The following is a 114,668-nucleotide window of genomic DNA, read 5'->3' as shown; positions in this document are numbered from 1 at the left end:
GAAGTTGCTATTGCATGTGGCGTGAAACCAAAATTCTCCTGATCGATGACGATAGCGTTCGGCGCCGCGACCTGGCGGTGATCCTGAATTTTCTTGGCGAAGAAAATTTACCCTGCGGAAGCCATGATTGGCAGCAGGCTGTCGGCTCATTGTCGTCCAGTCGTGAAGTCATCTGTGTCCTTATCGGGACCGTAAATGCTCCCGCAACGCTTTTGGGCTTGCTAAAGACACTCTCAACCTGGGATGAGTTCCTTCCGGTTTTGTTAATGGGCGAAAATTCTTCCCTTGACTTGCCTGAAGACCAGCGCCGCCGGGTACTTTCCACGCTCGAAATGCCGCCCAGCTACAGCAAGCTGCTCGATTCGCTGCACCGCGCGCAGGTTTATCGCGAGATGTACGATCAGGCTCGCGAGCGCGGCAGGCATCGCGAACCCAACCTGTTCCGCAGCCTCGTCGGCACCAGCCGGGCGATCCAGCACGTGCGCCAGATGATGCAGCAGGTCGCCGATACCGACGCCAGCGTGCTGATCCTGGGCGAGTCGGGCACCGGCAAGGAAGTGGTCGCGCGCAATCTGCATTACCACTCCAAGCGTCGCGAAGCGCCGTTCGTGCCAGTCAACTGTGGCGCGATCCCGGCCGAGTTGCTGGAAAGCGAACTGTTCGGCCATGAGAAAGGCGCCTTCACTGGCGCGATCACCAGCCGCGCCGGGCGTTTCGAGCTGGCCAACGGCGGTACGCTGTTTCTCGACGAGATCGGCGACATGCCGTTGCCGATGCAGGTCAAGCTGTTGCGCGTCCTGCAGGAGCGCACCTTCGAACGTGTGGGCAGCAACAAGACCCAGAGCGTCGATGTGCGCATCATTGCCGCCACGCACAAGAACCTCGAGAGCATGATCGAGGTCGGCAGTTTCCGCGAAGACCTCTATTACCGCCTCAATGTTTTCCCGATCGAAATGGCGCCACTGCGTGAGCGCGTCGAAGACATCCCGTTGCTGATGAACGAATTGATCTCGCGCATGGAGCACGAAAAGCGCGGTTCGATCCGCTTCAACTCGGCGGCGATCATGTCCCTGTGTCGCCATGGTTGGCCGGGCAACGTCCGCGAGTTGGCCAACCTGGTGGAGCGCATGGCGATCATGCACCCGTACGGGGTGATCGGCGTGAACGAGTTGCCGAAGAAATTCCGCTACGTCGACGACGAAGACGAACAGATGGTCGACAGCCTGCGCAGCGACCTGGAGGAGCGAGTGGCCATAAACGGTCACACGCCGGACTTTACCGCCAATGCCTTGTTGCCGCCCGAAGGCCTGGATCTCAAGGATTACCTGGGAGGCCTTGAACAAGGTCTGATCCAGCAAGCCTTGGACGATGCCAACGGTATCGTGGCCCGCGCGGCAGAACGCCTGCGCATCCGTCGTACCACCCTGGTGGAGAAGATGCGCAAGTACGGCATGAGCCGTCGTGAAGGAGATGAACAGGCGGATGATTGACGCCTGTTTTCCAACCGCCTGATTCTTGGGCGGTTTTTTTTCGGCACGGGTATTGCTATAGCCCTCGCAACGTTCCGTTTAACTGACGGTCAGCCAAGCGAGAGAGCACGATGACCCAAGCCGCCCAGATGTCTCCTGTCCCCGAACCGGGACACATGCCGTCCGCCGAACAGGCAAGCCGGCTTGGACTTGAGCAGGCATTTTCGCTGTTCAGCCAGATGTCCAGCCAACTGACGGATTCCTACAGCCTGCTCGAAGCCCGGGTCACCGAGCTCAAGGGCGAGCTGGCCGTGGTCAGCGCCCAGCGCATGCAGGAGCTGGCGGAAAAGGAACGCCTGGCCAATCGCCTGCAAAATCTCCTCGACCTGTTGCCCGGTGGTGTGATCGTCATCGACGCCCACGGCCGTGTACGCGAAGCCAACCCGGCGGCCTGCGAGTTGCTCGGCCTGCCCCTGGAGGGCGAGCTGTGGCGGCATGTCATCGCCCGCTGCTTTGCGCCCCGGGACGACGACGGCCATGAAGTGTCCCTCAAGGACGGCCGGCGCCTGTCCATCTCGACGCGTTCGCTGGACGCCGAGCCTGGGCAGTTGGTGCTGCTCAATGACTTGACTGAAACCCGTCACCTGCAAGACCAGTTGGCTCGCCACGAGCGCCTGTCTTCCCTGGGACGGATGGTGGCCTCGCTGGCCCATCAGATTCGTACGCCGCTGTCCGCCGCGCTGCTCTATGCCAGTCACCTGACCGAGCAGCAATTGCCGATGGAAACCCAGCAACGCTTCGCCGGACGCTTGAAAGAGCGCCTGCACGAACTGGAGCACCAGGTGCGGGACATGCTGGTGTTCGCTCGCGGCGAGCTGCCGTTGACCGACCGCGTCACCCCCAAGGCCTTGTTGCAATCGCTGCAGGCCGCGGCGTTGACTCATGTGCAGGAACTGCCGATCCGCTGGCAGTGCGACAGCCATGTCGGTGAAGTACTGTGCAACCGCGACACACTGGTGGGCGCGTTGTTGAACCTCATCGAAAACGCGATCCAGGCCAGCGGCGGCGACGTGCGGCTGAAAGTGCACTTGTACACGCGCGACAACACCTTGCGCCTGTCTGTCAGCGACAACGGCAGCGGTATCGAGCCGGCCGTGCTGGTGCGCCTGGGCGAGCCATTCTTTACCACCAAGACCACCGGCACGGGCCTGGGCCTGACCGTGGTCAAGGCCGTGGCCCGTGCTCATCAGGGAGAATTGCAATTGCGCTCGCGGTTGGGCCGTGGCACGTGTGCGACGGTGTGCTTGCCGCTGTTTTCCAATGCGCCAGGAGTGGAGTGAAAGCAATGGCGATCAAGGTGTTGCTGGTTGAGGATGACCGGGCCCTGCGCGAGGCGCTGGCCGATACCCTGGTGCTGGCCGGGCACGACTACGCCGCCGTCGGTTCGGCGGAGGAAGCGCTGCTGGCGGTGGGCCGGGAAGCGTTCAGCCTGGTGGTCAGTGACGTCAACATGCCAGGCATGGACGGCCATCAATTGCTCGGACTGTTACGGGCTCGTCAGCCGCAATTGCCGGTCTTGCTGATGACCGCTCACGGCGCCGTCGAGCGAGCGGTGGACGCCATGCGCCAGGGCGCGGCGGATTACCTGGTCAAGCCGTTCGAGCCAAAGGCACTGCTGGACCTGGTCGCGCGCCATGCCTTGGGCAGTCTCGCGGTCGAGGGCGAAGGCCCGGTGGCCATCGAGCCGGCCAGTGCGCAACTGCTGGAGTTGGCCGCACGGGTCGCTCGCAGTGATTCAACCGTGTTGATTTCCGGCGAGTCCGGTACGGGCAAGGAGGTGCTGGCCCGCTACATCCATCAGCAATCCCGGCGTGCCGGGGAACCGTTCATTGCCATCAATTGCGCGGCGATTCCCGACAACATGCTCGAGGCGACACTGTTCGGCCACGAAAAGGGTTCGTTCACCGGTGCCATCGCGGCCCAGGCCGGCAAGTTCGAACAGGCCGACGGTGGCACGATCCTGCTCGATGAAATTTCCGAAATGCCGTTGGGCCTGCAAGCCAAGCTGTTGCGGGTATTGCAGGAGCGGGAAGTGGAGCGGGTGGGGGCGCGCAAGCCCATCAGCCTGGACATTCGCGTGGTGGCGACCACCAATCGCGACCTGGCCGGCGAAGTGGCGGCGGGGCGTTTCCGTGAAGACCTCTATTACCGTCTGTCGGTGTTCCCGCTTGCCTGGCGTCCGTTGCGCGAGCGCACCGCCGATATCCTGCCGCTGGCCGAGCGCCTGCTGAACAAACACGTCAATAAAATGAAGCACGCGGCGGCCCGGCTTTCAGCCGAGGCCCGGGCCTGTCTGGTTGCCTACCCGTGGCCGGGCAATGTCCGAGAACTGGATAACGCCATTCAGCGGGCTTTGATCCTGCAGCAGGGCGGTTTGATCCAGCCGGAGGATTTCTGCCTGGCCGGTTCGGTGGCCTGCGCGCCATTGCCCGCATTGGCTCCGGCACCGACCGCGCCCCCCGTGCCGCCGATGGATGTCGAGGGCGATTCGGTTGGCGCCTTGGGCGATGACCTGCGGCGTCGCGAGTTCCAGATGATCATCGACACCCTGCGCGCCGAACGCGGTCGTCGCAAGGAGGCTGCCGAACGCCTGGGGATCAGCCCGCGCACCCTGCGCTACAAGTTGGCGCAAATGCGTGACGCCGGCATGGATGTCGAGGCTTATCTGTTCGCCAGTTGAATAAGCACCAATACCCCCTGTGGGAGCGAGCTTGCTCGCCGATAGCGGTGGGTCAGTCAAGTCGAGGTCGGATGTGATGGGTTATCGCGGGCAGGCTCGCTCCCACAATGGGGTTGTGTGCGCATTTGTTTTCTATCGCCATGGAGCTGGCACCCTTGTTGCTAATACCTGAATACCCGCTGAGCAAGTGTCAAAAAAATGCGGGCCGCCAGAGAGAGTAGACCATGAGCCAAGGTATTGAATTTAATCGGTTGATGTTGGACATGCGGGCCATGCAAATGGACGCCATGGCCCAGCCTAAATCGGTCGCGGTCCCCCAGGTGGGTGGCAGCAGCTTTTCCGACATGCTCGGTCAGGCCGTCAATAAAGTGAACGATACCCAGCAGGCGTCGAACCAGTTGGCCAGTGCTTTCGAGATTGGCAAAAGTGGCGTCGACCTGACGGACGTAATGATCTCCTCGCAGAAAGCCAGTGTCTCGTTTCAGGCGCTGACCCAGGTTCGCAACAAACTGGTTCAAGCCTACCAAGACATCATGCAGATGCCGGTTTAAGGAAATTATTGAGTCATGGCAGAAGCAGCCGTTGATAACGTTCCAGCCAAGGCCACTCCGGTAGACGGCAAACCGCCGTTGTTCGGCCTGTCCTTCCTGGAAAATCTCTCCGAGATGACCATGCTGCGTCAGGTTGGCCTGTTGGTCGGCCTGGCTGCCAGCGTGGCGATTGGTTTTGCCGTGGTGCTGTGGTCCCAGCAACCGGACTATCGTCCGCTGTATGGCAGCCTGGCGGGCATGGACGCCAAGCAAGTCATGGAGACCCTGGCTTCCGCCGACATTCCTTACACCGTCGAACCCAATTCCGGCGCCTTGCTGGTCAAGGCCGATGACGTCGCTCGTGCGCGCCTCAAGCTCGCCGCGGCCGGCGTGACGCCGACCGATGGCAACATCGGTTTCGAGATCCTCGACAAGGACCAGGGCCTGGGCACCAGCCAATTCATGGAAGCGACCCGTTATCGTCGCGGCCTTGAAGGTGAGCTGGCGCGGACCATTTCCAGCCTGAACAATGTCAAGGGTGCCCGCGTTCACCTGGCGATCCCGAAAAGCTCGGTGTTCGTGCGCGACGAACGCAAGCCCAGTGCTTCGGTATTGGTCGAGCTGTATTCGGGCCGTTCCCTGGAGCCAGGCCAGGTCGTGGCCATCGTCAATCTGGTGGCGACCAGCGTACCCGAGCTGAGCAAATCGCAGATCACCGTGGTTGACCAGAAGGGCAACCTGCTGTCCGACCAGGCGGAAAACTCCGAACTGACCATGGCCGGCAAGCAATTCGATTACAGCCGTCGCATGGAAGGCATGCTGACCCAGCGGGTGCACAACATCCTGCAACCGATCCTGGGTAACGATCGCTATAAAGCCGAAGTGTCGGCCGATGTCGACTTCAGCGCCGTCGAGTCCACTTCCGAGCAGTTCAACCCGGATCAGCCGGCGTTGCGCAGCGAGCAGTCGGTGAATGAACAACGCACCGCCAGCAATGGCCCGCAAGGCGTCCCGGGTGCCCTGAGCAACCAGCCGCCGTCGCCGGCCAGTGCGCCGCAAACCACCGGTGGCGCCACGGCGGCCGCCGGCATGGTGCAGCCAGGCCAGCCGCTGATCGATGCCAACGGCCAGCAGATCATGGACCCGGCCACCGGCCAGCCGATGCTGGCGCCGTACCCGGCCGACAAGCGTCAGCAGTCGACCAAGAACTTCGAACTCGATCGTTCCATCAGCCACACCAAGCAACAGCAGGGCCGTTTGAATCGCCTGTCGGTCGCGGTGGTGGTGGACGATCAGGTCAAGGTCAACCCGGCCAACGGTGAAACCAGCCGTGCGCCATGGAGCGCCGATGAATTGGCGCGCTTTACCCGCCTGGTGCAGGACGCCGTCGGTTTCGACGCCAGCCGCGGCGACAGCGTCAGCGTGATCAACGTGCCGTTCTCCCTGGAGCGCGGTGAAGTGGTCGCCGATATTCCATTTTATTCGCAACCCTGGTTCTGGGATGTGGTCAAGCAAGTACTGGGTGTGCTGTTCATCCTGATACTGGTGTTCGGCGTACTGCGTCCGGTGCTCAATAACATCACCAATGGCGGCAGGAACAAGCAGCTGGCCGGCCTGGGTGATGTGGAACTGGGCGGCATGGGCGGCCTGGATGGCGAATTGGCCAATGATCGCGTCAGCCTCGGCGGGCCGCAGAGCATTCTGCTGCCAAGCCCGAGCGAAGGCTATGACGCTCAGTTGAACGCTATCAAGAGTCTGGTGGCAGAAGACCCGGGTCGTGTGGCCCAGGTCGTGAAAGAGTGGATTAACGCAGATGAGTGATAATCGAGCCGCTGTTGCCAAATTGTCCCGGGTCGACAAAGCCGCGATCCTGCTGCTGTCCCTGGGGTCGACCGACGCCGCCCAGGTGCTGCGCCACATGGGGCCCAAGGAAGTCCAGCGCGTGGGCGTGGCCATGGCGCAGATGGGCAATGTGCACCGCGAGCAGGTCGAGCAGGTGATGAGTGAGTTCGTCGACATCGTCGGCGATCAGACCAGCCTGGGCGTGGGTTCCGACGACTACGTGCGCAAGATGCTCACCCAGGCTCTGGGCGAGGACAAGGCCAACGGTCTCATCGACCGGATCCTGCTGGGTGGCAATACCAGCGGCCTGGACAGCCTCAAGTGGATGGAGCCGCGGGCGGTTGCCGACGTGATCCGTTACGAGCACCCGCAGATCCAGGCGATCGTGGTGGCTTACCTCGACCCGGACCAGGCCGGCGAAGTGCTGGGCAACTTCGACCACAAGGTGCGCCTGGACATCATCCTGCGCGTTTCTTCGCTCAATACCGTGCAGCCGGCGGCCCTGAAAGAATTGAACCAGATTCTCGAGAAGCAGTTCTCGGGCAACTCCAATGCCTCGCGCACCACCCTGGGTGGCATCAAGCGTGCGGCGGACATCATGAACTTCCTCGACAGTTCGATCGAAGGTCAGTTGATGGACTCGATCCGCGAATTCGACGAAGACCTGTCCGGTCAGATCGAAGACCTCATGTTCGTGTTCAACAACCTGTCCGATGTCGACGATCGTGGCATCCAGGCGCTGTTGCGCGAGGTGTCGTCCGACGTGCTGGTACTGGCCCTCAAGGGCTCGGACGAAGGCGTCAAGGAAAAAATCTTCAAGAACATGTCCAAACGAGCGGCCGAACTGTTGCGCGACGACCTCGAGGCCAAGGGCCCGGTGCGCGTCAGCGATGTGGAAACCGCACAGAAGGAAATCCTCACCATCGCCCGCCGCATGGCCGAAGCCGGGGAGATCGTTCTCGGTGGCAAGGGCGGCGAAGAGATGATCTAAGGTCGTTATGTCTGCCAAGAGTGATGAAGCCCCCAGCGACCTGATCCGCGCCCGGGACGTCGGTGGTTTCGACGTCTGGTCGCTGCCCAGCTTCGACCCCCATGTGCCCGAGCCTGAGCCGGAGCCGGTGGAAGAGCTGCCGGAAATGGAGGAGGTGCCGCTGGAAGAAGTCCAGCCGCTGACCCTCGAGGAAGTCGAGAGCATTCGCCAGGAAGCCTATAACGAAGGTTTTGCCGTGGGTGAAAAGGAAGGCTTCCACAGCACCACACTCAAGGTTCGCCAGGAAGCCGATGTGGCGCTGACGGCCAAGCTCCGTGCGTTGGAATCGCTGATGCTCAACCTGTTCGACCCCATCGCCGAGCAGGACAGCCAGATCGAGAAATCCCTGGTGGGCCTGGTGCAACACATTGCCAAACAAGTGATCCAGCGCGAACTGGCCATCGATTCGAGCCAGATCGAACACGTCATGCGTGAAGCGCTCAAGTTGTTGCCGCTGGGCGTGGGTAACGTGCGGCTGTACATCAATCCCCAGGACTTCGAACTGGTCAAGGCCCTGCGCGAGCGCCATGAAGAAACCTGGCGCATCGTCGAGGACGCGGCGCTGCTGCCGGGCGGTTGCCGGGTGGAAACCGAACACAGCCGCATCGACGCCACCGTTGAAACCCGTATCAGCCAGATCATGGCCAAGTTGTTCGACCAACTGCACGAACAGGCCCTGCATCCGGCCGCCGCCGACCTGAGCCTGGAGTTGCCGGACGATCCCCTGATCAGTGCCGATGCCGCGCCGGCCGATGTGGGGCTGGAGGTGCCTGAATTGGACGCTTCTGTACCGGACAGCCGCGATGCGCCTTGAGCGAACCAGCTTCGGCAAGCGCCTGGGCAGCTACGCCGAGGCCAGTGAGCTGGCCGGCCAACCGATCCTGGAAGGTCGCCTGCTGCGCATGGTCGGCCTGACCCTCGAAGCCGAGGGCCTGCGTGCCGCCATGGGCAGCCGCTGCATGGTGATCAACGACGACAGCTACCACCCGGTGCAGGTCGAAGCCGAAGTCATGGGTTTCTCCGGCAGCAAGGTCTTCTTGATGCCGGTGGGCAGTGTCGCCGGTATCGCGCCCGGCGCGCGCGTCGTGCCCCTGGCCGACAACGGTCGCCTGCCCATGGGCATGAGCATGCTCGGGCGCGTGCTGGACGGGGCCGGGCGCGCCCTGGACGGCAAGGGCGGCATGAAGGCCGAAGATTGGGTGCCGATGGATGGCCCGACGATCAACCCCCTCAAGCGTGACCCCATCAGCATGCCGCTGGACGTGGGTATCCGTTGCATCAACGGTTTATTGACGGTCGGGCGCGGCCAACGCCTGGGCCTGTTTGCCGGTACCGGGGTGGGTAAGAGTGTGCTGTTGGGCATGATGACCCGCTTCACCGAAGCCGACATCATCGTGGTGGGGCTGATCGGTGAACGGGGCCGTGAGGTCAAGGAGTTCATCGAGCACATCCTCGGCGAGGAAGGGCTCAAGCGTTCGGTGGTGGTGGCTTCGCCTGCGGACGATGCGCCGTTGATGCGGCTGCGGGCTGCCATGTATTGCACGCGCATTGCCGAGTATTTCCGCGACAAGGGCAAGAACGTTCTGCTGCTGATGGATTCGCTGACCCGTTTCGCCCAGGCCCAGCGGGAAATCGCCCTGGCCATCGGCGAACCGCCGGCCACCAAGGGCTATCCGCCTTCGGTCTTCGCCAAGCTGCCGAAACTGGTCGAGCGCGCCGGCAATGCGGAAAAAGGTGGCGGCTCGATCACCGCGTTCTATACCGTGCTGTCCGAAGGTGATGACCAGCAAGACCCCATCGCCGACTCGGCCCGGGGTGTGCTCGACGGTCACATCGTGCTGTCCAGGCGCCTGGCCGAAGAGGGTCACTACCCGGCCATCGACATCGAGGCTTCCATTAGCCGGGTCATGCCGTCGGTGATCAGCGCCGAGCACATGAAACGGGCCCAGCAGTTCAAGCAGTACTGGTCGCGCTACCAGCAAAGCCGTGACCTGATCAGCGTCGGTGCCTATGTGCCGGGCGGTGACCGCGAGACCGACACCGCTATCAGTCTTTACCCGGCCATGGCCGTCTACCTGCGCCAAAGCTTGAACGACAACATCGGCATGGGCGCCAGCGAGGCGCACTTGCAGACTATTTTCGCGCCGGTCTCGGGCACGTAACCGGCCATGGCCACAAGTCGTGCGGCGCGCCTGGCACCCGTGGTGGAAATGGCGGAAAAAGCCGAGAAGACCGCTGTCCAGCGACTGGCGTATTTCCAGGGGCAAGTGGCCGTTGCCGAGAGCAAGCTGGCAGACTTGGAAAACTTTCGACTCGAATACCAGGAGCAGTGGATCGCCCGAGGCAGCCACGGGGTCTCCGGGCAATGGTTGCTGGGCTACCAGGGGTTCCTGGCACAGTTGGGCACCGCCATCGACCAGCAGCGCCAGAGCCTGGTCTGGCACCAGAACAACCTGGAGAAGGCTCGCCAGAGCTGGCAAGAGGCGTTTGCCCGAGTCGAAGGGTTGCGCAAACTGGTGCAGCGTTATATCGATGAAGCGCGTCAGTTGGAAGACAAGCGCGAACAGAAACTGCTCGATGAATTGTCCCAGCGTCTGCCGCGACAGAACCCCTACTGATGGGAAATGAGGTTTTTGTCGTATGAACGAGGCAAAACCTTGCTCAGACCTTTACCAGATGCTACACCTTGTACACGTATGTCCATGACAAGGAAGCCGATCATGTCAGTCGTTACCGAAGTATCCCCCGATGGGCATAAGCTGACGATCTCGATCAAGGGTCGATTCGATTTCGGGCGGCATCAGGAGTTTCGTGAGTCCTATGAGCGGCTCATCACGAAACCCGAGTCCATCGTGGTGGATTTGAAAGAAGCCACTTATCTCGACAGTTCCGCCCTGGGCATGCTCCTGCTGTTGCGCGATCATGCCGGCGGCGACGAGTCGGATATCCGGGTCGTCAACAGCAGCTCCGACGTCAAGAAAATCCTCGCGATCTCCAATTTCGACAAGCTGTTCGACATCAGTTGATCGCCATGCAATCGTCGTCGGAGCCACTGACGGTCCTGATTGCCGAAGACAGTGCCGCTGATCGACTGCTGTTGTCGACCATTGTCCGCCGCCAGGGTCACCACGTGCTCACCGCGGCCAATGGCGCCGAAGCGGTCGACGTCTACCTGGAACAGCGTCCGCACCTGGTGCTGATGGACGCGATGATGCCCGTGATGGACGGCTTCGAAGCCGCGCAGAGAATCAAGCAGCTGGCTGGGGACCAATTGGTCCCGATCATTTTCCTCACTTCGCTGACTGAGAGCGAAGCCCTGGCCCGTTGCCTGGAGGCGGGCGGCGACGACTTTCTGGCCAAGCCCTATAACCAGGTGATCCTGGCGGCCAAGATCAAGGCCATGGACCGTTTGCGCCGGTTGCAGGCCACGGTGGTGGAGCAGCGCGACCAGATCGCCCGGCACCATGACTATCTGCTCAACGAACAACGGGTCGCCAAGGCCGTGTTCGACAAGATCGCCCATTCCGGCTGCCTGAGCGCGCCGAACATCCGCTACCTGCAATCACCTTATGCCTTGTTCAATGGCGATTTGCTGCTGGCCGCGTTCAATCCGGCCGGCGACATGCACGTCCTGCTGGGGGATTTCACCGGGCACGGTTTGCCGGCGGCGGTCGGCGCGATGCCGCTGGCGGAAGTGTTCTACGGGATGACGGCCAAGGGCTACGGCCTGGCGCAGATCCTGCGGGAGATGAATGCCAAGCTCAAGCGCATCCTGCCGGTGGATATGTTCTGTTGCGCAACGCTGTTGTGCCTCAGTTTCCAGCGTTGCACGGTGGAAATCTGGAACGGTGGCATGCCCGATGGTTACCTGCATGACAGCCTCAGCGGCGAGCGTACGCCGTTGCCGGCGCGGCACTTGCCGTTGGGCGTGCTCACGCCGCACTTGTTCGATGACCGCACCGAGGTGCATTCGATGTCCCTGGGGGACCGGGTGTTCCTGTTGTCCGATGGCGTAATAGAGACCAGTGACCGCGATGACCAGCCGTTTGGCGTGGAGCGGTTGCAGCAGGTATTTTCGGCCAACCGTGAGCCTAACCGTCTTTTTGAGGACATCCAGCAGGCCCTGCGGGATTTTCGCGGTGAGGCCCGTGACGACTTCAGCATGGTCGAGGTGCGACTGGTCGCACCGACGCAACTCAATCCGCCGCCACCGGTCTATTCCGATAGCGGCCAGTCCAGCCCACTGGACTGGTCGGTGAGCTTCGAGTTCCGGGCCCAGACCCTCAAGCGCTTCAACCCGATGCCCTACCTGTTGCAGTTGCTGCTTGAGGTCCATGGGCTCAGGGCCCAGAGTGGCGCCCTTTATAGTGTCATGTCTGAGCTCTACTCCAATGCCCTGGATCACGGGGTGCTGGGGCTCGACTCGAGCCTCAAGCGTGATGCCGCGGGTTTTGCTCGCTACTACAGCGAGCGCAATACGCGCCTGGATGAACTGAGTGACGGTTACGTGCGGGTGCACTTGCACGTTTCGCCAAGCGGCGAGGGTGGTCGCCTGGCCATCGAGGTCGAAGACAGTGGCGAGGGTTTCGATGTCGCCCGGGTGCTGGCACGGCCCGTGGACAGTGATCGGTTGTCGGGGCGCGGCGTGAGCCTGGTGCGCCAGTTGAGCCACCAGGCCCGCTGGTCAGACGATGGTCGTAGTGCGCGCGTGGAGTTTTTCTGGGAGGCTCTGGCATAATTGGCGTCATTCTTGATCAGGGAGCGAACAAGTGAACGAGATTCATCTGGACCGCGACGTGCTCAGCACGTTGAAGGAAGTCATGGAGGAGGGGTATCTGGAGTTGCTGGATACGTTTCTCAACGACTCCGAGGCTCGCCTGCGCGTGCTGCATGAAGCGCGGGACGCTGAAAAATTGAGCGCCACGGCCCACAGTTTCAAGGGCAGCAGCAGCAACATGGGCGCCATCCGCCTGGCCGAGCTGTGCGGCGAACTGGAACAGCGTGCCAAGCAGCCGTCATTGGGCGGTATCGAAAACCTGGTCAACGAAATCGACAGCGAATTCGCCCATGTCCGCAAGCTTTGCCGGGAAGAGCGTGAAGGCTTCCACTGCTGAGATTTGAGGGTCCAGGTAAGTTTTGGCCCGTGCCTTGCATTGCCTAGTCTCGACTGTACCTATGATTCCAGTGCAGCGGAGACCTTTTTATGCCCGTTACCCCCAATTCATTGCTTCAGGCCTCTGTCCAGGCCAAGCCCAAGGTCGCCGTCAATTCACCGGCAGCGGCCCCGGACCTCGGGGTTAGAGCCTCCAGCTTCGCTCAAGTCTTCGCCAAGCAGGCGCCTTCCAAAACGGCGGCGGCCCCGGAGCCTGTGGTGAAATCGGCGCGCGACAAGGCCGCCGATAACACCGTCAAAAAAGACACCGGCAACGAAAGCCCTGCCGCCCCGGAACCGACGGTTGCCGATAGCGGCAAACCCTTGCCCGCGGACAAACCAGCCAGCACCGACGACAAGGCCGCCAGCGATACCAGCGCCGACTCGGCTGAAACGCCCGTGGCGGATGCGGCGCCGGTCGATCCGAGCCTTGATCCTGGTGTGCTGCCGGACATGACGGTGCCGGTCGCGACAGCCCCGGCGGAACCTGCCCCCGTGGCGGTCACGGCTGAGGCCCAGGTCGCCACGGCAGTTGCGGCGCCCGTTGTCCCATTGGCCGCCGCGGCCCAGCCAGCAGCCCCGGTCGTCGATCCAGCCTTCGACCCGGAAGCCGACCCTCTCGACGCATTGCCCGCCTTGCGCTTGGCGATGGAGCAGGGCGGTCATGTTTCCGCCACCAGCCAGGCGCAGCCCAAGAGCGCTGCCCCGGTGTCGCTCGACGGTGAACCGACGTCGGCGCAGACCTTTGCCGCCGGGATGGCCAGCATGCTCAGCGTGCAAGCCGATCAGAACAGCACCGAGTCCGGTAGCCAGGGGGGTGACAAGGCCTTCGGCGGCTTGATCAGCGAGGGCCTCAAGGACCTGGGCGCGGCGTCCAGCGACACCCGCGTGGATGATTTCGCCAACCGCCTGGCCGCGCTGACCCAGGCCGCCACACCCAAAACCGCCAACGCAGTGCCGGTCAACCAACCTATCGCGATGAATCAGAGCGGTTGGACCGAAGAGGTGGTCAACCGGGTGATGTACCTGTCCAGCGTCAATCTCAAGGCGGCCGACATCCAATTGCAGCCCGCGGAGCTCGGACGCCTGGATATCCGGGTGAACATGGTTCCGGACCAGCAGACTCAGGTCACGTTCATGAGCGCCCACTCCGGCGTTCGTGAAGCCCTCGAAGGCCAGTTGCATCGCCTGCGGGACAGTTTTAGCCAGCAGGGCATGGGCCAGGTCGACGTCAGCGTGTCGGATCAATCCCGTGGTTCGCAGAACCAGGAGCAGCAAGCCCAGCAGCAGGCCCGGGCCGGGCGTACGACGTCATCTGGCGGGCGGGTGGATTCAGCGGAGGAAGCTGGCCCGGTCGGTATCGCTGAAGTGGCCGCCAGCACCACCAGCGTCATTGGCACCAGCGCGGTCGACTACTACGCCTGATCCAACGATGCTCACCCCTGTGGGAGCGAGCTTGCTCGCGATAGCGGATTGTCAGTCACTTTTGCAGGGACTGGTTCATCGCTATCGCGAGCAAGCTCGCTCCCACAGTGGTTTCATGGGGCTGAAGATTCTATTTGCCCGTCATCCTGGGTGCTGACACTTCTGGCATAACACTTGCTCCTGCCTTGCCGTGCAACAGTGAAAACCCCGATTAGTGACGGATTATTGGCATGGCGAAGAGTGAAGCAGCAGCTGTAAAAGACCCTGCAACCAAAGGCAAACTCAAGCTGATCATCATGATCGTGGTGGGTTTGCTCCTGGCGATCGGCGTGTCCGTGGGGGCGACCTGGTATTTCATGCACAGCGCTCAGAGCAAGCCGGCAGCGGCGGTCGAGGCTGCGCCGGTGGGCAAGCAGCCGGCGATTTTCGAACCGATGGCGCCCGCCTTCGTGGCCAACTACACCGTGAACGGTCGTCAACGCTACATGCAGGTCAGCATTACTTTGCAAGGTCGCAACCAGGCTGACCTGGAAGCGCTGCGGGTGCACATGCCGCTGATCCGCAACAACCTGGTAATGCTCTTTTCCGGACAGAATTTCGACACCCTGGCCACGCCCGTCGGCCAGGAAATGCTGCGTCAGAAAGCCACGGCCAGCGTGCAGGAAGTGGCTCAGAAAGAGCTCGGCAAAGTGGTGATCGAACAGTTGCTCTTCACTAACTTCGTATTGCAGTAGGAACACGACATGGCCGTGCAGGACCTGCTGTCCCAGGACGAAATCGACGCGCTGTTGCATGGTGTCGACGATGGTCTGGTACAGACCGAAAACGCTGCTGAACCGGGCAGCGTCAAAAGCTATGACCTGACCAGCCAGGATCGCATCGTTCGCGGACGCATGCCGACCCTGGAAATGATCAACGAGCGTTTCGCCCGGTACACTCGCATCAGCATGTTCAACATGCTGCGCCGCTCGGCCGACGTGGCTGTCGGTGGCGTGCAGGTGATGAAGTTCGGCGAGTACGTGCATTCGTTGTACGTGCCCACCAGTCTCAACCTGGTGAAGATCAAGCCGTTGCGCGGCACCGCGTTGTTCATCCTCGACGCCAAGCTGGTGTTCAAGCTGGTGGACAACTTCTTTGGTGGCGACGGTCGTCACGCCAAGATCGAAGGTCGTGAATTCACCCCGACCGAGCTGCGGGTGGTGCGCATGGTGCTGGAACAGGCCTTCATCGATTTGAAGGAAGCCTGGCAGGCGATCATGGAAGTGAACTTCGAGTACATCAACTCGGAAGTGAACCCGGCCATGGCCAACATCGTCGGGCCGAGTGAAGCCATCGTGGTCTCGACCTTCCACATCGAACTCGATGGCGGTGGCGGCGACCTGCACGTGACCATGCCGTATTCGATGATCGAGCCGGTGCGCGAAATGCTTGACGCCGGTTTCCAGTCGGACCTCGACGATCAGGACGAACGCTGGATCAACGCCTTGCGCCAGGACGTGCTCGACGTCGATGTGCCGATCGGCGCGACAGTCGCCCGGCGCCAGCTGCGTCTGCGAGACATCCTGCACATGCAGCCGGGGGACATCATCCCCGTCGAGATGCCGGAAGATATGATCATGCGCGCCAATGGCGTGCCGGCCTTCAAGGTCAAGATGGGCTCTCACAAAGGCAACCTGGCGTTGCAGGTGATCGAGCCGATCGAACGCCGCTGAGGGGTGTCAACTTCTTAAGTTTGTAACGGATTTTACGTTTTTTACTGATTTTTGCCCGCCGAGGACAAATGATGGCTAACGATATGAATACCCAGGATGACCAGGCGCTGGCCGACGAATGGGCTGCGGCCCTGGAAGAAACCGGCGACGCCGGGCAGGCCGACATCGATGCCTTGCTGGCCGCCGATAGCGGTAATCACGGGTCCAACCGCCTGCCGATGGAAGAATTTGGCAGCGTGCCCAAGAGCAACGAGCCGGTCACGCTGGATGGGCCGAACCTGGATGTGATCCTCGACATCCCGGTGTCGATCTCCATGGAAGTGGGCAGCACCGATATCAACATCCGCAACCTGCTGCAGCTCAACCAGGGCTCGGTGATCGAGCTGGACCGCCTGGCCGGCGAGCCGCTCGACGTGCTGGTCAACGGCACCTTGATCGCCCATGGCGAAGTGGTGGTGGTCAACGAGAAGTTCGGCATTCGCCTGACGGACGTGATCAGTCCGAGCGAACGCATCAAGAAGCTGCGCTGAGTGAAAGGTTTCTTTGCCGCAGCGTCGATGCTGCCGTTGAGCGTGCTGGCGGCCGAACCGGTTGCCACGGCGGCCGTTGCGCCGACGGCAGGCAATGGGGTCGCCGGACAACTGGCGCAACTGGTGCTCGGCTTGCTGTTGGTGCTGGGCCTGATCTTCTTTCTCGCCTGGTTGTTGCGCCGCGTGCAGCAGGCGGGACCGGCCGGCAAGGGCCAGGTCATCGACATCGTCGGTTCGCGCGCGCTCGGGCCGCGCGACCGGCTGGTGCTGGTGCAGGTCGGCAACGAGCAGATCCTGCTGGGCCTGAGCCCGGGCACCATCACCGCCTTGCACGTCCTCAAGGAGCCGGTGCAGGTACCTTCCACCGAGCCGGCCAGCCCCGAATTTGCCCAGCGCCTCATGGAGCTGCTGGGGAAAGACCAGAAGGATAAAAAGTAATGCCGTTGCGCATTCTGTTGGCATTGGCCCTGATGCTGGCCGCACCGTTGGCGTTCGCCGCCGACCCGCTGTCGATCCCGGCGATCACCCTGGGGACCAACGCCGAAGGGGCCCAGGAATACTCGGTCAGCCTGCAGATCCTGCTGATCATGACCGCGCTGAGTTTCATCCCGGCGTTCGTCATGCTGATGACCAGTTTCACCCGGATCATCATTGTCTTTTCGATCCTGCGCCAGGCCCTGGGTCTGCAACAGACCCCCTCGAACCAGATCCTCACCGGCATGGCGCTGTTCCTGACCATGTTCATCATGGCGCCCGTGTTTGATCGGGTGAACCAGGATGCGCTGCAACCCTACCTGGCAGAAAAAATCACTGCTCAGGATGCCGTGGCCAAGGCCGAGGTGCCGATCAAGGATTTCATGCTGGCCCAGACCCGCAGCAGCGACCTGGAGCTGTTCATGCGCCTGTCCAAGCGCACCGACATCCCCAGTGCCGACCAGGCGCCGCTGACGATCCTGGTGCCGGCGTTCGTGACGTCCGAGCTGAAAACCGCGTTCCAGATCGGGTTCATGATCTTCATCCCGTTCCTGATCATCGACCTGGTGGTCGCCAGCGTGCTGATGGCCATGGGTATGATGATGCTCTCGCCGCTGATCATTTCCCTGCCGTTCAAGATCATGCTGTTTGTGCTGGTGGACGGCTGGGCGTTGATCATCGGTACGCTGGCGGGCAGTTTCGGCGGTGTTTAGGCCTTTTGTGCAGGTAGGACGATATGACGCCTGAAGTAGCGGTAGACCTGTTCCGTGAAGCGCTCTGGCTGACGACCATGATGGTTGCCATCCTGGTGATCCCCAGCCTGCTGGTGGGGTTGCTGGTGGCGATGTTCCAGGCCGCGACCCAGATCAACGAACAGACCTTGAGCTTCCTGCCGCGCCTGCTGGTGATGCTGGTGACGCTGATCGTCGCCGGCCCCTGGATGGTACAAACCTTCATGGAATACATCCTGCAGCTGTACGGCAGTATTCCGCAGTTGATCGGCTGACCTGATGTCGATGCTCGCGCTGACGGACACCCAGATCAGTTCCTGGGTGGCATCGTTCGTCCTGCCGCTGTTTCGCGTCACCGCGGTGCTGATGAGCATGCCGGTCTTCGGCACGACCCTGGTGCCCCGGCGCGTGCGCTTGTACTTCGCCCTGGCGATCACGGTGGTCATCGCGCCCGGGCTACCGCCGATGCCGCCGGTCAGTGCCTTGGACCTCAGTGCGCTGATGCTGGTGGCCGAGCAAATCCTCATCGGTACCTTGATGGGGTTCTCGTTGCAGCTGTTCTTTCAGGCATTCGTGGTGGCCGGGCAAATCATCTCGATCCAGATGGGCATGGCCTTCGCGTCCATGGTCGACCCCACCAATGGCGTGACGACGGCGGTGATCGGTCAGTTCCTGACGATGCTGGTGACCCTGTTGTTCCTGGCCATGAATGGGCATCTGGTGGTGTTCGAGGTGTTGACCGAGAGCTTTACCACCATGCCGGTGGGCAGTGCGTTGCTGGTCAATCACTTCTGGGAAATCGCCGGCAAGCTCGGCTGGGTCCTGGGTGCGGCGATGGTGCTGGTATTGCCGGCGATCACCGCGTTGCTGGTGGTCAATATCGCGTTTGGCGTGATGACCCGCGCAGCGCCGCAATTGAATATTTTCTCCATTGGCTTCCCGCTCACCCTCGTGTTGGGCATGGTGATTTTCTGGGTCAGCCTGGGGGATATCCTCAATCAGTATCAGCCGCTGGCCATCCAGGCCTTGCAGCTTTTACGCGACATGGCACAGGCACGCTGAACCATGGCCGAGAGCGAGAGTGGCCAGGACAAGACAGAAGACCCCACGGAAAAGCGCCTGCGCGAATCCCGGGAAAAGGGCGAGACCGCCCGCTCCAAGGAGCTCAACACGCTGGCGATCATGCTGGCCGGGGCGGGCGGGCTGCTGGTTTATGGCGGCGGGCTGGCTCTGGACCTGCTGGAAATCATGCGCCTGAATTTCTCCCTGCCCCGCGAGGTGCTGCTGTCTCCGGGGGCCATGTCCCAGCATCTGCTGCACTCGGGCAAGATCGCGATACTGGCGGTGCAGCCGGTTCTGATCTGCTTGCTGCTGGCCGCCGTGATCGGCCCGATTTCCCTGGGCGGCTGGTTGTTCGCTGCCGGCAGCCTGGCTCCCAAGTTCAGCCGGATGAACCCGGCCGCCGGTCTCAAGCGGATGTTTTCCACCACGGCGCTGATGGAGTTGCTCAAGGCGTTTGGGAAATTCCTGCTGGTGCTGTTCGTGGCGCTGACGGTGTTGCAATCCGACATCGATGATCTGGTGCGCATTGCCCACGAGCCACTGGAGCAGGCGATTATCCACAGTGTGCAGTTGGTGGGCTGGAGTACGTTGTGGATGGCGTGCGGCCTGATCCTGATCGCCGCCATCGACGTGCCGATCCAGCTGTATCAGAGCAAGCAGAAGCTGATGATGACCAAGCAGGAGGTGCGCGACGAGCACAAGGACGCGGAGGGCAAGCCGGAGGTCAAGCAGCGTATCCGTCAATTGCAGCGCGAGGTCTCCCAGCGGCGGATGATGGCGGCAATCCCCGAGGCGGATGTGGTCATCACCAACCCGACTCACTACGCCGTCGCCCTCAAGTACGACCCCGAAAAAGGCAACGCGCCCGTGTTGCTGGCCAAGGGCAGTGACTTCCTGGCGCTGAAGATCCGTGAGATCGCCGTGGCCAATGAGGTGATGCTGCTTGAGTCCCCGGCGCTGGCGCGATCGATTTACTACTCCACCGAGCTCGATCAGGAAATCCCCGGGGGGCTGTACCTGGCCGTGGCCCAGGTATTGGCCTACGTCTACCAGATCCGCCAACACCGCGCGGGCAAGGGCAAGCGCCCCGAGCCGCTGAAGGATTTGCCGATCCCTCCGGATTTGCGGCGTGATTCCTGAGTGAGCTTTGTTCGCGAAGCATGCTATGTGTCGGCTAAGGCTGGAGCTCAAAGGCAGGAGGATTTGCCGATTTGCGGCGTCACTCGCGTCTCGTTCTGTATAAAAGCTCATCCAAAGGCGTAGGCGGAATCTCTTTCGCTCTTATATGGCTAATTGAAATCGGGTCGACTCCCGGTAAGCGTCCGGACTTTGCTTTGTGTAGTACTGCGTTGAATGCAAGACGGTGATCAAGTTCTCTGTATGGGGCGTTTGAAATGAGTTGTTCTGCTGCGATCTTGTTTTCAACGTGATTTTGAAAGTTGATTTCTGAGTAGTTACGTATCGCTGTCTGGTTGTTTTTTCTCAACTGTTTGAACTTGGGTTTGTTGTAATTGGTTAGCTTGGAAAAAGCTAGCTCTTGAAGCGTCGGATTCTTGGGGATTTGTATGTTCTTTTGGGCTTCAAATTCGCGAACTAATTGATTGTCGGAGTTAAATATTCGTCTGGTTATGGTTGTTTCTAGTATGTCATGGCTTTGCTCGCCTATGATGCGTCTCACGACACTTGTCTCAGTGGTTGTGTGTTGCACCTCGCGCGGAGTCGTGCCAGATCTCGCTTTTGAAAAAAATTTTATAATCCTTGTAAAAAAACCAGCCGTCCCGTTCGGATCTCTCCTGTTTATCGGGTCGCCAGTACAATACGCATAAGTGTTCACACCACCGACGCCAAACGGACTCAAACGATCCGGGCTATTAAATCGCATCAACACCGGGTTAAAAGCCCGATAACCATTTCCCAGCAAATAATGCCCCGTCACCGAGTCTGCTCTTTCTCCGTTGAAACCGAGCAGGCTCAGCAGGCCGCCGCCAGCAGGGCGATGGCCATAGGGTGAATAGGCGAAGGACTGCGATTTGTTGGCGGCGAGGGCCTGTAATACCGAGCGATGTTGATCGGTCGCCACCAGCGTTGCTTGTCTTATGTTGCCCAAGGTTTCGGTCAGGGCCAGCAGGTGCTCATCGTGCTGAACAATTGATCGGTTGATGGCGCCTTCGATTTCCGTAGCCAGGCGGGACTTACAATAAAAGCGCTGGACAGGCGCATGAGTTGACACGGACTGGCCGGTGAGGCGATCCAAGGGGTCATAACTGTAGACCCAGAGACGAGTGGCTGGCATGATCGACACTCCGTTCGGATGAGGTCCAAGAGGATTGTCGGGGCTCGACGTAGAAAGGGGAACTGGCAGAACTGTTAGGTATTCGTGAATATCGACACGAGTATGGCGAGCGAATATCTGCAGCTGGCTGCCCACCTATGCCTTGCCGCTATTGCGGGGCGTAGCGCAGGCACGCTGAAACCATGGTTCAGAACAAGAGAGGTCAGGACAAGAGGGGAAATAGCTGGCCAAGGGCAACGACTTCGTGGCGTTGAAGATCCGCGAAATCGCCGTGGCCAATGAAGTGATGCTGCTCGAATCCCCGGCCCTGGCGCGGTCGATCTACTACTCCACCGAACTCGACCAGGAAATCCCCGGGGGCCTGTACCTGGCTGTGGCCCAGGTATTGGCCTACGTCTACCAGATCCGCCAACACCGCGCCGGCAAGGGCAAGCGCCCCGAGCCGCTGAAGGATTTGCCGATCCCTCCGTATTTGCGGCGTGATTCCTGAGTGAGCTTTGTTCGCGAAGCATGCTATGTGTCGACTAAGGCAGGAGCTCAAAGGCAGGAAGATTTGCCGATTTGCGGCGTCACCAGAGTCTCAGGCGGTGTAAAAGCTTACCCATAGGCAAAGGCGGAATCTCTTTCGCTTCTTTATCCCTAATCGAAGTCGGGTCGACTCCCGGTAAGCGTCCGGACTTTGCGTCGTGTAGTGTTTGGTTGAATAAAATACGGTGATCAGGTGCACTGTAGAATAGGGCGTTTGTAGCGAGTTGCTCTGCTGCGATCTTGCTTTCAACGTGATTTTGAAAGTTAATTTCCGAGTAATTACGTATCGCTTTCTCGTTTTTTATTCTCAACTGTTGGAACTTGGCTTCGTTGTAATTGGTTAGCTTGGAAAAGGCTAGCTCTTGAAGCGTCGGATTCTTGGGGGTTTGTATCTTTTTTTCGACTTCAAATGTGCGAACTAATTGATTGTCGGAGTTAAATATTTGTCTGGTTGTGGTCGTTTTTAATATGTCATGGCTTTGCTTGCCTATGATGCGTTTCACGACATTTGTATCAATGGTTGTGAATTGCGCCGGGCGCGGAGTCCTGCCAGATATTCCTCCTGCAAATAAGCCAGCCCTCCCGTTCCGATCTATCCTGTTTATCGGGTCGCCAGTACAATACGCATAAGCGTTCACACCACCGACGCCAAACGGACTCAAACGATCCGGGCTATTAAACCGCATCAACACCGGGTTAAAAGCCCGATAACCATTTCCCAGCAAATAATGCCCCGTCACCGAGTCTGCTCTTTCTCCGTTGAAACCGAGCAGGCTCAGCAGGCCGCCGCCAGCAGGGCGATGGCCATAGGGTGAATAGGCGAAGGACTGCGATTTGTTGGCGGCGAGGGCCTGTAATACCGAGCGATGTTGATCGGTCGCCACCAGCGTTGCTTGTCTTATGTTGCCCAAGGTTTCGGTCAGGGCCAGCAGGTGCTCATCGTGCTGAACAATTGATCGGTTGATGGCGCCTTCGATTTCCGTAGCCAGGCGGGACTTACAATAAAAGCGCTGGACAGGCGCATGAGTTGACACGGATTGGCCGGTGAGGCGATCTAAGGGGTCATAACTGTAAACGCAGAGACGCGTGGCTGGCATGATCGACACTCCGTTCGGATGAGGTCCAAGAGGATTGTCGGGGCTCGACGTAGGAAAGGGAACTGGCAGAACTGTTAGTGGTATTTGCTGCATTCTGCCGATTGCGCCGGATTTGCGGCGTGATTCCTGAGTCCGGCCGATAGCCAAAAAGATCGCTCTTGGGTCGTATGCCCCTGCACCTGTTAGTTCTGACAGTAGACGGACCTCTCCCCTGGTCATCTAATTTGGGATATCTCCATTGACTTCATCTGTGCTGTCGAGTGAGGCGAAGCGCGGCGGGCAATATCGGCAACAACGCTGCGTTGTTCCGTCTCTTCATCAATCCCAATGATTGCCAGAACACTTGGTCAAGTGGCGAGCTGCAAAGGCGCTATGGCAAGCCTGAATTTGAAATCTTTGATTCGCGCTTGCGCATGAACGCGCGCACAGACTTTCGATGGGAAGATCCCAAGCGGATGATCGAAATCGCCGATTTGCCGATCATTTGGTTCCAGTGGGCCCTGGGACTGATGGAGGGACATGACGTTTCGCCTGATTCGCCGCCCTCTGATACAGAGGCGCCTGCGACGAAAGTCGTTGGCATGTATCCCAGTGACGAACTGGTTGGTATCGGAGAAGGGCTTCAGATCTTCAAGGGCATGGTTATGTCCGGGGCTCAACGCTGAATTTTGGTCGAATTCTGCAGGAACAGATGCTTATAGCGTAGTGATCGGCATGGTGGGTGGGGCGTCAGCCTCTGACAGGCGCCACTGCGCCATCGCGAGCAAGCTTTGCTCCTACAGCCTGCGTGCAACGCTTCTATTCCAGCCTCCCGCGAAAGTTGGAAGGCTTCTTGCAATACCCCGTCTGCGTCCCCTCTGGGCGTCAAAAGTTTGCTTCACAGGAACGGGGAAAATCGGTGGATCGCTCACAGTTACTCAGCACCGCGCGCAGCAATGTCGTAGACCTCAGCCGGGGTAATCTGGGCGTGCCGCTGTTGCTGCTGGTCATGCTTGCCATGATGATGCTGCCGGTGCCGCCGTTCCTGCTGGACGTGTTCTTCACGTTCAACATCGCCCTGTCGATCGTCGTGCTGCTGGTGTGCGTCTACGCCCTGCGGCCGCTGGATTTCGCCGTCTTCCCGACCATCCTGCTGGTGGCCACGCTGTTGCGCCTGGCGCTGAACGTGGCGTCCACCCGCGTGGTGATGCTCCACGGCCAGGACGGGCACGCCGCCGCCGGTAAGGTGATCCAGGCCTTCGGTGAGGTGGTGATCGGCGGTAACTACGTGGTCGGTATCGTGGTCTTCGCCATCTTGATGATCATCAACTTCGTCGTGGTGACCAAGGGTGCCGGGCGGATTTCCGAGGTGAGCGCGCGTTTCACCCTCGATGCGATGCCCGGCAAGCAGATGGCAATCGACGCCGACCTCAACGCCGGTCTCATCGACCAGAGCCAGGCCAAGCTGCGTCGCCTGGAAGTGGCCCAGGAAGCCGAGTTCTACGGTTCCATGGACGGTGCCAGCAAATTCGTGCGCGGTGACGCCATCGCCGGCCTGTTGATTCTGTTCATCAACCTGATCGGCGGCATGGCTGTCGGCATCTTCCAGCACAACATGTCGTTTGGCGACGCCGGCAGGGTCTACGCCTTGTTGACGATTGGTGACGGTTTGGTGGCGCAATTGCCATCACTGTTGTTATCCACAGCGGCCGCGATCATGGTGACCCGTGCTTCGGGCTCCGAAGACATGGGCAAGCAGATCGGTCGGCAGATGTTCGCCTCGCCCAAGGCCCTGGCCGTTGCCGCTGGCCTGATGGCCGTGATGGGCCTGGTGCCGGGGATGCCGCACATTTCCTTCCTGACCATGGCCGCCGCCGCCGCGGGTGGTGCCTACCTGTTCTGGAAGAAGCAGAACGCGCAGAAAGTCCAGGCCCTGCAAGAGGTCAAGCGCCAGCAGGAGCTGCTGCCGTCGCCGGCCCGCGCCATGGAAACCAAGGAACTGGGCTGGGATGACGTGACGCCTATCGACATGATCGGCCTGGAAGTCGGCTATCGCCTGATTCCCTTGGTCGACCGTAACCAGGGTGGTCAGTTACTGGCGCGGATCAAGGGCGTGCGCAAGAAGCTCTCCCAGGACCTGGGCTTCCTGATGCCCACCGTACATATTCGCGACAACCTCGACCTGGCGCCGAGCGCCTATCGCCTGACCTTGATGGGGGTGATCCTGGCCGAAGCCGAGATCTACCCCGACCGCGAATTGGCGATCAACCCGGGCCAGGTCTACGGCAGCCTCAACGGCATCACCGCCAAGGATCCGGCTTTCGGCCTGGAAGCGGTGTGGATCGAAATCAGCCAGCGGGCCCAGGCCCAGTCCCTCGGTTATACCGTGGTGGACGCCAGTACCGTGGTGGCGACCCACTTGAACCAGATCCTGTACAAGCACTCCAGCGAGCTGATTGGCCACGAAGAAGTCCAGCAACTCCTGCAGGTGCTGGCCAAAGGCTCGCCGAAACTGGCTGAGGAGCTGGTGCCGGGCGTGGTTTCGTTGTCGCAGTTGCTCAAGGTGCTGCAGGCGCTGCTGGCCGAACAAGTGCCCGTGCGCGACATACGCAGTATCGCCGAGGCCATCGCCAACAACGCCTCCAAGAGTCAAGATACCGCCGCCTTGGTGGCTGCGGTTCGGGTCGGCGTGTCCCGCGCAATCGTCCAAAGCATTGTAGGCACTGAGTCTGAGCTGCCTGTGATCACCTTGGAGCCAAGGTTGGAACAGATATTGCTCAATAGTCTGCAGAAGGCAGGACAAGGCTCGGAAGAGGGTGTTCTGCTGGAGCCAAGCATGGCCGAGAAGCTGCAGCGTTCGCTGATCGAAGCAGCCCAGCGGCAGGAGATGCAAGGCCAACCGGTGATCCTGCTGGTGGCCGGTCCGATTCGCGCGATGCTCTCGCGATTCGGTCGCCTCGCGGTCCCGGGGCTGCATGTGCTGGCGTATCAGGAAATACCGGACAACAAGCAAGTGACCATCGTTGCGACAGTAGGGCCCAACGGCTGAGGTAGTGGTTTATGCAAGTGAAGCGTTTTTTCGCCGCCGACATGCGTCAGGCCATGAAACTGGTTCGTGACGAGCTGGGCGCTGAAGCAGCCATCATTGGCAACCGTCGTATCGCCGGCGGTGTCGAGCTGACGGCGGCCCTGGATTACAAACTGTCTGCGCTGGCCCCGCGGGTTCCGAACATGGAACTCGAAGACGAGCTGCGCAAGACCCAATCGCGCATCGCCAGCGCCCAGGCCGAACTGAGCCTGCGCAGCAGCGAAGGCGAGGGTGCCCCGGGCACCAATCGTCAATTGTTCGCCGGTCAGCCGCTGACCGCCGGCCTGCCGTTGACCGCTGCCGAGCCGCTGATCGAGCAGGCCCAGGCCCAACCGCGTCGTCCGGAGCCGGCACCCGCCGCGCCTGCCCGTGGGCTCGACCCGCGCGCCCTGGACTCGATGCGCTTCGAACTCAACAGCCTGCGCGAGCTGATGGAAGTCCAACTCGGCTCCCTGGCCTGGAACCAACTGCAAGGCAGCCGTCCGGCCCAGGCCAACCTGTGGCGTCGCCTGCAACGCATCGGCTTGTCCGGGCCGCTGTCCCGGGACCTGCTGGCGCTGATCAATGGTATCGAAGAGCCTCGCCAGGCCTGGCGCATGTTGCTGGCGCACCTGGCACGGATGATCGCCACGCCGGAAGTCGAGCCGCTGGAGGAGGGCGGGGTGATTGCCATGGTCGGTCCTGCCGGCATGGGCAAGACCACCACCCTGGCCAAGCTCGCCGCCCGCTACGTACTCAAATACGGCGCCCAGAGCATCGCCCTGGTGAGCATGGACAGTTTCCGCATCGGTGCCCAGGAACAACTCAAGACCCTGGGCCGGATCCTCAATGTGTCGGTGACCCATGTGGATCCGGGCCAATCCCTGGCCCAGGCGCTGGAGCCGCTGCTGCGCAAGCGCGTCGTGCTGATCGATACCGCGGGCCTGCAAGCCAGCGATCCGGCCCTGCGCATGCAGCTCGAAAGCCTGGCCGGACGCGGTATCAAGTCAAAAAATTATCTCGTGTTGGCAACCACCAGCCAGAAACAGGTTCTAACCGCCGCATACCACAGCTACAAGCGCTGCGGACTGGCTGGCTGCATCCTGACCAAGCTGGACGAAACGGCAAGCCTGGGCGAGGTGTTGAGCCTGGCGATCGGTCATGAACTGCCGGTGGCCTACCTGACCGATGGGCCGCGGATCCCGGATGATTTGCATCTGCCGCGTCGTCATCAACTGGTCAGTCGTGCCGTGAGTGTGCAAATGCAGGAAGAACCCAGCGAAGAAGCCATGGCTGACATGTTCGCTGACATCTACCACAGCCCGACCAAGCAGGTCGGCTGAGGTAATCATGAATATTTTTTGTACCTACATCGATGGTCTGCCATGCATTGTTCCTTATGCGAACGCGCAGCCAGTAATGTGGCCTCCGTCTAAGAAGACAAGGTAAAGAACGAACATGGGCAGCATGCATCCCGTACAGGTGATCGCGGTGACCGGCGGCAAAGGTGGCGTCGGGAAGACTAACGTGTCAGTGAACTTGTCCCTGGCTCTGGCAGAGCTTGGCCGACGGGTCATGCTGCTGGACGCCGACCTGGGCCTGGCGAACGTCGACGTGCTGCTGGGGCTCACCCCCAAACGCACCCTGGCGGACGTGATCGAGGGCCGTTGCGAACTGCGCGACGTGCTGTTGCAGGGGCCGGGCGGGATTCGCATCGTGCCGGCTGCCTCCGGCACCCAGAGCATGGTTCACCTGACCCCGGCCCAGCACGCGGGCCTGATCCAGGCTTTCAGCGACATCGGCGACAACCTCGATGTGCTGGTGATCGACACCGCGGCCGGCATCGGCGACTCGGTCGTCAGTTTCGTCCGCGCCGCCCAGGAAGTGCTGCTGGTGGTCTGCGACGAACCGACGTCCATCACCGACGCCTACGCCCTGATCAAACTGCTGAACCGCGACTATGGCATGAACCGCTTCCGCGTCCTGGCCAACATGGCCCAGAGCCCGCAGGAAGGGCGCAACCTGTTCGCCAAGTTGACCAAGGTCACCGATCGCTTCCTGGACGTCGCCCTACAATACGTCGGCGCCGTGCCGTACGACGAAAGCGTACGCAAGGCCGTCCAGAAGCAACGTGCCGTTTATGAAGCTTTTCCACGTTCCAAATGCGCGCTGGCGTTCAAGGCGATCGCCCAGAAGGTCGATACCTGGCCACTGCCGGCCAACCCCCGCGGGCATCTGGAATTTTTCGTCGAGCGTCTTGTGCAACAAACAGCAGGGCCCGTGCTATGACAGCCAGCGGTTACAACCATCTCTATAAAAAATCGGCACGGGACGCCCAATACGAATTGATCGAGCGTTATGCGCCACTGGTCAAGCGTATTGCCTACCACTTGCTGGCGCGGTTGCCGGCCAGTGTCCAGGTCGAGGACTTGATCCAGGCCGGCATGATCGGCCTGCTTGAAGTGTCGAACAAATACGACGCCAGCAAAGGCGCCAGTTTCGAGACCTATGCCGGTATTCGCATCCGCGGGGCGATGCTCGATGAAGTCCGCAAGGGCGATTGGGCGCCGCGTTCGGTGCACCGCAATACCCGCATGGTCAGTGACGCAATTCGGGCAATTGAAGCGAAAACCGGGCGTGACGCTAAAGATCACGAAGTTGCGGCCGAACTCCAGTTGAGTCTCGACGATTATTACGGGATCTTGAACGATACCTTGGGCAGCCGCCTGTTCAGTTTCGACGACCTCTTGCAGGACGGCGAACACGAAGGGCTGCACGAGGATAACGCGAGCGCTCACATGGAGCCGTCGCGTGACCTGGAAGATGAACGTTTCCAGAGTGCGCTGGCGGATGCGATTGCCAATTTGCCGGAGCGTGAGCGGCTGGTCTTGGCGCTGTACTACGACGAAGAGCTGAACCTCAAGGAAATCGGTGAGGTCCTGGGGGTCAGCGAATCGCGGGTCAGCCAGTTACACAGCCAGTGCGCGGCCCGTTTGCGGGGGCGTTTGGGGGAGTGGCGAGCGCGTTGACAGGCAGTGTGGGGACACTGCGACGAGGCTGGCCTGGCGAGTGCTGCGCCAGTCTCCATCCGTTGTGCTCCAGACCGTTGTCGAGTGTTGTGCCGGATTGATTGAAATGGCGCGTCCAGGTGCTGGGCGCGTTTAAGACTGCTTGGAGGTCGAATTGGACAAGAACATGAAAATCCTCATCGTTGATGACTTCTCAACGATGCGGCGGATCATTAAAAACCTGTTGCGTGACCTTGGGTTCACCAACACGGCCGAAGCAGATGACGGGACCACTGCGCTCCCGATGTTGCACAGTGGCAACTTCGATTTTCTGGTCACCGACTGGAACATGCCGGGCATGACCGGTATCGACCTGCTGCGCCAGGTGCGTGCCGACGAAAAACTCAAGCACCTTCCGGTGTTGATGGTCACTGCCGAAGCCAAGCGCGAGCAGATCATCGAAGCGGCCCAGGCCGGTGTGAACGGCTATGTGGTCAAACCCTTCACGGCCCAGGCGTTGAAAGAGAAGATCGAAAAAATCTTCGAACGCATCGGTTAACGGCGCCACGGGGGAGCTATGGACAACGAATCTTCAATGGGCGATTTCGAATCGACCCTGAAAAAACATGCCCGCGAACTGGTCGACAGCCTTGAAAAAGGTCGCTTTGGCGATGCGGTTCAAATGATCCATGAGCTCAACCAGACCCGTGACCGCGGTCTGTATCAGGAAGTGGGCAAGCTCACGCGTGAACTGCACAGTGCGATTGTCAATTTCCAGATCGACCCGCACATGCCGCAGGCCGAGGAAGTCTCGCAGATCACCGACGCCACCGAGCGCCTGGGGTATGTGGTCAAGCTGACCGAAGCCGCGGCCAACCGCACCATGGACCTGGTGGAAAGCGCAACGCCGCTGGTCAATGGCCTGAGCGAAGAAGCCCAGGCCTTGAGCACCGACTGGGGCCGGTTCATGCGTCGTGAAGTCGGTGCTGAAGAGTTTCGGGAGCTGGCCCGACGGGTCGACGGTTTCCTGACGCGCAGCAGCACCGAGAACCGCGCCGTGGCAAGCAACCTCAACGACATTCTGCTGGCCCAGGACTATCAAGACCTGACCGGCCAGGTGATCAAGCGTGTGACCCAGTTGGTCACCGAAGTGGAAAGCAACCTGCTCAAACTGGTGTTGATGGCTAGCCAGGTCGACCGCTTTGCAGGCATCGAACACGACCGTGAAGCGATGCTTGCTGAAAAAGATCCACAAAAACATCTCTCTCAGGGTGAAGGTCCGCAAATTCATGCCGATAAAAGAGAAGACGTTATGTCCGGTCAGGACGATGTGGACGATTTGCTGTCCAGCCTTGGATTCTGAGTTTTAGCCCTGTTTTAGGAGCAGCCATTAATGAGCTTCGGCGCCGATGAAGAGATCCTTCAGGATTTCCTGGTTGAGGCCGGCGAGATTCTAGAGCAACTATCCGAACAGCTGGTCGAGCTGGAAAGCCGACCTGATGATGCGGATCTGCTCAATGCAATTTTTCGCGGTTTCCACACTGTAAAAGGAGGCGCCGGCTTCCTCCAGCTCAACGAGCTGGTGGAGTGCTGTCACATTGCCGAGAACGTGTTCGACATCCTGCGCAAGGGTGAGCGTCGCGTTGACTCGGAATTGATGGACGTGGTGCTCGAAGCGCTGGATGCGGTCAACAGCATGTTCAGCGAAGTGCGCGAGCGCTCGCCGATCACCCCTGCCACCCCCGAGTTGCTCGCCGCGCTGGCACGCCTGGCCGAGCCGCAATCGGCTGACGAAGCGGCACCGGTTGCCGAAGCGGTGGTTGAGGAGCCGGTCGCCGAAGAATCGGAAGACATCACCGATAACGAATTCGAACAACTGCTGGACTCCCTGAATACTGTCAAGGCCCAGGCCGAGGCGCCGGCCGCTCAGGTCGCTCCTGCTGCGCAAGCCGCCGGGGCTGGCAGCGATGAAATCACCGATGCCGAGTTCGAGTCGCTGCTCGACCAGCTTCACGGCAAAGGCCAGTTCGCGCCGGATGCGGTCGTCCCGCCGACGGCCCCGGCCGCCCCGAAAGCGGCGGGCGACAGCTCCGACATCACCGACGACGAATTCGAAGCGCTGCTCGACCAGTTGCATGGCAAGGGCACCTTTGCCGTTGACGCGCTGGATTCGGCCATCGCTTCGACGCCGACCCCGGCCAAGCCTACCGCCGCTGCCGCTGGCAGCGATCTGATCAGCGACCACGAATTCGAATCGCTGCTCGATGAGCTGCACGGCAAGGGCAAGTTCAGCGAAGTCGGTACGGCGTCTGCCGCGCCTGCCGCCACCGCGGCGGCACCGGCGGCCAAGGCTGCTGCACCCAAACCCGCCGCCAAGGCACCGGAACCCAAGGCCGAGCCCGCCAAGCCTGCCGCTGCCGCCGCGGCGCCAGCCCGTGCTCCGGCGGCTGCGCCAGCGGAAAAACCGGCCAGCGAAGCCGAGACCACCGTTCGGGTCGACACCGCACGCCTGGACGAGATCATGAACATGGTCGGCGAACTGGTGCTGGTGCGTAACCGTCTGGTGCGCCTGGGCCTCAACAGCCAGGACGAAGCCATGTCCAAGGCCGTGTCGAACCTCGACGTGGTCACGGCCGATTTGCAGACCGCGGTCATGAAGACCCGGATGCAGCCGATCAAGAAAGTCTTCGGGCGCTTCCCGCGCCTGGTTCGTGACCTGGCTCGCCAGCTCAAGAAAGAAATCAACCTGGAACTGGTGGGTGAAGAGACCGACCTCGACAAGAACCTTGTCGAGGCCCTGGCCGACCCGCTGGTCCACTTGGTGCGCAACGCGGTCGACCACGGCATCGAGTCGCCGGAAGAACGCGAAGCCTCGGGCAAGGTCCGCAGCGGCAAGGTGATCCTGGCCGCCGAGCAGGAAGGCGACCATATCCTGCTGTCGATCTCCGACGACGGCAAAGGCATGGACCCGAACGTGCTGCGTTCCATCGCGGTGAAACGCGGTGTAATGGACAAGGATGCCGCCGACCGCCTGAGCGACACCGAGTGCTACAACCTGATCTTCGCCCCGGGTTTCTCGACCAAGACCGAGATTTCCGACGTGTCGGGCCGTGGCGTGGGCATGGACGTGGTGAAAACCAAGATTTCCCAGCTCAACGGTTCGATCAACATCTACTCGACCAAGGGCCAGGGCTCGAAGATCGTCATCAAGGTCCCGTTGACCTTGGCGATCATGCCGACCCTGATGGTGATGCTGGGCAACCAGGCCTTCGCCTTCCCGCTGGTCAACGTCAACGAGATCTTCCACCTCGACCTGTCGCGCACCAACGTGGTCGACGGCCAGGAAGTGGTGATCGTACGGGACAAGGCATTGCCGCTGTTCTACCTCAAGCGCTGGCTGGTCAGTTCCGCGGCTCATGTGGAGCAGGGCGAGGGCCATGTGGTGATCCTTTCGGTGGGCACCCAGCGGATCGGCTTCGTCGTCGACCAGTTGGTGGGCCAGGAAGAAGTGGTCATCAAGCCGTTGGGCAAGATGCTACAGGGCACCCCGGGCATGTCCGGCGCCACCATCACCGGCGACGGCCGCATCGCGTTGATTCTCGATGTGCCAAGCATGCTCAAGCGTTACGCCGCCCGGCGTATTTGATTCTGGAGGGGGGCGGCCCAGGGCCGCGCCTCGTCTAACGGAGTGTTTATGGTAGTTAAAGTCCTGGTGGTGGACGATTCGGGGTTTTTCCGTCGCCGCGTCTCGGAAATTCTTTCGGCGGACACGAGTATTCAGGTCGTCGGTACCGCGACTAATGGCAAAGAGGCGATCGATCAGGCCCTGGCACTCAAGCCGGACGTGATTACCATGGACTACGAGATGCCGATGATGGACGGCATCACGGCCGTGCGGCATATCATGCAGCGCTGCCCGACCCCGGTCTTGATGTTCTCGTCCCTGACTCACGAAGGCGCCCGGGTAACCCTCGATGCGCTGGACGCCGGGGCGGTGGATTTCCTGCCGAAGAATTTCGAAGACATTTCGCGCAACCCCGACAAGGTCCGGCAGTTGCTGTGCGAAAAGGTCCACAGCATTTCCCGCAGCAATCGTCGTGTCGGTGCCTACAGCACACCGGCGCCAGCCCCGGTTGCGGCGCCAAGCCCCGCGCCATCGCCGACGGCATCGAGCAGCTTCAATCCGGCCCCGGTACGCAGCGCCCCGGCACCTGCGCCGACGCGTTCGGCACCTGCCAGTGCAACGTCGCCGGCACCCAAGCGCAAAGCCTACAAACTGGTGGCGATCGGTACGTCCACGGGCGGCCCGGTGGCGCTGCAACGGGTCCTGACCCAGTTGCCGGCCAACTTCCCGGCGCCCATCGTGCTGATCCAGCACATGCCGGCGGCGTTCACCAAAGCGTTTGCCGAGCGTCTGGACAAGCTGTGCAACATCAACGTCAAGGAAGCCGAGGATGGTGACATCTTGCGTCCGGGCCTGGCATTGCTGGCGCCGGGTGGCAAACAGATGATGATCGACGGCCGCGGTGCGGTGAAGATCCTGCCGGGCGATGAGCGCCTGAACTACAAGCCTTGCGTGGATATTACCTTCGGTTCCGCGGCCAAGTCCTACGGTGACAAAGTTCTGGCGGTGGTGCTCACCGGCATGGGCGCCGACGGTCGCGAAGGCGCACGGCTGCTCAAGCAGGGCGGCAGTGCGATCTGGGCCCAGGACGAAGCCAGCTGCGTGATCTACGGCATGCCGATGGCCATCGTCAAAGCCGATCTTGCCGACGCGGTGTACGGGTTGGACGACATCGGTAGACACCTGGTCGAGGCCTGCCTGTAATGGATGTGCTCAGCCTGATTGGCATCATCATGGCGTTCGTCGCCATCATTGGCGGCAATTATCTGGAAGGCGGTCATCTGGGCGCTTTGGCCAACGGCCCGGCGGCGTTGATCGTGCTGGGTGGCACCATTGGCGCGGCGCTGTTGCAGTCGCCCATGAGTGCTTTCAAGCGGGCCATGCAGGTACTGATCTGGATTCTGTTTCCGCCCCGTGTCGACCTGGCCGGTGGCATCGACCGCGTGGTGAACTGGAGCCTGACCGCTCGCAAGGAAGGCCTGCTGGGCCTGGAGGGGGTGGCCGATGCCGAACCCGACAGCTACTCACGCAAAGGCCTGCAATTGCTGGTGGACGGCGCCGAGCCGGAAGCCATCCGCAGCATCCTGGAGGTGGATTTCTACACCCAGGAAAGCCGTGACATCGAAGCGGCCAAAGTATTCGAAAGCATGGGCGGCTACGCGCCGACCATTGGCATCATTGGTGCGGTGATGGGCCTGATCCATGTGATGGGCAACCTGGCCGATCCATCGCAGCTGGGCAGTGGTATCGCCGTGGCGTTCGTCGCCACGATCTACGGCGTGGCCAGTGCCAACCTGGTGCTGCTGCCCATCGCGGCCAAACTCAAGTCCATCGCGTTGCGCCAGTCGCGTTATCGCGAAATGCTGCTGGAAGGGATCCTGTCGATCGCCGAAGGTGAAAATCCGCGTTCCATTGAGTTGAAGCTCCAGGGTTTCATGGACTGATGGGAGGCATGGGAAATGGCACGTCGCAGGCATCGTGAAGAACACGTCAATCATGAACGCTGGCTGGTTTCCTATGCTGACTTCATCACGTTGCTGTTCGCTTTTTTCGTGGTCATGTATTCGATTTCGTCGGTCAACGAAGGCAAATACAAAGTCATTTCCGAGGCGTTGATCGGGGTCTTTACCGACTCCGACCGCGCCCTCAAGCCGATTCCCATCGGTGAAGAGCGGCCCAAGACCACCACCCCGGCCAAACCCTTGGTCAAGGACAGCGAGCAGGTCGATGCCGGTATCGCCGGCAGTAGCGATCCGTTGAAAAGCATCGCCGACGACATCAGTGCGGCGTTCGGTGACCTGATCAGCTCCAACCAGATGACCGTGCGCGGCAATGAGCTGTGGGTCGAGATCGAACTCAATTCCAGCCTGTTGTTCGGCAGCGGCGACGCCATGCCCAGCGACATGGCGTTCAACATCATCGATAAGGTCGCGGCGATCCTCAAGCCTTTCGACAACCCGATCCATGTCGAAGGCTTCACGGACGACCAGCCGATCCGTACCGCGCAATACCCGACCAACTGGGAACTGTCCTCGGCCCGTTCGGCGAGCATCGTGCGCATGCTGGCGATGCAGGGCGTTAACCCCGGTCGCCTGGCCTCGGTGGGCTACGGTGAGTTCCAGCCGGTGGCCAACAACGCCACGGCCGAGGGGCGTGCGCGCAACCGGCGGGTGGTGCTGGTGGTGTCGCGTAACCTCGATGTACGTCGTAGCCTGACCGGTACCGGTACGGCCAATGCAACCCCGGATGCGGCATTGAAGCGGGCTGGCACACAAACTGCACCGGCTCCGGTCAAGTCGCCGGGAAGACAGAGTGCCGTCAATTCTCCGTCACCCGCTTTATAACCGAGCTATTTCTCGGTCGAGCCTGTTTCGGCCGGGAGGAACGATCCGAATGAGAGTCTGGGCAGTCGCCAATCAAAAAGGTGGTGTGGGCAAGACCACATCTTCCATCGCTTTAGCCGGGTTGCTGGCCGAGGCGGGCAAGCGCGTGGTCATCGTCGATCTGGACCCCCATGGCTCGATGACCAGCTATTTCGGCTACGATCCCGATAGCCTTGAGCACAGCAACTTCGACCTGTTCCTGCACAAGGGCGTCGTGCCCGAAGGCTTGCCGGGGCAATTGCTGTTGTCCACCAGCGACGAGCGGATTTCCCTGTTGCCGTCGAGCACCGCCCTGGCCACCCTGGAGCGACAATCGCCCGGGCAGAGCGGCCTGGGGCTGGTGATCGCCAAGAGTCTGGCGCAGCTGTGGCAGGATTTCGATTACGCGATCATCGACAGCCCGCCGTTGCTGGGGTTGCTGATGGTCAATGCCCTGGCCGCCAGTCAGCAATTGGTGATCCCCGTGCAGACCGAACATTTGGCCGTCAAGGGGCTGGAGCGCATGGTCAATACACTGGCAATGGTCAACCGCTCGCGCAAACAGACGCTGGCCTTCAACATCGTGCCGACGCTGTTCGACCGTCGCACCCAGGCGTCCCTGGGGACTCTGAGGGTGTTGCGGGACAAGTACCCGGATGACATCTGGCAGGGCTATATCCCCGTCGACACCCGCCTGCGGGATGCCAGCCGCGCCGGTGTGACCCCATCGCAATTCGATGGCAAGAGTCGTGGCGTGTTGGCTTACCGAGCGCTGCTCAAGCATCTGCTGGCCCAACAGCTTGTTCCGCAGCAGGTGGCTTAAGGTGACGAGGCTTTCCACTGCCAGTGTGTTCGCTTGCGAACGCTCAAGTCCTGCCACATTCATGCCGATAACCTCTTCAAGTGGCGCACTGTTCCCATGAACCGCCCAGTAAAGACAACCTCGCGTCCGCAAATGGCCCTGCAGTCCTATCTGGATGGGCTGTTGCAGGAAGCGACCGAAGAACTGCCACCGCCGCCAAGCGTGATCGAGGCGTTGCCCGAACACGTCGAAGCCGAGGGTGTGCTGGATGAATTTAAAGCGGCCGTGCTCGAAGAGCAGGCCCGTGACGCACAGAAATCAGTGGTGGCCGCAGCGGTCGAAGCGCCGTTCATCAAGCCACAACTGGCGGTAATGGAGGCACCTGCTCCGATCCTGGCGCCGGTCTCGACCGTTGCCCCGTTGCTGCAGGGGCTGGTGACGCCGGTGGTGGAAGTCCACTTGCCGCCGAGCAACCCACCGCCACCGGTGCCGGGCGACGACCGTCCGGCCTGGGCCGCCGAGCCGTTCGAATGTTTGTTGTTCGATGTGGCCGGGTTGACCCTGGCGGTGCCGCTGGTCTGCCTGGGATCGATTTACTCCCTGGCCGGGCAGGAACTGACGCCGTTGTTCGGCCAGCCGGAATGGTTCCTCGGGATCCTGCCGAGCCAGGCGGGCAACCTGAAGGTACTGGATACGGCACGCTGGGTGATGCCGGACCGTTATCGCGATGATTTTCGCCAGGGCCTGCAATACGTGATTTCGGTGCAAGGTTATGAGTGGGGATTGGCGGTGCACCAGGTCAGCCGTTCGCTGCGCCTGGATCCGAACGAGATCAAGTGGCGCAGCCATCGAGGGCAACGGCCATGGCTGGCCGGTACGGTGATCGAGCACATGTGCGCCTTGCTGGACGTTGCCGAACTGGCGGAGTTGATCGCCAGCGGCGGGGCAAAACACCTGGGCGGCAGCAAGAAGCCGGTCCAGAAACCGAAATAAGACAACCGGTGGCGCACAGCGTCGCCGGACAGAATACACGCCGCCACAGGCGGTTTTTCGAGGGGTCAAGGTATGAATGATAAGGCGTCGTCTCAAAAGGGTTCTGAAGATCCGATTCTGCAATGGGTGACCTTCAAGCTCGATAACGAAACCTACGGCATCAACGTGATGCGCGTTCAGGAAGTGCTGCGCTATACCGAGATCGCCCCGGTACCGGGTGCACCCAGCTATGTGCTGGGCATCATCAACCTGCGTGGCAACGTGGTCACTGTGATCGATACCCGTCAGCGCTTCGGCCTGATGAACGCCGAGATCAGCGACAACACCCGGATTGTCATCATCGAAGCCGACAAGCAAGTGGTTGGCATCATGGTCGACAGCGTCGCCGAAGTGGTTTACTTGCGCCAGTCGGAAATCGAGACGGCGCCTAACGTGGGTAACGAAGAGTCCGCCAAGTTCATTCAAGGCGTGTGCAACAAGAATAACGAGTTGCTGATTCTGGTTGAACTGGACAAGATGATGAGCGAAGAAGAGTGGTCGGAACTGGAGAGTATCTGATTGATTCTTGAGGTAGCAGTCATTGTCCTGTTCCTTTTCTGGGCAGGTACGCTGGCGATGTTCTTGGCATACATACGTGGCCAGCGGCAGATTGCCGCTCAGCAGGCCCAGGGCGATGCGCTGCGCGACCAGCGCATCAAGGACCTGGCCAAGCGCGTCGACGATTACCAGAACGGCACTGTGCGCATGGGCGAAGCGCTCCATGAGCTGCGTGCCGTGGTTGCGCCGTTGCCGGACAAACTCGCCCAGTTGGAACAACGTGACCCCTCCAGCCTGTCCTTCGCCCAGGCCGCCCGCCTGGTGGGCATGGGCGCCAGCGTCGACGAACTGACCCAAGCCTGCGGCCTGACCCAAGCCGAGGCGGAGTTGATGAGCAAGCTGCACCGAGGCGGCTGATCGCTTTCTTCGCAGCATTCATGTGGGAGCGAGCTTGCTCGCGATAGCGGTGTGACCGTCGACAGCGATGTCGGATGTGCGCCCGTCATCGCGAGCAAGCTCGGCTCCCACAGGTTTTTCTGGCGTTCTTGTGGCTGTGATCAGTAATCGTCGCCGCGGTCGGTCACGTCCTTTTCGACACTCGGCGCATTCGGGTCATGGCCTTGGGGGAACTTGCCCTTGAGGTTCCAGGCGAACGCGATGATCTCGGCAATCGTGCGGTACAGCTCTTCCGGGATGCTGTCCCCCAACTCCATCCGTGCCAGCAGCTTCACCAGCTCGGCATTTTCATAGATCGGTACTTCACTGTCCCGGGCGATGCGCAGGATTTCCTCGGCCAGGGCTTCGTCGCCCTTGGCGGTGAGGGTCGGGGCGTGGTGGCCGTCGTATTTGAGGGCGATGGCCTGGCGGGGTTCGGTGTGGGTTGTCATGCGGTTTCGTCCACCCAGCGTTGTTCCAGGCGAGTCTTGGGGCCTTGGGGCGGAGTGCCAAGGTGACAGTCCAGGTCGCCGACGTTCAGGCCACAGGTCACCAGGCGTTCACGCAGGGCTGTCAGGTTGCTTTCGATCAGGCTCGCGGTGTACGGCCGTTCGGCCCACAATTGGCTGGACAGGCTGCCGCTGAGCAACTGGGCTTGAATCTGCAGCGGACCGAGCGGCTCCATGTCGAATGCCAGTTCGACCCGCCAGAGCTGCTGTTTCGGCTCGCGTTCTTCCCGGCGTTCCTCTGGCTGTTCCCGGGGCGGGGTTTCCTCGCGCTGGAACTTGACCTGCAACGGCACGATGTCCTGCAGGTTGCGCATCGGGATCTCCAACTGCCAGGTGCTCATCAAGCGACCGTCGTCGGTCAGGCCGGTTTGTTCCAGGCTCGACAACTGATGGCTTTGCAGGCGCGACACGGCAGCGGCGGCCAGACGCAGCAGATGCTCCAGATCGCCGCCTTCGTCCTGGTCTTTCAACTGGCGCGAGGGCAGCGGAAAACTGGTGGGTTGCGGCTTGGCGCTGACCTGGCCGAGCATCCCCAGGGCGCTGCGCACGAAACTCGGCAGGACCTGGGCCAGCGTATTGGCGGCAATGATGGCGCTGAGGTTGGTGGAGGCAGGCAGGGCCGGTGTCAGTTGGGCGATCAGTTTCAGCAGGTCGCCTTTCATGTCCGGCGCCAGGCTCGGTGGCTGGCCGGCGAGCAGTTTGCTTTCCAGGAACACCCCGCTGGCGACCATGGCCTGGGCCAAGCCCCTGGGCGTGCTCAGTTGCTGGACATCCGGCAGCCCGGCCAGCAAGCGAGTCGCCGCGGCGCGCAGCTCGGTGCCGGTGTCGTCGGTGACCGGCAGGTTTTGCAGGGCAGTGATCAGGCTGTCCAGCGAGCCCTGGCGGCTCACTTGGGTGAGCAGTTGCTGGCTCACCGCCAGTTGCTCCTGGCGGTTGCTCAGGGGAACGAATTTCAGTGTCTGGGCATCTTGCACCTGGGCGCTCAAGAGCGTGCCGATGCGCAGCGGTCGGGGGCTGTCGATGTCCAGGGTACTGCCGGCCTGGGCGGTGTTGAGCAGGCTCACCAATGACCGGTAGACCGCTGGCTGCCCAGGCAATGACGGCAATGCCTGGCTGGTCAGCACCTTGCCTTGCAGCAGCGTGCCGACCGGCATCTGCGCCGTGTCGATGCGCGTCAAGGTGGCGACGCTGGAGGCAACGGCCTGCTGCACGGCAATCGTCAGGTTGCTGGGGGACGGTTGGGTCACGGCCAGGCTGGTGCCCTGGGGTAATGGCTGGGTGCTGGTGGCTTGCACGGTAGTCTGGCGGCCGCTCTCCAGGGTGACCTTGAGCAACAGCTGGAAAGTCTGGTCGGCCTGCTTGAGCGACAGCACTTCGGCCTGGGCGGTCTGGCCGGGGCCGATCAGCCCTTCGGCCGGTGCCAGCAATTTGAGCAACTCGCCCGTCACCGCTGGCATACGCGTCGTTGCCGTGGCCTGGGGCAGCGGCAGGATGTTGATGTCGCCTGTCATCTGCGGTCTTACCCTGGGGAAAATAAGCCCTCTTGAGAGTAGGGCATCACATGTATAATGCCGCCCGTCTTTCAGGGAGTGGCGAAAACCTTGCAATTGTTTGACGCAGCTCTGTGGAACAGGCCGTCAAAGCATCTATGCTGCACCTCTTTAACGGCCGCTGCACCGCCGACTTGAACCGTATAAGGCCCGCGATCCCTTGACCAGTCCTCTCCTGCAAACCGTTGGCCTCGCCTGTGAGCGAGACTTGCGGCTGCTTTTCGAAAATCTCGAATTGAGACTCTCGCCGGGCGATATGGTGCAGATCAGTGGCCCCAACGGTAGTGGCAAGACCAGCCTGTTGCGCCTGCTCGCCGGATTGATGCAGCCCACCGCGGGCCAAGTGTTGCTCAATGGCCAGCCTTTGCACAGCCAGCGCAGCGAGCTGGCCCGTAACCTGCTCTGGATCGGCCATGCCGCCGGCATCAAGGACTTACTGACCCCCGAAGAAAACCTCAGCTGGCTCTGCGCTCTGCACACGCCGGCCGGCCGCGAGGCGATCTGGCAGGCGTTGGCGGCGGTCGGGCTGCGCGGCTTCGAGGATGTACCGAGCCACACCCTGTCTGCTGGCCAGCAGCGCCGGGTGGCCCTGGCCCGGTTGTACCTGGACGGTCCACCGCTGTGGATCCTCGACGAGCCGTTCACTGCCCTGGACAAGCAGGGCGTCGCGCAGCTCGAGGAACACCTGGCACGGCATTGCGAAAACGGCGGCATGGTGCTGTTGACCACCCACCACACGCTGGCGCGGATGCCGTCCGGCTATCGCAACATCGATCTTGGGAACTGGGCCGTATGAGTGTGTTTGGCCTGTTACTGGCCCGCGAGGCGCGCCTGCTTTTTCGTCGTCCGGCCGAATTGGCCAATCCGTTGGTGTTCTTTGCCATCGTCATCGCGCTGTTCCCGCTGGCGGTCGGTCCGGAGACTCAATTGTTGCAAACCTTGTCTCCGGGACTGGTCTGGGTGGCCGCGCTTTTATCGGTCCTGCTCTCGCTGGACGGGCTTTTCCGCAGTGATTTCGAAGACGGTTCCCTGGAACAGTGGGTCCTTTCGTCGCACCCCCTGGCCCTTCTGGTTTTGGCCAAGGTACTGGCACACTGGGTTTTTTCCGGGCTGGCGCTGGTGCTGCTTTCGCCGCTGTTGGCGATGATGCTGGGTTTGCCCGCCGCGTGCATGCCGGTGCTGCTGGTGTCGCTCCTGCTGGGCACGCCGGTATTGAGCCTGCTCGGTGCGGTAGGCGCGGCGTTGACGGTGGGGTTGAAGCGCGGTGGCCTGTTGCTGGCGCTGCTGATCCTGCCCTTGTATATCCCGGTGCTGATCCTGGGCAGTGGTGCTTTGCAAGCCGCGTTGCAGGGCATGCCCGCGACCGGTTATCTGCTGTGGCTTGGGAGCCTGACCGCCCTGGCGATAACCCTTACACCCTTTGCAATAGCCGCTGGCCTGAAGATCAGCGTCGGCGAATAATAATGAGGCCTGGTCAAGCATTGACCACTTCTGCGGAAGTTAAGGCAGACCTGGCAGCTCGTGATGACGAGCCGCAACCGTGATGGAAACAGCAATGAACTGGACCTGGTTTCATAAGCTCGGCTCACCCAAGTGGTTCTACGGCATCAGCGGCAAGATGCTGCCCTGGTTGAGCCTCTTCGCTCTGCTGCTGATCGGCTCCGGCGTCGTCTGGGGCCTGGCCTTCGCCCCGCCGGATTACCAGCAGGGCAACAGCTTCCGCATCATCTACATCCACGTTCCCACCGCGATGCTGGCCCAGTCCATCTACGTGATGCTGGCCGTGTGTGGTGTGGTCGGGCTGGTGTGGAAGATGAAGCTGGCCGACGTGGCCCTGCAATGCGCCGCGCCCATCGGCGCCTGGATGACCGCGGTGGCGCTGGTCACCGGGGCCATCTGGGGCAAGCCGACCTGGGGTTCCTGGTGGGTCTGGGATGCCCGACTGACGTCCATGCTGATCCTGCTGTTCCTGTACTTCGGTCTTATTGCGCTGGGCAACGCCATCAGCAATCGTGACAGTGCCGCCAAGGCTTGCGCGGTGCTGGCGATTGTCGGCGTGATCAACATCCCGATCATCAAGTACTCGGTGGAGTGGTGGAACACCCTGCACCAGGGCGCGACGTTCACCCTCACCGAAAAGCCGGCGATGCCCGTGGAAATGTGGCTGCCGCTGTTGCTGACGGTGCTGGGCTTCTACTGTTTCTTCGGCGCGGTGCTGTTGCTGCGCATGCGCCTGGAAGTGCTCAAGCGCGAATCCCGGGCCAGTTGGGTGAAGGCCGAAGTACAGAACAGCCTGGAGGCCGCTCGATGAGTTTCGCTTCATTCGGCGATTTCCTCGCCATGGGTCATCATGGCCTGTATGTCTGGTCGGCCTATGGCATTTGCCTGGTGGTGCTGGCCCTCAACGTGGCGGTGCCGATCCTGGCCCGCAAGCGGTATCTGCAACAAGAGGCGCGTCGTCTGCGCCGGGAGAACGGTCAGTGAATCCGCTGCGCAAAAAACGTCTTGTCATCATTCTGGCGATCCTGGTGGGTGTCGGTGCCGCGGTCGGCCTGGCCCTGAGCGCCTTGCAGCAGAACATCAACCTGTTCTACACCCCAACCCAGATCGCCAGTGGCGAAGCGCCCAAGGACACCCGCATCCGTGCTGGCGGCATGGTGGAAAAAGGCTCGCTGGTGCGCTCCGGGGATTCACTGGACGTGACATTCAATGTCACCGACTTCAACAAGACCGTGACCATCACCTATCGCGGCATCCTCCCGGACCTGTTCCGCGAAGGGCAGGGCATCGTCGCCCTGGGCAAGCTCAACGCCGATGGCGTGGTGGTGGCCGACGAAGTGCTGGCCAAGCACGATGAAAAATACATGCCGCCGGAAGTGACCAAGGCCTTGAAAGACAGCGGCCAGTCGGCGCCCGCTCCCGTGAAGGAGGGCTGATCGATGACTGCTGGCATCTTTATTCCCGAGTTGGGCCACCTGGCGATGATCCTGGCCCTGTGTTTCTCCCTGGTACAGGCCGTGGTGCCCTTGCTCGGCGCCTGGCGCGGCGACCGCTTGTGGATGAGCCTGGCCCAGCCGGCGGCGTGGGGGCAGTTCGCCTTCATGCTGTTCGCCTTCGGTTGCCTGACCTATGCGTTCATGGCCGACGACTTTTCCGTGGAGTACGTCGCCAGCAACTCCAACAGCGCCTTGCCCTGGTACTACAAGTTCAGCGCCGTGTGGGGCGCCCACGAAGGTTCGCTGTTGCTTTGGGCGTTGATCCTCGCCGGCTGGACTTTCGCGGTCTCGGTGTTTTCCCGGCAGTTGCCCCAGGTGATGCTGGCCCGGGTGCTGGCGGTGATGGGCATGATCAGTACCGGCTTCCTGTTGTTCCTGATCGTCACATCCAACCCGTTCAAGCGCATCCTGCCGCAGATGCCGATGGATGGCCGCGACCTCAACCCATTGTTGCAGGACATCGGCCTGATCGTTCACCCACCGATGCTCTACATGGGCTACGTCGGTTTTTCCGTGGCCTTCTCCTTCGCCATCGCCGCGTTGCTCGGTGGTCGCCTCGATGCCGCGTGGGCACGCTGGTCGCGCCCGTGGACCATCGTCGCCTGGGCCTTCCTCGGTATCGGCATCACCCTCGGTTCGTGGTGGGCCTACTACGAACTCGGTTGGGGCGGCTGGTGGTTCTGGGACCCGGTGGAAAACGCCTCGTTCATGCCCTGGTTGGTGGGCACGGCGCTGATTCACTCCCTGGCTGTCACGGAAAAGCGCGGTGTGTTCAAGAGCTGGACCGTGCTGCTGGCCATCGCGGCGTTCTCCCTGAGCCTGCTGGGAACGTTCCTGGTGCGTTCCGGCGTGCTGACGTCGGTGCATGCCTTCGCCTCGGACCCTGAGCGTGGCGTGTTCATCCTGATGTTCCTGCTGTTCGTCGTCGGCGGTTCGCTGACGTTGTTCGCCCTGCGTGCGCCGGTGGTCAAGAGCCAGGTCGGCTTCAACCTCTGGTCACGGGAAACCCTGTTGCTGGGCAACAACCTGGTGCTGGTGGTGGCCGCGTCGATGATCCTGCTGGGGACGTTGTACCCGCTGGTGCTCGATGCGCTGTCCGGCGCCAAGCTGTCGGTCGGCCCGCCGTACTTCAACGCGTTGTTCATTCCGCTGATGGCGATCCTGATGGTGGTGATGGCCATCGGTGTGCTGGTGCGCTGGAAGGACACGCCGGTCAAGTGGCTGCTGGGCATGTTGACCCCAGTGCTGCTGGGCACGGCCGCCCTGGCCGTGGTGGCCGGCGTGGCCTATGGCGACTTCAACTGGGCGGTGCTGGCGACGTTCGTGCTGGCGGCCTGGGTGTTGCTGGCCGGCGTCCGGGATATCTTCGACAAGACCCGCCACAAAGGCCTGATCAAAGGCCTGCCGACCCTGACACGCAGTTACTGGGGCATGCAGATCGCCCACCTGGGCATCGCCGTCTGCGCCCTGGGCGTGGTGCTCTCCAGCCAGAACAGTGCCGAGCGCGACCTGCGCCTGGCGCCGGGCGAGTCCATGGACCTGGGCGGTTACCAGTTCGTGTTCGAGGGCGCCAAGCATTTCGAGGGGCCGAACTTCACGTCCGACAAAGGCACCGTGCGGGTCATTCGCGACGGTCAGGAAGTCACTGTGTTGCATCCGGAAAAACGCCTCTACACCGTGCAGAACTCGGTCATGACCGAGGCTGGGATCGATGCCGGTTTCACCCGCGACCTCTATGTGGCCTTGGGCGAATCCCTGGGCGACGGCGCATGGGCGGTGCGGGTCCACGTCAAGCCGTTCGTGCGCTGGATCTGGTTCGGTGGCTTGCTCACCGGCCTGGGTGGGGTGCTGGCGGCGCTGGATCGGCGCTATCGGGTCAAGGTGAAAGCCCGGGTGCGTGAAGCCCTGGGCGCGACAGGAGCCACTGCATGAAACGTTGGTTGATGGTGTTGCCGCTGGCGCTGTTCCTGTTGATGGCGGTGTTTTTGTACAGGGGGTTGTACCTGAACCCGAGTGAATTGCCCTCGGCAATGATCGGCAAGCCGTTCCCGGAGTTTTCCCTGCCCTCGGTGCAAGGTGACAAGACCCTGACCCGCGCCGACCTGCTGGGCAAGCCGGCGCTGGTCAACGTGTGGGGCACCTGGTGCATTTCCTGCCGGGTCGAACACCCGGTGCTGAACAAGCTGGCCCAGAACGGCGTGGTGATCTACGGCGTCAATTACAAGGACGTCAATGCCGACGCCTTGAAGTGGCTGGCCGAATTCCACAACCCGTATCAATTGGACATTCGTGATGAAGACGGCTCCCTGGGCCTGAACCTGGGTGTCTATGGCGCACCGGAAACCTTCTTCATCGATGCCAAGGGTGTGATCCGCGACAAGTTCGTCGGCGTGATCGACGAACAGGTCTGGCGCGAGAAACTGGCCGCCAAGTACCAAGCCCTGGTGGACGAGGCCAAGCCATGAAGCGTTGGTTAGCCGCCGCCATCCTCGGCTTGAGCCTGGTCGGAGTGGCCCGGGCCGCCATCGACACCTACGAATTCGCCAACGACGGCGAGCGCGAGCGGTTTCGCGAACTGACCAAGGAACTGCGCTGCCCCAAGTGCCAGAACCAGGACATCGCCGACTCCAATGCCCCGATTGCCGCCGACCTGCGCAAGGAAATCTTTCGCATGCTCGGCGAGGGCAAGGACAACCAGCAGATCATCGACTTCATGGTCGATCGCTACGGTGAGTTCGTGCGCTACAACCCCGCCCTGTCCTCCAAGACCGCGCTGCTCTGGTTCGGCCCCGCCGGGCTGTTGCTCGGCGGTTTCGTCGTCATCGCGGTGATCGTGCGCCGCCGCCGGGTCCAGCGTACAGCCGCCCCGGACACGCTTTCCGTCGAAGAGCGCCAGCGCCTCGACCAACTGTTGGATAAAACCAAGCATGATTGATTTCTGGCTCGCCGCAGGTCTGCTTCTTCTGGTTGCCCTGAGTTTTCTGTTGATCCCTGTGCTGCGTGGTCGTCGCGCCCAACTGGAGGAGGACCGCACCGCGCTCAATGTGGCGCTGTATCAGGAACGCGTGGCCGAATTGCAGGCTGAACGGGAGGAGGGCGTGCTCAACGCCGCGCAACTGGATACCGGTCGCGCCGAAGCCGCCCGTGAACTGCTCGCCGATACCGAGGGCGCCGACGCACCGCGCGAATCCCGGCTGGGCAAGCCATTGCCGTTGCTCGCCGCCGTACTGGTGCCGGTGTTGGGCCTGGCGCTGTACCTGCATTTCGGTGCCAGTGACAAGGTCGAGCTGACCCGTGAATTCGCCCAGGCGCCGCAGTCGATGGAAGAGATGACCCTGCGCCTGGAGCGCGCGGTGGCGGCGCAGCCGGATAATGCCGAGGGCCTGTATTTTCTCGGGCGCACCTACATGGCTCAGGATCGTCCGGCGGACGCGGCGAAGATCTTCGAACGCACCGTGACCGTCGCCGGTCGTCAACCGGAACTGTTGGGCCAGTGGGCTCAGGCGCAGTATTTCGCCGATGGCAAGAAATGGTCGGATAAAGTCCAGGCCTTGACCGACGAAGCGCTCAAGCTCGATCCGAAGGAAGTCACCAGCCTCGGCCTGTTGGGCATCGCCGCGTTTGAAGGCGAGCGTTATCAGGATGCGATCGACTACTGGGGGCGTCTGCTCGCGCAACTGCCGGAAGGCGACAAATCCCGCGAGGCGCTGCAGGGTGGCATTGCCCGTGCCACCGAGAAGCTGCAAGCCAGCGGTGGCAAAGTCGCCCAGGCCCCGGTGGCCAAGACCAGGGCATTGCTCAAGGTCCGCGTCGATCTGGCACCGGCACTCAAGGCCAAGGTACAGCCGGGCGACAGCGTGTTCATCTTCGCCCGTGCCGTCTCCGGCCCACCGGCGCCGCTGGCCGCCAAACGCCTGACGGTGGCCGATCTGCCGGTCACGGTGGAACTGGGCGACGCGGACGCCATGATGCCGCAGTTGAAACTGTCGAACTTCCCCGAAGTCCAACTGATGGCGCGCATCTCCCGGGCCGGTCAGCCGACCGCGGGTGAGTGGATCGGCCGCAGCCAGCCCCTGGCGAGCAGCACCACCGCGCAGCAGCAATTGACCATCGACAGCCCGGACAAATAACAGGAATTCGCACCATGACCGCCATCGCTCGTATCACCCTGCTCACGCTCGTCATGGGCTTGAGCGCTTGTGCGGTCCAGCGTCCGTCGGAGCCCTCGGCGCCGCTGCCACCGATTCCACCGTCGACCCCGACCACCAAGCCGGCCCCGTCCACGCCTCCAGGCAAGCCGGCCATCCCGAACAAACCGGCCAAGCCGTTGCCGCGCACTTCCGCCAGCTTCGCCCCACCACCGGGTGGCAACAGCCATTGGGATGCCAAGCTGGGGGTCTATGTGCTGGACAACCAGACCAATACGTTCTATCGCCAGCGTACCTATTACCGCTGGAACAACGGTTGGAGCCGTTCCGTCAGCCCGAATGGCCCATGGGAAGACACCACCATCGAAGGCGTGCCGGCGGGCCTTGGGCGCCAGTTTCATTAAGGTCCCTGCGGCGAGGGGATTTATCCCCGCTGGGCTGCGAAGCAGCCCTGAAACCTGATGACTCGGTATGTCAGGCAGATTGAATCCACAGTGATGGGGCCGCTTCGCGACCCAACGGGGATAAATCCCCTCGCCACAGCTTTCCGGGGCAGGCCGGGATTTTTGTGTTTCTGGATATTCTTTGAACGAAATTTTCACTAAATCTTGCGGACAATCCCCCGCGCTCATATCGCCGCCGGTTATTTAATGGCAATGCCCTAGCCGTTCGTGCAACATTTGCGCACTCGCGCAAGCCCCGGGGCCAGGCTTTGGCCAACAGAGGGCGCGCCGTTGTTTCTCTTTTGTCACTCCAATTCCAATAGGGTCCTTAAACGACATGGCAATCCCGGACGCCCTGAGTCAGCAGCGCACCACGCATCGCCTGCTGCAACCGACCGTCAAATCGCACCTGGCCTACACGTTGCTTTGCGCCCTGGTGATGATGGTTATGCTAAGCCTGCTGCGCGTGGCGCTGCTGGTCTATAACCGCGAGATGATTCTCGACACCCCGGCCTCGACCTTCGTTGAAGCGTTCGTCAACGGCCTGCGCTTCGACTTGCGCCTGGTGGTCTACCTCTGCATCCCGTTGCTGCTGGCGTTGTTCAGCGCAAGGGCCATGGCTGCCCGCGGTTTTTTTCGTTTCTGGCTGACTGTCACCTCCAGCATCGCGCTGTTCCTCGGCTTGATGGAGATGGACTTCTACCGTGAATTCCACCAACGCCTCAACGGTCTGGTCTTCCAATATGTGAAGGAAGACCCGAAAACCGTGATGAGCATGCTCTGGTACGGTTTCCCGGTGGTGCGCTACCTGCTGGCCTGGGTCGGCGGCACCGTCATCCTCGCCCTGGCGTTCAAGGGCGCCGACCGCGCCACCCGTCCCCGTGGGCCGTTCAGTGGCGGTACTATCGGCACCCGGCAGATCGCCCCGTGGTATGGGCGTGTCGCGGTGTTCATGGTTTGCCTGCTGGTAGCCGTGGTCGCCGCGCGCGGCACCCTGCGCCAAGGTCCGCCGCTGCGTTGGGGGGACGTCTACACCACCGATTCGAACTTCGCCAACCAGCTTGGACTCAATGGCACGTTGTCGCTGGTGGCGGCAGCCAAGAGCCGGATGTCCGAAGACCGTGACAACATCTGGAAAGCCACCCTCGAGCAGCCGCTGGCCCAGCAGACCGTGCGTGACATGCTGGTGATGCCTGACGACAAACTCGTGGACACCGAGACCGCCGCCGTGCGCCGCGACTACACGCCGCCGGCGGACAAGACCCTGCCGATCAAGAACGTGGTCGTGATCCTCATGGAAAGCATGGCCGGGCACTCGGTGGGCGCCCTCGGCGCGCCGGGCAACATCACGCCTTACATGGACAAACTGTCCAAGGAAGGCCTGCTGTTCGACCGTTTCTTCTCCAACGGCACCCACACCCACCAGGGCATGTTCGCCACCATGGCATGCTTCCCGAACCTGCCGGGTTTCGAATACCTGATGCAGACGCCGGAGGGCAGCCACAAGCTGTCAGGCTTGCCGCAACTGCTCAGCGCCCGAAACTACGACGATGTGTATGTCTACAACGGCGATTTCGCCTGGGACAACCAGTCGGGGTTCTTCAGCAGCCAGGGCATGACCAACTTCATCGGGCGTAACGACTTCGTGAACCCGGTGTTTTCCGACCCCACCTGGGGCGTGTCCGACCAAGACATGTTCGACCGTGGCCTGATCGAGCTCAAGGCCCGGGAAAATGGCAAGCCGTTCTATGCCTTGCTGCAAACCCTGTCCAACCACACGCCTTATGCGCTGCCGACGCCGTTGCCGGTCGAGCCGGTCACCGACCGTGGCAGTCTGAACGAACACTTGACGGCCATGCGCTACGCCGACTGGGCGCTGGGCCAGTTCTTCGAGAAGGCCCGCAAGGAGCCTTACTTCAAGGAAACCCTGTTCGTGGTGGTGGGCGACCATGGCTTTGGCAACGAACGCCAGATCACCGAAATGGACCTGGGCCGTTTCAACGTGCCGATGCTGTTGATCGGCCCCGGCGTCCAGGAAAAATTCGGCCAGCGTAGCCATACCGTGGGTACCCAGGTCGACATCGTACCGACCATCATGGGCCGTCTCGGTGGGCAGGTACGGAACCAGTGCTGGGGCCGTGACCTGTTGAACCTGCCGGAAGGCGACACCGGTTTTGGCGTGATCAAGCCGTCGGGCAGTGAACAGACGACGGCGATCATTCGCGACGACAAGATCCTGGTCCTGCCGAAGGAGAAGGAAATGCCGCCGAAGATGTACCGCTATGAATTGGGCGCCAACCCTCATGCGCAAATCATCCCGGACGCACCGGACACTGCCGAGATGAAGCTCAAGCTCGAATCGTTCCTGCAAACCGCGACCAAGAGCCTGTTGGATAACACCGCGGGCGTTGTTGACGGCAAGCCGGACTGATAAACGGCGAGCATAAAAAAAGAGGCCTGCAAAGGCCTCTTTTTTTTGCGCTTACTTAGCGGTTTATATCTTGCCCAGTAATAGCAGGACCAACAGCACCACCAACACTACACCAATGATGCCGGACGGACCGTAACCCCAACTTCTGGAGTGCGGGAAGACCGGAAGACCACCGATCAGCAGGAGGATCAGGATGATGATAAGTATTGTGCCCATTGTAGATTTCCTTATTGGTCAGTTTTGGAGTGTTGTAACTTCCAACTACCAGCACGCATGTGTTAAATCCGGGCGGCTTATTAAGTCCGACCGTTACGTCTGGTAAAAAATTCAAAGTTTTTATAGCGGCTACGGTTTGCCCTCGCCATTCAGCAATCTGATGGAGCGTGGGTCCGGCAGGCGCCTTCGCTACACTCGGCCTATCTCTCCCGGAACAAGGCTGTTTGCTATGCAAAATCGCATGATGATCACTGGTGCCGGCTCCGGCCTGGGTCGCGAAATCGCGCTGCGCTGGGCCCGTGAAGGCTGGCGCCTGGCCTTATCGGATGTCAGCGAACCAGGCCTTGTGGAAACCCTCAAACTCGTGCGCGCGGCGGGTGGCGACGGCTTCATCCAGCGCTGCGATGTGCGCGACTACAGCCAATTGACGGCGTTCGCCCAGGCTTGCGAAGAGAAGCTCGGCGGCATCGATATCATCGTCAACAATGCCGGCGTCGCCTCGGGTGGGTTCTTCAGCGAACTCTCCCTGGAGGATTGGGACTGGCAGATCGCGATCAACCTGATGGGCGTGGTCAAGGGCTGCAAGGCGTTCCTGCCGCTGCTGGAAAAAAGCCGCGGCAAGATCATCAACATCGCTTCCATGGCCGCCCTGATGCAGGGGCCAGCCATGAGCAACTACAACGTGGCCAAGGCCGGTGTGGTGGCGTTGTCGGAAAGCCTGTTGGTTGAACTGGCGCAGCAGGAGGTCGGCGTACACGTGGTGTGCCCATCGTTCTTCCAGACCAATCTGCTGGACTCCTTCCGCGGTCCGACCCCGGCCATGAAGGCCCAGGTTGGCAAATTGCTGGAAAGCTCGCCGATCAGCGCCGCCGACATTGCCGACTACATCTACCAGCAAGTCGCCCAGGGTCAGTTCATGATCCTGCCCCATGAACAGGGACGCATGGCGTGGGCCCTCAAGCAGAAGAACCCACAGTTGCTGTACGACGAAATGACCGTCATGGCCGACAAGATGCGCGCCAAGGCTCGGCAGAACCTGAATTGACCTGGCTGCCCGATGTCCTCAGGATGGCGCCATTCGGCCTTCCTGATGGACATCTGCATGCTCAATTACTTATGGTTTTTTCTCGCCGCGCTGTTTGAAATCGCCGGTTGCTACGCCTTCTGGATGTGGCTGCGCCAAGGCAAGAGCGCCTGGTGGATCGCCCCGGCGCTGCTCAGCCTGACCTTGTTCGCCCTGTTGCTGACTCGCATCGAAGCGACGTACGCCGGCCGTGCCTACGCCGCCTATGGCGGCATCTATATCGTTGCCTCGATTGGCTGGCTGGCCGTGGTGGAGCGGGTCCGGCCACTGGGTTCCGACTGGATTGGCGTGGCGCTCTGCGTGCTGGGGGCGAGCGTGATTCTATTCGGCCCGCGGTTCTCGGCGTCCTGAAATAACCTACGGTCCAGCAGGGTTTTGCAGGAAGTTTCCTTCAGTCGCAAGAACTTTGCTTGTAGGGCCTTACTGAATTCTCGCCGGTGTCTTGAGAACGGAAAGCAGGCCGGGCATGGTCAGGGTCCAGACATTCTTAAGGACAAGAACCATGCTCGTATTAAGCCGCGCTGTGGGTGAGTTGATTTCCATCGGTGACGATATTTCCGTCCGTGTGCTGTCGGTCAGCGGCACCACCGTGCGTTTTGGCGTGGAAGCGCCACGGCACGTCGATGTCCATCGCTCCGAAATCTACGAAAAGATCCAGAGGAAAAAGGCCCACGCCGCCCGCAAGGCGTGTTCAGTCGAATAGGTGCTTGGGCACGTCGTGCTTGAGCATCAGTTGGCACTGTTCGCTTTCGGGGTCGAAGACGATCAACGCCTGGCCTTTGGTCAGCGCTTGCCGGACCCGTAGAACCCGGGTTTCCAGCGGGGTGTCGTCACCGTTGTCGGTGCCGTCGCGGGTCACGAAATCCTCGATCAGGCGAGTGAGTGTGTCGACTTCGAGTTGGTCGTGGGGGATGAGCATGGGGTACCTCGGCTAGACAATGAGGCGATGCTACGGCCAATGGGCTTTTGCGGCTAGCCTTGGGTTTTGTGGGGCCTGTTCTGGCCTCATCGCGAGCAAGCTCGCTCCCACAGGGCTCTGAGCCGCACTGAAGACTCAATGTGGGAGCGAGCTCGCTCGCGATGGCGATATTCCAGGCAATTAAATGCTGGATCAGCTATCCGACCGCTGCCCCACCAGGCTATCCACCGATGGCACCCGGGTATCGCTTTCCATCTGTGCATCATGCTCGATCTGGTGACTGAAGCGGTCCAGCGAGCCTTGGGCCGGTTGTGCGTCGCTGGCAAACACCGGTGGGCTGAGAATGTAGGCGCTGAGCAGGCGGCTGAGGGCGGCCAGGCTGTCGATGTGGGTGCGTTCGTAGCCATGGGTGGCGTCGCAGCCGAAGGCGAGCAGGGCGGTACGGCTATCGTGGCCGGCGGTGATGGCCGAATGAGCATCGCTGAAGTAATAGCGGAACAGGTCACGGCGGGCCGATATGTCGTTCTCCTTGGCCAGTTTCAGCAGGTGCCGCGACAGGTGATAGTCGTAGGGGCCTCCGGAGTCCTGCATCGCCACGCTGACCGAATGTTCGCTCGAGTGCTGGCCGGGGGCGACGGGCGCGATGTCGATGCCGACGAATTCGCTGACGTCCCAGGGCAGCGCGGCTGCGGCACCGCTGCCGGTTTCCTCGGTGATGGTGAACAGTGGGTGACAATCGATCAGCAGTTCTTCACCGCTGTCCACAATTGCCTTGAGCGCCGCCAGCAGCGCCGCGACCCCGGCCTTGTCGTCCAGGTGCCGGGCGCTGATGTGGCCGCTTTCGGTGAATTCCGGCAGGGGATCGAAGGCCACATAATCGCCGATGCCCACCCCCAGGGTTTCGCAGTCGGCGCGGGTGGCGCAATAGGCATCCAGGCGCAATTCGATGTGGTCCCAACTGATGGGCATTTCATCCACGGCGGTGTTGAACGCGTGCCCGGACGCCATCAATGGCAGCACGCTGCCGCGAATCACGCCGGTGTCGGTGAACAGGCTGACCCGGCTGCCTTCGGCAAACCGGCTGGACCAGCAACCTACCGGGGCCAGGGTCAGGCGACCGTTGTCCTTGATGGCCCGCACCGAGGCGCCGATGGTATCCAGGTGCGCCGAGACGGCCCGGTCGGGGCTGCTCTTGCGGCCCTTGAGCGTGGCGCGGATCGTGCCGCGACGGGTCATTTCGAACGCGATACCCAGCTCCTCGAGCCGCTCGGCGACGTAGCGCACGATAGTGTCGGTAAAGCCGGTGGGGCTGGGAATGGCGAGCATTTCCAGCAGGACCTTTTGCAGGTATTCGAGATCCGGTTCGGGAATTTTACTGATCATGGAAACTCCTGATGGGTTGAGCGCATCGATGGTTTCGATGAGTGAGTCCGACTGTTGGATAAGGGGGCTTGCACTGGCCTTATCGCGAGCAAGCTCGCTCCCACAGGGTTTCCGCAGTGAACACAGAATGTATAAACACCAAAAATTCCATGTGGGAGCGAGCTTGCTCGCGATGGGGACTGTTCAGGCACCACATTTCTGCTAGGCCACCGTCTGGCTATGAGGAAACAACAAGTCCACAAAGCGCTCGGCGGTGGGCTGGGGTTCGTGGTTGGCCAGGCCGGCGCGTTCGTTGGCTTCGATGAACACGTACTCGGGTTGATCGGCCGCCGGCACCAGCAGGTCGAGGCCGACCATGGGAATGTCCAACGCCCGGGCGGCGCGCACCGCCGCATCGACGAGGGTCGGATGCAGGATGGCGGTGACATCCTCCAGCACGCCGCCGGTATGCAGGTTCGCCGTACGCCGGACGAACAGGTGTTCCCCGGCCGGCAGCACGCTGTCGTAGTCGAACCCCGCCGCGTTGAGTGTGCGCAGGGTCTCGGCATCCATCGGGATCTTGCTTTCACCGCCCGTGGCGGCCTGCCGTCGACGGCTCTGGGCTTCGATCAAGGCGCCAATGGTGTGTCGGCCGTCGCCGATCACTTCCGCCGGACGCCGGATCGCCGCCGCCACCACTTCAAAGCCGATCACCAGGACGCGCAGGTCCAGCCCTTCGTGGAAGCTTTCCAGCAACACCTGGCTATCGAACTGCCGAGCCGTCTCGATGGCGCTCTGCACTTCCTCGATGGTGCGCAGATCCACCGCCACACCTTGGCCCTGTTCCCCGTCCAGCGGCTTGACCACCACCCGTTCGTGCTCATCGAGGAACGCCAGGTTGTCATCGGCGTTGCCCGCCAACTGCTGGGCCGGCAGGTTCAGGCCGGCGCTTTTCAGTACCTTGTGGGTCAGGCTTTTGTTCTGGCACAAGGTCATGCTGATGGCGCTGGTCAAGTCGCTCAGGGATTCGCGACAGCGCACCCGGCGGCTGCCGTGGACCAGTGTGAACAAGCCGGCCTCGGCATCGTCCACCTGCACTTCGATGCCGCGACGGTGGGCTTCCTCGACGATGATCCGTGCATAGGGGTTGAACTGCGCCTCGGGGCCCGGCCCGAGAAACAACGGCTGGTTGATGCCGTTCTTGCGCTTGATGGCGAAGGTCGGCAGGTTGCGAAAACCGAGCTTGGCGTAGAGGTTTTTCGCCTGGCGATTGTCATGCAGCACCGACAGGTCGAGGTAGCTCAAACCCCGGCTCATGAAATGCTCGATGAGATGGCGCACCAGTACTTCGCCAACACCAGGGCGTGAACATTGCGGGTCTACGGCCAGGCACCAGAGGCTGCTGCCGTTTTCCGGGTCGTTGAAGGCCTTCTGATGATTCAGGCCCATGACGCTGCCGATCACCGTGCCGGTGTCGTCGTCTTCGGCCAGCCAGTAGACCGGGCCGCCCTCGTGACGCGGGGTTAGTCGCAGCGGGTCGATGGGCAACATGCCCCGGGCCTGGTAGAGCTGGTTGATGGCCTGCCAGTCGGCCTCGCTCTGGGCCCGGCGAATCCGGAAACCGCGAAACACCCGGGTGGATTGGCGATAGTCGCTGAACCACAGGCGCAAGGTGTCGGATGGGTCGAGGAACAGTTGCGCCGGCTCCAACCCCAGCACCTGCTGGGGTGCGGCCACGTACAAGGCAATGTCGCGTTCGCCGGGTTGTTCGTTGAGCAGTTCCCGGGCCAGGCTCGCCGGGTCCGGGAAGGTGTGGCCGATCAGCAGTCGGCCCCAGCCACAATGCACCGCGATCGGGTCGGCGCCCAATTCGCTGCCGTCTTCGGCCAGGCGTGCCTGCAGGCGTTCGTAAGAAGGCGCCTGGCCGCGCAAGAGGCGTTGGTTGTGAACGGTTGCGTGAGGTTTCATCGATCAGATTCCTTGCTCGCTGAGCCACAGGTTCAGCGCCGCCAGCTGCCATAGCCGCGAACCGCGCAACGGCGTGAGCTGGCCGTTGGGGTCGGTGAGCAGGCGGTCGAGCATGGCCGGGTCGAACAGGCCGCGATCCTGGCTCGGATCCAGCAGCAGTTCGCGGACCCAGGCCAGGGTGTGGCCTTCCAGATGCTTGAGGCCTGGCACTGGGAAATAACCTTTCTTGCGGTCGATCACCTCGCTGGGGATCACCCGTCGGGCGGCTTCCTTGAGTACCTGCTTGCCACCATCGGGCAACTTGAACTTTGCCGGGACCCGGGCCGAAAGCTCCACCAAGCGGTAGTCCAGGAACGGCGTGCGCGCTTCCAGGCCCCAGGCCATGGTCATGTTGTCGACGCGCTTGACCGGGTCGTCCACCAGCATCACGGTGCTGTCCAGGCGCAGGGCCTTGTCCACCGCGGCATCGGCCCCGGGTTGGGCGAAATGTTCCTTGACGAAGTCACCGGCCGCGTCATTGGCCGTCAGCCAGTTAGGCTGCACGGTGGCGGCATATTCTTCGTAGCTGCGGTCGAAGAACGCAGCGCGATAGGCGGCGTACGGATCGCTGGCGCCATCGACCTGCGGGTACCAGTGGTAACCGGCGAACAGCTCGTCGGCGCCCTGGCCGCTTTGTACGACTTTGCAATGCTTGGCCACTTCCCGCGACAGCAGGTAGAAGGCGATGCAGTCGTGGCTGACCATCGGCTCGCTCATGGCGCGGAACGCCGCGGGCAGTTGCTCGATGATCTCTTTTTCGTCGATGCGCAGTTGGTGGTGGCGGGTGCCGTAGTGCTTGGCGATCAGGTCCGAATATTGGAATTCGTCACCGCGCTCGCCGCCGGCATCCTGGAAACCGATGGAGAACGTGGACAGGTCTTCCACGCCCACTTCCCGCAACAGACCCACCAACATGCTTGAGTCGACGCCCCCGGACAGCAGCACGCCGACATCCACGGCGGCACGCTGGCGAATGGCGACGGCTTCACGGGTGCTGTCGAGCACGCGGTCGGTCCAGTCTTCCAGGTTCAGGTGCTGTTCGTCGGCCCGAGGGCCGTAGGGCAGGGTCCACCAGGTTTTCTGCTCGGTGGTGCCGTCGGCTTCGATGCGCATCCAAGTAGCGGGCGGCAGTTTTTCAACACCGGCCAGCAAGGTACGGGGCGCCGGGACCACGGCGTGGAAATTCAGGTAATGGTTGAGGGCCACCGGGTCGAGCATGGGGTTGATGTCGCCGCCCTTGAGCAGGGCCGGCAATGCCGAGGCGAAACGTAGCCGCTGGCCGGTGCGCGACAGGTACAGCGGCTTGACGCCGAGGCGGTCGCGGGCGATGAACAGCCGCTTGGCATCGCGCTCCCAGATGGCGAACGCGAACATGCCGTTGAGCTTGGGCAGCAGCGCTTCGCCCCAGGCGTGGTAGCCCTTGAGCAGCACTTCGGTGTCGCCACCGGAATAGAAGGTGTAGCCCAGGGTTTCGAGCTCGGTGCGCAGTTCCGGGTAGTTGTAGATCGCGCCGTTGAAGGCCAGGGACAGGCCCAGTTGATTGTCGATCATCGGCTGGGCCGAGCCGTCCGACAGGTCCATGATTTTCAGGCGCCGATGGCCCAGGGCAATCGGCCCCTGGCTATGAAAACCCCACGCGTCAGGGCCACGAGGGGCCAGGTGATGGGTGATTCGCTCCACGGCCGCAAGGTCCGCAGGTTGTTGATCGAAACGTAACTCTCCAGCTAATCCGCACATAAGTCCTTACCGGTTTTTCCGTTGGGGAGGGGTCAAGCAGCACCTGCCAAAAGGGCAGGTACCCTGAAACTGACCGGAGGGATTGCTGTGAGTTTTAGATCGATGCGTTATAAGCCGGCGGGCGGGGTTGGGTTGAATGTCGCGTGATCCTTGTGGGAGCGAGCTTGCTCGCGATAGCGGAGGATCAGTTGACCTCTGAGTTGACTGACCCAACGCTATCGCGAGCAAGCTCGCTCCCACAAGGGTTGTGACATGTCTTAAGAAGTCGGTGCTAAGCCTTGCCCCGAATCAAGGCCCGCAACGCAAACCGGTTCGGGTGGCAGGCCTCGGCCACGCTGCGGGGCAGTGGCAGGGGGTCGTTGTCCAGCCAGGCGGCGATCAGTTCGCCCGACAGGGGCGCGGTGATCAGGCCTCGGGAACCGTGGCCGCTGTTGATGTACAGGCCCTCGAGCCACGGGCAAGGGACGTCCGGTACTTGGCGGGCATCTTTGCCCAGGGCCGCATAGGCGTCGGTAAAGGCTTGGCGGTCGGCCAACGGTCCGACAATCGGCAGGTAATCCGGGCTGGTGCAACGAAACGCCACGCGGCCTTCGAGGTGCTCCGGGTCCAAGGTAGCGGCGTTCAAGCGCTGCACCAGGTCTTGGGAGATTTCTTCGAGCATGCGCAGGTTGCCGGCGTGCTCGGCGGCGGTGGGGGTCAGGTCGTCGCTGTTGAAGTCGAAACTGGCGCCCAGGGTATGTTCACCCTGCCGCGGCGGCGCCACATAACCTTCGGCGCAGACCACCGTCGCCAGGCTCTGGCTGCGGCGGGTTTGCGGCAGACGGGTGATCTGCCCGCGAATGCGCTTGAGCGGCAAGTCGGCAGCCGGTTCGAAGCGTTTGATCTCGGCAGCACTGGCGAGGATCACCACCGGCGCACTGGCCAGGCAGCGTTCGCGGTCCCATGCCTGCCATTGGCCATCGACGCGGCGCAAGTGCAGCACGTCATGATGGGGTTGCACATCGATCGCCGGTCCCGAGGCTTGCCAGCGACACAACGCTGGCGGATGCACCCAGCCGCCCTCGGGATAAAACAAGCCTCCACAGGCCAGGCCGATACCGGATCGGGCCTGGGCCTCGGACTGATCCAGAGTGCGCAGTAGATCCGTTGGGAACGCCTCGGCCAGTTGTGCCTGGCGTTCGGCTTCCTTGCTGTTGAAGGCCAACTGCAAAACGCCGCAGGCATCCCAGTCAACGCCGCGTTGCAGTTGCTCCAGCACGCGTCGGGTGTAGCCGAAGCCGCTGAGGATCATCTGCGACAATGCGGTGCGGTGGGCCGACAACTTGAGGTACAGCACGCCCTGGGGGTTGCCGGAGGCCTCCTCGGCCAACCCGGCATGACGCTCCAGCAGCGTCACCTGCCAACCACGTGCGGCCAGGCTCGCCGCGCTGGCACAACCGGCCAGGCCGCCCCCGATCACCAGGGCCCGGCGCTCGCCGGTGGGGGGCACGGGGCGGGCGTACCAGGGTTTTGCCGGGGATGGCGCCGCCATCTGCTCCGGCCAGCCAAGAAACACGCCCCGCAGGATTTCCCACTTATGGCCGATGCCCGGCGTGCGCTTCATCTTGAAGCCCGCCGCGTTCAGCAAACGCCGGACCCAGCCGGTGCTGGTGAAGGTGCTGAGGGTGGCGCCGGGTGCGGCCAGCCGGGCCAGTTCGGCGAACAGCTCGGCGGTCCACATTTCGGGGTTCCGGGCCGGTGCGAAACCGTCCAGGAACCAGGCGTCGATCTGCCCGTCCAGTTGCGGCAACTGCTCCAGGGCATCGCCGATCAACAGGGTCAGCGTCACCCGCCCATTGGCCAGGACCAGGCGCTGGAACCCCTGATGGATCGCCACGTATTGCCCAAGCAGTTGCTCGGCCTGGAGGGCGAGCTGCGGCCAGAGGGCCAGGGCCCGGCACAGGTCCTGCGGAGTCAATGGATATTTCTCGACGCTGACGAAATGCAGCCGCGCCCCGGCCGGCGCGCATTGTTCGAACAACTGCCAGGCGCAGAGGAAATTCAAGCCGGTGCCAAAGCCGGTTTCGCCGATCACCAGGCGCCCGTCGGCGGGCAGCGTGGCAAAGCGCTCGGCCAGGTTGTTCTGTTCGAGAAACACGTAACGGGTTTCTTCCAGCCCGGACTGATCGGAGAAATACACGTCGTCGAACACCCGCGAACGCGGGCGACCCTGGTCGTCCCAGTCGAGTTGGGCGTGGTGCTGTACAGGCGTCATGGCAGGCTCGGTCGAAACTGAGCGGCCATTCTAGCCGATCGACTACCGATTGCTCCTGTGCATACGCATCCGTAGGAGCTGACGAGTGCAACGAGGCTGCGATCTTCGCTTGAGACTCAATTGACTGGGACAAGATCGCAGCCTCGTCGCACTCGACAGCTCCTACACAGCTCCTACACAGCTCCTACACGGGCCGCATCCAATCCGCTAGTCTTGCCCCAATCCCTGGAAGGAGCTGTCCATGTTCGAATCCGCTGAAATCGGTCACGTCATCGATAAAGACACCTTTGAGGCCGAGGTGCCGGCCCTGCGTGAAGCACTGCTGGAAGCGCAGTTCGAGTTGCAGCAGCAGGGTCGGTTTCCGGTCATCGTGTTGATCAACGGCATCGAAGGCGCGGGCAAGGGCGAGACGGTGAAGTTGCTCAATGAATGGATGGACCCGCGGCTGATCGAAGTGCGCACCTTCGACCAGCAGACCGACGAGGAACTGGCGCGGCCTCCCGCGTGGCGTTATTGGCGGATGCTGCCGGCCAAGGGGCGCATGGGGATTTTCTTCGGCAACTGGTACAGCCAGATGCTGCAAGGCCGGGTCCATGGCGAGTTCAAGGACCCACGGCTCGACCAGGCGATCGCCGGGGCCGAGCGCCTGGAAAAAATGCTCTGCGATGAGGGCGCGCTGATCTTCAAGTTCTGGTTCCACCTGTCCAAGAAACAAATGAAGGCCCGCCTCAAGGGGCTCAAGGATGACCCGCTGCACAGTTGGCGCATCAGCCCGCTGGATTGGCAGCAATCCCAGACCTATGACAAGTTCGTCAAATACGGCGAGCGTGTGCTGCGCCGCACCAGTCGCGATTACGCACCGTGGCATGTGATCGAAGGGGTGGACAGCTGTTATCGCAGCCTCACCGTCGGGCGGATCCTGCTCGACGGCTTGCGCCAGGCCCTGGACCGGCCGAAGATCAAGCCGCAAAAGGTCAGCGTGGCGCCGCTGCCCGAGTTGGATGGCCAGATCACGTTGCTCGACAGCCTGGACATGACCCGGCGCCTGGACAAGGCCGACTACGAAGAACAACTGATCACCGAGCAGGCGCGCTTCGCCGGGCTGCTGCGGGACAAACGCATGCGCCAGCATGCCTTGGTGGCGGTGTTCGAAGGCAATGACGCGGCGGGCAAGGGCGGGGCGATCCGGCGGGTCACGGCGGCCCTGGACCCGCGCCAATACAACATCGTGCCCATCGCCGCGCCCACGGAAGAAGAGCGCGCCCATCCCTACATGTGGCGGTTCTGGCGGCATATTCCCGCACGCGGCAAGTTCACCATGTTCGACCGCTCCTGGTACGGCCGGGTGCTGGTGGAGCGGGTCGAAGGGTTTTGCAGCCAGGCCGACTGGCTGCGGGCCTACGGGGAGATCAACGACTTCGAGGAACAGCTCGCCGATGCCGGTGTGGTGGTGGTCAAGTTCTGGCTGGCGATCGACAAGGAAACCCAGCTGGAACGTTTCCAGGAGCGCGAGGACATCCCGTTCAAACGCTTCAAGATCACCGAGGATGACTGGCGCAACCGCGACAAGTGGGATGACTACCGCGCCGCGGTGTGCGACATGGTCGACCGCACCAGCACCGAGATTGCACCCTGGACCTTGGTGGAGGCCAACGACAAGCGCTGGGCGCGGGTCAAGGTGTTGCGCACCCTCAACCAGGCGCTGGAGGCGGCTTTCGAGCGCAGTGCGAAACAGGCTCGCAAGAAGAAGCGCTAGGGCGATGGGTGCGCATACGCGAGGTGAATGATTGTCGCGGTCGGTTATCCGGTGGATCTATGCTCGATCCACTCTCAACCGACTACAACAATGAGGTGCAGCCATGCGTGAAGTGGTGATCGTCGACAGCGTACGGACCGGCCTGGCCAAGTCCTTTCGTGGCAAGTTCAACATGACCCGTCCGGATGACATGGCGGCCCATTGCGTCAATGCCTTGCTGGCGCGCAACGACATCAACCCGGCCAGTGTCGAGGACTGTATCGTCGGGGCCGGCTCCAATGAAGGTGCCCAGGGCTACAATATCGGGCGCAACGTGGCGGTGCTCTCGCAATTGGGCATCGGCACGGCCGGCATGACCCTCAACCGCTTCTGTTCTTCGGGCTTGCAAGCCATTGCCATCGCCGCCAACCAGATCGCTTCCGGTTGCAGCGACATCATCGTGGCCGGCGGGGTGGAGTCCATCAGCCTGACGATGAAAAGCGTCAACACCGACAACCTGATCAACCCGCTGCTCAAGGAGCAGGTGCCCGGGATTTATTTTCCCATGGGCCAGACCGCCGAAATCGTCGCCCGACGCTACCAGGTCAGCCGCGAGGAGCAGGATCGCTACGCCTTGCAGAGCCAGCAACGCACCGCCAAGGCCCAGGCGGCCGGGTTGTTCGATGACGAAATCATCCCGATGGCGGTCAAGTACCGGATCGAGGACAAGAACACGGGTGCCGTGCAGATCCTCGATGGCGTGGTCGATCGTGATGACTGCAACCGTCCCGACACCACCTATGAAAGCCTCGCGGGCCTGAAGCCGGTGTTTGCCGAAGACGGCTCGGTGACGGCGGGCAACTCCTCGCAGTTGTCCGATGGGGCTTCGATGACCTTGGTGATGAGCCTGGAAAAAGCCCTGGCCCTGGGGCTCAAGCCCAAGGCGTTTTTCCGTGGCTTTACGGTGGCCGGTTGCGAGCCGGACGAAATGGGTATCGGCCCGGTGTTTTCGGTGCCCAAGCTGCTCAAGGCCAAGGGCTTGCGGATCGCCGATATCGACCTGTGGGAACTCAACGAGGCGTTTGCATCCCAGTGCCTGTACAGCCGCGACCGGCTGGAAATCGATCCGCAGAAATACAACGTCAATGGCGGTTCGATCTCCATCGGCCATCCATTCGGCATGACCGGTTCGCGGCAGGTGGGGCATCTGGTGCGTGAGCTGCAACGGCGCAACCTGCGTTACGGCATCGTGACCATGTGCGTGGGCGGCGGGATGGGGGCTACGGGGTTGTTCGAGGCGGTGAGATAAGCATTGCACAGCGCTTTTGTGGCGACTGGACTGCGTAGGAGCTGTCGAGTGCAACGAGGCTGCGATCTTTCCCCAGCCGCTTGAATCTCAAGTAAAAGAGCAAAAGATCGCAGGCTTCGCCAGCTCCTACAGAGCCCAGTGGGAGCAAGAGCGCGGTGCGCTAGCTGGCGACCTGCGTCAGTTGCAGCATTCGCTGTACATACGCCTCTACCTCCCGCAACGCATCCTCGCGACTGGCGAACGGCCCTTCCTGGGTGCCTTCCCGGGTGTTGAAGTAAAATTCGCCGTTTATCCGGCAAATCCGATCACTGGGAAAGACCATCGCAGGGGCGAGGTCCTGGGCGCGTTTGCCGAGCATGAGGGGCTCCAAAAGAGGCGGCGGATCAGGTTGAGTGAAGTTTAGGGGCTGGCGTTGACGGCTGCTTGGCGAGCCGATAGGCGGCCATGTGCCATATCCGTACCCGGTTCAATTAATCCACAACTGTTCCTGTGTTGCTGGGCGATAGATGCCTAGAATGGGCGTTCTTTGTCCTGGGCTTCGAGGGTTGCATGCACATATCGTCCGGTCGCTGGGTCTACGGCTTGTTCCTTGCCCTGTTGACTGCCCTGCTCTGGGGAATCCTGCCGATCAAGCTCAAGCAAGTGCTGCAAGTGATGGACCCGGTCACCGTGACCTGGTTTCGCTTGCTGGTGTCCGGCGGTTTGCTGTTCATCTATCTGGCGGCCACCCGGCGCCTGCCCAGTCGCAAGGTGCTCGGCCCTCGCGGCGGCTGGCTGGTGGCGATGGCGGTGCTCGGGCTGGTGGGCAACTACGTGCTGTACCTGATGGGCCTGAATCGCTTGAGCCCCGGCACCGCGCAACTGGTGGTGCAGATGGGGCCGATCATGTTGCTGGTCGCCAGCCTGTTCGTGTTCAAGGAGCGGTTCAGCGTGGGGCAGGGCATCGGCCTGCTGGTGCTGCTGATCGGTTTCACGCTGTTTTTCAACCAGCGCCTGGGCGAGCTGCTGACGTCCCTGAGCGACTACACCGCCGGGGTGCTGATGGTGTTGCTGGCGTCGACGGTCTGGACGTTCTATGCCCTGGGCCAGAAGCAATTGTTGACGGTGTGGAACTCGTTGCAGGTGATGATGGTGATCTACCTGTTCTGCGCGTTGCTGCTCACACCCTGGGTGCATCCGTTGGAGGCGCTGCAATTGAGCCCGTTGCAAGGTTGGTTGTTGCTCGCTTGCTGCCTCAACACACTGATTGCCTATGGCGCGTTTGCCGAAGCCCTGGCCCATTGGGAAGCGTCGCGGGTCAGCGCGACCCTGGCGATCACGCCGCTGGTGACCTTCGCCGCGGTGGCGATGGCGGCCTGGTGGTGGCCTGATTATGTCCATGCCGAGCAGATCAATCTGTTGGGCTATGGCGGGGCGGTGCTGGTGGTCCTGGGGTCGGCGCTGGTTGCCCTGGGGCCCTCGCTGATCGCCGGGCTCAGGGCCCGGCGCGAGCGCTTGGCTGTCGGGCGTTAGCCCCTGTGGGAGCGAGCCTGCTCGCGATAACGGCTTGTGAGGCAACAGTGATGTCGAGCCTGCCGGCCTCATCGCGAGCAAGCTCGCTCCCACAGTGGATCTTCAGTGGATGTCCTATCGCGGTCCACGCTGTCCCTGTGGGAGCGAGCTTGCTCGCGATAGCGCACTATCGATCAAGGCAAAACTCAGCCCTGGCTACCCGCTTCCAGCATATTCTCCGGCCTCACCCAGGCATCGAACTCTTCATCGGTCAGGTACCCCAGCTGCAACGCCGCCTCGCGCAAGGTCAGCCCTTCACCGTAGGCTTTCTTGGCGATTTCCGCTGACTTGTCGTAGCCGATGTGTGGGTTCAGCGCGGTCACCAGCATCAACCCTCGTTCCAGGTGCGCGGCCATCTGCTCGGCGTCCGGCTCGAGCCCGGCGATGCAGTGCTGCTGGAAGTTGCTGCAGCCGTCGGCCAACAGGCGAATCGATTGCAGCAGGTTATGGATGATCACCGGCTTGAACACGTTCAACTGCAAATGCCCCTGGCTGGCGGCGAAACCGATGGTCACGTCGTTGCCCATGACCTGGCAGGCCAGCATCGACAAGGCTTCGCACTGGGTCGGGTTGACCTTGCCTGGCATGATGGAACTGCCTGGTTCGTTGGCCGGCAGTTTCACCTCGGCGAACCCGGCCCGTGGCCCGGAGCCCAGCAGGCGCAGGTCGTTGGCGATTTTCATCAGGGTCACGGCGAGGGTTTTCAGCGCGCCGGACAACGAGGTCAGGGGTTCATGGCCGGCCAACGCGGCAAACTTGTTGGGTGCGGTGACGAACGGCAGGCCCGACAGCGCCGCCAGTTCAGCGGCAATCGCTTCGCCGAACCCATGGGGTGAATTGAGCCCGGTGCCCACTGCCGTGCCGCCCTGGGCCAGTTCGCAGACCGCCGGTAGCGCGGCGCGAATCGCCCGTTCGGCGTAATCGAGCTGTGCAATGAACGCCGACAGCTCCTGGCCAAAGGTGATCGGCGTGGCATCCATCATGTGGGTACGGCCGGTCTTGACCAGCTTCATGTGGCGCGCGGCCAGCTCCGCGAGACCGCCGGACAGCTCGCCGATGGCCGGCAACAATTGCTGATGCACGGCCTGGGCGGCGGCGATGTGCATCGCGGTGGGGAAGCAGTCGTTGGAGCTCTGCGAACGGTTGACATGGTCGTTGGGGTGCACCGGGCTCTTGCCGCCGCGGGGGTTGCCGGCCAGTTCGTTGGCGCGTCCGGCGATCACTTCGTTGACGTTCATGTTGCTCTGGGTCCCGCTGCCGGTCTGCCAGACCACCAGTGGGAACTGATCGTCGTGCTGGCCGGCCAACACTTCGTCGGCGGCCTGTTCGATCAGGCGGGCGATGTCGGCAGGCAGGTCGCCATTGCGATCATTGACTCGTGCGGCGGCCTTCTTGATCAGCGCCAGGGCGTGCAACACCGACAGCGGCATGCGTTCGTTGCCAATGGCGAAGTTGATCATGGAACGCTGCGTCTGCGCGCCCCAGTAGGCGTCGTCCGGGACTTCAACCTGGCCAAGGCTGTCGGTTTCGATACGGCTCATCGGGTCAAACTCCTTAAGGGCTGAATGCGCAGTTTAGGCCTAGATGGGCGGCTCCGGTTCCCTCAATCATCCCTCAATCCAGCAACGGTGGCTTCGGCCCGTCAATCGGACCCGACAACCATCGGGGTTGAGCCCCGGCGTTTTTTAGGCGCAGAATGGTCGCCCTTGGGGTTTTACCTCGCCTGTAATGAAAGGAAACTCGATGACCCGTCTTCGTGCCATCTGTACCGCAGTTGCTCTGGTGTGTGCCAGCGGCCCTGTTTTCGCCGATACCGCCAGCCACAACGCCAGCGCCGAAGCGTTCCTGACCCTGGCGCACGCTGACAAACTGGGCACTCCGGTGTACATGCAAGTGCAGCAGATGTTCGCCCAGCGCTTTGAACAGACCAAGGCCCCTGAGTCGAAAAAAGCCACCCTGGAAACCTACCAGGCCAAGGCCAATGCCGCGCTGGACCAAGCCATCGGCTGGAACAAGCTCAAGCCGGACATGGTCAAGCTCTACACCAGCAACTTCAACGAATCGGAGCTCAAGGACCTGGTCGCCTTCTACCAGTCGCCACTGGGCAAGAAAGTCCTGGAAAAAATGCCACAGTTGACCCAGCAATCGGCCCAACTGACCCAGGCCAAGCTGGAAAGCGCGGTGCCGGTGGTCAACAAGCTGCTGGCCGACATGACGGCCGAACTCGAGCCAAAAGCCGCTCCAGCCAAGAAAAAGCCGTAAGCGGAGCCCGGTATGAGCATGCAACAACGCATCGAATCAACGCTCGGGCTGTTGCAGCCCGAGCATTTGCAAGTGCTGGATGAAAGCCACATGCACAGCCGTGGCCTGCAGACCCACTTCAAGGCCGTGGTGGTCAGCCAGCAGTTCGAAGGGCTCAATCGCGTCAAGCGTCACCAGAAGGTCTATGGCACGCTGGGCGAGCTGATGGGCGAATTCCATGCGTTGGCGCTGCACACCTACACACCCGAGGAATGGGCCCGGATCGACGCGGCCCCGGCTTCGCCGACCTGTGCCGGTGGTAGCAAGCACTGATCGATAGGGCTTGCTCCCATTGGGGCTGTAGGTGCTGTCGAGTGCAACGAGGCTGCGATCTTTCTCCTTGCACTTGAATCTCAAGCGAAAGATTAAAAGATCGCAGGCTTCGCCAGCTCCTACAGAGCAGCCGGCGGTAAGCTCCCTCGCCACGATAAGCGCTTCGCTCCACTTGCCTGCAGGGCACTTCGCTCCTAAAGCCATATTGTTTTTGCTAGAATCCGCAACGCGCCGCTCATCCGGCGCGTTTTTTTTCGTATCCGGTTCACCCTTTACGAGGGTAGCCACCTGGAGAAACACCCATGACACAACCCATTGTCGTGGCGGCACTGTATAAGTTCGTCACCCTGGAAGATTACGTCGAGCTGCGTGAGCCCTTGCTCAAGGCCATGCTCGACAACGGCATCAAAGGTACGTTGCTGATCGCCGAGGAAGGCATCAACGGCACGGTCTCCGGCACCCGCGAAGGCATCGACGGCCTGCTGGCCTGGCTCAAGAACGATCCGCGCATGATCGACATCGACCATAAAGAGTCGTATTGCGATGAGCAGCCGTTCTACCGCACCAAGGTCAAGCTCAAGAAAGAAATCGTCACCCTTGGCGTCGAAGGCGTGGACCCGAACAAGCAAGTCGGCACCTACGTCGAACCGCGGGACTGGAATGCGCTGATCAGCGATCCGGAAGTGCTGCTGATCGACACTCGCAACGATTATGAAGTGTCCATCGGCACCTTCGAAGGCGCCATCGACCCCAAGACCACCAGCTTTCGCGAGTTCCCCGAGTACATCAAGGCCCACTTCGACCCGGCCAGGCACAAGAAAGTCGCGATGTTCTGCACCGGTGGCATTCGCTGTGAAAAAGCCTCCAGCTACATGCTTGGCCAGGGGTTCGACGAGGTCTATCACCTCAAGGGCGGCATCCTGAAATACCTCGAAGAGGTCCCTCAGGAGGAAACCAAGTGGCGCGGCGACTGCTTCGTGTTCGATAACCGCGTGACCGTTCGCCACGACCTCAGCGAAGGGGACTACGATCAATGTCATGCTTGTCGTACTCCGGTGAGCGTGGAAGACCGCGCTTCGGAGCACTATGTGCCTGGCATCAGTTGCCCGCATTGCTGGGATAAGCTGAGCGAGAAAACCCGTCGCAGCGCCATCGACCGGCAGAAACAGATCGAGTTGGCCAAGGCGCGCAACATGCCGCACCCGATCGGCTACAACTACAAGCAAACATCTTCCGAGGCTTGAGCCATGACGTCACGCCTGCTCTATGTGATGGACCCGATGTGTTCCTGGTGCTGGGGCTTTGCGCCGGTGGCCGAGGCGTTGGTCGAGCAGGCGCACGCCGCAGGTGTGGAGTTGCACCTGGTGGTGGGCGGTTTGCGCACCGGCAGCGGTTCGGCGCTGGAGCCGACCACCCGGCGCTACATTCTCGAGCACTGGCAGGCCGTGACCCAGGCCACTGGCCAGCCCTTCAAGTTTGAAGGCGCGTTGCCGGATGGTTTCGTCTACGACACCGAGCCCGCCTGCCGGGCAGTGGTGACGGCCCGCAGCCTGGCCCCGGACCTGGCCTGGACGCTGGTGAAGCTGATCCAACAGGCTTTTTATGTACAAGGCCGTGACGTTACCCACGCCAGCGTCCTGGTGGAACTGGCCGAGCAGGCGGGGTTGCCACGCATCGAATTCGCCGCGGCCTTCGACCGCGCCGACCAGCACGCGGCCACCGCGGCGGATTTCACCTGGGTCCAGGATTTGGGCATTGCCGGGTTTCCCACGCTACTGGCCGAGCGTGACGGCCAGTTGGCCTTGCTGACCAACGGTTACCAGCCCCTGAGCCAGTTGTCGCCCTTGCTTGGCCGCTGGCTGGAGCGCGCGACCTGTGCCTGAGCGGCTGTCAGCCCCATCGACCTCGCAGCGCATCGACCGGTTGAGCTGGGCGGAGATCCGTCGCCTGGCCCTCAAACATAAAAAAGCCCTGTGGATCGCCAACGGCGTGGCCGTGCTGGCGACGCTGTGCAGCGTGCCGATTCCGTTGCTGTTGCCGCTGCTGGTGGACGAGGTCCTGCTGGGCCACGGCGATGCGGCCCTGAAAGTCATGAACCATGCCTTACCCACGGCCTGGCAGAGCGCAGCCGGCTACATCGGGCTGATGTTGCTGGCGACCCTGACCCTGCGCTGTGGCGCCTTGCTGTTCAACGTGGTGCAGGCGCGCCTGTTCGCCAGGCTGGCCAAGGACATTGTCTATCGCATTCGCATCCGCTTGATCGAACGCCTCAAGCGAATCTCCCTGGGCGAGTACGAAAGCCTGGGCAGCGGCACTGTGGCGGCCCACCTGGTCACCGACCTGGACACCCTCGACAAATTCATCGGCGAGACCCTCAGCCGTTTCCTGGTGGCGATGCTGACCCTGGTGGGCACCGCCGGGATCCTGGTGTGGATGCACTGGAAGCTGGCGCTGCTGATCCTGCTGTTCAACCCGCTGGTGATCTACGCCACAGTGCAACTGGGCAAGCGGGTCAAACACCTCAAGAAGCTGGAGAACGACAGCACCTCGCGCTTCACCCAGGCCTTGACCGAAACCCTGGATGCCATCCAGGAAGTGCGCGCCGGCAACCGCCAGGGGTATTTCCTTGGCCGATTGGGGATGCGTGCCAAGGAGGTCCGCGATTACGCCGTGAATTCGCAGTGGAAAACCGATGCCTCGAACCGCGCCAGTGGTTTGCTGTTCCAGTTCGGCATCGATATTTTTCGCGCGGCGGCCATGCTCACCGTGGTGTTTTCCGACCTGTCCATCGGCCAGATGCTGGCGGTGTTCAGCTACCTCTGGTTCATGATCGGCCCGGTCGAGCAACTGTTGAACCTGCAATACGCCTATTACGCGGCCGGCGGCGCCTTGAACCGGATCAACGAACTGCTGGCCCGGGCCGACGAGCCCCAGTACACGGGGGGCGTCGATCCGTTCAAGGGCCGTGACACCGTGGGCATCGAAATCCAGGGGTTGAGTTTCGGTTACGGCGAGGAGCTGGTGCTCGACCAGTTGAACCTGTCCATTTCGCCGGGCGAGAAAGTCGCCATCGTCGGGGCCAGTGGCGGCGGCAAGAGCACCTTGGTGCAGTTGCTGCTGGGGCTGTACACGCCACAGTCGGGCAGCATTCGTTTTGGCGGCGCCACGCAGCAGGAGATCGGCCTGGAAACCATTCGGGAGAATGTCGCAGTGGTGTTGCAACATCCGGCGCTGTTCAACGACACGGTACGGGCCAACCTTGCCATGGGGCGTGAATGCAGCGACGACGACTGCTGGCGGGCATTGGAAATCGCCCAGCTCGACGCCACGGTACGGGCGTTGCCCCAGGGCCTGGAAAGCGTGGTAGGGCGTTCCGGGGTTCGGCTGTCGGGCGGACAGCGCCAACGGCTGGCCATCGCCCGCATGGTACTGGCCGACCCGCGGGTGGTGATTCTCGACGAAGCCACTTCGGCATTGGACGCGGCCACCGAGTACAACCTTCACCAGGCGCTGGCGCGTTTTTTGAGCGCGCGCACCACATTGATCATCGCCCACCGGCTTTCGGCGGTGAAGCAGGCCGATCGGGTATTGGTGTTCGACGGTGGGCAAGTCGCCGAAGACGGCGACCATTTGCAGTTGATTGCCGACGGGGGTCTCTACGCTCGACTCTACGGTCATTTGCAACAGATACAACAGCCTTGAGTTTCCCGCCGTTTTCTGTGCTTAGTATCGGAAAAAACAGGCAAACACGCCGATTCTTCCAAATTCCACGCAAAGATCTCTTCATCCATCCATTCTATGGGGCGAAAACTAGCCTAGGCTGTTGAGTCAGGAGCGGAATTCTGGCGGGTGTTCGTCCGGCAGTACCTGTGCAAGGGACCTCATGAAGCAAAAGCAGACTCTCGGAACACCACGGCTGCTGGGCATCGTCTGGCCCTTTATTGCCGTTGTGCTATTTCAGGCATTGCTTGGCGGCGTCAGCCTTTATGTGCTTTCCGCAGTCCGCGGCTATGTAGCGGGGGAGAGTCTCTGGTCCAAGGGCCAGAAAGACGCCATCTATTACCTCAACCTCTACGCCGACAGCCGCGACGAGGCAATTTTCCGCAAATACCAGCAAGCCATCGCCGTACCCGAGGGCGGCCATGAACTGCGGGTAGCGCTGGACCGCCAACCGCCGAACCTGGAAGCGGCACGGGCCGGCATCCTCAAGGGCGGCAATCACCCGGACGATGTGGCCAGCCTGATCTGGCTTTATCTGAATTTCCGTCACTTCAGTTATCTGGAAGAAGCCATCGATCTCTGGACGGTGGGCGATGGCTACCTGACCGAACTGGATAACGTTGCCCGGCAGATGCACAGCAGTATTGTCGCGGGCCAGGCGTCAGAGGTGGATATTCGCGGCTGGAAGGCCCAGATCTTTGCGATCAACGATTCCGTCACCCCGGCTGCCAAGGCGTTTAGCGACGCATTGGGCGAGGGCTCGCGTTTCATCCTGCGGCTCTTGCTGGTGACCAATTTCGCCACCGCCCTGGGGTTGATCGTCCTGGCGTTGTTGCGTACCCATAAACTGCTGGCCCAGCGGCAGGTGTTCGCCAATGCGCTGCAGATGGAGAAAGAGCGGGCACAGATCACCCTGCAATCCATCGGCGATGGGGTGATCACCACCGACGTGGAGGGGGCCATCGCCTACATGAACCCCGCCGCCGAAGCGATGACCCACTGGAAAGCCGAACACGCCACGGGCTTGCCCCTGGCCGCATTGTTCAATTTGCTCGATGACAATGCCCAGACCGAAGGACTGACCCTGATCGAGCACATCCTCAGCGGTCGGCTCAGCGGCGCCAGTGAACATTCGAAACTGATCCAGCGCCTGGATGGCAGCACCGTGTCGGTCACCCTGGTGGGCGCTCCGATCCGCCATGCGGGCAAGGTCAGTGGCGCCGTGCTGGTGCTGCATGACATGACCCAGGAGCGGCAATACATCGCCAACCTGTCGTGGCAGGCCACCCATGACGCCCTGACTGGCCTGGCCAACCGCCGCGAATTCGAGTATCGCCTCGAGCAGGCCTTGCACAACCTCACTCGCCAGATCGGGCGCCATGCCTTGATGTTTCTCGACCTGGATCAGTTCAAGCTGGTCAACGACACCTGCGGTCATGCGGCGGGTGACGAATTGTTGCGGCATATCTGCGCCTTGCTGCAGTCAGGGCTGCGGGAAAACGACACCCTGGCCCGGCTGGGTGGCGATGAGTTCGGGATCCTGCTGGAGAACTGTTCGCCGGAGGCGGCGGAAAAAATCGCCGAAGGGCTGCGCCAGACCGTGCAGAACCTGCACTTTGTCTGGAAGGGCCGGCCGTTCGTGACCACCGTGAGCATCGGCCTGGTGCATATCGCCCAGACTCCGACGACCCTGGAGGCTTCCCTGCGGGCTGCCGACATGGCCTGTTACATGGCCAAGGAAAAGGGGCGCAACCGGGTCCAGGTCTATCATGCCGACGACTCGGAGTTGTCCCTGCGCTTTGGCGAGATGGCCTGGGTCCAGCGCTTGCACATGGCCCTGGAGGAAAATCGCTTTTGCCTGTACGCCCAGGAAATCGCCGCGCTGGGTCCGGGCGATCATGGTGGCGGGCACATTGAAGTCCTGTTGCGCCTGCATGACGAAGCCGGGCGGATGATCCTGCCGGACAGCTTCATTCCTGCGGCGGAACGTTACGGGCTGATGACGTCCCTGGACCGTTGGGTCGTGGAGAACGTCTTCAAGATCATCCGCCAGTGCCTGAATGAATCGCGGCAGGGCCCCATGGCGATGTGTGCGATTAATCTGTCAGGCACAACTATCGGAGATCAGGCGTTCCTCGACTTCCTGCGTAAACAGTTTGTGGCTTACTCGATTCCGCCGGAAATGATTTGTTTTGAAATTACAGAGACCAGCGCTATTTCGAATTTGGGCAGTGCGATCCGCTTTATCAATGAACTCAAGAGCTTGGGCTGCTATTTTTCTCTGGACGACTTTTGCGCCGGAATGTCTTCATTCGCTTACCTGAAACATTTACCTGTAGACTTCTTGAAGATCGACGGGAGTTTCGTAAAGGATATGCTGGACGACCCGATTAACCGTGCAATGGTCGAAGTGATCAATCACATCGGGCACGTCATGGGTAAGCGCACGATTGCCGAGTTTGTTGAAACCGCCCAGATCGAGCAGGCATTGCTGGAGATAGGGGTGGACTATGCTCAGGGGTATGTGATCGAACGCCCGCAATTGTTTACCTGCGACACGTTGCAATGTCGGCCGGCCCGGCCCCAGCCACTGTTATTCAAGGCCCCCGGCACGTTCCGCTGAAACTCTTGTTGATCCGAGAAAATCACAATCAAAAGGAGCCCGACAGTGATCGACACATTCAACCGAACAGGCCCGCTCATGGACGCCACAAGCTATCCGAAATGGGCACAGCAGCTCATTACCGATTGCAGCGAGAGCAAGCGCCGGGTTGTCGAACACGAACTGTATCAGCGCATGCGCGACAACAAGCTCAGCGCCAAGACCATGCGCCACTACCTCATTGGTGGTTGGCCGGTCGTCGAACAGTTCGCTTTATACATGGCACAGAACCTCACCAAGACCCGCTTTGCCCGCCACCCCGGCGAGGACATGGCGCGTCGCTGGCTGATGCGCAACATTCGTGTCGAACTCAACCATGCCGACTACTGGGTCAACTGGAGCGCCGCCCATGGCGTGACCCTGGAAGACCTGCAAGCCCAGCAGGTACCGCCTGAGCTGCATGCCTTGAGCCACTGGTGCTGGCACACCAGTTCCTCGGACTCGTTGATCGTGGCCATCGCCGCGACCAACTACGCCATCGAAGGCGCCACGGGAGAGTGGTCGGCGCTGGTGTGTTCCAATGGTGTCTACGCGGCCGCCTTCGCCGAGGAAGACCGCAAGCGGGCCATGAAATGGCTGAAGATGCATGCCCAGTACGACGATGCCCATCCTTGGGAAGCCCTGGAAATCATCTGTACGCTGGCGGGGATGAACCCGAGCAAGGCCCTGCAAACGGAGCTGCGCCAGGCCGTGTGCAAGAGCTATGACTACATGTACCTGTTCCTGGAGCGTTGCATGCAGCTGGAACAGGCTGAGCCTGCCAGCAGGGCGTCTGCCACCCGTGAGCGTCTGGCGCTGGCCGGTAGCTGATTACTACCGCTACAGATAGACACAACCTGTGGGAGCGAGCCTGCTTGCGAAGAGGTCTGGGCAGTCGACGGGGAGGTTGACTGCCGGGCCCCTATCGCGAGCAGGCTCGCTCCCACAGTTGTTTTGGATGAGTGCTGGCTTCAGGTTCACCCCAAATCCCTGTGGGAGCGAGCTCGTTCCCACAATCGTTTTCAGCCGGCCATTGCCAGCCGATTGCGGCCTTCGCGCTTGGCTACGTACAGCGCGCTGTCGGCCCTGCGCAGCAGGCTTTCCGAGGACTCCCCTGGTAGCAGGGTGGCGCACCCCAGGCTGACCGTCAGCTCGATCCTTGTGCCTGCGGCGAAGTAATCCTGGGTCTGGGCGGCATGACGCAGTCGTTCGCCGACCATGGCCGCCGCATCACGGCTGGTATTGGCCAGCAGAATCAGAAACTCTTCACCACCGAACCGGAACACCATGTCCACATTGCGCAGTTGGCCCTTGATCGACTCGGCCACGGCCTTGAGCACGTCGTCGCCAACGCCGTGACCATGGCTGTCGTTGATGCGCTTGAAATGATCGATATCGAGCATCAGCACCGACAAGGGTTGCGAATGACGCTTGGCCATGTCGATTTCCCGCATCAGGGTCTGATCCATGGCGATGCGGTTGCCGGTACCGGTCAGCGGATCGCGCAGGGCGCTTTGGGTTGCGGCGCGGTAGAGCAGCGCGTTGCGCAGTGGATACAGCAGCGTCGACATGATGGATTCAAGGTCGCTCTGTTCCGTCTCGGAGAAACGTTGGTTACGACGGAATACCAGCTCACCCAGGTGTTCGCCTTCATGGCTGAGGTTATAGCTGAGGGTGTGATGCCCGCGTTGCCCGAACTCCAGGCGCAGGTCACTGGCTTTGTGCTGATAAGCCAACGCATCCAGGGGCACCAGTCGCTGGATTTCCCGGAAAAACAGGCCCAGGATCCGCTGCGGCTCCAGGCTGGTCTGTAGTTGCTGGCTCAGTTGCTGGCGCAATTGCGACAGACTGACCGAGCGTGCAGGGAGCGGCGATGGCTGGGTCAGGCCCAAACGCTGCAATTTGGCGCTGTCGAAGTCGAACGCGTTGATCTGGTTGGGCGTTTTCATTTGGCGTTAGCCCCTAAGCTAAATCTGTCCCGCAGGTTGGGTGTGGCGGCTTTGGGCTGCGCGTCTTACTGGTCCTTCAGTCCCGTAGGACAACTGATTTGAGTCTAGTCCGCTTTCCATGGCAGGCATAAGTCTCGTCTCACCGTCCATTACCTGCCGAACATGGCATGTTTGAAGAGGTTAGAGCGAAAGTCGTGCCATTCGGTTCACTTGTGTAAAAACCGATTAGGAATCAATGAATTGATAGCGAGTCGCGAACGCAGGGGCGACGTGGACTTGGCGGTTCGTCTGGTTTGGCGTCGACCGGGGCCGCCATCGCGACGGTAAATCGTCGCGATGGCGGCTTCATAATTGTGCGTTATTGTGCGTTGAACGCCTGACCGTTGACGCCGGTGCTGTCCGGGCCCATGAGGTACAGGTAGACCGGCATGATCGCTTCGGGCGTCGGGTTGTTGAGCGGGTTTTCTCCCGGGTAGGCCTGGGCGCGCATGCTGGTGCGGGTGGCGCCGGGGTTGATGCTGTTGGCGCGCACGGCGGCGACGGTGTCGACTTCGTCGGCCAGGGTCTGCATCAGCCCCTCGGTGGCGAACTTGGACACGCCATAGGCGCCCCAGTAGGCCCGGCCCTTGCGGCCGACGCTGCTGGAGGTGAACACCACGGACGCGTCCTTGGACAGCTTGAGCAGCGGCAGCAAGGTGCTGGTGAGCATGAACATTGCGTTGACGTTGACGTGCATCACCCGCATGAAGTTCTCACCGGACAATTGTTCCAGTGGGGTGCGTGGGCCGATGATCGAGGCGTTGTGCAGCAAGCCGTCCAGATGCCCGAACTCGGTTTCGATCATCGCCGCCAGTTCATCGTACTGATGGGGCAGTGCGGTTTCGAGGTTGAACGGGATCACCGCTGGCTGCGGATGACCGGCCGCTTCGATTTCATCGTAGATCTGGGTCAGGTTGGCTTCGGTCTTGCCCAGCAGCAGTACGGTGGCACCGTGGGCGGCGTAGGTTTTCGCCGCTGCGGCACCGATTCCGCGACCGGCGCCGGTGACCAGGATCACCCGGCCATTGAGCAGGTCGGGACGGGCGGAATAATCAAACATAAAAAACCTCAACAAATCAATCTGTTGGCAGGAGCGATAGTGGCGAGGGGATTGAGCCCCGCTGCTGGGAGCAGGCTGTGGGAGCAAAGCTTGCTCGCGAAACAGGCACCTCGATTCCTGAACGACCGCATCGCCTTCATCGCGGGCAAGCCTTGCTCCCACATAAATCCCTTAATCACAAGACAGTCACATCAGCAACTGCACAACGCGTTATCCAGCACTTCACGCAGCGCCGAGGGGTGGTCGATCACCACATCCGCGCCCCAGTGCCTGGGGTTGTCGTCCGGGTGGATGTAGCCGTAGGTCACCGCGCAGGTCTTGGTGCCGGCGCTGCGGCCGGACTCGATGTCCCGCAGGTCATCGCCCACGAACAGCACGCTGGCCGGGTCTAGGTCGAGCATCTTGCAGGCCAGGGTCAGCGGTTCCGGGTCCGGCTTGCTGTTTTTCACGTGGTCAGGGCAGATCAGCACTTTCGAGCGCTCGGCCAGGCCCAGTTGCTGCATGATCGGTTCGGCGAAACGCACTGGCTTGTTGGTGACCACGCCCCAGATCAGATTGGCCGCTTCGATATCGGCCAGCACTTCGGCCATGCCGTCGAACAGGTGGCTGTGGACCGCACAACCCTTGAGGTAGCGGTCAAGGAATTCCTGGCGCAGTTCCTCGAACCCTGGTGATTCCGGGTCCATGGAAAAGGTCACCGCGACCATCGCCCGGGCGCCGCCGGAAATCTCGTCGCGAATGTGCTGGGTGTTCATCGGTGGCAAGCCACGGTCGGCGCGCATGGCCTGGCAGATGGCGATGAAGTCCGGCGCGGTGTCGAGCAGCGTGCCGTCCATGTCGAAGAGAACCGCTTTGAGACGCATCGCCTTATTCCTCGCGCAGGGTCTGGATCATGTAGTTGACGTCAACGTCGGCGGCCAGCTTGTAGTGCTTGGTCAGCGGATTGTAGGTCAGGCCGATGATGTCCTTGACGGTCAGCCCGGCCGCGCGGCTCCAGGCGCCCAGTTCGGAGGGGCGGATGAATTTCTTGAAGTCGTGAGTGCCCCGTGGCAACAGCTTCATGATGTATTCGGCGCCGATGATGGCGAACAGGTAGGCCTTCGGGTTGCGGTTGATGGTTGAAAAGAACACCTGGCCGCCCGGCTTGACCATGCGGAAGCAGGCGCGGATGACCGAGGACGGGTCCGGCACGTGTTCGAGCATTTCCAGGCAGGTGACCACGTCGAATTGGCCGGGCATTTCTTCGGCCAGGGCCTCGGCGGTGATCTGCCGGTATTCCACGCTGACGCCTGACTCCAATTGATGCAGTTGCGCCACCGCCAGGGGCGCTTCGCCCATGTCGATGCCCATCACCGTCGCCCCGCGCTGGGCCATGGCCTCACTGAGGATGCCGCCACCGCAACCGACGTCGAGGACCTTCTTGCCGGCCAGGTTGACCCGTTCGTCAATCCAGTTGACCCGCAGTGGGTTGATGTCGTGCAGCGGTTTGAATTCGCTTTCACGGTCCCACCAGCGATGGGCCAGGGCTTCGAACTTGGCGATTTCGGCGTGGTCGACGTTGCTCATGTGCAGATCCTCGAAAAGCTTGAAAAATCAGATGCCCCGAGCCGTGGCTCCAGGGGCGTGGTCATTCGTTGTGGCCGCTGATGCGCCGACCCCAGGCCTGGGCCGTGGCGATCAGTGTCGGTTCGTCCATGCGGGTCAGCCGGCCATCCTCCAGTAACGGCTTGCCGCCTACCCACAGGTATTTGACGCAGTCGCGGCCGGTGGCATAAATCAGTTGCGACACCGGGTCGTAGATCGGCTGCTGGGCCAGGCCAGACAGATCGAAGGCCACCAGGTCGGCGGCCTTGCCGACTTCCAGGGAGCCGACGGTCGCTTCGATCCCCAGCGCCCGGGCACCGTTGAGCGTGGCCATGCGCAGCGCCCGATGGGCATCCAGGGCCGTGGCCGACCCGGCGACGGCCTTGGCCAGCAGGGCGGCGGTGCGGGTTTCGCCGAGCAGGTCCAGGTCGTTGTTGCTCGCCGCACCATCGGTGCCGAGTGCGACATTGACGCCGCCTTGCCACAGGCGCTCCACCGGGCAGAAACCGCTGGCCAGCTTCAGGTTCGATTCCGGGCAATGGATCACGCTGCAATTGCTTTCTACCAGCAGGGCCAGGTCCTCGTCGCTGATCTGAGTCATATGCACAGCCTGGAAGCGTGGCCCCAGCAGGCCCAGACGTGCCAGGCGAGCCATTGGCCGCTCAGCGGTGTTATCCACAGCCTGCTGCACTTCGAAGGCGGTTTCATGAACATGCATATGAATGGCCGCGTCCAGTTCCTCGGCGATCACGCGGATTTTCTCCAGGTTCTCGTCCCCCACCGTGTAGGGGGCGTGCGGGCCGAATGCGACTTTGATCCGCGGATGGTGCTTGAGGTCGCCAAACAATTCGATGCCCTGACGAATGGAGTCGTCGGCGCTGGCGGCACCGGGGATCGGAAAATCGAGGATCGGAATGGCGATTTGCGCGCGAATCCCGCTGTCGTGGACGCGCTCGCTGGCGATCTTGGGGTAGAAATACATGTCGGAGAAGCAGGTGATGCCACCCTTGATCTGCTCGGCGATTGCCAGGTCGGTGCCATCCCGGACGAAATCTTCATCGACCCATTTGGCTTCAGCCGGCCAGATGTGCTGTTCCAGCCAGGTCATCAAGGGCAGATCGTCGGCCAGGCCGCGAAACAGGGTCATGGCCGCGTGGCCGTGGGCGTTGATCAGGCCGGGGCTGAGCAGCATGCCGGGCAGTTCACGGACCTCGGTGGCGTCACACTTCAGGGCTTCTGCCCGTGGACCGATGAACACGATGCAACCGTCGCGAATGCCCAGGCCATGGTCCTTGAGCACTACACCGGCGGGTTCGACAGGCACCAACCAGGTCGGCAGCAATAATAAGTCGAGCGCAACGGCAGGCTTGGGCATCGTGGAACGGTTCCATGGGGTATAAAGGATGGCGAAGTATACCCGAGCGTCTTCGCGGAGGGATCGCTATAATCGGCGGCTTTGTTCATGAGTACGGGGTGAAGGATGCGCGATCGACTATTGGCTGCGGAGAAGGTGAAGGCCATCGATTGGCGTGATGGCGTCCTGTACCTGCTGGACCAGCGTAGCTTGCCGTTCGAGGAAAGCTGGCTCGCCTGCACCCGTATCGCGGATGTGGCCGAGGCCATTGGCTCGATGGCCGTGCGCGGCGCACCGGTCATCGGCATCAGTGCGGCGTATGGCGTGGTGCTGGCGGCGCGGGCCAGGATGGCCGAAGGCGGCGATTGGCAAGCGGCCCTGGAGGCCGATTTTGCCTTGCTGGCCGAGGCCCGGCCGACGGCGGCGAACCTTTTCTGGGCGCTGGATCGAATGCGCGACCGGCTGGGGCGCTTGAAAGAACATGCCGAGCCGCTGGCGGTACTCGAGGCTGAAGCCATCGCGATCCACGTGAGCGATCGCGAAGCCAACCTGACCATGGCCCAGTTGGGGGTCGACCTGATCCGCAAGCACCAGGGCAACGCCCAGGCCATTCTCACCCATGGCAACACCGGCGCCCTGGCCTCCGGCGGTTTTGGCACGGCCTTGGGGGTTATCCGGGGGGCGTATATCGAAGGCATGGTGGAATGCGTCTATGCCGATGAAACCCGGCCGTGGCTGCAAGGCTCGCGCCTGACGGCTTGGGAACTGGCCCGGGAAGGCATTCCGGTGACCCTCAACGCCGATTCCGCCGCCGCCCATATCATGAAGACCAAGGGTGTGACCTGGGTGATCGTCGGTGCCGATTGCATCGCCGCCAATGGCGACGTGGCGAACAAGATCGGCACTTACCAGCTGGCGGTCTGTGCCATGCACCATGGTGTGCGTTTCATGGTGGTGGCGCCGAGCTCGATCATCGACATGAGCCTGGCCAGCGGTGAAGACATCCCGGCGGAGGAGCGCGACGGGCGCGAACTGCTGGAAATCGGCGGCAGGGGGCTCGGCGCGGAGGTGGGCGCCTTCAATCCGGTCTTCGATATCACCCCGGCGGATCTGATCGACGTCATCGTCACGGAAAAGGGCATCATCGAGCGCCCGGACACCGCGAAGCTGGCACAGTTGATGTGCCGCAAGCGGCTGCACTGATGGTTTGTGCTGTCTGACCTGTCGCCATCGCGAGCAAGCTCGCTCCCACATTGGATCGGGTCGTGGCGGAAATCTCGAGCGTGCACAGATCCCTGTGGGAGCGAGCTTACTCGCGATGAGGCCCTTGAAGGCAACAAATCCCTTGCATTTTGCCCCTGAATCTCCATCCACAACGCTTCTAAGCCCCTCTGGTCCCATATCAGCCTGTCACCGGTCAACTAACTACGCACCATGCGCATCTGGGGGATAGGTGCGTGGCGGCTCTTGTGATAACATCCGGCGGTTTCCAGGGCTGCCTCGCGAGGTGGCCTTTACTGCGCAGATCCATGGCATAACTCGTTGATTTGTCGTAAGTCGCTGCACGGCATTTGTTCTGCAGCGGCGAGCTTCGTTCGTCCCATCTGGATGTGACGAGGTTTCACCAGAAAAAGGAATCAGGCTTCTCATGGGCGAACTGGCCAAAGAAATCCTCCCGGTCAATATCGAAGACGAGCTGAAACAGTCCTACCTCGACTACGCAATGAGCGTAATCGTCGGGCGGGCGCTGCCGGATGCGCGCGATGGCTTGAAGCCCGTGCACCGGCGCGTGCTGTTCGCGATGAGTGAGCTGGGCAACGACTTCAACAAGCCGTACAAGAAATCCGCCCGTGTCGTCGGCGACGTGATCGGTAAGTATCACCCCCACGGCGACACTGCCGTGTACGACACCATCGTTCGTATGGCGCAACCCTTCTCCTTGCGCTACCTGCTGGTAGACGGCCAGGGCAACTTCGGTTCGGTGGACGGCGACAACGCCGCGGCCATGCGATACACCGAAGTGCGCATGACCAAGCTGGCCCACGAGCTGCTGGCCGACCTGCACAAGGAAACCGTGGACTGGGTGCCGAACTACGACGGCACCGAAATGATCCCGGCGGTCATGCCGACCCGTATCCCGAACCTGTTGGTCAACGGCTCCAGCGGTATCGCCGTGGGCATGGCGACCAACATCCCGCCGCACAACCTCGGTGAAGTCATCGACGGTTGCCTGGCGCTCATCGACAATCCCGAGCTGACCGTCGATGAGCTGATGCAATACATCCCCGGTCCGGACTTCCCGACCGCTGCGATCATCAACGGTCGCGCCGGCATCATCGAAGCCTACCGTACCGGCCGTGGTCGCATTTACATGCGCGCCCGCTCGACGGTAGAAGACATCGACAAGGTCGGCGGCCGCCAGCAGATCGTCATCACCGAACTGCCGTACCAGCTGAACAAGGCTCGCCTGATCGAGAAGATCGCCGAGCTGGTGAAAGAGAAGAAGCTCGAAGGCATCACCGAGCTGCGTGACGAGTCCGACAAGGATGGCATGCGTGTCGTGATCGAGCTGCGCCGTGGCGAAGTGCCTGAGGTGATCCTCAACAACCTCTACGCCCAGACCCAGTTGCAAAGCGTGTTCGGCATCAACATCGTTGCGCTGATCGACGGCCGTCCGCGGATCCTGAACCTCAAGGACCTGCTGGAAGCCTTCGTGCGTCACCGTCGCGAAGTGGTCACCCGCCGCACGGTGTTTGAACTGCGCAAGGCCCGCGAGCGTGGCCACATTCTCGAAGGCCAGGCCGTCGCCCTGTCGAACATCGACCCGGTGATCGCCTTGATCAAGGCCTCGCCAACTCCGTCGGAAGCCAAGGAGGCGCTGATCAGCACCCCTTGGGAGTCCACTGCGGTGGTGGCGATGGTCGAGCGCGCTGGCGCCGATTCGTGCCGCCCGGAGAACCTCGACCCGCAATACGGTCTGCGCGAAGGCAAGTACTTCCTGTCCCCGGAACAGGCGCAAGCCATCCTGGAACTGCGCCTGCACCGCCTGACCGGCCTCGAGCACGAGAAGCTGCTGGCCGAGTACCAGGAAATCCTCAACCAGATCGGCGAGCTGATCCGCATCCTCAACAGCGCTACGCGCCTGATGGAAGTGATTCGCGAAGAGCTGGAAGTGATCCGCGCCGAATACGGCGACGTGCGCCGCACCGAGATCCTCGATGCGCGCCTGGACCTGACCCTGGGTGACATGATCCCGGAAGAAGAGCGCGTGGTGACCATTTCCCACGGCGGCTACGCCAAGACCCAGCCGCTGGCCGCCTACCAGGCCCAGCGTCGCGGCGGCAAGGGCAAGTCCGCGACTGGCGTCAAGGACGAGGACTACATCGCTCACCTGCTGGTCGCCAACAGCCACACCACGCTGCTGCTGTTTTCCAGCAAGGGCAAGGTGTACTGGCTCAAGACCTACGAAATCCCGGAAGCGTCCCGTGCCGCTCGCGGCCGTCCGCTGGTCAACCTGTTGCCGCTGGACGATGGTGAATACATCACCACCATGTTGCCGGTGGAAGAGTACACCGAGGGGCACTACATCTTCATGGCCACCGCCAACGGAACCGTGAAGAAGACCCCGCTGGAGTCCTTCAGCCGTCAGCGCAGCGTCGGTCTGATCGCCCTGGAGCTGGACGAAGGTGACGTGCTGATCTCCGCCGCCATCACCGACGGCGAGCGTGAGGTCATGCTGTTCTCCGACGGCGGCAAGGTCACTCGCTTCAAGGAATCCGACGTTCGCGCCATGGGCCGTACCGCTCGCGGTGTGCGCGGCATGCGCCTGCCGGAAGGCCAGAAGCTGATTTCCATGCTGATCCCCGAAGAAGGCAGTCAGATCCTCACCGCTTCGGCCCGTGGTTATGGCAAGCGCACGGCTATCAGCGAGTTCCCCGAGTACAAGCGTGGCGGCCAGGGCGTGATCGCCATGGTCAGCAACGAGCGCAACGGTCGTCTGGTCGGTGCGGTCCAGGTGCTCGATGGCGAGGAGATCATGTTGATCTCCGACCAGGGCACCCTGGTGCGCACGCGGGTCGCCGAAGTGTCGAGCCTGGGTCGTAACACCCAGGGCGTGACGCTGATCAAGCTGGCCAGTGATGAAACGCTGGTCGGGCTGGAGCGGGTCCAGGAGCCGTCGGAGGTTGAAGGCGAGGAGTTGGACGGCGAGGAAGGCGTGGCGTTCGACGGTACCCTCGGTGCCGATGTCGACGACGCTGTCGGCGAGCAACCGCTCGACGCTGCCGCAGACGAAGAAGAACCGCAGGACTAAGCGGACACGCAGGGGGCGGATGAAGATTCGCCCCCTTGTTGTTTGTCCCGTTTGAAATTCTGTGGGAGCAAGGCTTGCCCGCGATAGCGATAGATGAGTCGACATCGTGTTGAATGCAGGTCTGCAATCGCGGGCAAGCCTTGCTCCCACGGCGGGCACCCGCTGTACCGTATTAATGTGTGACCACCAGATCAGAGCGAGATTGGATGTGAGCAAGAGAGCCTATAACTTCTGTGCCGGCCCGGCGGCGCTTCCTGAAGCGGTCCTGAAGCGTGCCCAGGGTGAACTTCTCGACTGGCACGGCAAGGGCCTGTCGGTCATGGAAATGAGCCATCGCAGCGATGAGTTCGTGTCCATTGCCACCAAGGCCGAGCAGGACCTGCGTGATCTGCTGAACATCCCGTCCAACTACAAGGTGCTGTTCCTGCAAGGCGGCGCGAGCCAGCAGTTCGCCCAGATCCCGCTGAACCTGCTGCCGGAAAGCGGCAAGGCCGACTACATCGACACCGGCATCTGGTCGCAGAAAGCCATCGAAGAAGCTTCGCGCTACGGTCACGTCAACGTGGCTGCCACCGCCAAGCCCTACGACTATTTCGCGATTCCCGGCCAGAACGAGTGGAACCTGTCCAAGGACGCGGCCTACGTTCACTACGCACCCAACGAAACCATCGGTGGCCTGGAATTCAACTGGATCCCGGAAACGGGCGACGTGCCATTGGTGGCCGACATGTCCTCGGACATTCTCTCGCGCCCTGTGGATATCTCCCGTTTCGGCATGATCTACGCGGGTGCCCAGAAGAACATCGGCCCAAGCGGCATCCTGGTCAGCATCATCCGTGAAGACTTGCTGGGGCGTGCCCGCTCCCTGTGCCCGACCATGCTCAACTACAAGGTCGCGGCCGACAACGGCTCGATGTACAACACCCCGCCGACCCTGGCCTGGTACCTGTCGGGCCTGGTGTTCGAATGGCTGAAGGAGCAGGGCGGTGTCGAAGCCATCGGCAAGCTCAATGAAGTGAAGCAGCGCACGCTGTATGACTTCATCGACGCCAGCGGCCTCTACAGCAACCCGATCAACAAGACCGATCGCTCGTGGATGAACGTGCCGTTCCGCCTGGCCGATGACCGTCTCGACAAACCATTCCTGGCCGGTGCCGACGAGCGCGGCCTGCTGAACCTCAAGGGCCACCGTTCGGTCGGTGGCATGCGCGCCTCCATCTACAACGCCGTCGACATCAACGCCGTCAATGCGTTGATCGCCTACATGGCAGAGTTCGAGAAGGAACATGGCTGATGTCTGAGCAAGAACTCAAGGCGCTGCGCCTGCGTATCGATGCCCTGGACGAAAAGGTCCTGGAGCTGATCAGCGAGCGCGCGCGCTGCGCCCAGGAAGTCGCCCGGGTGAAGATGGCCTCCCTGGCCGAAGGCGAAGTGCCGGTGTTCTATCGCCCCGAGCGTGAAGCGCAGGTGCTCAAGCGTGTCATGGAGCGCAACAAGGGGCCGCTGGGCAACGAAGAGATGGCGCGTCTGTTCCGCGAAATCATGTCTTCGTGCCTGGCCCTCGAGCAGCCGCTGAAAGTCGCCTACCTGGGCCCGGAAGGCACCTTCACCCAGGCGGCGGCCATGAAGCACTTCGGTCACGCCGTGATCAGCAAGCCAATGGCGGCCATTGACGAAGTGTTCCGTGAAGTGGCCGCCGGCGCGGTGAATTTTGGCGTGGTGCCGGTGGAGAACTCCACCGAAGGCGCGGTCAACCACACGCTGGACAGCTTCCTCGAGCACGACATGGTGATCTGCGGCGAAGTCGAGTTGCGCATCCACCACCACCTGCTGGTGGGCGAGAACACCAAGACCGACAGCATCAGCCGGATCTATTCCCACGCCCAGTCGTTGGCCCAGTGCCGCAAGTGGCTGGACGCCCACTATCCGAACGTCGAGCGCGTGGCGGTATCGAGCAACGCCGAGGCGGCCAAGCGGGTCAAGGGCGAGTGGAACTCGGCGGCGATTGCTGGCGATATGGCGGCCGGCCTCTATGGGCTGACGCGCCTGGCGGAAAAAATCGAGGATCGCCCGGACAACTCCACGCGATTCCTGATGATCGGCAGCCAGGAAGTCCCGCCGACCGGCGACGACAAGACCTCGATCATCGTTTCCATGAGCAACAAGCCCGGCGCGCTCCATGAACTGCTGGTGCCGTTCCATGACAACGGTATCGACCTGACGCGGATCGAGACCCGTCCGTCGCGCAGCGGTAAATGGACCTACGTGTTCTTCATCGATTTCGTCGGCCACCACCGCGATCCGCTGGTAAAAGGTGTGCTGGAGAAAATCAGTCAGGAAGCAGTGGCACTCAAGGTGCTGGGTTCCTACCCCAAGGCAGTTCTTTAAGGGCGGATAGCAAATGAGTGGCAACTTCCTCGCTCTGGCTCAGCCAGGCGTGCAACAACTCTCGCCTTACGTTCCGGGCAAGCCCGTGGACGAACTGGCCCGTGAGCTGGACCTGGATCCGGCCAGCATCGTCAAGTTGGCGAGCAACGAAAACCCGTTGGGCGCGAGCCCCAAGGCACTGGCGGCGATCCGCGACGAACTGGCCGAGCTGACCCGTTACCCCGATGGCAATGGCTTTGCACTCAAGAGCCTGCTGGCCGAGCGCTGTGGTGTCGAGCTGAACCAGGTGACGCTGGGCAATGGTTCCAACGATATCCTTGAGCTGGTCGCTCGTGCGTACCTGGCGCCAGGTCTCAACGCGGTGTTCAGCGAGCACGCGTTCGCGGTCTACCCGATCGCGACCCAGGCCGTCGGCGCGGACGCCCGTGTGGTTCCCGCCAAGGACTGGGGGCACGATCTGCCGGCCATGCTGGCCGCCATCGATGCCAACACCCGTGTGGTTTTCATTGCCAACCCGAACAACCCGACCGGCACCTGGTTCGATGCCCAGGCCCTGGATGACTTCCTCCAGGACGTGCCCGCGCACGTGCTGGTGGTGTTGGACGAGGCTTACATCGAATATGCCGAAGGCAGCGATTTGCCCGATGGCCTGGATTTTCTCGCGGCTTACCCGAACCTGCTGGTTTCGCGCACCTTCTCCAAAGCCTATGGGCTGGCCTCGCTGCGGGTCGGCTACGGCCTGTCCACCGCCGTGGTGGCCGATGTGCTGAACCGCGTGCGTCAGCCGTTCAACGTCAACAGCTTCGCCCTGGCCGCCGCCTGTGCGGCCTTGCAGGATGAAGCCTACCTGGCTGAAAGCCGTCGCCTCAACGCGGCCGGCATGCAGCAGTTGGAGGCGGGGCTGCGTGAGCTGGGGCTGGGCTGGATTCCATCCAAAGGCAATTTCATCTGCATAGACCTGGGGTGTGTCGCCGCGCCGGTGTACCAGGGGCTGTTGCGCGAAGGTGTGATCGTGCGTCCGGTGGCCAATTACGGCATGCCGAACCACCTGCGCATCACCATCGGCCTGCCGGCGGAAAACAGCCGTTTCCTCGAGGCGTTGAGCAAGGTCCTGGTTCGTGGTTGATGTCACTTCGTTGCAACCTGCTGCCCCTATGATCGGTCGCCTGGTGGTGGTCGGCCTGGGGTTGATCGGCGGTTCGTTCGCCAAGGGCTTGCGTGAAAGCGGCCTGTGCCGTGAGGTGGTCGGTGTCGACCTGGACCCGCAATCGCGCAAGCTGGCGGTGGAGCTGGGTGTGGTCGATCGCTGCGAGGATGACCTGGCGATCGCTTGCCAGGGCGCGGACGTGATCCAGCTGGCAGTGCCGATCCTGGCCATGGAAAAACTGCTGGCACGCCTGGCGAGCATGAATTTGGGTCAGGCGATCCTGACCGATGTCGGCAGCGCCAAGGGCAACGTCGTGCGTGCCGCCACCGAGGCGTTCGGCGGGATGCCGGCGCGCTTCGTGCCCGGTCATCCGATTGCCGGCTCCGAGCAGAGCGGGGTGGAAGCCTCCAACGCCGAACTGTTTCGTCGTCACAAAGTGATTCTCACGCCGCTGGACCAGACGGATCCAGCCGCGTTGGCGGTGGTGGACCGTTTGTGGCGCGAACTGGGTGCCGATGTCGAGCACATGCAGGTCCAGCGTCACGATGAAGTACTGGCCGCCACCAGCCATTTGCCGCACCTGTTGGCGTTCGGCCTGGTGGATTCATTGGCCAAACGCAATGAAAATCTTGAGATCTTCCGTTACGCTGCCGGCGGTTTCCGCGATTTCACGAGAATCGCCGGAAGCGACCCGGTCATGTGGCACGACATCTTCCTCGCCAACCGCGAAGCTGTCTTGCGCACACTCGATACATTTCGCAGCGACCTCGACGCCTTGCGCGACGCGGTCGATGCAGGGGACGGGCACCAATTGCTGGGCGTTTTTACACGCGCCAGGGTGGCCCGCGAGCATTTCAGTAAAATCCTGGCCCGACGGGCCTATGTGGACGCTATGAACTCCAACGATCTGATTTTCCTGGCACAACCTGGTGGCTCCCTGAGTGGGCGTATTCGTGTACCGGGCGATAAATCGATTTCCCACCGTTCGATCATGCTTGGCTCCCTGGCCGAAGGCGTGACCGAGGTGGAAGGCTTCCTCGAGGGCGAAGACGCCCTGGCGACGCTGCAAGCGTTTCGCGACATGGGGGTGGTCATCGAAGGTCCGCACCACGGTCGCGTGACCATCCATGGTGTCGGCCTGCACGGCCTCAAGCCTGCCCCAGGGCCGATCTACCTGGGTAACTCCGGGACTTCGATGCGTCTGTTGTCCGGCTTGTTGGCTGCGCAGGACTTCGACAGCACCCTGACCGGCGATGCCTCGCTGTCCAAGCGCCCGATGAATCGTGTCGCCAACCCGTTGCGGGAAATGGGCGCGGTCATCGAGACTGCCGCCGACGGTCGTCCGCCGATGACCATCCGCGGTGGCAACAAGCTCAAGGGCCTGACCTACACCATGCCGATGGCCAGCGCCCAGGTGAAATCCTGCCTGCTGCTGGCCGGTCTCTACGCCGAGGGCAAGACCACCGTCACCGAGCCGGCCCCGACCCGCGACCACACCGAGCGCATGCTGCGCGGCTTCGGCTACCCGGTCACGGTGGACGGCGCCACGGCGTCCGTCGAGTCTGGTAACAAGCTGACCGCGACCCACATCGAAGTGCCGGGCGATATCTCGTCTTCGGCATTCTTCCTGGTGGCCGCCTCGATCGCCGAAGGCTCCGACCTGGTGCTCGAGCACGTCGGCATCAACCCGACCCGTACCGGCGTGATCGACATCCTGCGCCTGATGGGCGCCGACATTACGTTGGAAAACCAGCGTGAGGTCGGCGGCGAACCCGTAGCGGACCTGCACGTACGAGCAGCTAAACTCAAGGGTATCGAGATTCCGGAGGCGCTGGTTCCGCTGGCCATCGACGAGTTCCCGGTGCTGTTCGTGGCGGCCGCCTGCGCAGAAGGGCGCACCGTGCTGACTGGCGCCGAAGAGCTGCGGGTCAAGGAGTCGGATCGCATCCAGGTGATGGCTGATGGCTTGCTCGCCTTGGGCGTCAAGTGCCAGCCGACGCCGGACGGCATCATCATCGACGGCGGCCAGATCGGCGGCGGCGAAGTCCATGGTCACGGTGATCACCGCATCGCCATGGCCTTCAGTGTTGCGTCTTTGCGCGCCAGCGCGCCGATTCGCATCCATGATTGCGCCAACGTGGCCACGTCGTTCCCGAATTTCCTGGCGCTGTGCGCACAGGTCGGTATTCGAGTAGCACAAGAGGCGCAGTCGTGAACATCAAGGCACCGGTCATCACCATCGATGGCCCAAGCGGTTCGGGCAAGGGCACCGTCGCCGGGATCCTGGCCAGGCAGTTGGGCTGGAACCTGCTCGACTCGGGTGCCTTGTACCGGCTGCTGGCATTCGCCGCCGCCAACCATGGCGTCGACCTGACCAATGAAGAATTGCTCAAGGCGCTGGCGGCTCACCTGGACGTGCAATTCATTGCTGCGACCGACGGCCAGCTCCAGCGCATTATCCTGGAAGGTGACGAAGTCAGTGATGTCATCCGTACCGAAAGCGTGGGCGCCGGGGCCTCCCAGGTCGCCGCGCTGCCAGCGGTGCGCGAAGCGTTGCTGCAGCGTCAGCGCGCTTTCCAGGAGCCGCCGGGGCTGGTGGCCGATGGTCGCGACATGGGCACGGTGGTCTTTCCTGACGCGCCGTTGAAGATTTTCCTCACCGCCAGCGCCGAGGAGAGGGCGCGTCGCCGATATTTGCAGTTGAAGGGCAAAGGCGAGGATGTTAGTCTGTCGAGTCTGCTAGATGAGATCCGTGCACGCGACGAGCGTGACACCCAGCGCGCAGTAGCCCCGCTCAAGCCGGCGGCCGATGCGATACAGCTGGATTCAACGGAGTTGTCCATCGATCAGGTGCTGCAACGCATCATGAGCGAGATTGCCATTCGCGATATCGCCGGGTGACCAGGAAGCTTCGCAGGGGACCAGTCATAGTCCTGCGATGCTTCTTTTATATGAAACTAACCCACACCGTCTGGGGTGTGGAGGCGGGCGTATTCTTCGCCCTAATCAACAGGAATTAAAATGAGCGAAAGCTTTGCGGAACTCTTTGAAGAAAGCCTGAAAACCCTGAACCTTCAGGCAGGCTCCATCATCACCGGTGTTATCGTTGATATCGATTACCAGGCTCGCTGGGTAACCGTTCACGCTGGTCTGAAGTCTGAAGCACTCATCCCGCTTGAGCAGTTCTACAACGACGCTGGCGAACTGAACATCAACGTCGGTGACGAAGTTCACGTTGCGCTGGACTCGGTTGAAGATGGCTTTGGTGAAACCAAGCTGTCCCGTGAAAAAGCCAAGCGCGCTGAATGCTGGATCGTTCTGGAAGCGGCTTTCGCAGCTGAGGAAGTGGTCAAGGGCGTTATCAACGGTAAGGTTAAAGGCGGCTTCACTGTCGACGTTAACGGCATCCGTGCGTTCCTGCCAGGTTCCCTGGTTGACGTCCGTCCAGTGCGCGACACCACGCACCTGGAAGGCAAAGAGCTGGAATTCAAGGTCATCAAGCTGGACCAGAAGCGCAACAACGTTGTCGTTTCCCGTCGCAGTGTCCTGGAAGCCGAGAACTCCGCCGAGCGTGAAGCTCTGCTGGAATCGCTGCAGGAAGGCCAACAGGTCAAGGGTATCGTCAAGAACCTCACCGATTACGGCGCATTCGTCGATCTGGGTGGCGTCGATGGCCTGCTGCACATCACCGACATGGCCTGGAAGCGTATCAAGCATCCTTCGGAAATCGTCAACGTTGGCGACGAGATCGATGTCAAGGTTCTGAAGTACGATCGCGAGCGCAATCGTGTTTCCCTGGGCCTCAAGCAACTGGGTGAAGATCCATGGGTTGCTATCAAAGCCCGTTACCCAGAAGGCACCCGCGTCACCGCTCGTGTTACCAACCTCACCGACTACGGCTGCTTCGCTGAGCTGGAAGAAGGCGTTGAAGGCCTGGTACACGTTTCCGAAATGGACTGGACCAACAAGAACATCCACCCTTCGAAAGTCGTACAAGTCGGCGACGAAGTGGAAGTCATGGTTCTGGACATCGACGAAGAGCGTCGTCGTATCTCCCTCGGCATCAAGCAGTGCAAGTCCAACCCATGGGAAGACTTCTCTGGCCAGTTCAACAAGGGCGATAAAATCTCCGGCACCATCAAGTCGATCACCGATTTCGGTATCTTCATTGGTCTGGACGGCGGCATCGACGGCCTGGTTCACCTGTCCGACATCTCCTGGAACGAAGTGGGCGAAGAAGCCGTACGCCGTTTCAAGAAGGGCGACGAGCTGGACACCGTTATCCTGTCGGTTGACCCAGAGCGCGAGCGTATCTCCCTGGGTATCAAGCAACTGGAAAGCGATCCGTTCTCCGAGTACGTTCAAGAGAACGACAAAGGCGCAATCGTTAAGGGCATCGTGAAAGAAGTTGACGCCAAAGGCGCCATCATCACCCTGGCCGACGATATCGAAGCGACTCTGAAAGCCTCCGAAATCAGCCGTGACCGCGTTGAAGACGCGCGCAACGTCCTGAAAGAAGGCGAAGAAGTAGAAGCCAAGATCATCAGCGTTGACCGCAAGAGTCGCGTAATCCAGCTCTCCATCAAGTCGAAAGACGATGCTGAAGAGAAAGAAGCAATCCAGAGCCTGCGCGACAAGCCAGCCGCTGACATTGCTGCTGGTCCTACCACTCTGGGCGACCTGCTGCGTGCACAAATGGAAAAACAGAACTGAGTTCTGTCAGACCATGAAAAAGGGCGACTTCGGTCGCCCTTTTTTGTGGGCGCGATATTTCAAGGTTCTTTGCTTCCTGAAAACCGTTGTCGATGACGGGTTCATTCAGGGCATTGCGAAACCAATCCTGCAACCAAGGTGTCTCTTTTATGTAGCAGATCACTCGTCTATTCAGGGCGAGGCTCCGACTTGTATAAGTGATCGATCTGGGTCTTTGTCTAAAGGAATTGAATGAATAGGCTCTTTCTGGTGTTAAGTGTCCTGATGGTGGCGGGTTGCTCTACGAGCGCCAAGACCCATGCAGTGCGTGGAGTCAGTGGTATCGAGGTCGACTGTTCGGGGCTGGGCTCTGGCTGGGAGAAGTGCCATAAGAGGGCTGCCAGGGAGTGCAAAGGGGCTGGCTACAAGGTCATTACCCGGTCCGACGACGCGAAGGATGACGATCAGTATCCTTTTGGTTTTAATCCGGCTGGCTATTTGACTCGTACGATGCTGGTCATCTGTCGATAGCTTGAGGAAAACTTCCTGTCTGCATGGAAAGAAGTGACAAGGGAGCGGTGAAGAATGTCAATACTTGGGCTGTTCAAATCCCTCCGGTCATGCTAAAACCTTTTCAAGCGATTTTCCTAGCTGCTTGAAAAAGAAGGGAAAAATATGACGAAGTCGGAGTTGATCGAACGAATTGTCACCCATCAAGGGCTACTCTCATCCAAGGATGTGGAGCTGGCCATCAAGACCATGCTTGAACAAATGTCCCAGTGCCTGGCAACGGGGGATCGTATTGAAATCCGTGGTTTTGGCAGCTTTTCCCTGCATTACCGCGCCCCGCGTGTAGGTCGAAATCCAAAGACCGGTCAATCTGTCAGCCTCGATGGAAAGTTTGTCCCTCATTTCAAGCCGGGCAAAGAGCTTAGGGATCGTGTCAATGAGGAGGAGGGGGATGAGCTCTGACGCAGCACCTAAACAGAGGAGTCTTCATGCGGAACTTTAAGCGTTTGGCCCTTGTCGTACTGGTGCTACTTGTGGCCTCGGCTATTGTCCTGTTCGTACTTGAAAACTCCCAGTCTGTCGTGTTGTTGTTCCTGGGTTGGCCGACGCCGCAGGCTCCTGTTTCAGTTTTCGTGCTGTCGGCGTTTCTCGCTGGTATGATGATCGGCCCCTTGCTCGTGTGGTTCATGGGGGCGCGCAGGCGACTTAAATAAATGGATGTGTGGCCCAAGAGTTTTGGTAAGGATCACTATCTGTAATTTTTCTGACTTTGGGTGTGTTTTGTTCGTATTTAATCTAACTCAGTTTGCCGTTGTGTCCGACGTTTTGAATGTGTTTGATGTGTCTACAAACGCGATGCTAAGCGAGGTCTTTTATGCAAAGTGATCGTGTTGACGTACGGCGCGAAGATGAAATTGATCTTGTTGAGCTGGTTCGAGGGCTTTGGGCTCAAAAATGGCTGATTTTGGGCGTCACTTTTTTGGTCACTATCGGCGCAGGCCTTTATGCGTTCCTTAGTAAGCCTGTCTATGAAGCTAAGCTTTTTATCATGCCGCCTACTCAGAATGATATTGCTGAGTTGAATTATGGTCGTGGGAAAAGTACGGAGTTGGATATTTATTCTATCCGGCACGTTTATGACGTTTTTGCTCGCAATCTTCAGGCGGAGACACTTCGTCAGAAGTTCTTTAATGAGGTTTACCTTCCTTCGCTTGATGAGTCCAGGCGGAAGGGAACGCTTGATAGCTTGTACGAGCGATTCTCCCGAGAGTTGGTAATAAGGGGGCCTGGTAAAGATACGCCTGACCGTTTCTCGATTGCCGTTCAAGGTGCAGACGCTGCTCAAGCCACTGAATGGGCAAAGAGTTATGTCCAGCGTGCTAGTCAGGCGGCTGAGTCTGAGTTGATCAAAAACGTCACGGCCGAAGCTTCGGTCAGGGCGCGAAATTTGGAGCAACGAATCGTCAGCTTACGTGAGAATGCACAGCGCGTACGCGAGGACCGTATTCAACAGCTGCGCGAAGCGTTGAAGGTTGCTAAGGCAATTGGTCTGACTACTCCGGCAATTAACTCCACCGCCGCAGTAGATATCACCGTGGAAACGGGAAATAAAATGGACTATCAGCGGGGAAGTAAAGCACTGGCGGCTGAGATTGATGCGCTGGAGACTAGATCTTCCGATGATGCTTTTATTAATGATTTGCGTTCGCTGCAAATGAGGTATAACTTTTATCGTAAGTTAAATATTGACGCTGAACGTATTGAAGTGTATCGGCAGGACGGCAGTGTTGAGGTGCCCGAGAATCCGATAAAGCCTAAAAAAGGTTTGATCCTGGTGTTGGGGGTCTTGGCAGGGTTGCTGTTGGGCGGGTTTGTCGCGTTGATCAGGTTTGTATTGAATCGCAATGCGGAAGCGCAACGAGGTGGCCAAGCCAGTCTCGGCTAAATGCCGGTTTAACGGCATAAGTTATATAGAGAGCAAGTGATCTCTGTTCGGTTTTATTGAGCCTGTCGGCATTAGGATTATCCAGTGCAGGCAGGCTTTTTTGGTGCAAGGAACGCTCTACGCGCTACTGGTTGACTGGTCTTTGTTTCACGCACTGGCTCGCTTGTTGCTTTCTGACGGGGTTGGCATTAGGTGTGTGATCGTCTCGGTGGGTCATGTTTTTTGTAACAAAGATAAACTGTCTGGCGAAAGCGGGCTCCGGCTATTCCGGCATTGCCTGGATCGGACATCCAAGCGCGTACGTGGGTACCCCTAAAGCCATTTTGCTCGAGAACAGGCATAATATGCGCAGGCTGAGTATGCCTCCTGAGTGGTTGCTAGCCCGGGGCAGCTAGGTGGCAAGCTGATGGTTGCCATCGCTTAACCAGAATGGACTGTGTAGCAGGTTGATCACCTGGGATGAGAAAGGAAGGGGCATGCAGGTTAGGCCTCTGAACCCAAGCGTCCGATGATTCAGGTCGACGTGGATGTCTCCAGCGGTGCAAGCCTCGTCAAGATGAGGATGGGCAAGGCCACCTTGGCCAGCAAGGCTACCAGTGCGTGGGTTCGACATGCATGAGCGCATTGTGTGTCGATAACTGCGTACTAACACCGACTCATTTTTCCGGTTATCTGTTCATTCAAGCCAGCGTACCGTTGGCAACTGTTTTGCAGTCTATCAAGCAGTCATGAGGGTGGAAGCGATAGGTAGTTAAGTGATCGCTTTCCCAGGAAAACAACGGTGTGGTCTCTGGGGTGGCAGCGTGCCAAGGTCAACACATGGATAAAAAGTGCTTTTTATTCGGCTGCAATCAGGTACGAACGTGAATAGACCAATTTAATGCCTGCTCGAAATTTTTTACAAATTTCCAATATTGCAATTCGGGGCTTGACGCTTGTCAGCAAATTTTTGCTGATTTTTTTTCTTGCCCGTTTTCTAGAGCCGGCCGAGCTAGGCATCTATGGCTTGTTGGCCGCGACCGTTGGTTATTCGCTGTATTTTCTCGGGTTCGATTTTTATACCTATAGCACTCGTGAATTGCTCAAGCGCGAGCGTCACGAGTGGGGTGGGCTACTCAAGGCACAAGGGGCTTTGACCTTGGTGCTTTACTTCATTTTTTTACCGTTGCTGAGTTTGGTTTTTATCAAGGACTTGCTTCCAATGAAAGTTGTCGGCTGGTTCTTCGTTTTACTGATACTTGAGCATCTGACTCAGGAATTGGGGCGCTTGCTGATCACGATTTCAGACCAGCTTTTTGCGAGCCTGGTGCTGTTTTTTCGCTCAGGGGTCTGGGCAGTCCTGATCACGGGATTGATGTTCGTTGAACCTGATACGCGAAATCTGGACATGGTATTTGGCGCCTGGACGTTGGGATCGACGACAGCGCTTTTTTTGGGTATATACCGCGTCAAGCGCATGGGACTATCAGGTTGGCGACAAAGTGTCGACTGGATTTGGATTGTCAAGGGGTTAAAGGTGGCGTCCGCGTTGCTGATAGCGACCTTGGCCATTCGGGGGATTTTCACCTTGGACCGCTATTGGTTCCAAAATCTGGCGGGATTGGATGTGCTAGGTGCCTATGTCTTGTTCATGGGTATCAGTATGGCATTGATGTCATTTCTGGAGGCGGGTGTATTTGCGTTTATTTATCCAGGGCTGATCAGGGCCTACCAGCAGCGCGACCCCGTCGATTTTCATCAAGGTCTACGCAAATTGTTGCTGCAGACCGTTGGTCTTTGCGGCGCTTTTTCGGTAGTCGCCCTGGTTATGATAGGCCCATTGCTGGCTTGGCTAGGCAAGCCGCTTTACAGTGAGCAGCAGGGACTTTTCGTCTGGATACTTTTGGCTACGGTGCTCTACGCGCTGGGCATGATTCCCCACTATGGGTTGTATGCCCAAGGTCGCGATCGACCGATCATCCATAGCCAAATAGCCAGTCTGGTCATTTTTGCTCTGGTGACCTGGAGTTTTGTGGACGTACGGCCTCATCTTGCGGTGCCGCTGGGGCTGTGCATCAGTTTCTTTGTCATTTTGTGCTGGAAATCGTGGAGCTTCTATCGCCTCACCCCTGCACCTTACCGTTTATTTCAATCCTGACTTCGTGCAGGAAGCAACCAAGGGACGCGTCAATGTTCACCAATAAAACCATTCTCATCACCGGTGGTACCGGCTCTTTTGGTAACACGTTTGTGCCAATGACCCTGGCCAAATACAACCCGAAAAAGATCATCATCTTTTCCCGAGATGAAATGAAGCAATGGGACATGGCGAAGAAATTCGAGGGTGATTCCCGCGTTCGATTTTTCATCGGCGACGTCCGCGATAAGGAGCGCTTGTACCGGGCCCTGGACGGTGTTGATTATGTCGTTCACGCAGCCGCGACCAAAATTGTACCGACCGCGGAATACAATCCCTTCGAGTGCATCAAGACCAACATCAATGGCGCCATGAACCTGATCGATGCCTGCATCGACAAGGGCATCAAACGCGTTGTCGCATTGTCCACCGACAAGGCCAGCAGTCCGATCAATCTGTACGGCGCCACTAAGTTGGCGTCCGATAAACTGTTTGTTGCTGGTAACTCCTACGCCGGAGGCCATGAAACCCGCATGGCTGTTGTGCGTTACGGGAACGTTATGGGGTCGCGTGGTTCGGTCATTCCATTCTTCATGTCGATCAAGGACAAAGGTGAACTACCGATCACCGATGAACGCATGACCCGTTTCATGATCTCCTTGGAAGAGGGGGTCGAGTTGGTTTGGCATGCGTTCGAAGATATGGAGGGCGGTGAGATCTATGTTAAGAAGATCCCATCGATGAAAGTGACAGATCTCGCACGTGTCGTTGCACCCGAAGCTACCCAAAAAATTGTTGGCATTCGTCCTGGCGAAAAATTGCATGAGCAGATGATCAGTGCCGAAGACTCCTACTACACGTACGAATACCCTGAGCACTTTAAGATTCTGCCGGTTATCAACGAATGGGCAACCTGCCCCAAACGTATCAAAGACGGCAAGAAGGTCGCTGAAGGTTTTGTTTACGCCAGTGACAACAACACTGAGTGGATGAGCGCCGAAGATCTGAAAAACTGGATCAGCCTCAACGAAGCCAAGATCGGGAGCATCTGATACATGATTCCCTACGGTCGCCAGGACATAACCCAAGCTGACATCGATGCGGTGATTGGGGTGCTGCAATCTGACTTCCTCACCCAGGGCCCTATGGTGCCCCGCTTTGAGCAGCAGGTTGCCCAGCATGTGGGAGCCAGCCATGCGCTGGCGGTGAACAGCGCGACGTCCGCGCTGCATATCGCTTGTCTTGCGCTGGGGTTGGGCCCTGGTGATCGTTTGTGGACAAGTCCTGTTACCTTCGTGGCCTCTGCCAACTGTGGCCTTTATTGCGGTGCGCAGGTTGATTTCGTTGATATCGATCCACGCACCTACAACCTTTGCCCTATGGCGCTTGAGCGCAAGTTGGAGCAAGCCGAGCGAGAGCGCGCGCTGCCCAAAGTTGTCGTGGTGGTCCATCTCTGCGGTCAGCCCTGTGACATGCAAGCAATCCACGGGTTAGCCAAGCGCTACGGGTTCAAAGTGATTGAAGATGCCTCTCATGCTATCGGTGGCAAATATCGAGGCGAATTTATCGGAAACGGAAAGTACAGCGACATCACTGTATTCAGTTTTCATCCGGTAAAAATCATTACTACTGCCGAGGGCGGCATGGTGTTGACAAACAATGCCGAGCTGGCCAGCAAAATGGCTTTGCTACGTAGCCACGGCATTACCCGCGATGCGCAACAGATGACTCATGAGTCGGACGGTCCTTGGTATTACCAGCAGATTGATTTGGGGTTCAATTATCGAATGACCGAACTGCAGGCAGCTTTGGGTGTTAGTCAGATGGAACGTCTGGACCAATACGTCGCCCGCCGTCATCAATTGGCTGCGCGTTACAATGATTTGTTGGCGACATTACCGGTCACTATTCCTTGGCAACACACCGACAGCTACTCGGGTTTGCATCTTTATGTGATTCGTTTGCAGTTGAATAAAATCAGCAAGACGCATCGCCAGGTGTTTGAATCGCTTCGTGAGCAAGGGATTGGCGTGAACCTGCATTACATTCCAGTTCATACCCAGCCTTACTATGCGCAAATGGGCTTCAAGCCTGAAGACTTCCCGGCGGCGCAAGCGTATTACCGCGAAGCCATTAGCATCCCGATGTTCCAGACGATGAGCGACGAGCAGCAGGATCAGGTGGTTGCCTCGTTACGAAAGGCTGTTTCATGACAAGTGTTGCAGTACTGCAGGCGAGGACTTCTTCATCTCGCCTCCCTGGCAAAGTGCTATTGCCAATCAATGGTATTCCGCTGGCCGTATTGGCGGCAAAGCGTGCGGCTAACACTGGGCGGGAAGTGATCGTTGCTACCTCCAGCCTGGCCAGTGATGATGCGCTGGCCGATGTGCTCAATGCGCATGGTTTGGGTTGCTTTCGGGGAAGTCTGGAAAGCCCTCTGGAACGTATAGTTCAGGCATTGGACGCGTATCCTGATAACGCCATTGTTTTTCGTTTGACTGCCGACAATGTTTTTCCAGACGGTCTCTTACTTGATGAGATCGAAGAGGCCTTCGTTCAGGGCGGGTACGAGTATCTCTGTTGCAATGGTATGGAATCCGGTTTGCCCTACGGAGTCAGCGCCGAAGTAACGCGGCTCGGGCATCTGCGCTGGGCATTGGACAGTGCTGTTGATGCTTTTGATACTGAACACGTAACACCTTTGATCATTAGACGCTTTGGTCGTTGTTATTTTGAACGTTATAAATCTCGCAGGCTGGGATTGTTGCGTTGCACGGTCGACAACCTTGACGATTATCTGCTGGTCCAGAAGGTATTCAATTCGGTTGCAGATGCTGTGAACGTAACCTGTGAAGAGTTGATGCAAAGGCTGGAGGTCTTACCGAACCGGCCGATCGTCGCTCAAGCAGCTGATAAACTGGTATTTGGTACTGTGCAGTTGGGATTGAACTACGGAGTAAGTAATACATCCGGTCGCCCTGATCTCGCCCAGGCTTGTAAAATGCTTCGCTGCGCTGTGATCAACGGCGTCAAGTATATCGATACCGGGCGGGCCTATGGCACTAGCGAGGCTGTTGTCGGGGCTGCTTTCAAGGGCGGATGGGAAGGGCGGGCGACTGTCATTACCAAGCTCAGCCCTCTGGCTGATTGTCCAGTTGATGCCGATCCCTTGTGGGTGCGGGCGGCTGTAGACGCCAGTATTTTCGAGTCATGTCACCACTTGGAAACAAGCACGCTGGATGTAGTCATGCTGCACCGTGCTGCCCAGCTTGTTCAATGGCAAGGGGCTGCCTGGGAAAGACTCACCGAGTTACGGCAGCAAGGCGTCATTGCGGCCCTGGGTGTTTCTGTGCAGAACCCAGTAGAACTGCAACGAGCTTTGGAGGAGCCGCTGGTCAGTCATATCCAACTGCCCTATAACCTTCTGGACTGGCGTTGGGACGACTCGATATCGCTCATAGAGGAAGCCAAACAAGGCAGGTCGCTCACCATTCATGTGCGCAGCGCCTTGTTACAGGGACTGTTGGTAAATGACAATGTGGCTAGCTGGCGATCCGCTCATGTGGATGATTCGGCAACGGTGCGTGAGTGGCTGGATAATCAGGTCTCGACTCTAGGGCGCAGCAGTATTGTCGATCTTTGTTTCGCCTACCTGCGTGCATTGACCTGGGTCGATGGGATTGCTGTAGGAATGGAGAATACCGAACAGCTGTTGGAGAATCTGGAGCTGTTCTGCAAACCGCCGTTAGAGCCCGGGCATCTATCAGTTCTGCAGGCCTCCCGCCCCCGGTTGACGGAGCTGGCATTGAACCCGGCATGCTGGTTGAGGGATTGAGATTGAACAAAGGAACTGAGCTGTTTTCATTGGCTGGAAAAAACGTGCTGATAACAGGTGCGACGGGATATCTGGGCGCGGCGATGAGCAACGCTGTGGCTGCTGCAGGTGCGCATGTATTGGTCAATTCACGTTCCTTTGAACGTGGCACCTTGCTAGTTGAGAAGTTGTCGAGCCAAGGCTTTTCTGCCGAGCTGGCGGTATTCGATGTGGGCAACGAAGTACAGGTGCGGGAGTTTATGGACGCATTTGCCCCGCGTGAGCTGCATGTATTGATCAATAATGCCTATGCAGGAGGCGGTGGAACCGTGGAAACCAGCGGCGGTGAGGACTATCTCGATGCTTATGAGGTATCTCTAGTCGCTGCTCATAACGTTTTAAAGCACGCCCTGCCCGCGATGCGACGAGCTGTGTGCTCTGCGGGCGAAGCATCAGTCATCAATGTCGGATCGATGTATGGCATGGTCAGCCCAGATGCTCGAATCTACGACACAGCTAGCGGAACCAATCCTCCTTTTTACGGTGCGGCCAAGGCTGCGATGATCCATTGGAGCAAATACGCAGCATGTGAGTTTGGTAGGGAAAATATCCGTATCAACTCAATTTCGCCTGGTCCATTTCCGTCGATCCAAGTGCAGCAGGGCGCCCCTGAATTTATTGCCAAACTCGCGCAGAAAGTCCCTATGGGGCGTATTGGTCAAGCTAAGGAAATAATGGGACCGATACTGTTTCTTGCCTCCTCGGCGGCGTCTTTTGTAAACGGCACTAACCTGGTAGTGGACGGCGGTTGGACAGCATGGTGATCAATGCCACCGTGGCTTTTCGAGTGGATGCTTCGCTGCAAATAGGCAGCGGACATGTCATGCGTTGCCTGACGTTAGCCGATGCGCTGCGCTTTGAGGGAGCAGAATGTCACTTCATTTGCCGTGAGCATCCAGGACACTTGCTGGATCTGATTTATAGCAAGGGGTTCAATATCCATCGTTTGAATAAAATCGACAGTACGGCTTCCTCAGGGCCTGTTACACAATCCGATGAACCGACGCATGCTCATTGGTTAGGGGGCACTCAATTAGAAGATGCCGAAGCCTGTAAAAATATTCTCGAAGACTTAAAACCTGATTGGTTAGTCGTCGATCATTACGCTTTGGATAGGCAGTGGGAAACGTCGCTTCAAGCGTTTGCCCCTCGACTTTTAGTGATTGATGATTTGGCTGATCGCAAACATGTCTGTGATTTATTGCTCGACCAGAATCTGGGGCACACGGAGCAGGACTACACGACATTGGTCCCCAAGAGTTGCCGATCGATGGTTGGTCCGCAATATGCGCTCCTGCGACCCGAATTTGCCAGACTCCGCAAGCAAAGCCTGGAGCGGCGAGGCTCTCCGAAGCTCCAACATATTTTGGTTACGATGGGAGGCGTTGACCAGGCGAATGCAACTGGACTGACGTTGCAAGCCTTGAAAACGTGTCCCTTGCCAGCAAGTTGCAGAATTAGCGTTGTGATGGGACTCAATGCACCTAACTTGACGGAAGTAGTTGGCGCTGCGACCAATATGCCATGGCCGACCGAAGTACTGGTTAATATTACCGACATGGGGGAGCGAATGGCCTCGGCGGACATCGTTATTGGGGCGGCAGGAAGCACCTCTTGGGAGCGTTGCTGTCTGGGAGTCCCCACAATAATGGTGGTATTGGCGGAAAATCAAAAGTCAGGTGCTGAGGCGTTGTTAAGTTCTGGGTGTGTTGAGTTGATCGAAGAGGTTCAGGACATTCCCATGCAAATGCCAGCATCCATACATGCCTTGTCGAACGAAAATACATTATTAAAGCTGAGCAAAAACGCGCGTAGAATCTGCGATGGCTTGGGGGTTCAGAAAGTTCTCAAGCAAATGAGTAATATAAATGGATAATTCGCAGGCAGTACGTTTAGCGATACGTAAGATGACAGCGAACGATCTGGATGTCGTCCTGGCTTGGCGTAATCATCCCGAGATTCGTCGTTATATGTATACTCAGCATGAAATCTCAATCGAAGAGCATCGCACTTGGTTTGAACGAGCCTCCCAGGATTCAAAAAAACATTTGCTGGTTTTTGAGAAGGATGAAAAACCTCAAGGTTTTGTGAATATAACGGAACTGAGCTCGTTCGGAGTGGTGGACTGGGGGTTTTACATAGCGCCGGATGCTGTTAAGGGTACTGGTCGACAGTTGGGGGAAACAGTCCTGAATTATGCCTTCAATAGCCTCAAATTGCATAAGGTTTGTGGTCAGGCACTCGCGTTCAATGAGCGATCAATTAAATTCCATTATGGTTTGGGATTTCAGCAGGAAGGTACTCTGCGTGATCAGCACTATGATGGCGAAAATTATCATGCGGTCATCTGCTTCGGTTTATTGCGCAGTGAGTGGCAGCTAGAAAATGGGAATCAATAATATGCCAAATCCTAGTATTACTATTGCAGGGCGAAAGGTTGGGGCTGATGAAGCGCCGTATATTATAGCTGAGTTGTCTGCCAACCATAACGGTAACTTTGAAACCGCAAAGAGAATTGTTGAAGAGGCCAAGAAGGCCGGTGCTGACGCGATCAAGTTACAAACCTACACTGCAGATACCATTACTCTCGATTGTGATTCTGCGGATTTCAAGATCCGTGGTGGGCTATGGGATGGACGGACGCTTTATGAGCTCTATCAAGAGGCTCATATGCCCTGGGAATGGCACGCACCGCTTTTTGAGTATGCGCGTAAATTGGATATTACGATGTTTAGTTCGCCCTTTGATAGTACGGCGGTCGATCTGCTAGAAGGGTTAAATGCCCCAGCCTATAAAATTGCATCTTTTGAGGCTATTGATTTGCCTCTCATAAAATATGTTGCCAGTACTGGTAAGCCCATGATTATTTCCACCGGGATGGCTGACGCCGAGGAGATAGCAGAAGCTATTGAGGCTGCTCGTGAGGGAGGCTGCAAAGAGCTAGCAATACTTCACTGCGTAAGTGGCTATCCTGCCCCAGCGCATGATTACAACCTGCGTACAATACCTGACATGATCCAGCGCCATGGGCTGGTGACTGGTTTGTCTGATCATACATTGGATAACACCACTGCAATAACCAGTGTTGCACTAGGCGCTTCAATCATTGAAAAGCATTTTACTCTTGATCGGAGCGGCGGTGGCCCTGATGACAGTTTCTCACTTGAGCCTGCAGAGCTCGTAGCTTTGTGTCGGGATAGTAAGACTGCGTGGGCTGCGCTGGGGAAGGTTGATTATGGCCGGAAGTCTAGTGAGCAAGGAAATGTCCAGTTTCGGCGATCACTGTATTTTGTGAAAACGTTGAAAGCAGGTGACGTCATCACTGCTGATTCGGTCAGGAGTGTAAGGCCAGGATTCGGCTTGCATCCAAAGCTGATGGGCAGTGTAGTGGGTAGCGTGTTGATTCGAGATGTTGATAAAAATACCCCTGTCAAAATGAATGATTTTTATGCTAAATAAAAAGCATATCAGAAAGGCTCTTGGAAAGTTTCCTCTGGCACTTCAGCTTTTGTGCGCACGATTGATACTTTGGTTTGAGTCCGTTGTGCAGTGGCGGCGAGCTTCAAAGCTGAAGCGGCTGGGGATGCAAGAGTTTGTTGCTTCTCTTGATAGATTTGATTCCTCTCTTGAGTGTCATATTCTTGCGTCGGGTTGGAGCCTGAATCATTCCTATGAAACCATTGATCGTGCAAAGTCGTTTGTTATAGGTTTCAATTTTTCTTTTTTGAAATGTAATGATCCTGACTTGCATTTCATTGAGAACGCATCGGTTAAAGATTTGCGTTTTTTTGTGAATACGTACCAGACTTATTTTGCTTTGGGGAAATTTAATGTTTTCGCGAATTCCAAGGTTGTTTTTAAGAACTTGTCTGAACTAAAAAATTCCGTGCATCTTATAGGCATGCTGTATTCAGATAAGGCATTTTTTATAAAGGATCGACATTTCAGGATTTTTGGCAGCAAAGGAGTTGCTCCCGTTATGACGCAGATGTGTGCAGAAACCCAAGGTTTGCCTCAAGCTGTATCCAGTGTCGTCGGCTTGGCTGTTTTGGCCAAAATGTTGGGTTTTAAGAGAGTCATCGTTCACGGCCTGGATTTTCAGGGGCCGCACTTTTACGGGTATGATGCTTCTGACATTATTTTCAATAATGGGGCATTGCCTCAACCGTTAAATCCAGATGAGGCCGGCTTCGAGTTGCATAAGACCGCGATCGGCGAAAATGGTGTCGGTGTGGCGTCAGTCATAAAAGCGCTAAAGTACGAGCTAAAAAAATACGATGTAGATATATTGGCGGCAAGTAAGTTGTCTCCATCGGCTGGAATTCTGGGGGCGGCTGAACTGGAATGATGGTAAGAATTCATTTCGTGAAGGAGATTTAAGTGGCCGCAGTCCTTCGAGGTAGCGCATTTTTTTATGCGTGTATTTATATTGTTCTTTCTGCACTAGCTTTTTATTACGGAGAGATTGGCTATCGTACCGGGGCAGTGGCTGTTGGAGTCGCTGTGTTCGCTATTATGCTTTCGATTTCTCGAGGGCGAAGTGGCTTGTCTTTTTTTGGCGTAGTGCTTTTGGTTTTCTGTTTGTTTGCTTTTTCATTCTTTAACTATGATTGGTCTGAGTATAGAAGTGTCTTCACCGTCTTTGTTTTCGTTTCAGGGTTTGGTGTTGCCTGGTATGCGGTGGAGTTTCGGAAAACCTGGGTGCTCTTTGAGCTTCCTTTCTTTATATTTTTGATTGTTACGATATGGCTGATTCTGGTTCAGGGGTATGGAGCTGCGGAGTTTAACAAGGTGCTTAGCGGCTCAAGCCGAAATGTATACTCTGGGATATTGTTAGCGCTTGCAAGTGGGTATATTTTCTCCAGGGAATATACAGGTAAGTCTATATCGGTGATGTTGTTTTTTTTGGTGTTTTTAATAAGTATTCCTTTGTATAGTCGTAATGGGATTTTTGTTTCTTTTGTGCTCTTGTTGTGTGTCTTGTGGAGAAGAAGTATTCTCGCGGTTTCGGTAATGGCCGTGATGGGGTTTTTTGTTTTGGTTTTTGGGTGGGAGTATTTTTATGATCTTGTACAATCTCGTACAAATTTGGCCGCGGGGTTGGAAAGCGATAGATATTATATTGCTCAAGATTATTTTGCACATTTGGATCTGATTGGCTTTTTTTCTGGAGTAAATTTAACAAGCGTGCCGATGGTCGAAGCCTTTGGCGGTAATCCTCATAGTGCTTTTTTGCGATTGCATTCCTTTTTCGGTGTTTCAATATTTTTCTTCGTTTTTATTGCTGGTCTTTCATTTGTCAGATTAATGCTTGATAGGCAGTATTTGTTGATGGTTGTGCTTTTTTTGTACCTGTTTCGTGCAGTGTTTGATATATTTTACTTATTTAATTTGATGGATTTTTTGGTTTTTCCGCTGATTTTCTATTGGTATTTCAGGCGGTTCACACCCTATTTTAGAAGAGAAGTGATATTGCTTCCTTCGCATGGCAAGGCAGATTCGTCTGCCGTTGCTAGAACTTAAAAATGACTGGGAGAATGGGAGCATGAAAAGAGCTTTAATTACCGGGGTTACAGGGCAGGATGGTTCCTATTTGGCTGAACTGCTACTCGAAAAAGGTTATGAAGTCCACGGCATCAAGCGTCGAGCTTCCTCCTTCAATACCCAGCGTGTCGATCATATCTATCAGGATCCACATGTCGATAACCGCAATTTTGTCCTTCATTATGGCGACTTGAGCGACTCCTCGAACCTCACCCGGATCATCAAGGAAGTTCAGCCGGATGAGGTCTACAACCTGGGAGCCCAGTCTCATGTTGCCGTGAGTTTCGAGTCACCTGAATACACTGCTGATGTCGATGCGATGGGCACCTTGCGGATTCTTGAGGCTATTCGTTTGTTGGGGTTGGAAAAAAAAACCCGTTTTTATCAAGCGTCGACCTCTGAGCTGTATGGTCTGGTGCAGGAGACTCCGCAAAGGGAAACGACTCCTTTTTATCCGCGTTCTCCGTATGCCGTGGCAAAACTGTATGCCTACTGGATCACCGTGAATTATCGCGAAGCCTATGGCATGTATGCCTGCAACGGCATTTTGTTCAACCATGAGTCCCCACGTCGTGGCGAGACTTTTGTGACGCGCAAAATTACCCGGGCCTTGGCGAATATTTCTCAAGGGCTGGAGCAGTGCCTATTCTTGGGCAATATGGATGCATTGCGCGATTGGGGACATGCAAAGGATTACGTTCGCATGCAGTGGATGATGCTGCAGCAGGAGCAACCGGAAGACTACGTGATCGCCACCGGTGTCCAATATTCGGTTCGTGAGTTCGTACGCTGGTCGGCGGCTGAACTGGGGATTACCTTGCGCTTTGAGGGCGAGGGTGTAGAAGAACGTGCTGTGGTCGAGCGCATTGACGGCGAGTTGGCACCGGCGTTGAATGTCGGGGACGTAATAGTACGTGTTGATCCGCGTTATTTCCGGCCGGCCGAGGTTGAGACCTTGTTGGGGGATCCGAGCAAAGCCAAGAAAAACCTTGGCTGGGTGCCGGAAATCACCGTGCAGGAGATGTGTGCCGAAATGGTCCGTGAAGACCTCAAGGCCGCTCAGCGCCATGCCTTGCTCAAACAACACGGTCATGAAGTTCCGGTCGCTGTGGAGAACTGATAATGTCCCGTGAATTGAACCAGAACATTTTTGTCGCAGGCCATCGAGGTATGGTCGGCTCGGCCATTGTGCGTCGCCTCCAGGCGCTGGGTTATCGCTCCGTTCTTTGTGCCGGACGGGACGAACTGGACCTGCTGGACCAGCGGGCGGTACGCGCCTACTTCGCCGAGCACCGAATCGATCAGGTGTACTTGGCGGCGGCCAAGGTGGGAGGGATTCATGCTAATAATACGTTTCCCGCGGACTTCATCTATGACAACTTGATGATTCAGGCGAATGTGATTCAGGCGGCTCACGCGTCGGACGTTCAACGGTTATTGTTTCTTGGGTCTTCCTGCATTTACCCCAAGCATGTGATTCAACCTATGAAGGAAGACGCATTGCTGAACGGAGTCCTGGAGCCGACCAACGAGCCTTATGCGATCGCCAAGATCGCTGGGATCAAGTTGTGTGAGAGCTATAATCGTCAATATGGTCGTGACTACCGCAGTGTCATGCCAACCAATCTCTATGGTCCCCATGATAATTATCATCCACAAAACAGCCATGTGATTCCGGCATTACTTCGCCGCTTCCACGAGGCTGTGCAGGCCGATCAGGCCGAAGTGACTATCTGGGGCAGCGGCAATCCGATGCGTGAGTTTCTGCATGTCGATGACATGGCTGCGGCCAGCGTCCATGTGATGGAGCTTGATGGTGCTACCTACCAGGCCAATACCCAACCAATGTTGTCGCATATCAACGTGGGGACTGGTAAAGATTGTACGATCCGCGAGCTTGCACAAACCATCGCCAAAGTCACTGGCTTCAAGGGGCAGTTGTCTTTTGATGTAAGCAAACCTGACGGCTCTCCGCGCAAGTTGATGGATGTCTCGCGGCTTCGTGCACTGGGCTGGCAGGCGACGATAGATCTGGAGGACGGGCTGGGCGATGCTTATCGCTGGTTTGTAGAGCATCGGTTGGAAGCCAGGGATTAATGCAGTGCGGGCTAGATTTATCCGGCCATTGATGTAATAAATCTATGAATAAAAAATTAACGGCTACTCGATAGCTGCAAAGGGCGATTTTGTATGTTTCTTCCAGTAATCATGGCTGGTGGCTCGGGGTCTCGCCTCTGGCCGTTGTCCCGCCAGCTCAATCCCAAGCAATTTTTGCCTTTAGTTGATGCCGAACAATCGCTGTTTCAGTCGACAATCAAGCGGCTGGAGGGGCTTGATCATCATCTGCCGATACTGATCTGCAATGAACAGCAGCGATTCCTTGCGGCGGAACAATTGCGGCAGCTAGACATGGAAGAAGCCCGGATTCTGCTTGAACCGGTAGGGCGCAATACTGCACCGGCTATTGCGCTCGCAGCATTGCAGGCGACTGCTGGCGGGGATGATCCGATTTTGCTGGTTCTTGCTGCCGATCATCTCATTCGAGATATTGAAGCGTTCCACATCAGTATTGGCCATGCCTTGGCGCTGGCTGAATCGGGTAAACTGGTGACGTTCGCGGTGTTGCCTACTCATCCAGAAACCGGTTTTGGCTATCTGGAAAGGGGAGAGGAACTTGCTCTTGGCGGTTACGTTGTCAGCCGGTTCGTGGAAAAGCCCGACTCAGCGACTGCTCAAAGATACCTGGACAGCGGCCAGTACTTTTGGAATAGCGGCATGTTCATGTTTCGAGCCAGCCGTTATCTGGAAGAGTTGGAGTGTTTTGCACCGGATATTCTCCATGCTTGCCGTGCCTCATTTGCAAATGCCCGGCAGGATTTGCATTTTACCCGTGTCGATGCTCAGACGTTTGGTGCTTGTCCGGAGAACTCAGTTGATTATGCGGTGATGGAGCGTACGTCCGATGCGGTAATGGTACCGCTTGATGCTGGATGGAGCGACGTGGGGTCGTGGACGGCGCTTTGGGACACTGCCGAGAAGGATGCTAATGGCAATGTGTTCAAAGGCGATGTGCTGACTGAACGTACAAATAGCAGCTACGTACACGCAACTCATCGACTTGTCGCAGCCATTGGCGTAGATGATCTTGTGATCGTGGAAACCAAGGACGCGGTGCTCGTTGCACATAAGAGTGGCGTTCAGGACGTAAAAAAAATAGTTGATCAGCTGAAAAACTGTAAACGCTCTGAATATGCAAGTCATCGTGAAGTTTATCGTCCGTGGGGTGTTTATGACTGCATAGATAATGGCCCACGTTATCAAGTTAAGCGCATTACGGTTAATCCCGGAGCGAAGCTGTCGGTACAAATGCACCATCATCGTGCGGAGCATTGGGTAGTTGTGAGTGGCACCGCACGTGTGACCAATGGAGATAAGAACTATCTCGTAACGGAAAACCAGTCTACTTACATTCCTGTGGGCCAGATCCACGCGTTGGAAAATCCAGGCGTGATACCGTTAGAGTTAATTGAAGTTCAATCAGGTACTTATTTGGGAGAGGATGATATTGTCCGGTTTGAAGATATATATGGTCGGAGTTAGGCGGCGTTGAAAATCTCGATAATTACCGTTTGCTATAATGGTGCCGATACTATTAGAGATACCATTGAGTCTGTTCTTGCGCAGAAATATAAAGATATCGAATACATTATCGTGGATGGCGCCTCGAAAGATGGAACGCTGGATATAATATCCGAATATGATGACCGGATTGCCAAGGTAATAAGTGAGCCGGATAAGGGTATATATGATGCTATGAATAAGGGTGTCAGGGCCGCAACAGGTGATTATGTTGGTATCTTGAACTCGGATGACTTTTTCGCCGGAGATAATGTTATCCAAGATCTGGTGATGCATTTGCAAAACAATCCGGATGCGGATGCTACTTACGCGGATCTCGTTTTTGTACAGCGTAAACAGACTGACGTTGTTATGCGAAGATACTCTTCGTCAGGTTTTTCTCCGTGGAAGGTTCGTTTTGGTTTTATGATTCCGCATCCAACTTTTTATGCGCGGCGCGAGCTTTTTCAGCGGTTCGGTGATTATAAGTTGGGCTATCGCGTTTCCGCTGATTTTGAGTTGATGGCACGGTTTTTCTCTAAAAATGTAAAAATGGTAAGGCACGACGCAGTCATGGTTAAAATGCGTGACGGCGGAATAAGTACAACTGGCTTTTGGTGGCGAATTCACCAAAATCTTGAAATTGTCAGGGCTTGCAAAGAAAATGGTATCTATACCAATATTCTACTAGTGGCTATGAAGGTCCCATTCAAATTGGCAAGCTATCTAAAAAAATGAGATCTACTAAGCGGATTCTACTTACAGGTAGTACGGGTTTTGTCGGGAGCAAGCTCCATTCAGTTCTCGGTTCTACTTATTCCGTTATAGCGGCATCCCGTTCACCGCAGGTCACTCTGGGCGGCTCTCAGACTATCGGTGTCGGTGATCTTTCGGGTGAAACTGTATGGGCTCATGTTTTACAGGGCGTTGATTGCGTTGTGCATGTTGCTGGTCGAGCTCATAAATTAGATGATACCTGTGAAGATCCCTTGCTGGAGTTCAGGAAGGTAAATGTTGAGGCGAGTCTCAATCTGGCGCAACAGGCCCACGAAGCAGGTGTGAAGCGATTTGTTTTTATCAGTTCAATTGGCGTGCATGGAGCAAGTACGACGGGCAGGTCATTGGATGAGCGCTCTCCATTAATTCCTCACGCCGATTATGCACTTTCGAAACTGGAAGCAGAGCAGGGACTAAAGGATATTTCGATAAAAAATGGTATGGAGCTGGTTATTATTCGGCCACCATTGGTTTATGCCGGACATGCGCCGGGAAATTTTCGAGCTTTGTTGAAATTAGTTGCTAGTGGGGTGCCACTTCCTTTCAGAGGAGTCAATAACAAGCGCAGTATGATTGCTTTAGAGAATTTGGTTGATCTGGTATCGCTATGCGTTGAGCATCCGGCCGCTGCCAATCAAACCTTTCTCGCGTCTGATGGGATTGATGTGTCGACTCCTCAAATTATTCGATATCTTGCAAAGGGAATGGGGTATGAGGCGAGATTGTTCCCTGTCCCTAACAGGGTGATTAATAAAATTGCCCGATTGTTAGGGCGTAAAGCGACATACGATCAGCTTTATGGCTCTCTTGTGATTGACTCGAATAAAGCCCGTAGCCTTTTGGGATGGACCCCCCCGATAGCTCCAGACGAAGCATTATTCAAGGCTGGGAAAGATTATTCTTCTCGCGCTCGTTGAGCTTCCTCTTTCTATAATGGAAACTGTTTATTCTATGTCTCCTTGGGTAATAATTCCTCTTGCGGCTTTGCTGTCACTTTTCTTAACCGGTGCATTGCGTAGATATGCGCTCGACCGAAGTATCATCGACATCCCAAACGCGCGTAGCTCACATACTGTTCCCACCCCTCGTGGCGGGGGCGTGGCAATTGTTCTCAGTTTCCTGCTGGCCTTGCCCATATTGGCAGCTACCGGTTTCCTGCCCTGGTCAATCATGTGGGCAATGCTGGGAGCGGGCTCAGGGATCGCTGTGTTGGGATTTCTGGACGATCACGGCCACATCGCTGCCCGTTGGCGGTTGCTCGGTCATTTCGGGGCATCAATTTGGGCGTTGTATTGGTTGGGCGGTCTGCCGGCAATCAGTTTGTTTGGTCTTGAACTTGAATTAGCTTGGTTTGGGCACGTCCTGGCAGTCTTCTATCTGGTCTGGATGCTCAACCTCTATAACTTCATGGACGGTATTGACGGTATCGCCAGCGTCGAGGCGATTTGCTCTTGCCTCGGAGCTTGTCTGCTTTACTGGTTGAGTGGCTTTGACAGCTTGATCGCGGCACCCTTGGTACTCGCAATGGCAGTTGGAGGGTTTCTGTACTGGAATTTCCCTCCCGCACGAATTTTCATGGGGGACGCAGGAAGCGGATTCCTCGGCATCATCCTCGGCCTGTTGTCGTTGCAGGCAGCCTGGACTTCACCCAAGCTGCTTTGGGTCTGGCTAATTTTGTTGGGCGTGTTCATCGTCGATGCAACCGTCACCTTGATACGACGCCTGCTACGAGGCGATAAGGTGTATGAAGCCCACCGCAGCCATGCATACCAATTCGCTTCGCGTCAGTATGGCCGTCATTTGCCGGTAACCTTGGGGGTGGCGGTGATTAACCTGTTCTGGCTCCTGCCTCTGGCGGCATCTATCATTTTGTGGAACATGGATGGCGCGTTGGTTTTGATAGTGGCCTATGTTCCGTTGGTGCTGCTTGCCGTCAGGTTTCACGCTGGTGAGCTGGAGAAAACTTGATTTCAGGGTAAGATTCACGTTTTTCCTTATCGGTTGTCTAAGAGACGGAAATATAATTGCGTGCTTTAGGAATGCATTTGTTTTAGGAGCTGGCCAAGGTGCGTGAAGGGGTTATGGATAAAATAAGATCGGCTTTGTTGGGGTTGCCAAGACGCCACAAGCGCGCAATCCAAGTAGCCACTGATGTGGTTCTGGTTTGGGTTGCCCTGTGGCTGGCATTTGTCGTTCGACTGGGTGTCGAGGCGTTGGCCAGCCCAATCGAAACACATCTGTGGCTTTTCGTATCCGCTCCACTGATCGCTATTCCAATTTTCATTCGCTTTGGCATGTACCGCGCCGTCATGCGTTATTTTGGCAACGATGCGCTGATTACTATTTGCAAGGCGGTCAGTCTTTCAGCCTTGCTATTGGCGCTCTTGGTGTATTGGTATAGCAACCATAAAACCGTGGTGCCACGCTCCATCATTTTCAACTATTGGTGGCTGAGCCTGATCATGATTGGCGGCTTGCGCCTGATGATGCGGCAATACTTCTTGGGAGACTGGTTTACCGCAGCCCAGCATGTGCCCTTTACCAACCGGGATGACGGTCTCCCGAAAGTAGCTATTTATGGTGCAGGCGCCGCAGGTAATCAACTCGTGGCCGCGCTACGAATGGGGCGAGTGATGCGCCCCGTTGCATTCATCGATGACGATAACAGTATTACAGACCGCGTGATTGCTGGGCTACAGGTCTACGCGCCCAAGCATATCCAAAAAATGATCGACACCACCGGCGCACAAGAGATTCTGCTGGCGGTGCCTTCGTCGTCACGTGGACGTCGTCGGGAGATTTTGACGTTGCTTGAAGGCTTCCCGCTGCATGTACGCAGTGTTCCTGGATTCATGGACCTGGCCAGCGGCCGGGTCAAGGTCGATGATATTCAAGAAGTGGACATCGCGGATCTTCTAGGGCGCGATCCGGTTCCTGCACAACCTGACCTGCTGGAGCATTGCATCACTGGCCAGTCAGTTTTGGTCACTGGGGCCGGCGGTTCGATTGGCTCCGAGCTTTGTCGGCAAATTCTGGCGCTGAAGCCGACTACGCTGCTGCTGTATGAGCACAGTGAATTCAATCTCTATAGCATTCTGTCTGAACTTGAACCTCGAGTGATTCGGGAATCGTTGTCGGTTCGGTTGCTGCCTATTCTTGGATCGGTGCGAGACCAGGATAAACTGCTGGACGTGATGAAAACCTGGAATGTCGACACGGTCTATCATGCCGCAGCCTACAAACATGTTCCGATGGTCGAGCATAATATCGCCGAAGGCGTCCTGAACAATGTGATCGGCACGTTGAATACGGCACAGGCTGCATTGCAGGTAGGTGTATCGAACTTCGTGCTGATTTCTACGGATAAAGCGGTGCGCCCGACCAATGTAATGGGTAGCACCAAGCGGCTTGCAGAGCTGACCTTGCAGGCCCTTAGTCGCGAACTGGCCCCTGTGTTATTTGACGATAAGGCTAACGTCTCAAGGGTCAATAAAACCCGTTTCACCATGGTCCGGTTCGGCAACGTGTTAGGGTCATCCGGCTCGGTTATTCCTCTGTTTCACAAACAGATCAAGTCTGGCGGGCCGTTGACCGTCACGCATCCAAAGATCACGCGTTATTTCATGACCATCCCTGAGGCTGCTCAGTTGGTAATTCAGGCGGGCTCCATGGGGTTGGGCGGAGACGTTTTTGTACTGGATATGGGCGAACCGGTAAAGATTGTCGAACTGGCGGAAAAGATGATTCACCTATCCGGCTTGAGTGTCCGTTCGGAAAAGAACCCCCACGGCGACATTTCAATCGAGTTCACCGGTCTGCGTCCAGGCGAGAAGCTTTACGAAGAGTTACTAATTGGCGACAACGTCGTCGCGACCCAGCATCCAATGATCATGAGTGCCAACGAAGACCATCTGCCTTGGGACACGCTCAAGTCCAAGCTGGCCGAGTTGCTGGCCGCCATTGAGCAGGATGACTACACCAGGGTCCGTCAACTGCTTCGTGATACCGTCAGTGGTTACGCTCCGGACGGAGAGATTGTCGACTGGATCTACCAGCAACGCCGCCTCGAACCCTAATCATTACATACGCTGTAACGTACGCATTTTTGACAGCCACACATCATGGCCTAAGTTTGAGAGGCAGCTTCGGAAAGCTGCTTCTCTCTTAACGATGTCATGGAGCGTCATTTATGCGTACAAGCTACTTCTACTCTTTGATTTTTGCCCTTCTGAGCAGCGCCTCGATAGCTGCTATTGCCGCCCCAGCGGCCAAACAAGAGTCGGGCGCTACGCCACAAGCAGTGGAGCAGCCATTCAAAACGCAAAATACCAAGGTGGATATAAACGGAGCGGATGCCGCAACGCTGCAACGGGAGCTGTCAGGGATAGGTAAGGGCAAGGCCGAAGCGATTGTTGCTTATCGAGAGAGTAATGGGCCGTTTTCTTCGGTGGAGGAGTTGCTGGAGGTCAAGGGTATTGGCAAGGCGATTCTTGATAGGAATCGTGAAAGACTGGAAGTTAATTGAGCATATGAATAGGGAGGGCCGATCGAATGATCGGCCTTTTTCATAGGTTAAATCTCAGTCACTCACTGTTCCGTTGGTGCTCTAGCATGTGAATGATGTGGTTTCGAACGATTGGTTAAATGTTTC

108 protein-coding genes and 1 pseudogene (1 of these 109 cut by a window edge) are annotated in these 114,668 nt (G+C 59.3%); 91 read left to right on the top strand and 18 right to left on the bottom strand.

Annotated elements, in window-relative coordinates; genetic code table 11:
• Positions 1–14 precede the first annotated feature (14 nt).
• From BLQ55_RS06530 to flhB, 21 genes are all read left to right on the top strand, one after another.
• The gene (locus BLQ55_RS06530; RefSeq protein WP_003199076.1) at positions 15–1,490 is read left to right on the top strand and encodes a sigma-54 dependent transcriptional regulator; all 1,476 of its coding nucleotides are present in this window, start codon (positions 15–17) and stop codon (positions 1,488–1,490) included.
• Positions 1,491–1,600: 110 nt separating this feature from the next.
• On the top strand, positions 1,601–2,809 hold the full coding sequence (locus tag BLQ55_RS06525) for a sensor histidine kinase (protein WP_092252994.1): 1,209 nt from the start codon (positions 1,601–1,603) through the stop codon (positions 2,807–2,809).
• A gap of 5 nt (positions 2,810–2,814) precedes the next feature.
• The gene (gene fleR, locus BLQ55_RS06520; protein ID WP_092252992.1) at positions 2,815–4,209 is read left to right on the top strand and encodes a sigma-54-dependent response regulator transcription factor FleR; all 1,395 of its coding nucleotides are present in this window, start codon (positions 2,815–2,817) and stop codon (positions 4,207–4,209) included.
• A 224-nt stretch (positions 4,210–4,433) separates the two neighbouring features.
• The gene (gene fliE, locus BLQ55_RS06515; protein WP_003199082.1) at positions 4,434–4,760 is read left to right on the top strand and encodes a flagellar hook-basal body complex protein FliE; all 327 of its coding nucleotides are present in this window, start codon (positions 4,434–4,436) and stop codon (positions 4,758–4,760) included.
• 15 nt (positions 4,761–4,775) lie between these two features.
• Positions 4,776–6,560, top strand: a complete 1,785-nt coding sequence (gene fliF / locus BLQ55_RS06510; RefSeq protein ID WP_060738649.1) for a flagellar basal-body MS-ring/collar protein FliF — start codon at positions 4,776–4,778, stop codon at positions 6,558–6,560.
• A complete protein-coding gene (gene fliG / locus BLQ55_RS06505) occupies positions 6,553–7,572 on the top strand; it encodes a flagellar motor switch protein FliG (RefSeq protein ID WP_003199086.1) in 1,020 nt (339 codons plus the stop codon). The genes fliF and fliG overlap by 8 nt, the downstream gene beginning before the upstream one ends.
• A 7-nt stretch (positions 7,573–7,579) precedes the next feature.
• Positions 7,580–8,425 carry a flagellar assembly protein FliH gene (gene fliH / locus BLQ55_RS06500; protein ID WP_092204542.1) on the top strand — a complete coding sequence of 282 codons (846 nt, stop codon included), beginning with the start codon at positions 7,580–7,582 and terminating at the stop codon, positions 8,423–8,425.
• Positions 8,415–9,773, top strand: coding sequence for a flagellar protein export ATPase FliI (fliI, locus tag BLQ55_RS06495; protein WP_092204543.1), 1,359 nt, complete (start codon positions 8,415–8,417; stop codon positions 9,771–9,773). The genes fliH and fliI overlap by 11 nt, the downstream gene beginning before the upstream one ends.
• A 6-nt stretch (positions 9,774–9,779) precedes the next feature.
• Complete coding sequence (gene fliJ, locus BLQ55_RS06490; protein WP_092204544.1) at positions 9,780–10,229, top strand: flagellar export protein FliJ; 450 nt, start codon at positions 9,780–9,782, stop codon at positions 10,227–10,229.
• Positions 10,230–10,331: 102 nt separating this feature from the next.
• Positions 10,332–10,637, top strand: a complete 306-nt coding sequence (locus BLQ55_RS06485) for an STAS domain-containing protein (protein ID WP_092204545.1) — start codon at positions 10,332–10,334, stop codon at positions 10,635–10,637.
• 5 nt (positions 10,638–10,642) lie between these two features.
• A complete protein-coding gene (locus BLQ55_RS06480) occupies positions 10,643–12,349 on the top strand; it encodes an ATP-binding SpoIIE family protein phosphatase (protein ID WP_092252990.1) in 1,707 nt (568 codons plus the stop codon).
• A gap of 31 nt (positions 12,350–12,380) precedes the next feature.
• Positions 12,381–12,725, top strand: coding sequence for an Hpt domain-containing protein (locus BLQ55_RS06475; protein ID WP_053178502.1), 345 nt, complete (start codon positions 12,381–12,383; stop codon positions 12,723–12,725).
• An 89-nt stretch (positions 12,726–12,814) separates the two neighbouring features.
• Positions 12,815–14,188: a flagellar hook-length control protein FliK gene (locus BLQ55_RS06470; protein ID WP_092252988.1), complete on the top strand. Its 1,374-nt coding sequence runs from the start codon at positions 12,815–12,817 to the stop codon at positions 14,186–14,188.
• Positions 14,189–14,418: 230 nt separating this feature from the next.
• A complete protein-coding gene (gene fliL / locus BLQ55_RS06465) occupies positions 14,419–14,922 on the top strand; it encodes a flagellar basal body-associated protein FliL (RefSeq protein WP_092204548.1) in 504 nt (167 codons plus the stop codon).
• A 9-nt stretch (positions 14,923–14,931) separates the two neighbouring features.
• Positions 14,932–15,900 carry a flagellar motor switch protein FliM gene (gene fliM, locus BLQ55_RS06460; protein WP_053120288.1) on the top strand — a complete coding sequence of 323 codons (969 nt, stop codon included), beginning with the start codon at positions 14,932–14,934 and terminating at the stop codon, positions 15,898–15,900.
• Between the two features lie 71 nt (positions 15,901–15,971).
• Positions 15,972–16,430 (top strand): flagellar motor switch protein FliN, encoded by a 459-nt coding sequence (fliN, locus tag BLQ55_RS06455; protein ID WP_072408512.1) that lies wholly within the window; start codon positions 15,972–15,974, stop codon positions 16,428–16,430.
• The gene (fliO, locus tag BLQ55_RS06450) at positions 16,431–16,868 is read left to right on the top strand and encodes a flagellar biosynthetic protein FliO (protein WP_092252986.1); all 438 of its coding nucleotides are present in this window, start codon (positions 16,431–16,433) and stop codon (positions 16,866–16,868) included.
• On the top strand, positions 16,868–17,617 hold the full coding sequence (gene fliP / locus BLQ55_RS06445) for a flagellar type III secretion system pore protein FliP (protein ID WP_053120292.1): 750 nt from the start codon (positions 16,868–16,870) through the stop codon (positions 17,615–17,617). The genes fliO and fliP overlap by 1 nt, the downstream gene beginning before the upstream one ends.
• Positions 17,618–17,640: 23 nt before the next feature.
• Positions 17,641–17,910, top strand: coding sequence for a flagellar biosynthesis protein FliQ (gene fliQ / locus BLQ55_RS06440; protein ID WP_038858957.1), 270 nt, complete (start codon positions 17,641–17,643; stop codon positions 17,908–17,910).
• A 4-nt stretch (positions 17,911–17,914) separates the two neighbouring features.
• The gene (gene fliR, locus BLQ55_RS06435; RefSeq protein ID WP_092204550.1) at positions 17,915–18,697 is read left to right on the top strand and encodes a flagellar biosynthetic protein FliR; all 783 of its coding nucleotides are present in this window, start codon (positions 17,915–17,917) and stop codon (positions 18,695–18,697) included.
• A gap of 3 nt (positions 18,698–18,700) precedes the next feature.
• Entirely contained in the window at positions 18,701–19,837 is a 1,137-nt protein-coding gene (gene flhB, locus BLQ55_RS06430) for a flagellar biosynthesis protein FlhB (RefSeq protein WP_092252984.1), read from the top strand.
• 79 nt (positions 19,838–19,916) lie between these two features.
• On the opposite strand, the gene BLQ55_RS06425 is transcribed toward flhB, so the two are convergent.
• Entirely contained in the window at positions 19,917–20,990 is a 1,074-nt protein-coding gene (locus tag BLQ55_RS06425) for an RHS repeat-associated core domain-containing protein (RefSeq protein ID WP_092252982.1), read from the bottom strand.
• A gap of 223 nt (positions 20,991–21,213) precedes the next feature.
• Between BLQ55_RS06425 and BLQ55_RS06420 the strand changes: the two are divergent.
• A pseudogene (locus BLQ55_RS06420) lies at positions 21,214–21,480 on the top strand (EscU/YscU/HrcU family type III secretion system export apparatus switch protein); the annotation flags it as partial.
• 79 nt (positions 21,481–21,559) lie between these two features.
• On the opposite strand, the gene BLQ55_RS06415 reads toward BLQ55_RS06420, so the two are convergent.
• Entirely contained in the window at positions 21,560–22,615 is a 1,056-nt protein-coding gene (locus BLQ55_RS06415; protein WP_092252980.1) for an RHS repeat-associated core domain-containing protein, read from the bottom strand.
• 302 nt (positions 22,616–22,917) lie between these two features.
• On the opposite strand from BLQ55_RS06415, the gene BLQ55_RS06410 reads away from it, so the two are divergent.
• The 15 genes from BLQ55_RS06410 to BLQ55_RS06340 all read left to right on the top strand — a co-directional run bounded on the left by BLQ55_RS06410 (position 22,918) and on the right by BLQ55_RS06340 (position 37,904).
• Entirely contained in the window at positions 22,918–23,280 is a 363-nt protein-coding gene (locus tag BLQ55_RS06410; RefSeq protein ID WP_143011698.1) for a hypothetical protein, read from the top strand.
• Positions 23,281–23,513: 233 nt separating this feature from the next.
• Positions 23,514–25,643 (top strand): flagellar biosynthesis protein FlhA, encoded by a 2,130-nt coding sequence (gene flhA, locus BLQ55_RS06405; RefSeq protein ID WP_092167453.1) that lies wholly within the window; start codon positions 23,514–23,516, stop codon positions 25,641–25,643.
• Between the two features lie 11 nt (positions 25,644–25,654).
• Positions 25,655–27,004 (top strand): flagellar biosynthesis GTPase FlhF, encoded by a 1,350-nt coding sequence (gene flhF / locus BLQ55_RS06400; RefSeq protein ID WP_092204554.1) that lies wholly within the window; start codon positions 25,655–25,657, stop codon positions 27,002–27,004.
• 115 nt (positions 27,005–27,119) lie between these two features.
• Positions 27,120–27,950 (top strand): flagellar synthesis regulator FleN, encoded by an 831-nt coding sequence (fleN, locus tag BLQ55_RS06395; RefSeq protein WP_003184001.1) that lies wholly within the window; start codon positions 27,120–27,122, stop codon positions 27,948–27,950.
• Positions 27,947–28,690, top strand: a complete 744-nt coding sequence (gene fliA / locus BLQ55_RS06390; protein ID WP_014337177.1) for an RNA polymerase sigma factor FliA — start codon at positions 27,947–27,949, stop codon at positions 28,688–28,690. Before fleN ends, fliA begins: the two co-directional genes overlap by 4 nt.
• Positions 28,691–28,856: 166 nt before the next feature.
• Positions 28,857–29,228, top strand: a complete 372-nt coding sequence (locus BLQ55_RS06385) for a chemotaxis response regulator CheY (RefSeq protein WP_003199125.1) — start codon at positions 28,857–28,859, stop codon at positions 29,226–29,228.
• A gap of 18 nt (positions 29,229–29,246) precedes the next feature.
• Entirely contained in the window at positions 29,247–30,032 is a 786-nt protein-coding gene (locus tag BLQ55_RS06380; protein WP_060738635.1) for a protein phosphatase CheZ, read from the top strand.
• Positions 30,033–30,062: 30 nt separating this feature from the next.
• The gene (locus tag BLQ55_RS06375; protein WP_092252976.1) at positions 30,063–32,315 is read left to right on the top strand and encodes a chemotaxis protein CheA; all 2,253 of its coding nucleotides are present in this window, start codon (positions 30,063–30,065) and stop codon (positions 32,313–32,315) included.
• A 48-nt stretch (positions 32,316–32,363) separates the two neighbouring features.
• On the top strand, positions 32,364–33,497 hold the full coding sequence (locus BLQ55_RS06370) for a protein-glutamate methylesterase/protein-glutamine glutaminase (protein WP_092252974.1): 1,134 nt from the start codon (positions 32,364–32,366) through the stop codon (positions 33,495–33,497).
• Positions 33,497–34,237: a flagellar motor protein gene (locus BLQ55_RS06365; RefSeq protein ID WP_003199135.1), complete on the top strand. Its 741-nt coding sequence runs from the start codon at positions 33,497–33,499 to the stop codon at positions 34,235–34,237. Before BLQ55_RS06370 ends, BLQ55_RS06365 begins: the two co-directional genes overlap by 1 nt.
• Positions 34,238–34,252: 15 nt before the next feature.
• Positions 34,253–35,137 (top strand): flagellar motor protein MotD, encoded by an 885-nt coding sequence (motD, locus tag BLQ55_RS06360; RefSeq protein WP_060738632.1) that lies wholly within the window; start codon positions 34,253–34,255, stop codon positions 35,135–35,137.
• 49 nt (positions 35,138–35,186) lie between these two features.
• Positions 35,187–35,978 (top strand): ParA family protein, encoded by a 792-nt coding sequence (locus BLQ55_RS06355; RefSeq protein ID WP_060738631.1) that lies wholly within the window; start codon positions 35,187–35,189, stop codon positions 35,976–35,978.
• Positions 35,979–36,074: 96 nt separating this feature from the next.
• Complete coding sequence (locus tag BLQ55_RS06350; protein WP_092204557.1) at positions 36,075–36,950, top strand: CheW domain-containing protein; 876 nt, start codon at positions 36,075–36,077, stop codon at positions 36,948–36,950.
• 72 nt (positions 36,951–37,022) lie between these two features.
• Complete coding sequence (locus tag BLQ55_RS06345) at positions 37,023–37,508, top strand: chemotaxis protein CheW (protein WP_003199144.1); 486 nt, start codon at positions 37,023–37,025, stop codon at positions 37,506–37,508.
• Positions 37,509–37,904, top strand: coding sequence for a DUF2802 domain-containing protein (locus BLQ55_RS06340; RefSeq protein WP_060738629.1), 396 nt, complete (start codon positions 37,509–37,511; stop codon positions 37,902–37,904).
• Positions 37,905–38,044: 140 nt separating this feature from the next.
• Here the strand turns inward: BLQ55_RS06340 and BLQ55_RS06335 are convergent, their stop codons facing one another.
• Both BLQ55_RS06335 and BLQ55_RS06330 read right to left on the bottom strand, forming a co-directional pair.
• Positions 38,045–38,374 carry an EscU/YscU/HrcU family type III secretion system export apparatus switch protein gene (locus BLQ55_RS06335; protein ID WP_060738627.1) on the bottom strand — a complete coding sequence of 110 codons (330 nt, stop codon included), beginning with the start codon at positions 38,372–38,374 and terminating at the stop codon, positions 38,045–38,047.
• The gene (locus BLQ55_RS06330) at positions 38,371–39,942 is read right to left on the bottom strand and encodes a flagellar hook-length control protein FliK (RefSeq protein WP_092252972.1); all 1,572 of its coding nucleotides are present in this window, start codon (positions 39,940–39,942) and stop codon (positions 38,371–38,373) included. The genes BLQ55_RS06335 and BLQ55_RS06330 overlap by 4 nt, the downstream gene beginning before the upstream one ends.
• Before the next feature lie 199 nt (positions 39,943–40,141).
• Between BLQ55_RS06330 and ccmA the strand changes: the two genes are divergently transcribed.
• From ccmA to BLQ55_RS06275, 11 genes are all read left to right on the top strand, one after another.
• Positions 40,142–40,777 (top strand): cytochrome c biogenesis heme-transporting ATPase CcmA, encoded by a 636-nt coding sequence (gene ccmA / locus BLQ55_RS06325; RefSeq protein WP_060738625.1) that lies wholly within the window; start codon positions 40,142–40,144, stop codon positions 40,775–40,777.
• On the top strand, positions 40,774–41,442 hold the full coding sequence (gene ccmB / locus BLQ55_RS06320; RefSeq protein ID WP_003183957.1) for a heme exporter protein CcmB: 669 nt from the start codon (positions 40,774–40,776) through the stop codon (positions 41,440–41,442). The genes ccmA and ccmB overlap by 4 nt, the downstream gene beginning before the upstream one ends.
• Positions 41,443–41,536: 94 nt before the next feature.
• Positions 41,537–42,292, top strand: a complete 756-nt coding sequence (locus BLQ55_RS06315; protein ID WP_092167464.1) for a heme ABC transporter permease — start codon at positions 41,537–41,539, stop codon at positions 42,290–42,292.
• Positions 42,289–42,465, top strand: a complete 177-nt coding sequence (gene ccmD / locus BLQ55_RS06310; RefSeq protein WP_003199159.1) for a heme exporter protein CcmD — start codon at positions 42,289–42,291, stop codon at positions 42,463–42,465. Before BLQ55_RS06315 ends, ccmD begins: the two co-directional genes overlap by 4 nt.
• Positions 42,462–42,917 (top strand): cytochrome c maturation protein CcmE, encoded by a 456-nt coding sequence (gene ccmE / locus BLQ55_RS06305; RefSeq protein WP_092197753.1) that lies wholly within the window; start codon positions 42,462–42,464, stop codon positions 42,915–42,917. Before ccmD ends, ccmE begins: the two co-directional genes overlap by 4 nt.
• 3 nt (positions 42,918–42,920) lie before the next feature.
• Positions 42,921–44,909: a heme lyase CcmF/NrfE family subunit gene (locus BLQ55_RS06300; protein ID WP_092197751.1), complete on the top strand. Its 1,989-nt coding sequence runs from the start codon at positions 42,921–42,923 to the stop codon at positions 44,907–44,909.
• Entirely contained in the window at positions 44,906–45,442 is a 537-nt protein-coding gene (locus BLQ55_RS06295; protein WP_072408483.1) for a DsbE family thiol:disulfide interchange protein, read from the top strand. The genes BLQ55_RS06300 and BLQ55_RS06295 overlap by 4 nt, the downstream gene beginning before the upstream one ends.
• The gene (locus BLQ55_RS06290) at positions 45,439–45,912 is read left to right on the top strand and encodes a cytochrome c-type biogenesis protein (protein WP_092197749.1); all 474 of its coding nucleotides are present in this window, start codon (positions 45,439–45,441) and stop codon (positions 45,910–45,912) included. Before BLQ55_RS06295 ends, BLQ55_RS06290 begins: the two co-directional genes overlap by 4 nt.
• The gene (gene ccmI, locus BLQ55_RS06285; RefSeq protein ID WP_092252970.1) at positions 45,905–47,107 is read left to right on the top strand and encodes a c-type cytochrome biogenesis protein CcmI; all 1,203 of its coding nucleotides are present in this window, start codon (positions 45,905–45,907) and stop codon (positions 47,105–47,107) included. The genes BLQ55_RS06290 and ccmI overlap by 8 nt, the downstream gene beginning before the upstream one ends.
• Before the next feature lie 14 nt (positions 47,108–47,121).
• Complete coding sequence (locus BLQ55_RS06280) at positions 47,122–47,529, top strand: hypothetical protein (RefSeq protein WP_060738618.1); 408 nt, start codon at positions 47,122–47,124, stop codon at positions 47,527–47,529.
• 376 nt (positions 47,530–47,905) lie between these two features.
• Positions 47,906–49,999 (top strand): LTA synthase family protein, encoded by a 2,094-nt coding sequence (locus tag BLQ55_RS06275; RefSeq protein WP_092252968.1) that lies wholly within the window; start codon positions 47,906–47,908, stop codon positions 49,997–49,999.
• 63 nt (positions 50,000–50,062) lie between these two features.
• Here BLQ55_RS06275 and BLQ55_RS06270 read toward each other — a convergent pair whose 3' ends face one another.
• Positions 50,063–50,215: a DUF3309 family protein gene (locus BLQ55_RS06270; protein ID WP_003183939.1), complete on the bottom strand. Its 153-nt coding sequence runs from the start codon at positions 50,213–50,215 to the stop codon at positions 50,063–50,065.
• 229 nt (positions 50,216–50,444) lie between these two features.
• On the opposite strand from BLQ55_RS06270, the gene BLQ55_RS06265 reads away from it, so the two are divergent.
• From BLQ55_RS06265 to csrA, 3 genes are all read left to right on the top strand, one after another.
• Positions 50,445–51,260: an SDR family oxidoreductase gene (locus tag BLQ55_RS06265; protein ID WP_092197741.1), complete on the top strand. Its 816-nt coding sequence runs from the start codon at positions 50,445–50,447 to the stop codon at positions 51,258–51,260.
• A 57-nt stretch (positions 51,261–51,317) separates the two neighbouring features.
• Entirely contained in the window at positions 51,318–51,650 is a 333-nt protein-coding gene (locus BLQ55_RS06260) for a YnfA family protein (RefSeq protein ID WP_092197797.1), read from the top strand.
• 151 nt (positions 51,651–51,801) lie between these two features.
• Positions 51,802–52,002, top strand: a complete 201-nt coding sequence (csrA, locus tag BLQ55_RS06255) for a carbon storage regulator CsrA (protein WP_060738615.1) — start codon at positions 51,802–51,804, stop codon at positions 52,000–52,002.
• Here the strand turns inward: csrA and BLQ55_RS06250 are convergent.
• From BLQ55_RS06250 to mnmC, 5 genes are all read right to left on the bottom strand, one after another.
• On the bottom strand, positions 51,991–52,218 hold the full coding sequence (locus tag BLQ55_RS06250; RefSeq protein ID WP_003199186.1) for a YheU family protein: 228 nt from the start codon (positions 52,216–52,218) through the stop codon (positions 51,991–51,993). The genes csrA and BLQ55_RS06250 overlap by 12 nt on opposite strands.
• A 192-nt stretch (positions 52,219–52,410) precedes the next feature.
• Complete coding sequence (locus BLQ55_RS06245; protein WP_092252966.1) at positions 52,411–53,601, bottom strand: osmoprotectant NAGGN system M42 family peptidase; 1,191 nt, start codon at positions 53,599–53,601, stop codon at positions 52,411–52,413.
• A 201-nt stretch (positions 53,602–53,802) separates the two neighbouring features.
• Entirely contained in the window at positions 53,803–55,548 is a 1,746-nt protein-coding gene (gene ngg, locus BLQ55_RS06240; RefSeq protein ID WP_092252964.1) for an N-acetylglutaminylglutamine synthetase, read from the bottom strand.
• Between the two features lie 3 nt (positions 55,549–55,551).
• Complete coding sequence (locus BLQ55_RS06235) at positions 55,552–57,324, bottom strand: N-acetylglutaminylglutamine amidotransferase (protein WP_092197735.1); 1,773 nt, start codon at positions 57,322–57,324, stop codon at positions 55,552–55,554.
• 271 nt (positions 57,325–57,595) lie between these two features.
• The gene (gene mnmC, locus BLQ55_RS06230) at positions 57,596–59,578 is read right to left on the bottom strand and encodes a bifunctional tRNA (5-methylaminomethyl-2-thiouridine)(34)-methyltransferase MnmC2/FAD-dependent 5-carboxymethylaminomethyl-2-thiouridine(34) oxidoreductase MnmC1 (RefSeq protein WP_092252962.1); all 1,983 of its coding nucleotides are present in this window, start codon (positions 59,576–59,578) and stop codon (positions 57,596–57,598) included.
• A gap of 241 nt (positions 59,579–59,819) precedes the next feature.
• Between mnmC and pap the strand changes: the two genes are divergently transcribed.
• Both pap and BLQ55_RS06220 read left to right on the top strand, forming a co-directional pair.
• Complete coding sequence (gene pap / locus BLQ55_RS06225; protein ID WP_092252960.1) at positions 59,820–61,334, top strand: polyphosphate:AMP phosphotransferase; 1,515 nt, start codon at positions 59,820–59,822, stop codon at positions 61,332–61,334.
• Between the two features lie 103 nt (positions 61,335–61,437).
• Positions 61,438–62,622 (top strand): thiolase family protein, encoded by a 1,185-nt coding sequence (locus BLQ55_RS06220; protein ID WP_092252958.1) that lies wholly within the window; start codon positions 61,438–61,440, stop codon positions 62,620–62,622.
• 160 nt (positions 62,623–62,782) lie between these two features.
• On the opposite strand, the gene BLQ55_RS06215 is transcribed toward BLQ55_RS06220, so the two are convergent.
• Entirely contained in the window at positions 62,783–62,980 is a 198-nt protein-coding gene (locus tag BLQ55_RS06215; protein ID WP_060738608.1) for a DUF6316 family protein, read from the bottom strand.
• 191 nt (positions 62,981–63,171) lie between these two features.
• Here BLQ55_RS06215 and BLQ55_RS06210 point away from each other — a divergent pair, with 191 nt between their 5' ends.
• Complete coding sequence (locus BLQ55_RS06210) at positions 63,172–64,134, top strand: DMT family transporter (RefSeq protein WP_041475797.1); 963 nt, start codon at positions 63,172–63,174, stop codon at positions 64,132–64,134.
• A gap of 185 nt (positions 64,135–64,319) precedes the next feature.
• Here the strand turns inward: BLQ55_RS06210 and BLQ55_RS06205 are convergent, their stop codons facing one another.
• Positions 64,320–65,714 (bottom strand): class II fumarate hydratase, encoded by a 1,395-nt coding sequence (locus tag BLQ55_RS06205; RefSeq protein ID WP_092167491.1) that lies wholly within the window; start codon positions 65,712–65,714, stop codon positions 64,320–64,322.
• Positions 65,715–65,916: 202 nt separating this feature from the next.
• Here BLQ55_RS06205 and BLQ55_RS06200 point away from each other — a divergent pair, with 202 nt between their 5' ends.
• From BLQ55_RS06200 to BLQ55_RS06170, 7 genes are all read left to right on the top strand, one after another.
• Positions 65,917–66,435 (top strand): DUF2059 domain-containing protein, encoded by a 519-nt coding sequence (locus BLQ55_RS06200; protein ID WP_060738605.1) that lies wholly within the window; start codon positions 65,917–65,919, stop codon positions 66,433–66,435.
• A 12-nt stretch (positions 66,436–66,447) separates the two neighbouring features.
• Positions 66,448–66,747, top strand: coding sequence for a BolA family protein (locus BLQ55_RS06195; RefSeq protein ID WP_060738604.1), 300 nt, complete (start codon positions 66,448–66,450; stop codon positions 66,745–66,747).
• A 302-nt stretch (positions 66,748–67,049) separates the two neighbouring features.
• The gene (locus tag BLQ55_RS06190; RefSeq protein WP_072408456.1) at positions 67,050–67,991 is read left to right on the top strand and encodes an oxygen-dependent tRNA uridine(34) hydroxylase TrhO; all 942 of its coding nucleotides are present in this window, start codon (positions 67,050–67,052) and stop codon (positions 67,989–67,991) included.
• 36 nt (positions 67,992–68,027) lie between these two features.
• Positions 68,028–68,630, top strand: a complete 603-nt coding sequence (locus tag BLQ55_RS06185; protein WP_170847552.1) for a DsbA family protein — start codon at positions 68,028–68,030, stop codon at positions 68,628–68,630.
• 4 nt (positions 68,631–68,634) lie between these two features.
• On the top strand, positions 68,635–70,449 hold the full coding sequence (locus BLQ55_RS06180) for an ABC transporter ATP-binding protein (RefSeq protein ID WP_371128520.1): 1,815 nt from the start codon (positions 68,635–68,637) through the stop codon (positions 70,447–70,449).
• Positions 70,450–70,630: 181 nt separating this feature from the next.
• The gene (locus BLQ55_RS06175) at positions 70,631–73,090 is read left to right on the top strand and encodes an EAL domain-containing protein (RefSeq protein WP_092197721.1); all 2,460 of its coding nucleotides are present in this window, start codon (positions 70,631–70,633) and stop codon (positions 73,088–73,090) included.
• A 78-nt stretch (positions 73,091–73,168) separates the two neighbouring features.
• Positions 73,169–73,939: an iron-containing redox enzyme family protein gene (locus tag BLQ55_RS06170; protein ID WP_219734601.1), complete on the top strand. Its 771-nt coding sequence runs from the start codon at positions 73,169–73,171 to the stop codon at positions 73,937–73,939.
• A gap of 191 nt (positions 73,940–74,130) precedes the next feature.
• On the opposite strand, the gene BLQ55_RS06165 is transcribed toward BLQ55_RS06170, so the two are convergent.
• From BLQ55_RS06165 to BLQ55_RS06140, 5 genes are all read right to left on the bottom strand, one after another.
• On the bottom strand, positions 74,131–75,057 hold the full coding sequence (locus BLQ55_RS06165; protein WP_092252956.1) for a GGDEF domain-containing protein: 927 nt from the start codon (positions 75,055–75,057) through the stop codon (positions 74,131–74,133).
• Between the two features lie 358 nt (positions 75,058–75,415).
• The gene (locus BLQ55_RS06160; RefSeq protein WP_092252954.1) at positions 75,416–76,156 is read right to left on the bottom strand and encodes a YciK family oxidoreductase; all 741 of its coding nucleotides are present in this window, start codon (positions 76,154–76,156) and stop codon (positions 75,416–75,418) included.
• Between the two features lie 191 nt (positions 76,157–76,347).
• Complete coding sequence (gene mupP, locus BLQ55_RS06150; RefSeq protein WP_060738596.1) at positions 76,348–77,019, bottom strand: N-acetylmuramic acid 6-phosphate phosphatase MupP; 672 nt, start codon at positions 77,017–77,019, stop codon at positions 76,348–76,350.
• Between the two features lie 4 nt (positions 77,020–77,023).
• Positions 77,024–77,722 (bottom strand): bifunctional 2-polyprenyl-6-hydroxyphenol methylase/3-demethylubiquinol 3-O-methyltransferase UbiG, encoded by a 699-nt coding sequence (ubiG, locus tag BLQ55_RS06145; protein WP_063322361.1) that lies wholly within the window; start codon positions 77,720–77,722, stop codon positions 77,024–77,026.
• Between the two features lie 61 nt (positions 77,723–77,783).
• A complete protein-coding gene (locus tag BLQ55_RS06140; protein WP_092252951.1) occupies positions 77,784–79,115 on the bottom strand; it encodes a TRZ/ATZ family hydrolase in 1,332 nt (443 codons plus the stop codon).
• 105 nt (positions 79,116–79,220) lie between these two features.
• On the opposite strand from BLQ55_RS06140, the gene mtnA reads away from it, so the two are divergent.
• The 30 genes from mtnA to BLQ55_RS05990 all read left to right on the top strand — a co-directional run bounded on the left by mtnA (position 79,221) and on the right by BLQ55_RS05990 (position 114,542).
• Positions 79,221–80,297 (top strand): S-methyl-5-thioribose-1-phosphate isomerase, encoded by a 1,077-nt coding sequence (gene mtnA / locus BLQ55_RS06135; protein WP_092252949.1) that lies wholly within the window; start codon positions 79,221–79,223, stop codon positions 80,295–80,297.
• Positions 80,298–80,742: 445 nt separating this feature from the next.
• Positions 80,743–83,406, top strand: a complete 2,664-nt coding sequence (gyrA, locus tag BLQ55_RS06130; RefSeq protein ID WP_092197709.1) for a DNA gyrase subunit A — start codon at positions 80,743–80,745, stop codon at positions 83,404–83,406.
• 208 nt (positions 83,407–83,614) lie between these two features.
• Complete coding sequence (serC, locus tag BLQ55_RS06125) at positions 83,615–84,700, top strand: 3-phosphoserine/phosphohydroxythreonine transaminase (protein ID WP_003199231.1); 1,086 nt, start codon at positions 83,615–83,617, stop codon at positions 84,698–84,700.
• The gene (gene pheA / locus BLQ55_RS06120; RefSeq protein ID WP_003199233.1) at positions 84,700–85,794 is read left to right on the top strand and encodes a prephenate dehydratase; all 1,095 of its coding nucleotides are present in this window, start codon (positions 84,700–84,702) and stop codon (positions 85,792–85,794) included. Before serC ends, pheA begins: the two co-directional genes overlap by 1 nt.
• A 13-nt stretch (positions 85,795–85,807) precedes the next feature.
• Positions 85,808–86,920 (top strand): histidinol-phosphate transaminase, encoded by a 1,113-nt coding sequence (hisC, locus tag BLQ55_RS06115; protein ID WP_092252947.1) that lies wholly within the window; start codon positions 85,808–85,810, stop codon positions 86,918–86,920.
• A 28-nt stretch (positions 86,921–86,948) separates the two neighbouring features.
• On the top strand, positions 86,949–89,156 hold the full coding sequence (locus tag BLQ55_RS06110) for a bifunctional prephenate dehydrogenase/3-phosphoshikimate 1-carboxyvinyltransferase (RefSeq protein WP_256326542.1): 2,208 nt from the start codon (positions 86,949–86,951) through the stop codon (positions 89,154–89,156).
• The gene (cmk, locus tag BLQ55_RS06105; protein WP_014337227.1) at positions 89,153–89,842 is read left to right on the top strand and encodes a (d)CMP kinase; all 690 of its coding nucleotides are present in this window, start codon (positions 89,153–89,155) and stop codon (positions 89,840–89,842) included. The genes BLQ55_RS06110 and cmk overlap by 4 nt, the downstream gene beginning before the upstream one ends.
• A 120-nt stretch (positions 89,843–89,962) precedes the next feature.
• Positions 89,963–91,654, top strand: a complete 1,692-nt coding sequence (rpsA, locus tag BLQ55_RS06100) for a 30S ribosomal protein S1 (RefSeq protein WP_053120388.1) — start codon at positions 89,963–89,965, stop codon at positions 91,652–91,654.
• Positions 91,655–91,885: 231 nt separating this feature from the next.
• A complete protein-coding gene (locus tag BLQ55_RS06095; protein WP_092252943.1) occupies positions 91,886–92,164 on the top strand; it encodes a hypothetical protein in 279 nt (92 codons plus the stop codon).
• A gap of 144 nt (positions 92,165–92,308) precedes the next feature.
• Entirely contained in the window at positions 92,309–92,605 is a 297-nt protein-coding gene (gene ihfB, locus BLQ55_RS06090; RefSeq protein WP_003199243.1) for an integration host factor subunit beta, read from the top strand.
• Positions 92,606–92,631: 26 nt separating this feature from the next.
• Positions 92,632–92,856 carry a LapA family protein gene (locus BLQ55_RS06085; protein WP_092252941.1) on the top strand — a complete coding sequence of 75 codons (225 nt, stop codon included), beginning with the start codon at positions 92,632–92,634 and terminating at the stop codon, positions 92,854–92,856.
• Positions 92,857–93,017: 161 nt separating this feature from the next.
• The gene (locus BLQ55_RS06080; RefSeq protein ID WP_092252939.1) at positions 93,018–94,088 is read left to right on the top strand and encodes an LPS O-antigen chain length determinant protein WzzB; all 1,071 of its coding nucleotides are present in this window, start codon (positions 93,018–93,020) and stop codon (positions 94,086–94,088) included.
• A gap of 880 nt (positions 94,089–94,968) precedes the next feature.
• On the top strand, positions 94,969–96,225 hold the full coding sequence (locus BLQ55_RS06075; RefSeq protein ID WP_092252937.1) for a lipopolysaccharide biosynthesis protein: 1,257 nt from the start codon (positions 94,969–94,971) through the stop codon (positions 96,223–96,225).
• Positions 96,226–96,257: 32 nt separating this feature from the next.
• A complete protein-coding gene (pseB, locus tag BLQ55_RS06070; protein ID WP_092252935.1) occupies positions 96,258–97,256 on the top strand; it encodes a UDP-N-acetylglucosamine 4,6-dehydratase (inverting) in 999 nt (332 codons plus the stop codon).
• Between the two features lie 3 nt (positions 97,257–97,259).
• Positions 97,260–98,417, top strand: coding sequence for a UDP-4-amino-4,6-dideoxy-N-acetyl-beta-L-altrosamine transaminase (gene pseC, locus BLQ55_RS06065; RefSeq protein ID WP_092252933.1), 1,158 nt, complete (start codon positions 97,260–97,262; stop codon positions 98,415–98,417).
• Positions 98,414–100,039 (top strand): aldo/keto reductase, encoded by a 1,626-nt coding sequence (locus tag BLQ55_RS06060; RefSeq protein WP_092252931.1) that lies wholly within the window; start codon positions 98,414–98,416, stop codon positions 100,037–100,039. Before pseC ends, BLQ55_RS06060 begins: the two co-directional genes overlap by 4 nt.
• On the top strand, positions 100,021–100,842 hold the full coding sequence (locus BLQ55_RS06055; RefSeq protein ID WP_092252929.1) for an SDR family NAD(P)-dependent oxidoreductase: 822 nt from the start codon (positions 100,021–100,023) through the stop codon (positions 100,840–100,842). The genes BLQ55_RS06060 and BLQ55_RS06055 overlap by 19 nt, the downstream gene beginning before the upstream one ends.
• On the top strand, positions 100,836–101,954 hold the full coding sequence (pseG, locus tag BLQ55_RS06050) for a UDP-2,4-diacetamido-2,4,6-trideoxy-beta-L-altropyranose hydrolase (protein ID WP_092252927.1): 1,119 nt from the start codon (positions 100,836–100,838) through the stop codon (positions 101,952–101,954). Before BLQ55_RS06055 ends, pseG begins: the two co-directional genes overlap by 7 nt.
• Positions 101,947–102,477, top strand: coding sequence for a UDP-4-amino-4,6-dideoxy-N-acetyl-beta-L-altrosamine N-acetyltransferase (gene pseH, locus BLQ55_RS06045; RefSeq protein ID WP_092252925.1), 531 nt, complete (start codon positions 101,947–101,949; stop codon positions 102,475–102,477). The genes pseG and pseH overlap by 8 nt, the downstream gene beginning before the upstream one ends.
• A 1-nt stretch (position 102,478) precedes the next feature.
• Positions 102,479–103,537 (top strand): pseudaminic acid synthase, encoded by a 1,059-nt coding sequence (gene pseI, locus BLQ55_RS06040; protein WP_092252923.1) that lies wholly within the window; start codon positions 102,479–102,481, stop codon positions 103,535–103,537.
• A complete protein-coding gene (locus tag BLQ55_RS06035) occupies positions 103,527–104,426 on the top strand; it encodes a hypothetical protein (RefSeq protein ID WP_092252922.1) in 900 nt (299 codons plus the stop codon). The genes pseI and BLQ55_RS06035 overlap by 11 nt, the downstream gene beginning before the upstream one ends.
• Before the next feature lie 32 nt (positions 104,427–104,458).
• On the top strand, positions 104,459–105,601 hold the full coding sequence (locus BLQ55_RS06030; RefSeq protein ID WP_092252920.1) for a hypothetical protein: 1,143 nt from the start codon (positions 104,459–104,461) through the stop codon (positions 105,599–105,601).
• A 22-nt stretch (positions 105,602–105,623) separates the two neighbouring features.
• On the top strand, positions 105,624–106,742 hold the full coding sequence (gene gmd, locus BLQ55_RS06025; protein ID WP_092252918.1) for a GDP-mannose 4,6-dehydratase: 1,119 nt from the start codon (positions 105,624–105,626) through the stop codon (positions 106,740–106,742).
• Between the two features lie 2 nt (positions 106,743–106,744).
• Positions 106,745–107,719: a GDP-L-fucose synthase gene (locus tag BLQ55_RS06020; RefSeq protein WP_092252916.1), complete on the top strand. Its 975-nt coding sequence runs from the start codon at positions 106,745–106,747 to the stop codon at positions 107,717–107,719.
• 93 nt (positions 107,720–107,812) lie between these two features.
• Positions 107,813–109,222, top strand: coding sequence for a mannose-1-phosphate guanylyltransferase/mannose-6-phosphate isomerase (locus BLQ55_RS06015; RefSeq protein WP_092252914.1), 1,410 nt, complete (start codon positions 107,813–107,815; stop codon positions 109,220–109,222).
• Between the two features lie 6 nt (positions 109,223–109,228).
• Complete coding sequence (locus BLQ55_RS06010) at positions 109,229–109,978, top strand: glycosyltransferase family 2 protein (protein WP_092252912.1); 750 nt, start codon at positions 109,229–109,231, stop codon at positions 109,976–109,978.
• A complete protein-coding gene (locus tag BLQ55_RS06005; RefSeq protein WP_256326540.1) occupies positions 109,894–110,934 on the top strand; it encodes an NAD-dependent epimerase/dehydratase family protein in 1,041 nt (346 codons plus the stop codon). The genes BLQ55_RS06010 and BLQ55_RS06005 overlap by 85 nt, the downstream gene beginning before the upstream one ends.
• 34 nt (positions 110,935–110,968) lie before the next feature.
• Positions 110,969–111,985: an MraY family glycosyltransferase gene (locus tag BLQ55_RS06000; RefSeq protein ID WP_092252908.1), complete on the top strand. Its 1,017-nt coding sequence runs from the start codon at positions 110,969–110,971 to the stop codon at positions 111,983–111,985.
• 113 nt (positions 111,986–112,098) lie between these two features.
• Positions 112,099–114,093: a polysaccharide biosynthesis protein gene (locus BLQ55_RS05995; protein WP_092252906.1), complete on the top strand. Its 1,995-nt coding sequence runs from the start codon at positions 112,099–112,101 to the stop codon at positions 114,091–114,093.
• A 113-nt stretch (positions 114,094–114,206) separates the two neighbouring features.
• Positions 114,207–114,542 (top strand): ComEA family DNA-binding protein, encoded by a 336-nt coding sequence (locus tag BLQ55_RS05990; RefSeq protein ID WP_092252904.1) that lies wholly within the window; start codon positions 114,207–114,209, stop codon positions 114,540–114,542.
• A gap of 62 nt (positions 114,543–114,604) precedes the next feature.
• Here the strand turns inward: BLQ55_RS05990 and BLQ55_RS05985 are convergent, their stop codons facing one another.
• Positions 114,605–114,668, bottom strand: partial view of an acyltransferase family protein gene (locus BLQ55_RS05985; RefSeq protein WP_256326539.1) — the final stretch only. It continues 1,040 nt past the right edge of the window; the window shows 64 of its 1,104 coding nt (coding positions 1,041–1,104); the start codon falls outside the window, past its right edge; its stop codon occupies positions 114,605–114,607.

This window comes from Pseudomonas sp. NFACC13-1 (assembly GCF_900104425.1).
Lineage (GTDB): Bacteria > Pseudomonadota > Gammaproteobacteria > Pseudomonadales > Pseudomonadaceae > Aquipseudomonas > Aquipseudomonas fluorescens_AA.
The sequence above is the reverse complement of the archived record's forward strand: the minus strand, read 5'-3'. Positions and strand labels throughout refer to the sequence as shown.

Bases quoted from the DNA above. Each gene is read 5' to 3' on its own strand.
- BLQ55_RS06300 (WP_092197751.1), top strand. From the start codon at position 42,921: ATGACTGCTGGCATCTTTATTCCCGAGTTGGGCCACCTGGCGATGATC.
- BLQ55_RS06295 (WP_072408483.1), top strand. From the start codon at position 44,906: ATGAAACGTTGGTTGATGGTGTTGCCGCTGGCGCTGTTCCTGTTGATG.
- BLQ55_RS05990 (WP_092252904.1), top strand. From the start codon at position 114,207: ATGCGTACAAGCTACTTCTACTCTTTGATTTTTGCCCTTCTGAGCAGC.
- fleN (WP_003184001.1), top strand. From the start codon at position 27,120: ATGGGCAGCATGCATCCCGTACAGGTGATCGCGGTGACCGGCGGCAAA.
- BLQ55_RS06335 (WP_060738627.1), bottom strand. From the start codon at position 38,374: ATGACAACCCACACCGAACCCCGCCAGGCCATCGCCCTCAAATACGAC.
- fliA (WP_014337177.1), top strand. From the start codon at position 27,947: ATGACAGCCAGCGGTTACAACCATCTCTATAAAAAATCGGCACGGGAC.
- BLQ55_RS06060 (WP_092252931.1), top strand. From the start codon at position 98,414: ATGACAAGTGTTGCAGTACTGCAGGCGAGGACTTCTTCATCTCGCCTC.
- fliJ (WP_092204544.1), top strand. From the start codon at position 9,780: ATGGCCACAAGTCGTGCGGCGCGCCTGGCACCCGTGGTGGAAATGGCG.
- mtnA (WP_092252949.1), top strand. From the start codon at position 79,221: ATGCGCGATCGACTATTGGCTGCGGAGAAGGTGAAGGCCATCGATTGG.
- BLQ55_RS06525 (WP_092252994.1), top strand. From the start codon at position 1,601: ATGACCCAAGCCGCCCAGATGTCTCCTGTCCCCGAACCGGGACACATG.
- BLQ55_RS06385 (WP_003199125.1), top strand. From the start codon at position 28,857: ATGAAAATCCTCATCGTTGATGACTTCTCAACGATGCGGCGGATCATT.
- BLQ55_RS06315 (WP_092167464.1), top strand. From the start codon at position 41,537: ATGAACTGGACCTGGTTTCATAAGCTCGGCTCACCCAAGTGGTTCTAC.
- BLQ55_RS06280 (WP_060738618.1), top strand. From the start codon at position 47,122: ATGACCGCCATCGCTCGTATCACCCTGCTCACGCTCGTCATGGGCTTG.
- pseG (WP_092252927.1), top strand. From the start codon at position 100,836: ATGGTGATCAATGCCACCGTGGCTTTTCGAGTGGATGCTTCGCTGCAA.
- mnmC (WP_092252962.1), bottom strand. From the start codon at position 59,578: ATGACGCCTGTACAGCACCACGCCCAACTCGACTGGGACGACCAGGGT.
- BLQ55_RS06345 (WP_003199144.1), top strand. From the start codon at position 37,023: ATGAATGATAAGGCGTCGTCTCAAAAGGGTTCTGAAGATCCGATTCTG.
- hisC (WP_092252947.1), top strand. From the start codon at position 85,808: ATGAGTGGCAACTTCCTCGCTCTGGCTCAGCCAGGCGTGCAACAACTC.
- fleR (WP_092252992.1), top strand. From the start codon at position 2,815: ATGGCGATCAAGGTGTTGCTGGTTGAGGATGACCGGGCCCTGCGCGAG.
- fliE (WP_003199082.1), top strand. From the start codon at position 4,434: ATGAGCCAAGGTATTGAATTTAATCGGTTGATGTTGGACATGCGGGCC.
- rpsA (WP_053120388.1), top strand. From the start codon at position 89,963: ATGAGCGAAAGCTTTGCGGAACTCTTTGAAGAAAGCCTGAAAACCCTG.
- BLQ55_RS06095 (WP_092252943.1), top strand. From the start codon at position 91,886: ATGAATAGGCTCTTTCTGGTGTTAAGTGTCCTGATGGTGGCGGGTTGC.
- ccmI (WP_092252970.1), top strand. From the start codon at position 45,905: ATGATTGATTTCTGGCTCGCCGCAGGTCTGCTTCTTCTGGTTGCCCTG.
- pseC (WP_092252933.1), top strand. From the start codon at position 97,260: ATGATTCCCTACGGTCGCCAGGACATAACCCAAGCTGACATCGATGCG.
- ccmB (WP_003183957.1), top strand. From the start codon at position 40,774: ATGAGTGTGTTTGGCCTGTTACTGGCCCGCGAGGCGCGCCTGCTTTTT.
- BLQ55_RS06015 (WP_092252914.1), top strand. From the start codon at position 107,813: ATGTTTCTTCCAGTAATCATGGCTGGTGGCTCGGGGTCTCGCCTCTGG.
- fliL (WP_092204548.1), top strand. From the start codon at position 14,419: ATGGCGAAGAGTGAAGCAGCAGCTGTAAAAGACCCTGCAACCAAAGGC.
- BLQ55_RS05995 (WP_092252906.1), top strand. From the start codon at position 112,099: ATGGATAAAATAAGATCGGCTTTGTTGGGGTTGCCAAGACGCCACAAG.
- BLQ55_RS06350 (WP_092204557.1), top strand. From the start codon at position 36,075: ATGAACCGCCCAGTAAAGACAACCTCGCGTCCGCAAATGGCCCTGCAG.
- ngg (WP_092252964.1), bottom strand. From the start codon at position 55,548: ATGAAACCTCACGCAACCGTTCACAACCAACGCCTCTTGCGCGGCCAG.
- BLQ55_RS06265 (WP_092197741.1), top strand. From the start codon at position 50,445: ATGCAAAATCGCATGATGATCACTGGTGCCGGCTCCGGCCTGGGTCGC.
- BLQ55_RS06415 (WP_092252980.1), bottom strand. From the start codon at position 22,615: ATGCCAGCCACGCGTCTCTGCGTTTACAGTTATGACCCCTTAGATCGC.
- BLQ55_RS06235 (WP_092197735.1), bottom strand. From the start codon at position 57,324: ATGTGCGGATTAGCTGGAGAGTTACGTTTCGATCAACAACCTGCGGAC.
- pseH (WP_092252925.1), top strand. From the start codon at position 101,947: ATGGATAATTCGCAGGCAGTACGTTTAGCGATACGTAAGATGACAGCG.
- BLQ55_RS06365 (WP_003199135.1), top strand. From the start codon at position 33,497: ATGGATGTGCTCAGCCTGATTGGCATCATCATGGCGTTCGTCGCCATC.
- BLQ55_RS06020 (WP_092252916.1), top strand. From the start codon at position 106,745: ATGTCCCGTGAATTGAACCAGAACATTTTTGTCGCAGGCCATCGAGGT.
- fliI (WP_092204543.1), top strand. From the start codon at position 8,415: ATGCGCCTTGAGCGAACCAGCTTCGGCAAGCGCCTGGGCAGCTACGCC.
- BLQ55_RS06205 (WP_092167491.1), bottom strand. From the start codon at position 65,714: ATGAGCCGTATCGAAACCGACAGCCTTGGCCAGGTTGAAGTCCCGGAC.
- fliR (WP_092204550.1), top strand. From the start codon at position 17,915: ATGTCGATGCTCGCGCTGACGGACACCCAGATCAGTTCCTGGGTGGCA.
- BLQ55_RS06085 (WP_092252941.1), top strand. From the start codon at position 92,632: ATGCGGAACTTTAAGCGTTTGGCCCTTGTCGTACTGGTGCTACTTGTG.
- gyrA (WP_092197709.1), top strand. From the start codon at position 80,743: ATGGGCGAACTGGCCAAAGAAATCCTCCCGGTCAATATCGAAGACGAG.
- BLQ55_RS06290 (WP_092197749.1), top strand. From the start codon at position 45,439: ATGAAGCGTTGGTTAGCCGCCGCCATCCTCGGCTTGAGCCTGGTCGGA.
- BLQ55_RS06075 (WP_092252937.1), top strand. From the start codon at position 94,969: ATGCCTGCTCGAAATTTTTTACAAATTTCCAATATTGCAATTCGGGGC.
- ihfB (WP_003199243.1), top strand. From the start codon at position 92,309: ATGACGAAGTCGGAGTTGATCGAACGAATTGTCACCCATCAAGGGCTA.
- BLQ55_RS06260 (WP_092197797.1), top strand. From the start codon at position 51,318: ATGCTCAATTACTTATGGTTTTTTCTCGCCGCGCTGTTTGAAATCGCC.
- motD (WP_060738632.1), top strand. From the start codon at position 34,253: ATGGCACGTCGCAGGCATCGTGAAGAACACGTCAATCATGAACGCTGG.
- pseB (WP_092252935.1), top strand. From the start codon at position 96,258: ATGTTCACCAATAAAACCATTCTCATCACCGGTGGTACCGGCTCTTTT.
- fliG (WP_003199086.1), top strand. From the start codon at position 6,553: ATGAGTGATAATCGAGCCGCTGTTGCCAAATTGTCCCGGGTCGACAAA.
- mupP (WP_060738596.1), bottom strand. From the start codon at position 77,019: ATGCGTCTCAAAGCGGTTCTCTTCGACATGGACGGCACGCTGCTCGAC.
- BLQ55_RS06055 (WP_092252929.1), top strand. From the start codon at position 100,021: ATGCTGGTTGAGGGATTGAGATTGAACAAAGGAACTGAGCTGTTTTCA.
- csrA (WP_060738615.1), top strand. From the start codon at position 51,802: ATGCTCGTATTAAGCCGCGCTGTGGGTGAGTTGATTTCCATCGGTGAC.
- BLQ55_RS06200 (WP_060738605.1), top strand. From the start codon at position 65,917: ATGACCCGTCTTCGTGCCATCTGTACCGCAGTTGCTCTGGTGTGTGCC.
- BLQ55_RS06170 (WP_219734601.1), top strand. From the start codon at position 73,169: ATGGACGCCACAAGCTATCCGAAATGGGCACAGCAGCTCATTACCGAT.
- BLQ55_RS06210 (WP_041475797.1), top strand. From the start codon at position 63,172: ATGCACATATCGTCCGGTCGCTGGGTCTACGGCTTGTTCCTTGCCCTG.
- BLQ55_RS06380 (WP_060738635.1), top strand. From the start codon at position 29,247: ATGGACAACGAATCTTCAATGGGCGATTTCGAATCGACCCTGAAAAAA.
- BLQ55_RS06250 (WP_003199186.1), bottom strand. From the start codon at position 52,218: ATGCTCATCCCCCACGACCAACTCGAAGTCGACACACTCACTCGCCTG.
- BLQ55_RS06480 (WP_092252990.1), top strand. From the start codon at position 10,643: ATGCAATCGTCGTCGGAGCCACTGACGGTCCTGATTGCCGAAGACAGT.
- BLQ55_RS06175 (WP_092197721.1), top strand. From the start codon at position 70,631: ATGAAGCAAAAGCAGACTCTCGGAACACCACGGCTGCTGGGCATCGTC.
- BLQ55_RS06275 (WP_092252968.1), top strand. From the start codon at position 47,906: ATGGCAATCCCGGACGCCCTGAGTCAGCAGCGCACCACGCATCGCCTG.
- BLQ55_RS06530 (WP_003199076.1), top strand. From the start codon at position 15: ATGTGGCGTGAAACCAAAATTCTCCTGATCGATGACGATAGCGTTCGG.
- BLQ55_RS06215 (WP_060738608.1), bottom strand. From the start codon at position 62,980: ATGCTCGGCAAACGCGCCCAGGACCTCGCCCCTGCGATGGTCTTTCCC.
- BLQ55_RS06330 (WP_092252972.1), bottom strand. From the start codon at position 39,942: ATGACAGGCGACATCAACATCCTGCCGCTGCCCCAGGCCACGGCAACG.
- flhB (WP_092252984.1), top strand. From the start codon at position 18,701: ATGGCCGAGAGCGAGAGTGGCCAGGACAAGACAGAAGACCCCACGGAA.
- fliN (WP_072408512.1), top strand. From the start codon at position 15,972: ATGGCTAACGATATGAATACCCAGGATGACCAGGCGCTGGCCGACGAA.
- fliQ (WP_038858957.1), top strand. From the start codon at position 17,641: ATGACGCCTGAAGTAGCGGTAGACCTGTTCCGTGAAGCGCTCTGGCTG.
- fliF (WP_060738649.1), top strand. From the start codon at position 4,776: ATGGCAGAAGCAGCCGTTGATAACGTTCCAGCCAAGGCCACTCCGGTA.
- BLQ55_RS06165 (WP_092252956.1), bottom strand. From the start codon at position 75,057: ATGAAAACGCCCAACCAGATCAACGCGTTCGACTTCGACAGCGCCAAA.
- pseI (WP_092252923.1), top strand. From the start codon at position 102,479: ATGCCAAATCCTAGTATTACTATTGCAGGGCGAAAGGTTGGGGCTGAT.
- BLQ55_RS06190 (WP_072408456.1), top strand. From the start codon at position 67,050: ATGACACAACCCATTGTCGTGGCGGCACTGTATAAGTTCGTCACCCTG.
- BLQ55_RS06355 (WP_060738631.1), top strand. From the start codon at position 35,187: ATGAGAGTCTGGGCAGTCGCCAATCAAAAAGGTGGTGTGGGCAAGACC.
- BLQ55_RS06140 (WP_092252951.1), bottom strand. From the start codon at position 79,115: ATGCCCAAGCCTGCCGTTGCGCTCGACTTATTATTGCTGCCGACCTGG.
- fliH (WP_092204542.1), top strand. From the start codon at position 7,580: ATGTCTGCCAAGAGTGATGAAGCCCCCAGCGACCTGATCCGCGCCCGG.
- fliM (WP_053120288.1), top strand. From the start codon at position 14,932: ATGGCCGTGCAGGACCTGCTGTCCCAGGACGAAATCGACGCGCTGTTG.
- BLQ55_RS06035 (WP_092252922.1), top strand. From the start codon at position 103,527: ATGCTAAATAAAAAGCATATCAGAAAGGCTCTTGGAAAGTTTCCTCTG.
- fliP (WP_053120292.1), top strand. From the start codon at position 16,868: ATGCCGTTGCGCATTCTGTTGGCATTGGCCCTGATGCTGGCCGCACCG.
- BLQ55_RS06425 (WP_092252982.1), bottom strand. From the start codon at position 20,990: ATGCCAGCCACTCGTCTCTGGGTCTACAGTTATGACCCCTTGGATCGC.
- ccmD (WP_003199159.1), top strand. From the start codon at position 42,289: ATGAGTTTCGCTTCATTCGGCGATTTCCTCGCCATGGGTCATCATGGC.
- BLQ55_RS06195 (WP_060738604.1), top strand. From the start codon at position 66,448: ATGAGCATGCAACAACGCATCGAATCAACGCTCGGGCTGTTGCAGCCC.
- gmd (WP_092252918.1), top strand. From the start codon at position 105,624: ATGAAAAGAGCTTTAATTACCGGGGTTACAGGGCAGGATGGTTCCTAT.
- BLQ55_RS06485 (WP_092204545.1), top strand. From the start codon at position 10,332: ATGTCAGTCGTTACCGAAGTATCCCCCGATGGGCATAAGCTGACGATC.
- BLQ55_RS06370 (WP_092252974.1), top strand. From the start codon at position 32,364: ATGGTAGTTAAAGTCCTGGTGGTGGACGATTCGGGGTTTTTCCGTCGC.
- BLQ55_RS06080 (WP_092252939.1), top strand. From the start codon at position 93,018: ATGCAAAGTGATCGTGTTGACGTACGGCGCGAAGATGAAATTGATCTT.
- ubiG (WP_063322361.1), bottom strand. From the start codon at position 77,722: ATGAGCAACGTCGACCACGCCGAAATCGCCAAGTTCGAAGCCCTGGCC.
- BLQ55_RS06160 (WP_092252954.1), bottom strand. From the start codon at position 76,156: ATGTTTGATTATTCCGCCCGTCCCGACCTGCTCAATGGCCGGGTGATC.
- BLQ55_RS06375 (WP_092252976.1), top strand. From the start codon at position 30,063: ATGAGCTTCGGCGCCGATGAAGAGATCCTTCAGGATTTCCTGGTTGAG.
- pap (WP_092252960.1), top strand. From the start codon at position 59,820: ATGTTCGAATCCGCTGAAATCGGTCACGTCATCGATAAAGACACCTTT.
- BLQ55_RS06000 (WP_092252908.1), top strand. From the start codon at position 110,969: ATGTCTCCTTGGGTAATAATTCCTCTTGCGGCTTTGCTGTCACTTTTC.
- BLQ55_RS06470 (WP_092252988.1), top strand. From the start codon at position 12,815: ATGCCCGTTACCCCCAATTCATTGCTTCAGGCCTCTGTCCAGGCCAAG.
- BLQ55_RS06110 (WP_256326542.1), top strand. From the start codon at position 86,949: ATGATCGGTCGCCTGGTGGTGGTCGGCCTGGGGTTGATCGGCGGTTCG.
- BLQ55_RS06185 (WP_170847552.1), top strand. From the start codon at position 68,028: ATGTGTTCCTGGTGCTGGGGCTTTGCGCCGGTGGCCGAGGCGTTGGTC.
- BLQ55_RS06245 (WP_092252966.1), bottom strand. From the start codon at position 53,601: ATGATCAGTAAAATTCCCGAACCGGATCTCGAATACCTGCAAAAGGTC.
- pheA (WP_003199233.1), top strand. From the start codon at position 84,700: ATGTCTGAGCAAGAACTCAAGGCGCTGCGCCTGCGTATCGATGCCCTG.
- flhF (WP_092204554.1), top strand. From the start codon at position 25,655: ATGCAAGTGAAGCGTTTTTTCGCCGCCGACATGCGTCAGGCCATGAAA.
- BLQ55_RS06270 (WP_003183939.1), bottom strand. From the start codon at position 50,215: ATGGGCACAATACTTATCATCATCCTGATCCTCCTGCTGATCGGTGGT.
- BLQ55_RS06220 (WP_092252958.1), top strand. From the start codon at position 61,438: ATGCGTGAAGTGGTGATCGTCGACAGCGTACGGACCGGCCTGGCCAAG.